The following is an 87,620-nucleotide window of genomic DNA, read 5'->3' as shown; positions in this document are numbered from 1 at the left end:
CGACTCAATCGTGTCAAAACCACCCTGCATACCCACCCCCAAAGTACCCCACCCCTCCCGCTTGACCAGCGACAAAAAATCCTACCCTCAGCCCCCCGCCCCCCGGGTGTTGGACCGCCATGAGCCATCGACCCGCGATGTCCGATAGTGTGAAACCATTTCAAAGGAGAACGAGCGGGTGATCGAGCACAACCTCTGCCCGCAAAACGCCGATTCGCAGTTGCAGCCGGGACGCACCGGCCCGCCTCTGGAATCGGTGGTGCCCGCCGGGCGAATCCACAGGGTCGGCCGGGGCGCACCTCATCAGCCGGGGCTCGATCGCTGTCCCCACACTGCCGGACCGCCGAAGCGAGCCTCCCCTGGTCGTCTGGTGCCATCAGGCCGCGCCCGCGTGTTTCATCCGGCAGTCCCCACTTCCGATTACCGAACGGAAGGCCCTTCTGCAACAGGGCCGGTGCCACGGTGCAGCACGACCCCGAACGAGTCGCCGGCCCCCCAGGGATTGGTCCGCACTGCGCCCTCCTCCGGAGCGAACCATGACCAGCCGGCCCCGGCTCGCGATAACGAAAGACACCGGGACGCCCAAGAAATGTGCGGGTGGCTTGCGTCACCTCCGGACCGATACATCGAGAACGCAAGCACCCGATGCTCGAAACCTGAAAGGCGCCGGGTCGAAGACCCTGGACGGACCGGCTGCGCGGCGCGGCGCGCGACGAGGTACCAGAGCCCGGCTCACCCTCGGTCGGGAGGGCAGCCGCGAATTTGGCACGGCCCGAAAAGCCACCGCATCACAGGAGGGTCGACAGAGCTCGTGCGGGGCCCGGAGGAATCATAGCCAGGATCCAGCCCGAAGCTTCGGATTCCCGGTTCTTTGGCAGCTCCCGAGCGCACTCGAACGTGGGAGCAAAGCTTTCACCCCCGGTGGTGCCAAGTCACGACCTCGACGACTTGCAGCCTTTGGGCGACAGCAGAAAGGCCCACCAAGGGCTGCCCAAGTGCGCTTGTGGAGGCGGGGATGAGAGGGTCGCCCTCGCGCCGTTTTTTGGAAAAAAGCGGGAATTCTTTGGCGAGCCTGCCCTGCGGTTGCGCTGCGCCGGCGATGCGGCGGATGAATGAACGGGATCGGTACGTCTTCGAAGTGTTCGTGAATCGAGGCTTGCCCGGCCGACCCGTCCGTGCTTTCTCCGGTGCATGCAACGGATGTTGTTCTGCCTGGGCCTGGCCTGCCTGACGCAATTCCCTTCCCCTTCCGCGGCGCAAGACTGGTGGGTGTATTTCGGAACGTACACGGGCTCGGGCAGCCGGGGCATTTATGTTTCCCGCTTCGATCCCATTCGAGGCCGCCTGACGCCGCCCCAACTGGCTGCAGAGGTTCCCCATCCCAGTTTCCTGGCCGTCCACCCGAAGGAGAGGTTTCTTTACTCCGTCAGCGAGCTGGGGGATGGCAAAGGTCGGGCCGGACGCGTGGTGGCTTACGCGACGGACCGACGGACGGGCAAGCTGCGGCAACTGAACGAGCAGTCCTCCGGCGGGGACGGTCCCTGTCATCTGGCGCTGGAACCGCGCGGACGGTCGGTCTTTGTGGCCAACTACAGCAGCGGCAGTGTTGCGGTGCTCCCGCTGGACCGGGAAGGGCACGTGGGCGTGGCGAAAACGGTGATCGCGCACACTGGCTCTGGGGCGCATCCGCAGCGGCAACGGGGGCCGCATGCGCATCAAGCCATCCCCAGCCCGGACGGGGCCCATGTGCTGGTTTGTGACCTGGGGATCGATCAGGTCCGGGTGTACCGGTGGCAGGCGCGGACCGGCGAACTGGCGCCCCACGATCCACCTTTCATGGCCCTGCCCGCCGGGTCCGGTCCGCGGCATTTGGCGTTTCATCCCAACGGCCGATGGGCGTACGTGCTCAATGAACTCAACAGCACCCTCACCGTGTGCCGTTGGAACCGCCGTGGCGGGACCCTGGAGGCGTTGGCCACGGTCTCCACACTGCCCGAGGGTTTCGATGCCGCCAACAACACAACGGCAGAAGTGGCCGTGCATCCGTCGGGGCGGTTTGTGTATGCGTCAAACCGCGGGCACGATTCCCTGGCCATGTTTGCCGTGGACGAGCAAAGCGAAGGCGTGCGACTGCTGGGGCACGTGCCCACGGAGGGTCGGACGCCGCGGCATTTCGCCATCGATCCGTCAGGTCGCTGGTGTTTGGTGGAGAACCAGGACAGTGACCAGGTGGCGGTTTTCCGGGTGGAAGCTGGCTCGGGACGGCTCGTGTTCACGGGTCATGTGATCCGGGTGCCGCGCCCGGTATGTGCGGTGTTTGTACCCATGGAGGGGCGCTAGGACGGCAGGCATCGCACCGGGCCGATGGAGGCGGGCTCAACCCGGGCTGAACCAAATTGCCCAAACTGAGCAAGAATTGCCGGGCGGGTCAGTGGCGAGAAAGAACCGGCGGCCGGCTTGCGCCGGCCGCCAGAACCAAACCCAAGTTCAGAAGCGCGCGGGAGGGCAAAACCCTCACGCAGAGGGATTTGAAGGCGGGACGTTGTGTTTCGGACATGGAAGGTCCGAAACGGCGTGCGACATCGCAATGGGTTCGCTGCACTGCAATGTCGTTTTCATGCTTGCACTCAGAGCATCCTCCGTGCCGAGTCGAGGGATCTGCACTTCAAAGCCGAATCCAGGCCAGAGACTCGACGAAATCGGGCGTCGCGTGGCTGAAGTTCGACGGATGCTGTCCTGAAACGAGACGATGGAAGCTGGGGCGAGCCCGTTGCAGGCAAACCGCCATGGCTTTCGAAAGGCCGACGGCCCACCCGGAGTCGGTGGGCCGTCGTGGGCAGGCTGAAGCAACTATCGCCGGGTGTCCTAGACCGTGGGCACCGAAGGCGGATTCTTGAAGATGTCGTGGATGCCGGGCATGGGCGGTTTGAGCGTGCGGAACGGTCCCCACGTCATCTTGGAGCAGTCGGTGTAAACCAGCTCCGGCCCGTACTTGAAGTTGGAATTCAAGATGTCGTCCCACTGGACGGCTGCCCCGCTGTAGGCGGCTTCGCGGCCCATGATGGCGGTCAAGGTGCTGTCGGTGACGTTCTTGGTTTCGTTGAGCTCGGTGCCCTTGACGATGGCCTCGATGAGGTCCACGTGCTCCTGAACGTAGGGGTTGCGGCCTTCGGGCCGAACGCGGATGGGTTTGTCGCCGGCGGGTCGGATCAGGCCCGCGGGGTCTGCAGTGCCCCGCGTGCCGACGACGGCTTCACTCACGGAGGCCCAGGAACGCTTGATCTGGCCGCAATAACTGTGCATGCGCACGCCGTTGCGGTACTCGAATTCCACCGCGAAGTTGTCCCAAATCTCGCCGGATTTGTCCCCCAACTGCTGGCGCGCGCCCATGCCCCAGGCGCGGATGGGGTGATCTTTCATGATCCAGTTGCAGACGTCGATGTTGTGGACGTGCTGTTCGACGATGTGATCCCCGCAAAGCCAGATGTAGTGATACCAGTTGTGGATCTGTTTTTCGAGGTCGGTATTGCCGCGATCCCCGCGATGCCAGATGGGTCCGCCGTTCACCCAGTAAGCGCGCAGGGCGGTGATGTCGCCGATGGCGCCGTCCCAGATTCGCTTGATGGTTTCGATGTAGCTGGCCTGGTGACGGCGTTGGGTGCCGGCGGCGACTTTGAGGCCCTTGCGTTGAGCCTCTTCGCCGGCGGCGTACATGATGCGGCAGCCCGGACCGTCCACCGCCACCGGTTTTTCCATGAACACATGCACGCCGCGTTCCACGCAGGCCTTGAAGTGAGCCGGACGGAATCCGGGGGGCGCGGCCAGGATGGCATAGTTCACGCCGGGCTGCTCGAGCGCCTTGAGATAGGCGTCGAATCCGCTGAAACATTTGTCCTCGGGCAGCCCGAAATGTTGGTGACCGCGGCGCGCTTGGTCCGGAAAAATGTCGGCCACGGCAACGATCCTGGCTTCGACTCCCACAATCTTGGCCGCTTCGAGGAAGTCATTTCCGGCGCCGCCGCCGCGGCCGCCGATGCCGATGATCACCGCGTTCAACGTGGGTCTGGCCTGGGCACGAACCACGGCGGGAAAACTCACCGCGGCGGCCGCCGTGGCGGCGGCAAGGGAGGAGGTTTTGAGGAACTGCCGGCGGCTGACCGCCGGGGTGGTGGTTGTGGCTTGCTGGTCCTTCATAGTGCTTGGTTTGGTTCCTGTTTTCTTCCGAATCGGTTTTACAGCTTCGGACGTTGGACGGAAGGGAAAACTTCACGCGAAGTTCCGGTTCAATCCCGCTCGGTGCCGCTGATCCAGTATTTCTTCATTTCCTCAGGCGGTGGGACTTCGAGGGGCCGAACGATGCGGAAGCCCACGAAAGGCGCATCGGTCAACCACCAGATGCTCTTGGGCAACTGGGGATCGCGCATTTTCCAGGAGCGGTCGGACGGCCGGCGGGCCGCGCTGCGCAATCGCCAGGGAGGATCGTCGTACGAACCGCCGCGGGTGACGTGGGGATAGGGCCGGGTGGCGCGATTCCACGGGTTGACCAGCACTTCCGTGCCCGGGGCCAGGAGTTTCTCGTAGGGTTCGTACTGGTCGAGGCACCATTCGGCGACATTGCCGTGCATGTCGTACAAGCCCCACGGGTTGGGCTTTTTGCGGCCGACCTTTTGATACTTGAAGTCGCTGTTGTCCTCGTACCACGCGTACTGATCGAGCAGGGTTACATCGTCGCCAAACGAATAGGCCGTCGTGGTGCCGGCGCGGCAGGCGTATTCCCACTCGGCCTCGGTGGGCAGCCGGTAAAAATGCCCCGTTTTGGCGCTGAGCCACTGGCAATACTTGTTGGCCGCGTGGTGGGTCATGCTGATCGCCGGGTAGCCGTCCTTCCCCATGCCGAAGCTCATCTCCGTGTAGGGCTTGGAGGGACGGGCGACGGCATCGGCCAGTGGGTCGGTGGGGTTTTCGACCCCCAGTTCCTGTCGGATGCGCTTTTCGTCGTCCGGGTACATGAACAGCTCAAACTCGTTCCAGGTCACCTCGCACATCCCGATCCAGAAGGGCGCGATTCGGACCCTGTGCGCGGGTCGTTCGTCCGGGCGGCCTTCCGGGTCGTCGTCGCGACTGCCCATGATGAACTCGCCGCCGGGCACAGGGATCATGACATAACGGACCTGGGTGCCGGGGATGGTGTTGGTGTAGGGCTTCATCTCGGCTTCGGTGCGGACGTCCAACTTGGCCATGATGGCCTGATAGATGGCCGGGATGGTGTTGACGTCGCTATCCGCCAGGGAGGGAAGGAGTCCGGCCGGCTGGCCCTCGGTCTCGCCGGTGGCGGTGCAGAACTGGTAGCGCCAGCTCGGGCGGTGGTTGGTGGGGGCAAACAACAAGAACACCCCTTCAGGCACGGGCAGTGCACCGGTAAATCGTTCGAGGCCCGAGCCGAGTTCTTTGAGCGTGCGAAGCCGGTCCGGCGCCTCGAACTGTACGAGGGCGGCCTGCTGACCTTCCTCGGAAAGGATCAAGAGTCTCTGCGGAGGGGGTCCGGGAAGGACAAAAACGTTGTCCACGGGCCTGGACCACTCGAGGCGGGTTTCCGCCCCAAAAGCGACACTGTAACGGTCGGCGTGCGTGACCGGACGAAGTCGCAGCCCCGGTTGCCCCGGCTGGTAAAAGATGAAGTCAGGCAGCCCGGTCGCGCGCAGGTGGGCGATGGCATAGGCGGTGCCCGGGGGCAGATCAGGCACATTGCCAAGCACCTCCGGTTGTCCGGTGTCAAACCGGCTCAACACCAGTTCGGAAGGCGGATCGCCCACGAGGCCGAGGGCAACTTCGGCCAGATTGGTCCCCAGGCTGAGGCGATTGGGTCGGGCCACCGGGTGTTCGATGGGGAACTGGGACAGGCTGCGGAGCTGCGTGCCCGTGTTGCGCAGCAACGTGATCAAATTGGGATCCGGGCTGTTGTAAATGCTGCCGAGGATCAGGTCAGCCAGCGGGGTGTTTCCCTCTCCACCGATCTCGCAAGCCAGCACCACGTTGGGCCCCATGACCTCCAGGGGAACCTCGCGCGGCTGGGAGGCCATGGTTGGCGAGGGCGCTTCGAGCAAAACCAGGAGGTTGGCATCCGCGGAGGTGATGGCCAGGGCATCGCGCTGCGGGTGGAGAAGTCGGCCCACGCTGATGCCGGTGACGCCGCGCACGCCACTGGCCCGGTTGTCCTCGGCCCACGTGTATTGGCCGGGCTGGAGCTGGTAGGCGAAACGACATTTACCGCTCGACTTGTCCACGATGACGAGGTCCATCCGGCCGTCCCCGTCGAAATCGCCCGAGGCAAAGAACTCCAGCGGGCTCTCGTAAACGAACGGGACTTGTGCGGTCGAAAGCAGGGTTCCCAGGGCCAGGAGCAGGAGCGCCCGGGGGACGAACAACAAACGCCGGCCCCGGCCAATTCGGGCACCTGGGGAGGGACATCGGCTGCCGCTGGCGACTTCAGTCGGACCCCCAATCAAGTGTCTCATATGCGATCGCAGCCTAATGACGGCAGCCCGAATGTCAGCAAAAAACCACAGGTAGAACCCGGCAGCGGGCGACGACTCCGGGGCAGCCGCGAAGCACCTCTGCATTTCAGCGCGCACTGATCCGCGCGTGCGCCTTACAGCCCGGGACAGAAGAGTCTGCGCTTTATGGCTTGTTTCCCTGCCGGAAGCCCAGGGCGTGGATTCGCCGCGGCATTGCGGCCGGGGACGACCATGCCTTCGCGTGTGGCCGTCTCCAAACTGTTTCAGGAGCGTTGGGAACAAGCCGCGTCGGTCCAATCGGGCCCCTCTCTGCAAAGCAGGAGACCCGAATGTGATCCGTGGGCTGCGCCGCTAACAACCCGCTGGGCCAATGCCGGCCCAAGCCATGATAGCGGGTGGCCGGGCAAAGCCACGCGGCCACTTTTTCGGCGCCCGGGCTTACGAAGCTTTTGACGACGAGGAAGCGCCCGGCCCGGGTATCGCAAACGGAGAATCCGGGGGGGACGGCGCAGGCAAGGGTCCCGGAGCTGATTTCCGAGGTTGAAACCACCGAAAGCGCCGAGGGACGGATCGCCACGGCAGGCGGACAAGATCGCGGCGCCGGGCAAACTCGTCGAGAAACACGGCCAGCATGCTCTGGAGTCGCCGGCACTGTCGATGCAGCAAAACGGCCGCGACTCCGGGGAGGCCCACCAGCCACACCCAGGACAGTGGTCGTGCCGGTCCCGAGGCGTTTGCCAGCGTAAGCCCGCCCAGCAGGGCCAGCATGAACGCGGCCCGCGCGCCCAACGACCACACCGGGCGCAGTCGGAAGCAAAGTCGGCGTCTGCCCCCCGGATAGAGTTCGATGGCACTGACGACGCGCACCGCGGCCCACGGACCTGCAGCGGCTTCGAAATCGTAGGGACTCCAGCCCGTGTCGGGTCGCACCGACCATCCGGCCTGTTCCAACTCACCCATGATGGCATGCAGCACGGCCACGCGGTCCACCTCTCGTTCACTCCAGAGGTCCACGCGGTCCAACCGGAACCGCCCCCGGCGCAGGGCCACGGCTTCGAGAGAATCGACGGGCCGGTGGGCACGCAGGCGCCAGGGCATCCGTTCGCGATATCGCGCCCATCCCCGGACCACCGGTTGGAGCGCAAACAACAGGGCCACCAGCGGGCGGGACCACCAGCGTCTCTTTGCCGGGGACAGCGGGGCCTGTGCGGCCGCCAGCACGCAGACCGCCACCGACAGCGTCAGGCTCGTCAAGGCCAACCAACCCAGCAGCGGCACAGTAAAACCAAGAAGGCCCAGTGGCAGAGTGACCAGAAGGTGAAACTCCAGAGTCGTCAGGAGCATTAACCAGCCGGCCGGCTCGGCGGCGTAAAGGGTTTGAAACCAGCCGGTGCCAAAGATGCCATGATAGATCACAGGTCGGCCAAGCCACACGCCCACGGCGCCGGCCCCGTAGATGCGTCCGCGCCACCGGCCCCCACCCCACGGGTTGAAGTACTCGGGATGCTTACGCATGAGCAGCGCCTCGGCCTCTCCGTAGCCGGCCTGCTGGCGCAGGTAGGCGCGCACGGTGGACCGTCGATAATGCCAGACGAGTGCCGAGGGCGAGTACGCCAGGGAATAACCGGCCTGTAACAGTCGCCAGCAAACGTCCACGTCGTCGCCTGCTTTTCGGAAAACGGGGTCGAATCCCCCCACGGCTTCGAGGGCCCACTTGTAAAAGGCCATGTTGCAGCCGGGCAGGTGCTCCGCCTGCCGGTCGGTCAGCAGCACGGGCGCAGGGCCGCCGGGCGAAACCATCACAGCCGCGGCCACGGGCGAATCGTCCGGGGGCAACAAATTCGGCCCACCGATGCCCACGGCGCGGCTCTGCACGAGATCCTGCACCAGGAAGTGAAGCCACAATTCGTCGGCGCGACAATCCGCATCCGTAAAGGCGATGATCTCGCCGGTGGCAGCAGCGATTCCGGTGTTTCGAGCGGCGGAAAGTCCGAGATTCTGTTCGTGCCGGATCACGCGCACGCCGGGAAACCGGGCGGCCACGGCCGGGGTTTCGTCCGTCGACCCGTCGTCCACCAGGATGACCTCGTAATCCGGGTACTGCAGGCACTGCAGCGACGCCAGACATTGCGGCAGGGTCCGGGCGCCGTTGTAGCTGGCCACCACGACTGATACGCGGGGCGCGCGCGGCAAGGGGAACAGAGGCGCGCGATGAAACTGGCGTTGGACCGTGGCAAACGCGGGTTTCGGCTGCCGATCCCGCGTGGTCAATCCCATGGCCCAGTCCAGAATCGGATGACCGCCCCGGTGCCATTCATCCGTGAGGCTGAACACAACGATGCCGGCCAGGCCGCAGCGGAAAGCCTCCTCGATCTGCCACTCCAACAACTCGGCCTGCCGGTCCAATCCTTCGCGCAGGGCGTCCACGCCGCATTCACTGATCACCACGGGTCGGTCTCCGGCCAGCATTTGCAGGCGCGCCAAATAATTCCGGTAGGCCGGCCGGTGATGAAGGTAAACGTTGAAGGCGACAAAATCGGCGCCGGTCACCTGCAGGTATTCCGTCGGGGGATAATTCGCGTAAGTACACAAAACCTCCGGATCGAGGGCCCTGACGATGGCCACCAGCCCGTCGAGAAACCGACTCACCCGCTCCGGGCCGGACCATCGCACGATGTCAGGAGGGATCTCGTTGCCGACGCAGTAGGCGAAGACGGCCGGATGACCGGCACACTGTTCGACGGCACGCCGGACCTCGTCCCGGGCCCGTTGTTGCAGCTCGGGAGTGTCCAAGAAGCAGAGATGATGCGGCCACAGAAGATCGATCCATACGTACACCCCTCGCTCGGCGGCCAGGTCGAGGAACCACCGGGGCGGCGGGGTGTACACGCGGACCACGTTGGCGCCCAGGGCCCGGACCAGGTCCAGATCCCGGGCTGCCGTGGAGGACGGAGGAAAAGGCCGGCCCTCGGCGTCCGGAGCCATGGGAGCGTACGCCACGCCTTTGACGAAAAACTTGTCGGAGCCCAGTCGGAAGAACTTTCCATCCAGGCGCACCCGACCCGTCCGAGTTTCTGCGCTTGTCATCGACACTGGTTGGACGCACCCGAGCCGTCCCGTTGTCAAAACTCCTGCCGGGAATAGCAGAGCCGGAAAAGGGCAGCAAGGAAGCGCTGCCGCGGATCAATCCCACTGCGAAGACCGCAAGTCCGATCCGGATTTCTCCGGCCATAACGCGGACGACCGCGAGTCCCTCGACCCGGCGGCGACCCTCTCGGGAGCTTCGTCCCCCGGGCTCGCCAGGCCCGGAAAGGGCGCCACCCGAGCAGGCCCATCGCGGGGGGCCGGGCCTGTCCACCCGGAATTCTCCTCCTGCAAGGTGGGACGAATTGCGGAAACGCGGTCACCTGGGACGCTGCTCTGGGCAGGTGAATCCCCGCCCCAATGGGGCAGGCACAAGCTGCGCTGCCGTCGCGTGGCCTTTCCAACCCTCGAGGGGCAGGGTTGGAATGAATCGGCATGGGGCCGCCCTGGAGGATCGTCGCCTGCAGCGTTGGCGCAGGCGGGAGCCCCGGCGCCGCAAATGCGATCGCCATCGCGCCTGAAGTTTTCGCCCGCGATGGCTCGGGGCCTTTCGGGCCCGCCCCTCACGGCGAAGCCGACAGACAAGGGCACCTCCTCGAATCCGTCAAATCCGGGCCTCAAATATGAAAATGCGCCGCTGGAGATCGGAGGTGCGATTTTACGGTTGACCCGGCGGCCCGGCTTCGGGCCAGTTGAGGTGGCATGGGAATGCCCTATCGGATTTCAACGCTGCTCTACTGCTTTAACGAGCAGGACGAGCTGTTGCTGATGGAGCGACGACGCGAACCGAACCGCGGACTGTGGAGTCCCTGTGGCGGGAAGTTGCGGACCGACCAGGGGGAATCGCCCTACGCCTGCGCTTGTCGCGAGGCACTCGAGGAACTGGGGCTGCGTCTGTCGCCGTCGGATCTGCACCTGACGGGCCTGGTCAGCGAGCACGGATACCAGGGACAAGCCCACTGGCTGATGTTCCTCTTCGAGGTGAAACCGCGGCTGCGGACACTGCCGCCCCCGCACGAAGAGGGCCGGTTTGCTTTCTTCCGCTGGGAAGAGCTGATGCAACTGCCGCTGCCCGAAACGGACCGCCAAAGCATCTGGCCCTGGTTCCGGCAACACCGCGGCGGGTTTTTCGCGGCTCATTGCCATTGCCACCCGGATGGGCGGCACGAGTGGATTCTGGAAGAATCGCGCCCCGCCTGCGGGATCGGTGCAGCCATCGCCGTTTCTTCCCGGGGATGAACGAGCCCGTCCTGGATCTGCAGAGCGACGCCTTTTTCATGGGCGAGGCGTTGCGCATGGCGCGACGAGCCCTGGCGGCCGACGAGGTGCCGGTGGGGGCGGTCGTGGTGCGTGCCGGCCGGATCATCGCGCGCGCCTACAACCAGGTGGAACTGCTGCGAGATGCCACCGCGCATGCGGAGATGCTGGCCCTGACGCAGGCGGCAGCCGCGGTGGGCGACTGGCGTCTGACCGACTGCACCCTCTACGTGACCAAGGAGCCCTGTCCGATGTGTGCCGGAGCCATTGTGCATGCCCGCCTGGCGCGGGTGGTGTTTGGTGCGGCGGACGTAAAGGCCGGCGCCGCCGGCACGGTGCTGAATCTGCTGCAGTTTCCCACGTTCAACCACCGCTGCGAAGTCACCGGCGGCGTGCGCGCGGAAGAATGCCGGGCGCTGTTGCAGGAATTCTTTCGCCAAAAACGGCGGGAAAGCCGCGCATCGGCGCCGCCTCAAGAACCGCCCTTGAACGGGGCCGACCCGGAGCCTCCCGAGCCCCCGGGCTCCAACGGCAGTTAGGATCTCGACCCGTCCGAGGGAGCCGGGCACTCACCCGGCGGCCTCCGCCCGATGCGCAGCCAGTTGCAGCGCCAACCGGAGCGCCGCCTCCATGCTGGTGGGATCGGCCTTGCCTTGCCCTGCAATGTCGTAGGCCGTGCCATGATCCGGAGAGGTGCGGATGAAGGGCAGGCCCAGCGACCAATTCACACCGGTCTCGAACGCCACGGCCTTCAGGGGGGCCAGCCCCTGGTCATGGTACATGGCCACGACGGCGTCAAAGCGACCTTGTAAGGCGTGGTAGAACACAGTGTCCCCGCTCAAAGGTCCGACGACGTCCCAGCCCCGGGCGTGCGCCCGCGCGACGGCCGGCGCGATGATCCGCTGTTCCTCGTCGCCGAAGGCGCCGCCCTCGCCGCAGTGCGGGTTGAGCCCGCAGACGGCCACCCGGGCGCGCGGCAACCGGAGCATCCGACAGGCCTCGACCGCGCAGGCGATGGTGCGCAGGACCCGGGCCCCGGTCAGTCGTTGGGGAACCTCCTTCAATGCGATGTGCACGGTGGCCAGGGCCACCCGCAGCCAGCGCCCCCGGGCGTCCGGGCCCAACAACATCATCACCGGCTCCGGTTCCTGCGCCAGCGCGGCCAGAAATTCTGTCTGTCCCACGAACGGAATGCCGGCGCGTTGGATGGCCTCTTTGTTGACCGGGGCCGTGACGATCGCATCGAGTTCTCCGCGCAGACACGCCAAGCCGGCGGCTTCGAGCCAAGCCACGGCAGCCCGGGCAGCCTGCGCGTCTCCGGACGACAACCGGTCGGGCAACGGTTCCGACAGCGGGTTCAGCACACGAATCGCCGGCTCGGCGGGACTCCCGGCTCTGGCATGGACTCGATCCGTGGTGAGCCCGACATGCCGCGCCCAGGGAACCCAATGCCCCGGATCGCCGAAGACCACAAACTCCACCGGAGCGGGCAATTCGGAAGGATGCTGAAGGAGACGGGCCAACGCCTTGGCCGTGACCTCCGGCCCAATGCCGGTAACGTCGCCGAGAGTGATACCAATCCGCAAGGGCATGGGAGAAACCGGCGACTCCCGCCGGTCCCGCGCGAATCAGAAGTAACGCACGAAGGTCTTGGCGCGGAGCTTGTCCACGTACCGCTTTTGCAGCCGGGCCCGCTCCTCGACCACCAGCGTGCGCTCGATTTCCTCGCGCAATTCGCTCAGCGGCCGGATGCGTTCCGGCCGGGCCTCGTCCACCCAAAGCAGATAACAGGCCTCGGGCAGGTCTACCACCTCACTGCAGGTGCGCGGCGGCAGGGCGAACGCGACGTCGGCCAGCTCCTTCCGCAGAACGGAGCGCTCGACCCAGCCCCAGTCGCCGCCCTGGGCGCGTTGCGCCCCCTCGGAGTACACGGTCGCCATTTCCGCAAAATCGGCCCCCTCCAGAATGCGGGAGCGAATTTCCGCGGCCAGTTGGCGAACCCGGGCCGCATCCTCCGGGCTGCGCTTGTTGAGCACAATCATGCGCAGTTTCACCTCCGGCTCGGCACGAAACTTGTCCTGATTGGCCCGGTAATACTGCTCGATCTTGTGCGGCGAGATGATGACCTCGCGGGAAATGTTCCGGTTGCGCAGGATCTCGACGATGATTTGCTCGCGGACCTGCCGCCGGAACCGTTCGAGGGTCAACCCCTCGGCCTGAAGGGTTTTGACCATGCGGACGCGGTCGCCCCCGAATTGCTCGCGCAACCGTTCATTGACGGCCTCTTCCACGATGGCCTCGGGGAGCTGGTATCCGGACTGCTGCCAGTCCTGCAGAATGAGCTGGCGTTGCACCAGTTGCTCGACGTTCTCCTCGACCACCTGATTGAGCTTCTGGCGAAAGGTTTCCGGGTCGTTCCGGTACTGGCGCTGCAACAGGCCCAGCGCAGGAATGACGGATCGGTTCACCTCCTCCAGCGTGATGACCGAGTCGTGCACCACGGCACGAATGCCGTTGACCAGCTCTGCCCCGCCCGCGCTGATGGCCACCAGGCAGGCCGCCAACCACCCTCCCACCATTGCTCTGCTCTTCATCGCGCTGCGCCGGATGGTACGGTCAGGCCCCACCGGGTCAAGCACCGTGGGCTGCTTGCGACACGGGCGGCAGACTGGCAGATTGGCGGTCCATGCGACAGCGGTTGCGGATCTGGGCCGAGGCTTTGGAAACGTTCGTGCTCGAAGTCATCTTCGAGCAGCGCCACGACTGGCGCGCCCGGCTCACCCGCGGGTTCCTGCTGGCGTGCTCGAAATTGTTCGGTCTGGCCGTCAAACTGCGGCGCTTTCTTTACAATGTGCGCATTTTGCGGGACACGACCGTCGGAGTGCAGGTCATTGCCATCGGCAACCTGACCGTGGGGGGCACGGGCAAGACGCCGGTGGTGGAAAAGTTTGCCCGGGAACTGCGGGATGCCGGTCGGAACGTGGCCATCCTGTCGCGGGGGTACCGCGCCAAGCCGCGCCCGTTCCATGAATGGCTCCTGGACAAACTGCTGTTCCGCGAGGACACCACCCCGCCCCGGGTCGTGTCCGATGGCAGGTCGCTGTTGCTGGACAGCGAAATGGCCGGAGACGAGCCCTACATGCTGGCGTCCAATCTCCGCGACGTGGTGGTGTTGGTGGACAAGAACCGCGTCAAGGCCGGCCGGTACGCGGTGGAACGGTTCGGATGCGACACCCTCCTGTTGGATGACGGATTTCAGTACTGGGACCTGCAGGGTCGGCGCCACGACGTGGTGTTGGTGGACGGACAACAGCCCTTTGGCAACGGACATTTGTTGCCGCGCGGCACGCTGCGGGAGCCGCCCTCGCACCTCGCCCGGGCCAGCACCGTCTTCATCACCAAGAGCAACGGCAAAACCCAGGAACTGCGCCAGCTGATCCGGAAACTGAATCCGCGCGCCCCGATCATCGAATGCGTGCATCGTCCCCTCTACCTGGAGGACGTCTTCACCGGGCAACGGCTGGAACTCCCGTACCTGAAAGATCGTCCGATTGCCGCGCTGAGCGGCATTGCCCAACCGGAGAGTTTCGAGCAGAGCCTGGTAACGCTGGGTGCGCGCCTGGTGTACTCGAAGCGGTTTGCGGATCACCACCGATTCACCCTCCAGGAGGTGCTCAACGTGATCAACCGCGGCAAACGCCGCGGCGCCGAGGCCATTATCACCACGCAAAAAGATGCCGTCCGCTTTCCCAAGCTGGACCGCCGCGATCTGCCCATCTACTTCATGCGGGTGGAAATCGAGATCATCGACGGGGCGGAAAGCTTCCGCGACTGCGTCCGACGGATCTGCTTTCAATAATGGGCGAGGCGCTTTTGTACCTGGTGGCGCGCGCTCTGGTGGCAGGGCTGCAGGCGTTGCCCCTGGGACTGGTCGCCCGGTTGGGGCGGTGGGGTGGCGGCCTGGCCTGGTGGCTGGACGGGCGCCACCGCCGCGTGGCACTGCGGAATCTCCAACGGGTGTTCGGAGGGGAACTCTCGCCGCGGGCCATCCGTGCCCTGGCGCGCGAACATTTTCGCCGACTCGGCGAGAACTACTGCTGCGCCATCAAAACCGCGGCCATGTCCCCGGAGGCGCTGCGCCCGCACCTGCAATTCGTCGGGACCGAGATCCTTCGCGAGGGGCGCAGCGACCAACCGCCCCGCAGCCGCGTCATTGCCCTGGGCCACTTCGGAAATTTCGAACTCTACGCCCGGTTCGGCCAGTTCGCGCCCGAGTTCCAGTGTCTGACCACGTACCGGGCGTTGCGACAACCTTCGCTGAACCGGTTGCTGTTGCAGCTCCGGGAACGATCCGGCTGCCGCTTTTTCGAGCGGCGCAGCGATGCAGCCGCGTTGCGCGCCGCCATCCGGCCCACGGGGGTGCTGGTGGGCCTGCTGGCGGACCAGCGCACGGGTGGACGCGGCCTGGCCGTGCCCTTTTTCGGACATCCGTGTTCCACCTCGCCCGCCGTGGCGCTGTTTGCCCTGCGCTATCGTCTGCCGCTGCACGTGGCAATCTGCTACCGCACCGGACTCGCCCGGTGGAGCATCGAGCTGGGTCCGGAGATCCCGACCCGGCTCCATGGGCGACCCCGGCCCGTTCCAGACATCCTGCGCGATGTTCATGCCCAGTTCGAAGCGGCCATCCGTCGGGACCCGGCCAACTGGTTCTGGGTGCACGATCGGTGGAAACACCCCGGTCGTCCGAGCCCTGCCCGCGCCGTCGCGCCGGCGGGCGGGGTCTGAAGAAGGTCCTGGCCTGCTTCAGCTTTCCGGGGAGCCCTCCGGCCAGGGAAGCTGCGGGGGCGGCGGCATCGGACTTTGCGGGTCAGCGGCTTGTTCGGCAAACGCCCGCCACTGCTCCATGAGGCGCAGCACCGCGGGCAGGTGCAGTCCGCGCATGTCGTTGGGATAGGTCCGGAGGTATCCGGCCGCCAACCGCAGGAGGGCCGCCGCAGGGCCCGACCGCCCTTTCTGCAGATGAACAAACGCCCCTGCCAGTTGGATCAGGGCCTTGTAGAAATTGGCCTCGGTTGACCCGCGCCTCTCCAACCAAAGGTCCTCCAACACGTCATGGGCTTCGTAATACTGCTGCCGATTGAAGCAGTCGAAATACGCGAGGTACCGCGCGTCCCACGAGCGGCCGGCCCATGCCGAGGTCAGTTCCTTTATCGCGGGTTTTTTGGAGCTCACGAGAGAGCGGGCGTGCAGGGAAGGAACGGCCGCTGGTCAACCCCCGGGCCACAAGCTCCGGTCGGCCGTACGCGGGGGACCGTCTCGGGCACCGATCGCATGCACCTCAGGGCTCGCTGGTGATGCGGGACCAGTCCACGTTCTGCGCCAGGGCATAGAGCTGAAAGGCCTTCTCGTTTTGGATGAGGACCGCCCGGACCACCGCCGAATCGTCGGCCCGACCCAGGTTCAGAAAGCTGTCCGGGATGATCCCAACCCGTTTGTGGGCGTAGATCAGGGCAAAGGTCGCCTGTGCCAATGCATAATAGGGCAGGTCCTTGTAGGCGCCCTCGGCCACGTCTTCCACCACGTCGGCCAGAAACTCCAACTGGTCCACCAGATGAGGAAACTGCGGCTCCTGGATCTGGGTGAACTCCAGTTTCCATTGAGGCAGGTGCCGCAGCACCTTTTCGACCACCGCAGGGGTGATGGTGCTGGCTCCTCGATTGACGAAGGCAGCGATCTCGCCCATGCGCGCAGTCTAGGTCATTGCCGGCGGCTCTCAAGGCGAAAGGCTTCCCGCTGCCCTCTCGGCCGGGAGGTCTGCCGGGATTCGAGAGCACGCCGCCCCGCAGGCGGGTCCCGGAGGTCCAATTCGTGGTGGTCGGCGGCCGGGGCTGCCGAGGGCGCCATCCCGACGCCCCCGGCATCACATTTCTTTGCTGAGCCGCCACGGCGGTTCGACTACCCTGCCGGGCCATGGACGAGGGCATGCCCCTGGAGCGGATCGATCCCACCCACCTCCGATGTCGGCACCGTCGCTGGTTGGATTTTGGCGGCTGCGATTACCTTCGTCTGGCTCACTCCCCGGCGATCGAACGCGCCCTGTTGGCAGCGGTGAAGCGGCATGGCTGGAACGTGGCCGCCTCCCGTCTGACCACCGGCAATCATCCGATCTACGCCCGGGTGGAACGCAAGTTGGCCCGGTTCTTCGGCGCAGAAGCCGCGTTGCTGTTGCCCACCGGCTACGTCGCACCTCTGGCTGTGGCCCAGGCGCTGGCCGGTCGCTTTACCCATGCGCTGGTGGACGAGGAGGCACACGTGTGTTTGCAGGATGCGGCCCTCTTTTTGGGTTGCCCGGTCTGGCCGTTCCGCCACCGCGACCCCCATTCCCTGGCCCGTCTGGTGCGGCGCGCCGGGCCACAAGCCCGGGTGATCGTGCTCACGGACGGGCTGTTCGGCTGGAACGGCGCCGTGGCCCCCCTGGGCGAGTACAGGCGGGTCCTGCCGCCCACCGCCTGGATGCTGGTGGATGATGCCCACGCCGTGGGCGTCCTGGGCCGACGGGGCCGCGGCAGTCTGGAACATGCCGGACTTTCCCGGACGCGGGTGGTGCAAACGTTCACCCTGAGCAAGGCGTTTGGGTTGTACGGGGGCGTGGTGTTGTGCTCCCGACAAATCCGACGGTGGATCGTGACCCGGGCCAACTGTTTTGGCGGCGGCACGCCGCTGCCCCCGCCCTTTGCCGCTGCGCTGGAAACCGCCCTGCGGGAACTCAAGCGAGTGCTGTCGGCTCGACGCCGCGTGCTGGAGGAAACCGTGCGGTTACGAGACGTGCTCCGCCGGGCCGGCTGGGAGGTGCTGGAAACGCCCGCGCCGGTAATTGCCCTCTTCCCCCGCACCGCCCGGGAAGGGCGCCGCCTCCGCGAATCGCTGGAACAGGCGGGCATTCACCCCACTTGGACGCAGTACCCTGGTCGGCCGGCTGGCGGCTACCTCCGGCTGGTGGTGGCTCCGTCGCACACGCCCGCAGATCTGGACCGGTTGCGATCGGCGCTGCTCCGGGTTCGACCGTCGCCTTCGCGGGCGTCGCACCGGGAAGGCACGCAAAAGGCAGGCCGCTGAAGACGCCGAGCGAAGCCCGACGCGCTTCGGACACCTAGGGCCGGTGGACGGGGATAGTTCAATGTGTCGGATCGGCCGCGCGCCCGTCCAGACAGTCTCGAACCGCCCGGGCCAACGTCATCGGACCGAACGGCTTGGGCAGGATGCGGTCCCCGGGGCGCAAATGCTTCTCGTAGGTGGCCACTTCGCCGGGGTATCCACTCATCAGCAGTGCCTTCAGACCGGGACGCTCCCGACGCAGCCGCTCCACCAGTTCGGCCCCGGTGAGGCCGCCGGGCATGATCATGTCCGAGAGAACCAGATCCACCTTGTTCCCGAGACTCTCCCACAAGACCAGGGCTGCCCGGGCATCCGTGGCCTCCAAGACCGTGTAACCACGCGCCTGCAGGACGGTCCGGGCCATCGCGCGTACCTTGTCTTCGTCCTCGACCAGCAGAATGGTCTCGTGCCCTCCCGGCACCGGGGCCGAAGAAACAGCTCCGGCGTTCGGGTTTGCAGTCGCGTGCGCGCGGGGAAGGTAGATGAGAAAGGCAGTGCCCATCCCCTCTTGGGATTCCACCTCGATCCAACCCTCATGCTGTTGCACGATGCCGTGAACCGTGGCCAGGCCCAGGCCCGTCCCTTTGCCCACTTCCTTGGTCGTGAAGAACGGCTCGAAGATCTTGGGCAACAGATGAGCGGGGATGCCACAGCCGGTATCGCGCACGGTAAGACGCACAAACTCTCCCTCCCGCCGGTCGGGATTGCCGGTCAGGTCCGAGGTCCCGAGCGCAACGGTCTGGACCACGATCTCCAGCAGCCCGCCCTTGGGCATGGCATCGCGGGCGTTGACCGCCAGATTCATCAGCACCTGTTCCAGCATGCCCGGATCCGCCCGCAGCGGCGCGCCGCCGGGTTGCAGGCGCAACTGCAGGGTGATGTCCTCCCCAATGATGCGCTGCAGCATCTTCCCGAGGCCGCTCACGACGTCGTTCAGGTCCAGGAAACGAAGTTGCGGTTTTTGCCGGCGGCTAAAGGCCAGCAACTGCCGGGTCAAATTGGAGGCGCGTTCGGCCGCTTGGGCGATCTGATGCACGGCTTCTTGGACCTCGGCTGGAAGGCCGTCCTCCTCCTGCAGCAATGCGACATTCATCATGATCACGGTGAGAATGTTGTTGAAATCATGGGCAACGCCACCGGCCAACCGCCCCAGGGCCTCCAGCTTTTGCGCCTGACGCAATTGATCTTCCAGTTCGATCTGTTGGGTGACTTCTCCCACGTAGCAATGCACCAGCTCGTGGGAAGCAATGGGATAAAAAGACCAGGACAAGATGCGGCGGCCGTGCCGGGTCTCCAACCGCAAGCGAGGTTTGTTTTCGGCCAGGCATTCGGCGACGATTTGCGGCAGGTCGGCCGGGAACAGGTTCTCGATGCCGGGCACCCCAAGACTCTGAGCCAGGCGGGAAGCCGCGGGATTCGCGTAGGTGAGCCGGGCGGAGCGGTCGAAGGCGAGCACCGGATTGGGATTGAGTTCGGGAAAACTCGCCAGCCATTCGGCGCGAGCCTCGGCCTTCTTCAAAGGGGTGATGTCCACCGCGGAACCGTCGTAGTAGAGCGTGCGGCCTTCGGCGTCTCGTACGGCCACGGCGCTTTCGAGGACGTGCACGGGCGAGCCATCCCGACGCCGCCACGCCGTCTCGAAGGCATACACTCGGCCGTCTCGCTCGATGCATTCCAGGAAGGCCCGGCGTGAATAGCCCGGTGCATACCCTTGCTCGTTGAGGTCCACGGCCGCCAGCTCTTCGGGGCGTTCGTAGCCCAGGAGCCGCAACAGCGCCGGATTGGCCAGGACGATGCGGCCTTCGGGCGTGGATCGGTACAGCGCCACGGCGGCATTGTCGAAAATCCCCCGAAACCGCGCCTCGCTTTCCTCCAACGCGTCGGCGAGCAGCTCACGTTCGGCCTCTTGCTCCAGCAACACCATGCCCCGGGCCAGGTCGGAAGCCAGCTCGAGAAAGATCGCTTGCACCTCCGCATCGAGTTCCACCTGGCCCGTCGGCAGGGCAACCATCAGGACCCCCCGGACCGCCTGGCGCCATTCCAGTCGCACATGCCACGTATCAAACCGCGGACAAATGTCCCGCAAAGAGCAGGTCTCGCAGAGCTCGCCCGCTTTGGTCACGTGAACTTCGGGTGACACCAGCGCCCGTTGAAAACAAGCAGGCCACGGTCCCTCTTCGAGATGTTTCCGGTGGGACTCCCGCAAACCCAGTCCTGCGGCATACACCTTGCCCGCCGGCTCGCCACCGGGTCGTGTCATCGCCGCCACCGCCCAGGCAAAACCACCCGCTTCCCGCACTCCCTTGATGGCTTGCTCCAGCCACGCCTCTGCGTTCCTGGTTTCGACCAGGGCCTGATTGATGGCGGTGGTAAATCGGAGCATCCGCTCCAGTATCTCCTTGCGCCGCTGATTGCGGCGCTCCACGGTCAGGTCGCGCACTTCCACCCAGGCAGCCGGTCGCCCCTGGAACCGGAGCAGTTGCGACCGAATCTCCACTTCGTGAATCTCCCCGTTCTTGAGGCGGTGCCGCCAGCCGCCAGAGAACTGAAATCGGGGTCGGGGTTTGCGCAGATCCTCCGCCAGCCCGGGCCAATCTTCCTCGGGCCGAATGTCGAAAAGGGACATCTGCAGGAATTCGTCGCGGCTGTACCCGTAGTGCCGCACGGCGGCCGGATTGACCTCGAGAAATCGACAGGTCTGGACATCGTAAACCCACATCGGATCCGGATGCTCGGCCATGTAGGTGACCAGCTCCTGATCCTCCGAAGACAGCAAGACATTCCCCGTGTTCATCCCATTGCTCCTCCGGTCGAGGACCGCCCTCGTGGCGCCGCGTGTCTGAAGCAGGCCAATCCTCGCGAGGCTACGGGAGCCGACGCCAGCCGGTCAAGCCTGCCAACCCAACCCATGGACAAGACGGTTCGGTGCGGAAATCATTGGCGGTCTGACTCCCGCGGATCGCCCGGCGGAGCAGGCCGCTCGCATCGCAAAAAGGCAGGGCGTCTGTGGGCCCACTGGCAGGTCATACAAAGCGCTTTTCCTGGAAAAAGCATCCCGCCCGAATCGACCCCTTGCGCAGGCGCGGTTCGCCCGCCGGGCACTGTTTGAACCTCCCGCCGGGCCCGGGAGCCTGTTTCCGCACGGGGCCGATGCTTCCGACCTCGCGCTTCAAGGGGGCAACCGGCAGGACAAGCAAGTGGCCTTGCCATTCAGCCTCCACGCCGGGCAGGCAGGGCGGAACCCCACCTGCAACCGCACAACGGGCGTGTGTTCTCCCGTGGAAGCCGTGTCGCAGGTTTCTCCACCATGCAGGAGTCCGAGTGCACATCGGTGAACGGGCCTCCCATAAGGCCCGGGGCCGGCCCTCTTGACTGGAGCCCCGGGGTTCTCTGCCACGGCGGGTTCCCCTTGCCTTGTCAATCCCCGGCCCGGCCCGCTACCGTCGCGGCCACGTGAAACCGGACGGTCAAGCGCCCGGCGTCCGCGAGCCGGATCCCGTGCCGCTGTGTGTGGATCTGGATGGCACGGTCATCCGGTCGGACCTGTTGTGGGAGGGCTTGGTGCGCTTCTGGCGCCAGCATCCCTTCCATCTCCTGCGCACCGCCCTCTGGTGGAGTCGCGGACGCGCGCGTCTCAAGGCGGAAGTGGCGCGGCGAGTGAAAGTTCCGGTGGCCGCCCTGCCCCTGGTGACGGAGTTTGTGGAGCACTTGCGCCGCGAGCACGCAAACGGCCGGACTCTCTATCTGGTGACCGCTTCAGATCGACAGGCGGCGCAGCCGGTGGCCGAACGCCTGGGACTCTTTGCCGGCGTGCTGGCCAGCGACGGTCACGTCAACCTGCGCAGCAGGGCCAAGGGCGCCTACCTCGTGCAACGCTTCGGCGAACGCGGATTCGATTATGCCGGGAACTCGCTGGCCGACGTGGCCGTGTGGCGGCACGCCCGGCGTGCGCTGGTGGTGAACGCCCCTGGGTGGTTGATCCGCCGCGCGTTTTCCGTGGCGGAGCCCGGCGGCACGTTCGCCTGCCCGCCGCGGCGGGGGGCGGCCCTGGTGCGCGCGATTCGGCCCCGGGCCTGGTGGAAGAGTCTTCTGGTGTTCGCACCGCTACTGGTCGGCTCGGACCACGCTGTCACGGCCGGCTGGGGAAACGCGCTGATGACGGCACTCGGATTCAACATGTGCGCAGCGGCCGGCTATTTGTGGGACGATCTGATGGACCTGGATGCGGATCGAGCCGATCCCGTCCACAAATCCCAAGCGGTGGCCTCCGGGCGCTTGCCATTGTCGTGGGCGGCTGCACTGGTGCCGACCCTGGCCGCCGTCGGACTTCTGGGGGCCGCCATGGGAGGTCTCGGGGTCGTCGCCCTGGCGGGCCTGTATCTTGGCCTTGCGTGGGCGTGGGCGTGGCGCCCCCGACCGGGGGCAGGGTGGCGGCCCTGGGTCCGGGCGGTGTTTTTATGGCTGCGGCTGGGGGCGGGGCACGCTGCAACAGGAACCCCGATCACGGGGACAGTGGCGGCAGGGGAACTGGTTCTCTGCCTGGCCCTGGGTTGGGCCCTTGAAGCTCCCTGGCGTCGGAAAAGCACACCCACGCGCGGGGCTGGCGAATGATCCGGCTCGCAGCAGAAGGCGGGGACCTCTTGGAACCGACCGGCCGGGGCGAGCACTTTGGCCACAGGGCCCCTGCGCAGCGGCGGGTTTGAAAACCGCGCACCCGAGCATGGCCCGTGGCAAGTGAGGCAACGTGCCTCACATCGCCGGCTGCGAATTCTCAGGCCCAGTAACCGGGATCCACATGCGGGAACAGGTTGTCGCGCTGTTCCAGTTGGGTCAGCCACAACTCGTCCACGCGCGCGTGCGTGAGCTGGTCGTACAGGGCGTGAAACCGCAGGAGATGATCCCTGATGCGCTGGCGCGCGTAGCCGGGGCTGGTCCCGGTGCGCAGGATGAACGGCCAGTCGCTGGCCTGCGCCAGTAACAGTTCGCGCGCGGCCTGCTGGAGAGCGCGGCGGGTCAGGCCGCGGCTCCGGCCGTGCCGACGCACCAGTTGGGACATTCGTTCCTGGGCCACGCGCAGGTGCGGTAGAATCCATGCATTGGTCTCGTTCACCCAGACCTGCCAGTACCCGGCTTCGCCCCAACTCGAAGGCATGGGGGTGGCCACCTGGTGGGTGGTGTACCGGCTGAGGTAATCCCAGGGCGTGATCATGCTCAGCGTGCGTTGCTGTGCCAGCTGTCGCACCAGCGCATCGAGGAATTCCGGTCCCTCGTACCACCAGTGTCCGAAGAGCTCCGCATCGTACGGGGCCACCAGAACGGGCGGGTGCTGAGTCAGGCCTTCGAGGCGGCGCACCTGTTCGAGGCGGGCCTGCAGGAAATGAGCGGCATGCTCGCCGGCCCGACGCACGGCCAGGGCGCGGTCGTACCGGCGTTTGTCCGAGCCGGCCCCGGTGATGCTGTAATACTTGATGCCGGTAAAGCCGCGCTGATCGGGCGATGGCAGGTAGGGTCGGACGTAGTCCAGGTCCAGATCGAACCCGATGTCGCGATAGAAGTCCCGGTACACCGGATCTCCGGGATAGCCCTCCTCCTTGCTCCAGACCTGTCGGGACGCGTCGGGATCGCGGCCGAACACGGCAATGCCGTCCGGTGTGTAGATCGGGGCGAACACCCCGTATCGCGGGGCAGGCTGGGCCCCCAGCAGCCCGTGCGTGTCCACGATGAACCACCGGAAGTCACCCTCCAACAGGGCGGCGTCCACGCCCTCGCCGTAAGCGCACTCCGGCAGCCAAAACCCCCGGGCACTGCGCCCGAAGACGCGCTGGTGATGGTCGCGGGCGATCAGCACCTGCGCCCGAACGGACGGCGGGTGCTGGAGCAACGGCAATACCGCGTGCGTGGCCGCGCAGGTGATGATTTCCAGCTGGCCGGTCTCCTGGTACTGGGCGAAAGCCCGCACCAGATCCCGTTGGACCCCCTGGTAGAGCTCCCGCAGCCCCAGGAAGCGCTGGTGATAAAAGCGCGCCAGTTCATGCAGCTCGCGGTCCCACCACGTCCGCTGAAGTTCCTTTTCCGCCAGTTCGATCAACCCCTCCAGATGCCGGCTGTAACGCGTCTGCAACAGGGAATCCTGCCACATGCTCACCAGGGTGGGCGACAGGGAAAGGGTCAGCCGGACCGGCAGGTTCTCCTGACGCCAATTCTCGAGCAGCTGCAACAGCGGCAGGTAGCATTCCGTGGTGGCTTCGAACAGCCAGGTCTCCTCCAGGAACTTTTCGTGTTCCGGGTGCCGCACAAACGGCAGGTGTGCGTGCAGTACGATGGCCAGATACCCTTGCATGGAACCTCAAAAAGGGCGTGCACCGGTCCCGGACCGGTTTCCTTCCGCGACGCCCCGGGGCGCCGCGCGCTGCAGATGTTGCTTACTCATCCCAGTGTCGGGTCCAACGACGGGCCCAGCGGCCGCTGCCAAACAGCAGGACGAGCCCGAGCAGGATTCCCCCTGCGGCCAGCAGCCAGCCCTTGAAACCTCCCTCCCCGTGGCCCATTCGTTGGCGGGCATATTCCAACAAAAGTCGCAGCCCGGCCAGCGCGATGATTCCGAGCGCCACAAGACGCAACACCAGGGCCAGGGCTCGTGCGTACGGATTCACGGACCGCAAGAAGGCGCAAGGCCCGCGGACACGGCCCGATCACGAGCCGGCCCGCGGCGGGGGGGTGAGGTTCGGATCCGCCGGGGCCTGGGTGACGCTCCCTTGATAAGTCGTGTGCCGGTGAAATCGCAGGACCGCCCGGCGCGACTCGGACCCCTCCGCATTCACAGCGACGGCCTCCAATTCGAAGTGCCCGTCCGGCAACACAAACCGACAACTAAACGAGCCGTCCGGCCGCAAAGTCACCGGCTGGCCGTGCAAGGTCACTTTGGCGTCCGGTTCCGTGGCCCCATAGATGATCAGCTCGGCATGGATGTTGAACCAAAAGCCCCGCGGCGCGACCGCACCCCCCGGCCCGCCCAACGGACTGGACACGGCTCGTGGTTGCTGTTCCGGGCCGAAGGCGCCCGGCCCGGGCGAGGTGGGCCAGCTTTCCAGGGCCCGTCGAACCAGCTCTGTCACCTCCAGGGACCCCACCCAAACGCGGCGCAAGGCATCCAGCCGCACCCACGGACGAATGGCCTCCTCCTGCTGCGCCGACCAGGCCGGGGCCGGCGCACCCAGAGCAACCGGCAATTCGGGTTGGCCTTCCCGCCGGGCCTCCGCCAGCGCGGCAGCCACCGCCGGCTCCCGGGCCGCCAACGTCTCCACCACGCGCTGCAACTGCGACAACGGCACCTCCGGCGGAACGCTCATGAACTGTACGGGCCCGGTCGCCTCGAAGACCTCCGGAGGCGTCAACGTGGGCTGGCTGCATCCCAGGGTCATCCACGCGCGATCCTGTTTGCGGTAGTAGCCCAGTTCGGCAATGTACCGCGCGCCGCCCCGCTCCACGCGGGCAAACCAATGCCGAGATTCCGGGTGGACGGGGATTTCGATGTGCGGCGCGGTTCCCATGGTTCCGAGATGAATCCGCAAGGTCAAATGGCCCTCCCGGGCCCGTTGGTTGTAGTAGCGCAACTGGGCCCGCGTGAAGTCCCAGTACACGTACAGCCAGTGCGGGTCACAAGCGGTCAGGAAGATCTGCTTGGTGCCATACGCCTCCGGCAGCTCGGCCTCCTCCGGGCCCGCGGCTTCGGCCGGTGGTTGCGGCCCCAGCGCGTAGCGCTGACCCGGCCCGCTGGGCACGGGAACCGAAGGACGATCGCCCTCCAGCAGGATCGGCGGAATGACCGGCGCCCCGGTCGCAGCCGTCGCCTCGGACGGCGGAGCCTGTTCCAATCCGGCGGCCTTTCGGGCAACCCGCTTGCGCGCCGCTTTCACCGCCGCTCGTACCCGCTTCGGTTTGGCCGTGGCCTCCGGGGGAGTCGCCTCCGCAGAAGCAACTCCACGAGACGCTTTCGCCTTCTTGGCGGGAACGGCTTCCTGCTTCCGCTCGGCCGCAGAAGCCGACGCTTTCCCGGCCACCCGTTTGGTTGCTTTCTTTTTCGGTTTCATGCCCCGTCTTCAACGCGCGGATCCGCCTCCGGTGCTGTCGATGCGACTCTAAGCCAGAAAAGAGGCTCTCCGCAACGGCATTCCCGGAGCGACATGGCCGCGCGGTGCTTTTCTGGGTTTTGGCCTCTCCCGGGACGCCCGGGGGAGTTTCAGGCCTCCTCGGCCGGGGAAAGCCGAAAGAAAACCGCGTTTCTCAGGCCCCTTGCAGTCCGGGCTCCAATACGGAAATGCGCTCCTTGCCGCGTCCGTGGGCGGGTTTCGCGGCGGTGCCGAGCTTAAAATCCCCCTCAGGCAGGATCGCGCCCCAGTTGTTCCAAAATGGCCGCGATGGTGCCGGGGGCATTGCCCTCGAATCGGTTGTTCACGTAAAGCCACAACGGCCGCGGACGCCCGGTCTGCCGCGCCTGTTGAATCAACCGCACCACGGCCGTGCGGGTCTCCGGTTGCGGATCCTGTAAACGGTCATAGGGAGCAAAACGTTTCACCGCGTCTTCGTACCGCCGGCCCGGCCGCAACAACAATCGCACGCCCACCGCACCGGCAAGCGCGGCCGGTCCGGCCCGGGCGATTTGCTCGCTCACCGGAGGCATCGCTTCCCAACTGTTGAACACGGGCGCGACGCCGTGACGGGTGAGAACCTCGAAATACTCCGGCTCCAGGAAACTGCGATTGCGGATCTCCACACCGAACGGCCAGTCCCGCGGCAGCGCGGAGAAAAACCGGTCCAACGCCTCCACAAAATCGCGCCCCCGCGCAAAATCGGCCGACGAGAACCGGGAGAACTCGAAAATCACCAGACCCACCTGGTCACGAATCGCCGCCAACGGCCCCAGAAACGCCTCCTGAAACAGCGTCGCATTCAGAAAGTCCGGGTTCGACTGCCCGGCCCGCATACCAAACCGGTCCAGGTTGGGAAAACGTTTGACCGTGATGGTGTCGGTCACCTTGAAGGCGAACCGGAATCGTGGTGGCACCTGCGCGGCCATGGCCCGGAGCGACGCTGCGCTGGGAAAGGTGTAATAGGCCGCGTCCACGCACACCGTCGGAAACACCTCGGCATATTCCGCCAGGCAGTAGCGCTGAAACCGGCTCTCGGCAAACCGCCCCCGCCAGATGTAGCGGTCCCGGCAATAGACCTGGTCCAGCCACCCGGGATATTTCCAGGAGGAAGTGCCGATGTAGATCCCCGCGCCGGCCAGAGACCCCAGCTGCTCACGCACGCGATCCCGGTCAAAGGTCATGTGCTCGTGGTGGGGCCTTCGGCCGCTGCACCGGGCTCCACCGGCCGCGCGGGCAACTGCAGCTTCTGCCGCAGCCGCGCCGCGATCCAGCGCAAGTCCGCTTCATTGAACCCGACCAAGACGCCCCGCCGGGTGCCGGTGCGCAAGTGGAACTGCAGCTCCGGCAGCTTGCGGTTGTTGACCTCAACCTGACTGTCGCCCACCCCCACCGCCAGCAGTTCGTCCCGACGCCACTGCCGGGGTCGCGCCCGCCACAGGCCGGTGCTCTCTATACGCAAGCCGAGGTTGTCCACTTCGAAGATCACCTGACGAAGGGCCATGTGGATACTGGCCACAATGAACCCGGCGCCGACACCCGCAAAACCGAGCAATACCGCCACCGCTCCGTAATCCGACCGATTCCAGCCTTTGCGCCCGCGATCCAACAGAAACATGGTGGCGATAAAGGCGACGAAGAGGAGCCAGATGAGGCCGAAGGCCAAAAACACCGCCGGACCTCCACGCAAGCCCAGGGGCCCCGCCCTCAGACGCAATAACCCGCCTTCCTCCTGCACGTGCACCCATTGAGAAGGCGGGCCTCCAGCCAGAAGCAGGGCATCTGCGGTCTCGGTTGCCGACACGTCCCCCTCGATCCAAATGGGCGCCGGACCCGCGGGCAGGCCCAGCCACGGGCCCAGCTCCCGCGCCAGGGTTGCCATCCACTCTTTCGGATAGCCCGCCGCGACGGCCCTGGCCGGCCCCCGGGCGTACAGCGCATGCAGAGAGAACACCGTCCTCGCCGGATCGGCCCCTCCGCGAGTCCACCCCGAAGGCAGGGCGCGCACCTCCAAACCCATGACCGAAGAAGACGGCAGACCCCGGGACCACCGGAAACCACCCCAAACGTCCCACGCACGAAGTCGGCCCTCCCGACATTCCACCTCCACATGCCCCCACCGCCATACCCCGCCCAGGACCACGAGGGCACATTCCGGCAGCAAGCTGACCAACAACCCGAGTTTCGCCGCCGGCGAGAACGCCCGCGAGCCCGACGGAGCCAGCAGGCCGCCCAAAACCGCCAACGTCACGAAGGCAAAGGCGACACCCGCAAGGATGAAGACGGCTCCCGCCGTGCGGTAAGGTCCACCCGGCCGCGGCGGCAGAATGAACCGCATCCCGCCTTCGACCGGTTCGCTCCGCAACTGGAACCACGGCTCCCCGTTCATCGTTACCCCATTTGCAATCCCCGAACCGTCCCGTTTGTCAACAAACTCGGTCGCACAACGGCCGCGTCGAGTCCGGGCAACCGCGCTCCCCTTCCCTCACAGCAGGAGAACTTCATGCGGTCCGGAGCGCATGACCCTACAACCGCTGTTTGGGCGCCATCTGGCGCAGCAAACGATCGTTCATTTCCTTGGCCGGGTTGTGCCCCGCCTGAATCAACTTGATATGGAACGCGGCCACCTCGATAAGCCGCGCCAAATCACGCCCGGGCCGCACCGGCAAGGTGATGTGGGGAATCCGCTGCCCCAGTATCTCCACAAACTCCTGTTCCATCCCCAGTCGATCCACGTTCGAAACCTCCTCCCACGGCTTGAGAGTCACCACCAGGTCGAGCTCCTTGCTGTGCCGGACACTGCGCACGCCGAACATGGCCGCCACATCGATGATCCCGATCCCGCGCACCTCCATGTACCCGCGCGTGAGCTCCGGACTGGTCCCAACGACGTGATGTCCGTCCACCAGCGTAAAGCGGGTGGCGTCATCGGAGACCAAACTGTAACCGCGCTCGATCAGGGCCAGCACGCTTTCGCTCTTGCCGATGCCGCTTTCGCCGCGAATGAGCACCCCGACCCCCAGAATGTCCACCATGCTGCCCATTTCCGTGCAGCGGGGCGCAAACAGACCCTCCAGCGCCAGCGTGGCGCGGTTGATGAACTGCATGGTGATCAACGGACACTGGAACACCGGCACGTCCCGCTCCTCCGCCATCGCCAGGAACCGTGCATCCGGCCGCAAATTGCGACTGTAGACCACGCACGGAATGGGCTTGCTCAACAGCAGCTCGTATCGCCGCGCCCGTTCGGCCGGGTCCAACGACCGCAAATAAAACGATTCGGCATTCCCGATGACCTGCACCCGTTTCCACGCGAAGTACCGCGTGAACCCGGTCAGGACCAGCCCGGGTCGGTTGATGGTGGGCTCCAGGATGGCTCGTTTCAGTCCGGCCGCGCCGGCCACCAGGCGCAGCCCCAGCTCCCCGGAAAACTCGGTGTAAAACCGTTCCACCGTGACAGGTTCGGTTTTTGCAGCAGCCATACAGCGGCACCCTGGATGACCAGAGGCGGCCCGACCCTCCACCGGGTCAAGCCCCGCCTTGTCTCACAGGTTAAACTCCGGGCCGAGGTAAATCTCACGAGCCCGCGGATCCTCCAGCATCTGGACCCCCACGCCCTCGTAAACCACCTCTCCACGGTGGATCAGATAGGCCCGATCCACCAGCTTCAAGGTCTCCCGCACGTTGTGGTCGGTGATCAGAATCCCCAAACCCTGCTCCCGGAGGCGACGCAGGATTTTTTGGACCTCATAGACGGCAATGGGATCGATGCCGCTGAAGGGCTCGTCCAACAACAACAACCTGGGACTGGTCACCAGCGCGCGGGTGATTTCGAGGCGCCGTTTCTCGCCGCCGCTGAGCTGGTAGGCCCGCTGTTTCGCCAGGCGCGTCAGATCCAGCTCCTCCAACAAATATTGAAGGCGCAGCCGGCGTTCGGCCCGACTCAGACCGCAGATTTCCAAGATCGCCAGAATGTTCTGTTCCACCGTCAGCTTGCGGAACACGGACGGCTCCTGGGTCAGATAACCGATGCCCGCCCGCGCCCGCCGATGCATCGGCAGCCGCGTAATGTCCCGTCCGCAAAAAAACACCCGACCGCGGTCGGGTCGTATCAACCCCACCACCATGTTGAAGGTGGTGGTTTTGCCCGCCCCGTTGGGGCCGAGCAGGCCGACGATTTCGCCGGCGGCCACCCGGAGGGACACGCCGGCCACCACCTGACGCCGACGATACACCTTCACCAATCGATCGGTCGCCAACAGCTCCGGTGCGCTTCCCAGCGCCGCGGGGGTGGACTCCGCCTTCTGCAATTGGGGCAGGCTCTGCGTTTGGCTCACGGCAGCGCCACACTAGCAGGCCGGGCTCCGCGACGCCAGTGCACTCACCGCGGCCAGGGAACCCCCGGCAACGCGTTGGTCAAGGGGCCGTCGGCCGACTCGACCCGCGCCCGCACGGTGCCGACAGTGGAGATGACTCCCGTCAAACGGTGGTACTCGATCGCCTCGGCGGTAAACCGGCTGCCGTCCTCCCGTTCGATCACCGGCTGGCCCGTCAGCCGCAACTGTTCCGTCTGCGCCAAGTAAACGGCCTGCTCACAAGTGGCCGTCACGCGCGGTTGGCCCGGGCTGTGCAGGGTGATGACCACCTGTTCCTCGGCAGTAAGGTCCGGGCCGCTCCCCTCTTCTTGGAGCCGTTCCACCGTCAAACGCCCACACGTGAGCGTCACCTGGGGGTCTTCCACCAGAACCCCGCCAGTGAATTGCAGCCGCTCCGGCGACCATGCGTAAGCGGCACATTGCACGTGCACCACGGAGGCCTCATCCGTGGATTCGGATCGGAGCGGAACCGCACCGTCTTCCCCGGCCCGGCCCGGCGGAGGTCCCGCCAGACCCAACAATGCCCCGGTGGCCGGTCGGGGCCAGAGCACCCGGGCTCGACCCTCGACGCCAAAGGTCTGGCGGGTCGCATCCATCCACAAGCGGTCCCCCGAGCCTGAGCGCGGGCCATCCTGCCAGGTGGCCGGCCCGGTCACTTCCACCCAACCTCGCGCAGCCTCGTACGTGACACGCCGTCCGGTCAAACGCAGCGGGCCGTCTTGGAAGTTCACCGCACCCCGAGCATCCATGGCGGCCAACTGACCTTCCGCCGACGCGGTCACCTCCAGTTCCGCGCATTCAAGCCGGGCCGGCGCCCCCTGCGGCCGCATCTCCTGAACCACCACGGCCCCTTCAAAATGCGCGCCCTCGGGCGTCAATCGATAGCGCGCACACTGAACCTCCAGCCGGGTCGGACTGGTAGCCGCGCCCGTGCTGAGAAGCGCGGGTCGGGGAAGAACGCCCCCGGCCGCACGCGCGAGCGTCAGCCGGGCATTGCCCCGCGCTTCCAGAACATTCGCGCCGAGCGTCACCTCCATTTCATCGGCCGCACCCGTGCCGTCCTCTCGCTCCCATTGCGCGCCGCCTTCCAGATGGACCTGCTGCTGAACCGGGTGCAGCGTGGCGCTTGCCGCGCGCGCTTTCCACCCCTCCGCCTCCAACTCTACAGACCCTTGGGCCCGCACCTGGCGAATCTGGCCCTCCGGCCCACCGGCCACGTCGAAATACAATCGCTCGCATCGCAACACCAGATTGGATCCGGCGACCCGCACCCGCCCCCGGAACTCCGCCTGGCCGCGCTGACCGTCATAAAAAAACTGGTCCGCTCCGATTTGAACCTGTTCCAGTGCCGCCGTCTCGCCCCCGCCCGTCGCAGCGGCCGCCGTGCCCGGTCGCGGCAGCCAGCCGCCCCGCAACCCCGTCTTGACCCGGTTGGACACCACCAACCACGTGTTGCTCTGCCGCCACAGGAAACCCACCCCCTCGAGTCGCAAACGACCCGATTGCAGTTCCAGTTCCAACGGACCCGCCGATTGCGCTTCCTGGGTGCCGGTATGGAACCGGCAGCCCTCGGCCCGGACCCTCAGCTCGCTTTGTCCCTGCGGACTGAAACGCTCCAGGGTCACCTGGCGCACCTGGACCCAGGCACCCTCCCCCGGCGTGGCTTCGGCAGCCTGCAAACGAAATCGAAGCTGTTTCTCCCGGGGTGGCGGGTAGTAGTCCGGCCAAACGAAATCCTTCAGCACCACGCCGGGAAGCACCAGCGGTTCGGCAGCCGGGGCGAGCCCGCACGCCCACAGGCTCAACAACCCCGCACAGGCCGCCCGGGTCAGCCTTCTCCCGTGGGCTGGATGCCAAAGCTTCATGGAATCCAAAAGATGACTGGCAGCCCCTTTCCAGGCCCCTGCGCACGGAACAGCGCCTCGGCGGTGTCGGCCCCACGGCGCGGCTGCCGTGGCGGACTTGCGACGCGATGAGCCACCCGCCGGTGCCACCGGCATATCATCCGCCCCGGCCACGGCCCGACGTTCGCACCTCGGCACGTTCAAATCGAACCTCTCCATGCCTGCATGGCCGGGCTGCCTCCGGCCCGACGCCGCCCGGCGCAGGGTCACCTCCCCAGCTTCCAACTTGGATGCCCGGGCTTCCAGCAAGATCTACCGGAGGGTTGCATGACGGATCTCTCAACCCGTCCCTGGCGAAAGCCGGGCCCGGAGATCAGGAGCGGACCGCCTCGAACAGGGCCGTCCACTGCCGCAACAGCCGGGGCATCTCCGCCAGTGGAATCATGTTGGGCCCGTCGCTCAGGGCGCGATCGGGATCCGGATGCGTTTCCACGAACAACCCGTCCGCACCGGCCGCGACCGCCGCGCGCGCCAGTACCGGAGCAAACTCCCGCTGGCCGCCAGAGGCCACACCACCGGCCCCGGGCAGTTGCACCGAGTGCGTGGCATCGAACACCACGGGCAACCCCAGCCGCTGCAGGATTGGAATGCTGCGCATGTCCGCCACCAGGTTTTGATAACCGAAACAACTGCCGCGTTCTGTCAACAAGAGCCGTTCCCCGCCGGCTTTGCGGGCCTTGGCCACCACCTGTTCCATCTCCATCGGGGACAAAAACTGCCCCTTTTTCAGGTTCACAATGCGCCCGCTGGCCGCCGCGGTTTGGACCAGGTCGGTCTGCCGACATAGAAATGCCGGAATCTGGAGGATGTCCACCACCTCGGCCGCCGCACCCACTTGCAGTTCGTTGTGAACATCCGTCAGCACGGGCACGTCCACGTGCCGGCGCACCCGATCCAGGATGGCCAGCCCGGCTTTGAGACCGGGCCCCCGAAACGAATCCGCGCTCGTCCGGTTGGCCTTGTCGAAACTCGCCTTGAACACGTAGGGGATGCCGAGCTGCCGGCAGGTCCGCCGCAACGTGCGGGCGACCTCCAGACAAAGCTCTTCACTCTCGATCACACACGGACCGGCGATGAGGAACAATCGGCGCCGGTTCGACAAACTCTTCCACAATTGCGTCTGCGTCATGATGGCTTGGCGTTGTAGCAGGCCCGACGCCCCCTGTAAACACAAGCCGAACGCCCCACCGGGGTGGGACACATTTCAGTCTTTGAGCCCCGGATTCGAAAATCCCGAGAAGAGGTTCTTTCCCCTCGGCCCTCGCGTGCCCAAGACGCTCGAAATTTCGCCGGGCTTCCGGGAATGTCCGAGAAACTGAAGTGCGCCGGACACCGCATCTGGCACATCGGAACCCCGGCGTGCGTCAAGACTGCAGGGACGACGATCCTCGAGCAGCCCATCCAGCAATTCTGGTTCCGGGACCGCGAATTCAGCGAAAGGAGTTTCGACCCCAGCGTCTTTGCCAAGAACGACGACCGAGTGCTCTCGGCCGAGGTGGCCAACCAGGTCTTTGCTCGGGTCTGTCGCGTCAGGAGGGCTGGACCGCGACGAACCCTCCCCTGCCGACGGGGTGCTCCTCCCATTCCCGGCCCGCCTTGAGAGCTTCGTGTGCAAAGACGGCGCGGACCGCGCGGAGTTGCAAGCTGCCGGGGACGAAGACCCGGGCGATTCGACGATCCATTTTCGCGGGGAACCGCGCCGCAACGGCACGCATCCGAGCCGGACCGATCCAGAGACCGTGCTTTCTCGGAACGCCAAAAGCCAAGAGGCCACACTGTGCTTCGGCGCTCCCATGCGGATGGAGAGCCGCAACAGCCCGTGCGCCGACTTCGTGATCCATGACCTCATTAACCGAACCGGAGCCGGGGGGGCCCTACGGCAGCGGCAGACCCGTGCAGCCTTGCGTGCCGCCGTGGGGTCAAGACAGTGGCGCCGGACAACGCCCCGCCCCGGACGGATTCTGTGCTTGAAAGTCCGCCGCGGCGCATTGCGGTGCACGCGGCCTGGAAGCAGAGCTTGCAGGTGCCGGGGTTGGACGGGCGCACGACGAACCGGCCGGGCGACCGGCTCCGTCAGGGCATTCGGAAGCGCGTAGAGGACTTTGGAGGAATTCAGACGGTCAATGGCTTGCGCCGGATTCGCCACCCGGGTTGGGACCGGACGCTGGCGCGGATTGCTTAGGGCTGGCAGCCTGCCATCTGCTGCAGATGGTATGCTTGAGTTTGAGGAGCGCATAGCAGCATGCCCCGAGGCCGCGGGGCGCAGCCGCGGCGGCGGCAAAGCCCTGCCAGCCGCCAGCCGTCAGGGCCGTGCACAGGGCCAGAATCCGTCGAAGGCCACGGGCCTCCAGAGCGCTAAGCACCCGACTTTATTGTCCGCAGACACCGCCCGTGCCACAAATGGCGCTGCTCCCGAAAGCCTGCCACCTCTCCCGGCTGGAGTCTCTTACCCAAGGAGCGGGCAGAGCCGGCGGTTGCCAGGGCAGGATGCGGCCCAAGCTCTGGCCCTGGACGTCCCGCACTCCGCGGCGAAGACGGAGCATCCCGGGCCGTACGGCAAGCGCCAGTGGCCAACCCGCATCGCCCGGCCTGAGCGGCGCAACGTTCCTTCACACTTCATGGCGCGGCAGCCGCTTCGGATTGAGGTCACATGGGCGGAATAGGGATGCAGAACTCCCCACACAGTCCCACCAATGTGCCAAAGGCCAGCAACGACACCAGCCTGGCCCGCCCCAGCCCGCCACAACTTCGGAAGATACAGAACGGTAGTAGCCGCCTCCAACGTCTGGATTCTGAGCCGTTCCCTACGAATACCCACGCCGCCGGCAGGAAACAGGTAAGCACGGCGACGATCGAGAGGACCGCCACCTTGGCGGTCCCGGTTTCCCAAAGCCGGCGTGTGGAGTCCTCTCTCATCCTTGGCACACGGAAAGCACGGTTAGGGTCGTACCACAAAGGAGAATCAACAAGATATCAGTCATCACAAACACGTCACGACGTCGATTCAACTGCGCGCGTTCGCATGTCATAAGCCACCTGAGGACACCTGGCTACGGCATGGAGAGCGCAGGTTGCGGATTCCAGTAGCCAACAGGCGTCCCAATCGAAGCGTCATGCCCGTGCCCAGGCCGCTCACATTCTGGCAGGTGTGAGGCGTATGCGCCCAGACTGTTCCGAGAGTCCCCCAGATACCGATGCCTGCGGAGGTTATGCGACCGAATCCGGTATGCGCCTTTCACGGGACACACTGCGTTGCAAACCAAACCCCACCACCGCTAACCGTGAATGCGGATTTTCACCCCACCCCAATTCGAACACGAACAAACATATGGTTGCTGGCGTAGTCGTCCCTGCAACATCTTTCGCGTAAAGCCTCCAAGTCTTCGTTGGCACCGAGTGCCGCTCACGGGGCCCCAACTGATGTGACTGTCAGTAACGTCAGCTTCCGATCGTCACAGGTGTCAGGTCGGCAAGCCAAATCATCTTTGTCAATTGCACCGTTGGGGGGCATTGCGGAGGATTCCGTATTCCGTCCACAATCTTTGCTGGCTGAGGATCAACACCTCCTGCAGGGGCTTCCGCGCGACGTCATGCGTGAAGAAGGCTTTATCCCCCATCGGATCTCTGGCTGGCCATCTCCCCAATCGTGGGCTGTAGGGACGATATGCCTACAGAACCAACCCAGTGGCCGTGTCGTTCCGTTTGGTGCCAAGACGGCAGGGGTTGAAGGGAGCGGCAGGGCCGGTGGTGCGGAGAGGTTCGCCGAAGGGACCGTATGTGCAGGGCGCCGTCTCCGTGCCGGTGAAAGCAGAGAGCAACCGGCATACGTTCCCATAGCCGTCGTACGCCACAAAATGCGTGCCCGGGGCCGGACCACTGTTCAGCCCCACCCAGAGCAGACCACCCACCCCGCCGGCGCCAGCTTCCGTGCCGGTGAGATCGACGCCCTGAACACAGCTGCGCACCAGTGCGTTGTTCGTCGCGTTCAACACTGCGACGCGCCGGCCGAACCACCCCGGATCGCTGGCGAATTTTAGGTCCTCCGTCAATACCCAGATCCCGTTGCTCATCACATTGCCGGTCTGCCGGATGCCCCGGCCCAGTGCATCGTATGCCCCGTCCACCCGACGCCAACTGGCCGATCGCCCGCCCTGTAGCTCATCCCCGGCACCCGACGGTTTGCCGCGTCCCGACAGTACATCCACCGCCCGTTCCGCACAACGTTGCCATCCCCCGCCAGAGATCAAATCAGCGTGTCCGGACTCTGCGCCACAAAGTCCTCCCGCACCTCCGACTGCACACGCTCCGCACCCTCCCGCACGACCCCGGCGTTCGCCACCCCACCCATGCCCTGCCAGGTCCGGCGGCCACGCGAATCGCCTACTTGTGGTCCCCCAACTCAGGAGCGCGGCCGAGCTTCAACTGGAGGCGTCCCGCTTGTTACCAACCCTGCTGGGTCCCGTGCTTCCTCACCGCCTTTCGGTTCATTGGATCGCGCAGCGCTCCGGCCTGCGGTCACCATATTCCTCCCACAAAGGGCACACTACTACTCAGGATCGCACGGCACTCCGGCCCCCCTCCGCGCTGACGCCGGCACCCAGCCAGCGGCTGGTCGCCGGAGCCCTCTGGCCTTCGCGAGCAGCACACGCGAATCCGACGGACATGACGTTCACCTCAACGATTTCTTTTCCTTGTAAAACCTCTCCACCGGCTCACAGGTTATGTCATGTGCCCTGCAAATAGTTTGGAGCTCGGATGCGCTCAACGGCCCGAATACTTTAGCCCTTGGGACCTGCAGCACGTACCAGCCATCGGGATCCCCACGGTAAAGGCGCCTCACATATGCGACCACCACGCATTCATTTGCCCCAATCTGCAGTACATGGCCATCAAATACTCCGCCTACTGAGTCATCACCGCGCTTCCGCAGGTAAAACAGGCCGTTTTCAGGGAATTTCTCAAGATAGTACGAACCTGCAATCGGAATCCTGTTGGATCCGCAACCAGGCACCCAAAGCATCAGCGCAACGCATGCGACGACAACACATCTCATGGTCCAAAGCAGAAAATGCACTCGTGCATTTCGCACCAGAACTCCTCATTCATATGGTTCGAGCACTGGAGGCCGGGCGCCGTTGGATCGCAAGATTCGCGAATGGACTGGTATAATGGAGCTTCTGGGGATGTGGGGTTCCGGTTGCGATACTCCAGCCCAATGTTTCCGACCGCACCCGAGCATCCGTAGCCCATGATGTAGACATCACCATCGGCCCCGCCAACAAAGCGGGCGCTTCCGTTGCCACGCTCACAGAAAAACTCCTTCAGGCGACCAACAGGACCCGCGCCCGTAAGAGGCCGCCGGTCAGGACATGGCTTGCCTCTGTTCTTGCCCAAGAACGTTCTTCTCAGCCTGGCGGCGACTTCGGATTCGGCGACATTTTGGGTATGCGGCGACGCGGGCCCGAATACTTCCTTTGACGCTAACCTGCCAGGGTACCTGTCTTTCAATCGCTTCAAAGCGCCACACCATCCACCTTCATGCGGGATAGACGCCGTGGCGCCGCAGCAACAATGAATCGCGCAACTGGTTAATCCTAATGGGTCGTAGTCACTGAGCGTTGCAATCCGGAGGAAGCCGTGCGAGTTCCAAGCAACGCCCTCTTCCTCTGGATCCCGGCTCAACCACCTCCTTGAGCCCGTGCTGTAAGTCCGGTATTCACACAGCGCCAGCCCCGTTGCAGTGTCGGTTTGCTTTATGCTGAAGTGGAAGGGGTTGAAGGGCGCGGCAGGGCCGGTGGTGCGGAGAGGTTCGCCGAAGGGACCGTATTTGTAGGGCGCCGTCTCCGTGCCGGTGAAAGCAGAGAGCAACTGGCATACGTTCCCATAGCCGTCGTACGCCACAAAATGCGTGCCCGAGGCCGGACCACTGTTCACCCCCACCCAGAGCAGACCACCCACCCCGCCAGCGCCAGCTTCCGTGCCGGTGAGATCGACGCCCCGAACACAGCTGCGCACCAGTGCGTTGTTCGTCGCGTTCAACACTGCGACGGGCCGGCCGAACCACCCCGGATCGCTCGCGAATTTCAGGTCCTCCGTCAACACCCAGATCCCGTTGCTCATCACGTTGCCGGTCTGCCGGATGCGCCGGTCCAGCGCATCGTATGCCCCGTCGACCCGACGCCAACTGGCCGATCGCCCGCCCTGTAGCTCATCCCCGGCACCCGACGGTTCTCCACGTCCCGACGCTACCTCCACCGCCGGTCCCGCACAAGGTTGAGTCAGCCTGGCGGTCGAGGTGGCGCAGTTCGGGTTTTCAACGACTCCGGAAGCCGTGAACGATGCTGGACCGTCCCCGACAAGGGAAAACGAAACGAAACCGCCATTTTGCTCGGATTCTGGAATCCGGGGCACAAACGGTGGAATGCCCCCCAAACCAAAAGCCTTGGGCTTTGCGCCACAAAGTCGGAGGGCAGCTCCGACTGCTTCCGCTCCGGACTGCCCCGCACCAGCCCGAGGTTCGTCGCCACCACGGACCCCTCGCCGCTCGGGCCTGCCCTCCACCGGGTACTCGGTTTGTACTCCGGCAAAGCCGCAGCACGAGCCGCTCTCCAGCTGAAAGAGGCCAATCCGGGCACCGCCGAGTTCGGGCTGAGGCCCCGTTGGAAAGCGCGGAGGGCGCTGAATTCTTCAAGCCCACAGACCACGCACAAGCCACAAAAACGGTCGCGCCCCCGGGTTACACGATAGCCACCCAATCCGCCATTCTTCCCGAAAAGCATCCCGGCACCGGCACGCGCCGGGTCCGACTCCTCATCCATTTTCTGCGCAATCCGTGTCCTCTGTGGGCTTTAAAAGAGGTCGAAAGAGGCAACATTTCCTCAAAGCCCCCGCGTAACCTGTGGATTCGGAATGCTGATTCCTCGGTGAAAAGGACTGTTTCATCAAGGTGTTCATGAGCACGTTAAAGCCCGGAAGGGTTTTACCGCCTTCGGGCGTCCGATCGTGTGTCGCAACATCGCTTCGATTCACCAGGCCGGGACAACGCCGCGGGTGGGCAGGCAACGAGGATTCACCTGACCCCGAAGGAGCGACACTGGGTGTAGCTTCCCCGGCCAACGCGCTGGGCGTTATCGGGTCGCGCTGCTCCGGGACGCGTTCAGTACCGGGGGACAGGACTCCCGGGGCGTGGCCCGGGCGGGCGGACAGGGTGCGCCTTCGACGCGTGGGTCAGCCGGTGCGATCCGTGGACATTGGAGGTCGTGTTTCTGCGTCCAAGCCCCGGGCTCAAGAATGCCGATCAAGGGTCTTTTCCGTGGGCAGTTTCGTGCCGAGAAGGCCCGAGAAGCTCTGCCGAGTTTTCGGGGTGTCCTGAAATCGGAAGTGCGTCCCCGGACGGGGTGTTGTGCAGGCCCCTGCCGTTTACGATCCAATCAAGCTGAGTCCTTGCCGTTCCTGGAGCATGCGCTCACGTCGCACCCCGTTGACCTGAAAGGCTCCAGCCAAGGATCCGCTCCTTTCGGAACCAGCACGGACCCATCGCGCCAGCGGCCTGCGGAGCCGGTCGATTGCCCCTGGCGCTCCCACGGGCGGTCCCGTCCTTGCGTTTTGCCGCTTTCGCGCCGGCGCGCTACCCATCCGGAGCCCGCATTCCGGGCCCGCTTGCGAGGCCTATCCGTGGCGGTTTCAGAAGTTGTGGCTTTCGCCGGGCAGCAGCAGGTAGAGGTTCTTGTGGGCGGCTTTGAACCGGCGCACGGCGTCGGCTGTGTCGATGCGGATCGGCGGGAAAGTGTTGTAATGGACGCCCAGGATTTCGTCGCAGCGGAGGAACTCGGCGGCTTTGATGGCGTCGTCCACGCCCATGGTGAAGGTGTCGCCAATGGGCAGAGCGGCAAAGCGCAGGCGTGTGCTCTCGCCGATGAGTTTCAGGTCGTAGGTAAGGGCGGTGTCCCCGGCGTAGTAGAAGGCGCCGTGCGGCGTTTCGACAAGAAAGCCGCCGGGGTTCCCTCCGTAACTGCCATCGGGCAGGCTGCTGGAGTGAACAGCCGGGGTGTACTTGACGCGGCCAAAATCGAAGCGGGCCGAGCCCCCGTGGTTCAGCGGGTGGGTCCGCTGGACGCCCTGGCGACCCAGCCAGACGGTGATTTCATAGTTCGATATCACCGTGGCTCCGGTTCGGGTGGCCAGCGCCACCGCATCCGCAATGTGATCGAAGTGGCCGTGTGAAATCAAAATGTAATCGGCCGGCACACGGTTGAGGTCGATGCTCCTGGCCAACTCGTTGGGCGTGATGAAGGGATCGAACAACAGCGTGCGCCCGCCGGTTTCCACGGCGAAACAGGAGTGACCGTAATACGTGACTTTCATGGCCGTCGTCTCCCTGGTTGGGCGCGGTCGGCCCGGGCGAAGCGGTGCTCCGGCCGGTCTGCAGCCGGCACGGGCGCGGGTTCAGGCAGCCGCCTCTTCCTCGGCTCCTTCGAGGAAGCCCTGCAAATGCCGCAGGCGCGTCGGATGCCGCAGCTTGCGCAGGGCCTTGGCTTCGATCTGGCGGATCCGCTCGCGCGTCACGTTGTACATCTTGCCGATTTCTTCCAACGTCCGCTCGTACCCGTCCACCAGGCCGAACCGCATTTCCAAAATCTTCCGCTCGCGTTCGGTCAGTGTGGCCAGCACTTCCGACAGTTTCTCCCGCAAGAGGCTGTAACTGGTGACCTCCAGCGGATTCTCGGCCGTTTTGTCCTCGATGAAATCGCCCACGCTCACGTCGCCGTCGTCGCCGACCGGCGCGTGCAGCGAGATGGGTTGCTGGGCCATCTTGAGGAGCGAGTTCACCCGGCTGACCGGCAGGTGCATTTCGTCGGCGATCTCCTCCGGAGTGGGTTCCCGGCCCAGTTCCTGGGTCAGTTGTTTTTGCACCCGCCACAGTTTGTTCATGGTCTCGATCATGTGGACCGGGATGCGAATGGTGCGGGCCTGATCCGCGATGCTGCGGGTGATGGCCTGCCGGATCCACCAAATGGCGTAGGTGGAGAACTTGTAGCCCCGCCGGTACTCGAACTTTTCCACGCCCTTCATGAGGCCGATGTTGCCCTCCTGGATGAGGTCCAGGAACGACTGGCCGCGGTTGGTGTACTTCTTGGCCACGGAGACCACCAGGCGGAGGTTGGCCTCGGCCATGTGGGTCTTGGCCTGATGCGCGCGGTCGGCGGCCGCCTTGAGGGCGTCGAAGGCCTTGTAGAACTCCTCGCGGGGCATGCGCACGAACAGTTCCAGCGCGGCAATCTTGTCCCGCTCGGCCTGCAGGGCCGCATCGCGTTCGGGCGAGGGGGGCTGCTTTTCCAATTGCTCGATGGCCCGGACGCTTTGCTGGAACTTTTCGTGGATGTTGCCGGCCACCACGACCATCTCCTCCAGCACCTTTTGCTTGTAGTAGAACTTCGGGAAGTAGGACTGGAGCTTTTTGTCGAGTTTTTCAAAGGCCGCTTGCGCGGCGGCGCGTTCGGCGGGGGTGGCGGCCTTTTGGACCAGGGCGTATTGCGCGTCCACCTGCTGGTCCAGGGCCTGCACGGTTTTCACCAGTTTGCGCAGATCCCGCAGGTGGCCTTCGCGGTTGGCGACCTTCTTGTCCACCACCACGCGGTCGAAGCGTTCCTTGGGCGGCTCGCTGAGGAGCTTTTCGGCGATGGCGATGTGTTCCTTGGCGGCAAAGCCGAAGCTGTAGATGATCCGTTTCATCTCCAGTTCGGCCTCCTCGATGCGCTTGCAGATCTCGATTTCCTGTTCCCGGGTCAGCAGGGGCACCTTGCCCATCTGGTTCATGTACATGCGCACGGGATCGTCGAGCGCATCGAGCCGATCCTCCTCGTCTTCCTCGCCGTCCACCGGCCGCCCCAGATCCACCTCCGGATTTTCCACGATCTCGATGTCCATCGCCCGGAGCTTGGTGTAGAGCTCGTCCAATTCGTCCGGGGTCAGGCCGTCCGGCAGGATGTCGTTGATGTCATCGTAGGTGATGTGCCCGTTCTCGTGGGCGAGATGGACAAGGATCTTGATGGCCTCGTTCAGGTCGGCCGCCTGCCGACGGACCACCTCTCCGGCCGGAGGGTTGGAGCCGGCCGCGGCTCCCGTGGCCGGTGCGGTGCCGGATGCAGGGGCGGGGGTACCGGAACCGGAGGGCGGCGTGACGCCGGAATCGCCCGCCGGGCGAGGGGCCCTCGATGCGGGAGCGGTGGAGGTTTCGGTCCTTTCCCTGCGCTTCAGACTGCCCAAAACAAAGCGGCGACGCACCTTGGTGGGGGCTGCCGGAGCGTTGCTCTCGGCAGCCTTCTTGGACGGCTCGGCCTTTTTGGACCTGGCCGTCTTTCCGCGCCGCACGGTTTCAGTTTTCTTTTTCGCTACCGCTTTTTTACTCGCCATATCTGATCAGACGTTCCCACTTGACGGCTCTTCAGCCGCCCGGGGTTGGTGGTCCGGCCCGGTTCCCCTGCCCAGCCCGGAGCGCAGGCAAAAATACAAAAGCTCTCGGTCTGTCCGTCGCATCGAACCTCGTTCCGCGCCGGAAAGTGCAGAACTCCGAGAACCGCGCCGATCACCCATCCGGGCGCTCCTCTGCAATCGTGGGCTGGGATTTTCCCCCTCGGGGACCCTTTCTCGCCCCCGCGGGCGGCACACAATATAGCAGACGCCGGGGCGTTCTTGCAATGTGAAATTTGCCAAACGGCGCGCAGACCCGCCGCGCGCGAGCCGTCCCGGCCGGGATTCTGGACGCCCGTGCAGGCCCGAGGTTGTGACCCGATCCCGGTGCTGTTTCAATCCAACGCCCTGCGGCTCAATGGGAACGAAATTCCCGGACCTCGATGCGGTCTTCCCACTGCACCAGAAACCGGTGGGCATGGAAGGCCAGCCGACGGGGCCAGCGCTCGGTATATTCATGCCACAGCGGGACGCCGGTCCGCGGGTCCAACCGATACAAGTTGAAGAATGTCCCCTCCCCGCTCATCCCCCGTGAAAACCACCATGCGTACAGGTACGAGCCGGTGGGAAAACACCGATCCGCCAATCGCGCTTGTCGCCACAGCACCCGTCCGGTGTCAGCCTCCACCTTGAGCAGCAGCGGCTGCGGTTTGTCCAACAGCTTGACCTGCAACGGGTGGGCCAGGTCGTCCACTGTGGCGGTCGTGGTGCAAACGTACAGCACCCGACCCTCATGCTCGTGCACCCGAGCGATGCCCACGCTGGGCAGGCGCCAGCGCACACGACCCGTGGTCAGCTCGAAGCAGGTCAGCATGCCCTGATCGAACACGCAAAGATGCGGTCCCACCTCGAGGCAGGGCCACCCGTGACCCGCCGTCTCCGCCTGCTGGAGAATCTCCGGCGAAACCGGAAACGCGAGGGCGGCCGTCCAGCGGAGCCGACCGCTTTTTTCGAACACCAGGAGTTGGGTGGCCCCGAGCAACACATCCACACTCCGCAACGGCACCCACCACGGCGGCCCCACGATTTCTCCGGTCCACTCCGTGGGCCCGGTTCCCATCCAGCGCCGCAGCCGCACCCCATAACGGCTTCGGTCTTCTTTCACGACGCTCCCGGTGCGCGCCCGCCGGAGGTCATCCAGGGCTTCTCGCACGGCTTCCCAGCTCCGGCCGGCCGTGAGCCGGTCGCTTTCGAGCACCGAGGGGGCTTCCTTTGGCTTGAGCCCCTCCCGAATCGAGATGTTGCGCTGGATCAACCAGGTCTGGAACTCCACGACCTCCGCGCCGGCGGGATAGAACTCGTGGCGGGGCGGGGCGGTGTCTGTCTCCTGTGGGTCCTCTTCGAGGAAGGCGGCGGCATCCGCCGCGGTGGGCACCCGGGCTGGGCGGGTCTCCGAACCCAGAGCAACTCCCAACGGCCGCGGCACCGGTGTCGGAATCACCACCTCGCGTTTCGCGGCTCCGGTCGCCAGCTCCACACGCGTGACCGTGCGAGGACCGCGGCCCTGCCCACTGACCGCCACCGCCGCCTGATCGTCCCACCGCACCCCGAGCACGGGTGAAGGCAGTTCCACCTGCCACCGGCGTTGTCCCGTCCGCGAATCGATGGCAAACAACCGCGCCCCTCGCAACCAGCACAAATACGGGTGATCCGCCAGCAATCGGGGCAACTCGTCGCGCTCCCCGTCCTCCCAAGGGACCCGCCACAGAACCCGCCCTTCCGGCAAGACGCGCAGCACTGCCTCACGGGCGTTCCAGGACAACAGAACCTCCGGGCGCAACAGCTCCCAAGAGCTCAATTCATCCGCTTGGACAGACGCGACAAAGACCGTGCGGGGTCGGCTTCCCCACCATTTGGACCAAACCCACCCGCCGACGGTCCCCAGCCCCAACACTGCCACTGCCACGGCCGCCGTCCTAACCCAGCGCTGACGGCGCCGGATCACCCGGTCCCTCCGGCCGGCGTACTCGGGCACTTCGATCCCCTCGCGCTCGGCCCGACCCGCGCAGAGCACCGAGCACACGTAGCCATGCAGCTCCATGCACCGCCGGCAGATCGGTCGCCCGCAAACTCGGCAACGTTCCACCGCCGGCTCATCCGGGTGCTGTGGACAGCGTGCCGGTCCTTGGGGAGATTCTCCCGGCCGGGGCGACGCCGCTGCGATGTCCACCGAACGCTCCGAGCGCAAGCGTACGCGGGGGCGGCCGCTCTCGGACGCGGTCACGCCTTCGCCGGCTGTCCATCCCGCCAGCGCCGCGTTGGCCAGCCCGGTGGCATCCGCCCCGCACTCCGGGCAGTGTACAGGCACCGGCAAGCGCCCTTCGACCGGCTCGACCTCAAAAGCGAACCGCGCTCCACACGGACACTGAACTTTGACCGTAACGCTCATTCGGTCATCGCCTGGGATTCAACAACGCGACCCCGGGTCCCAAGGGAAGCGGAAACGCCGCGACCGGTGGAGTGAAGCGAACGGAGCCATCCCCGAACAACACGTTGCCCCCCAGCCGACCGTGATTGTTCCCCGGCGGCCGGCCGTCCGGGGAAAAAACCGGGTCTCCCGGGGTTTTCGCCGTGGAATTGATTTGCTCATCGCTCACGAGCGGATCCCGCGCCGCTTCTGTCGCACGCCGCCCCTGGTAATACGCATAGCTGATCCGCCCGGCCGCAAAAGGCACGGCCTCTGGCGGTGGATGATCCCCACTGGCCGGGCAGACGAAGGTGGCGGTGGCCACCGTATACCGAGGCACCAACAGGCTCAGGACCGGTTCCGCAGTGCGCACCGAAGGCAGGGCCGGATAGCCGCCGCCATGGTCCCGCGCGTAAAGCTCCAACGCCACGTGCATCTGTCTCAGTTGCAGGGCGCAGTGCTCTCGTGCGCGCCGGGCGGCCGCCCGCTGCGCGGGCGCCCAGCTCAGCCCGATCAACACGCAGAGGATCACGAGGACCACCAACAGCTCCACCAGACTGAACGCCCGTGCGGTCGAGCCCCCCTCGCCATGGCGTACCGGTTTGAGTGCCGACTTCCCTCCATCGCCCGGGCCGGACGCCCGACGCAGCCGCAGCCCCGCCGCTCCAGCCGGGTTTGCCGGAGCCGGGCCGGTCCCGTGGCGGTCTTTCGGGCTCATCTTCGCGTCTCCCCTCAGCTTCCCTGGGGCTGTGCCCCGCGTCCCGGGCGCGGAACGGCCGCGTCGGGTCCCGAAACCGCCGCCGCCAGGCCGGCGCCCAGTTCGCCTTCGGTCAGTTGCAGGGCAAATCGCAGCAGTTCGGGCGAGGACGGAATCCGCAGCTTGCGCATGATGTTGACGCGGTGGGTCTCGACCGTTTTGGGGCTGAGATGCAGCAGAGTGGCGATTTCCCGCACCGTACGCGCCTGTCCCAACCAGCGCAGCACCTCCAGCTCCCGATCCGTCAGCCGCCCCAGCCCGCCCACGCCGGCGTCGTTCACTCCCGTGAACTCTTCCAGCAGGCGCAGCGCCAGATCCGCGGCAAGCGCAATCCGGCCCGCCATCACCTGCCGCAGCGCCGCCAGCAACTCCTCGCCCCGCGCCCGCTTGGAAAGAAAACCGCGCGCCCCCGCGCGCAGGGCCCGTCCGGCATAGAGACGCTCGTCACATCGCGTAAACACAAGGACGCGCACCTCCGGGTGATGGGCGCGCAGATCCTTGATCAGTTCCAAACCACTCCGGCCGGGCAGCGCCAGTTCCGTGACGACAAGGGCGGGCCGACGCCGTTCCACGCATTCGAGGGCCTGGGCCGCTTCTTCCGCCTCCCCGCACAACGTGAAGTCCCCCGATTGTTTCAACCAGTGCCCCACCGCCTCCCGCAACAACGGTTCGCCATCCACCACCAGGACCGCGTGCGGCGGTGGTTGCCCCGACGAAGCGACCCCTCTCATGTCGCTCATCGCTTAAACCCGGATTCGCCACCTGTCAACGGCGCCCACCCGCTGCCCGGCTCTGTTCCTCCGGGCTGTGTCGCCGTTTCGGCGCGCGGTCGCGTCGATCTTTGGGAAGGGTTGCCGCCCGCTTCCGTACCCGCGGCGCGCGCGGTGCGGGGCTGCCCGCCCCGGCGCCGGCTTGCCCGTGGGAATCTTCCGCCGTTACCCTGCCCGCCATGGTGCACGCGGATTTCGTCCACCTGCATGTTCACACGGAATACTCGCTGCTCGACGGCGCCTGCCGGTTGGACCGGCTGGTGGAGCGTGCCCATGCCCTGAAATTCCCCGCGCTGGCCATCACCGACCACGGGGTGATGTACGGGGTCATCGACTTCTATCAGGCCGCCCGGGCCAGGGGCATCAAACCCATTCTTGGCTGCGAAATGTATGTGGCGCCGGGCAGCCGGTTCGAGAAACGCACCACCACCGGCGGACGCGACGTGTACCATCACCTGACGGTGCTGGCGTGCGACGAGACCGGCTACAAAAACCTGATTCGCCTCAGCACGGCCGCGCACCTGGAGGGCTATTACTACAAGCCGCGCATCGACAAGGAACTGCTGGCCGCTCACCGGCAGGGACTGATCGTCCTGTCCGGCTGCCTGGCCGCGGAAATCCCCGAGTTGATCGTGCGCGACCAGCTCGACCGCGCCCGGGAGGTCCTGGACTGGTACCGACAGGTCTTTGGGCCCGAGCATTTCTATCTCGAACTGCAGGATCATGGCCTGCCCGAGCAGGCCCGGGTCAACCGACAGCTCCTGGCCTGGGCACGGGAATTTGGATTGTCCGTCGTGGCCACCAACGACGTGCACTACCTCGAGAAACATCACTGGCGCGCGCACGACTGTCTCATTTGCATCGGTACCCAGACCACCCTCAACGATCCCAAACGGCTTCGCTATGCACCCGAGCAATTCCACCTCCGGTCGGCCGAGGAAATGAAGGCCCGGTTTGCCGAGGTGCCCGAGGCCATCCGCAACACGCTCGAGATCGCCGAGAGGTGCAATGTCGAGATCGAGTTCGGCCGTCTCCACTACCCTGTGTTTCATCCCCCGCCCCCCTATACACGGGAGCAGTTCCTTCGGGTGTGGATCTGCGAAGGGCTGCGCCGGCGTTACGGGATGCGGGTGCGCCTGGAGGGGGAACGGTTTCACGTGGAGGGGATCGAGGATCCCCGTGCCCTGCCGGCTCTGGCGCAATTGCCCGCGGAGGCGGTCCCGCCCCCGGACGCGCCGGAGGTCCGCGCCGCCATTCAACAGGTGCTGGACCGCATCGAGACGGAACTGGCGGTCATTCAAAAGACGGGGTTTGTGAGTTACTTCCTCATTGTGGGGGACTTTGTCCGGCACAGTCGCGAACGGGGCATCGCGTGCGCGGCGCGCGGGTCGGCGGCAGGTTCGCTGGTCACTTATCTGCTGGGCATCTCGAACGTGGACCCGCTGCGTTACGGGTTGTTGTTCGAGCGCTTCCTGAATCCCGAACGGGTCAGCCCGCCCGACATTGACATCGACTTTGCGGATGATCGCCGGGCCGAGGTCATCGAGTACGTGCGTCAAAAGTACGGCCGCGACTGCGTCGCCCAGATCATCACCTTTGGCACGCTCGGCGCCAAAAGTGTGGTGCGCGACGTGGGCCGCGTGATGGGGCTGAGCTACTCGGAATGCGATCGACTGGCCAAGCTCATCCCCAACGACCCCAAAATCACCCTGGCCCGTGCCCTGGAGTTGTCCCCGGAGCTGCGCCAGGCCTACGAAACCGAGGAGGTCACCCGCGAACTCATCGACACCGCCCAGATCCTCGAAGACCTTGCCCGCAACGCCTCCGTCCATGCCGCCGGCGTGGTCATCGGACCCGAGCCCCTGGTGAATCTGTTGCCGCTCAAACAGGATGAAAACGGAGCCCTCGTCACCCAGTACGCCATGGGACCGGTGGGCGACCTCGGCCTGTTGAAAATGGACTTCCTGGGGCTCAAGACCCTCAGCGTCATCCGCAACACCTGCGAACTGGTTCGCCAAACCCGCGGCATTGAAATCCCGATCGATCAACTGCCCCTCGACGATCCCAAGACCTACGAACTGCTCAACAAGGCCCAGACCCTCGGCGTGTTCCAGTTGGAATCGGCCGGCATGCGCGAGCTGTGCCGCAAGTTCCAGCTCAGCTCCATCGAGCATATCACCGCGTTGATTGCCCTGTACCGGCCCGGCCCGATGGATCTGATCCCGGAATTCCTCCGCCGCCGGCACGGTGAGGTGCGCATCGAGTACGAGCATCCCCTGCTGGAACCCATCGCCCGCGAGACCTACGGCATCCTGATCTACCAGGAACAAGTCATGCAGGCCGCCCAGGTGCTGGCCGGCTATTCCCTGGGCGCCGCCGATTTGTTGCGCCGGGCCATGGGCAAGAAGAAGCCCGAGGAGATGGCGAAGCAGCGCGACACGTTCGTGCGCGGCTGCATGGAAAAGAACAACATCCCGGCCGCCAAGGCCCACCAGATCTTCGACCTGCTCGAGAAGTTCGCCGGGTACGGGTTCAACAAGTCTCACGCGGCCGCCTACGCCATCACCGCCTACCAAACGGCCTATCTCAAGGCCAATTACACGGTCGAGTTCCTCTGCGCCATGATGACCAACGACATGGCCGACACGGAGAAACTGGCCGAATACATCGCCGAAGCCCGGTCCCTGGGGATCGAGGTCCTGCCCCCGCACGTCAACGAAAGCGACGTGCACTTCACGCCGGTGCGCTCCGGGCCGGCTTCGGAGCCGCCCCGGGCCATCCGCTTCGGCCTGGCCGCCATCAAGGGCGTCGGCGAGGCGGCCGTGCAAAGTCTGTTGCAAGCCCGCCGGGCCGGGGGACCTTTCCGCACGCTCTTCGATCTTTGTGAACGGGCCGACACCCGCACCGTGAACCGCCGCATCCTGGAGGCGCTCATCAAGGCCGGAGCCTGCGACGGTCTGGGCCCCAACCGCGCCACCCTCATGGCGCAAATCGATGCCGCTCTTACCCGGGCTTCCCATGTCCACGCGGACCGCCAGCGGGGTCAAAGTTCCCTGTTCAGTCTGCTGGGGGAGGAAGCCACTGCACCCCCGGAAGCCGCCCTGCAACTGCCGGAGTGGCCCCTGCACCAGTTACTGGCGTACGAGAAGGAACTGCTGGGCCTTTACCTCACCGGCCACCCTCTGGCGCCCTATGCGCCCCTCCTCGAGCAGTACAGCCTCACCACGGCCGCCGATCTTCCGCAGTTGCCCCCGCGCACCGCAACGCGTCTCGGCGGCCTGGTCGTCTCCGTGCAAGAGGGGTTCAGTCGCAAAACGAATCGGCCCTATCTGATCGCCACGCTCGAGGACCTGACCGGCACGGTCCAGGTGCTGGCCTTCGACGAGGCCGGCGAGCGCTGTCGGGCCGTTCTCCAGCCCAACGCGGCCGTGCTGGTCCTCGGCGAAACCAGCAACGAAGAGGGCAGTGTTAAGCTCTTCATCTGGGACGCCATCCCCCTGGACGAGGCCCCGGCCCGGTTCACCAAACAGGTCCATTTGCGCATTTATCCGGCCACCAGCCGGCCCGAGCTGCTCGACGAAATCCGCCAACTGGTGGAAGCCCACCCGGGCCGCTGCCCGCTCTATCTTTGCTTCATCCGACCCGGGGGCGAAACCGTCGTGCTCGAAGCCCACGAGCGCTTCCGTGTCAAACCCTCCCTGGCCTTCCAGCGCGCCGTCGAGCAGCTCCTGGGCAACAATGGATACTACGTGAAAGTGGACCTCACCCCGCCCGAGCGCCCTGCCCGGTTCCCGCGCCGCGAAGCCAACGGCCGCGCCCCCCTGCCGCGCAACGGCACGTCCGGCTGAGAAACGCCCGATGCGTCTATGGCCCGGGCGATCCCCCCGCCGCAGCCTGCGCGCGCAGTTTCCTCTGCAGGTCGCGCAAGGGCCGGTACCCGATCAGAACGATGCCCTCCTGCCGGATCAGCTCCTTCAGATCGGGATCGTTCGTGAACAGTTCGTATTCTGCAGCGCGCATGGCCCAGCTGCCCGTAACGGCCTTGAGCTCCTCGGTCGGCAACGCAGCATGAATGTAGAGTTCTGTGACGCCCGGCTTGAGCCGACGCAACCGGTCCATCCAAAACCGCTTCGCCTCGGCAGGTTCCCGGGGCAGGTCCTCATACACAAAATCGTCCGGGAAAAGAATGCCCCGCTCGGCAAAGCGCTGTCGCCACTGTGCCTGACCGAACCTGGCCAGAGTCTCCGCCGAAGCCATGCGCACGGGCAGATCGAATTCTGCCGCCAGGGTCAGGTAAACCTCCATGTACGCCGGATTCAGCTGCAGCGTTCCCATGTGCGAGTCCAAATGCGTCACATCCAGGCCGGCCTCCAACGCTCGGCGAATCTGCGCCCGGGCCTCCAACAACGCCTGTTCCGGCGTGGCATGCGCATACACCTCGGCCACGCTCCGCCAGAAATAACCCGTCGGGTCCACCAACCCGGGGACCTGATCCCGGGGCAAAACGGGTCCCCAACGGTACACCGACCACTCGGAGGTGTGCGTCAGATGCACGCCCACATCGGTTCCCGGGCGATTCCGGGCCCACGCCACCACTTCGGGAAACCACGGGCACGGAACCATCACGGAAGCCGATCGCATCAGGCCCCGTTCCAAACACGCAAATGTGCCGGCGTTGGCCGCGTGACACATCCCCAGATCGTCCCCGTTCACAATCAAGAGCCGGTCCGTGGCCTTGTATCCCAGCCGCTCGGCCAGACTGGACTGCCCGTCCACGGAGAAGCCGACCACCACGACCACGGCAAACGCCAACCACCCGGGGAGACTCAGCGAAGGCACCGTCGGTTCCATGCGCGGCAAGCTACCACCGAGCTCTCCTGAAGGTCAAAGGTCGACTCCGTTGGGGTGACCGGAGGGCGCATTCGGGGACTGACCCCGGATTCACGCATCCAATGCCCGTGGCCCCAAGCTTGGCGCGTCGGGGACGTCCTACATTCCGCCGAGCTGCCCGCGGTGTCCAAATCCTGAAATGCTCCGGACAGCGGATCTCCGGCGCCGACGGCTTTGCCGGTGGCACGCCTGCAAGCAACAAGGTTCCAACACCGGCCCCTCAGATTCATTCCCACCAAACCCACCAAGTGTCATAAAGGTCTCGCGCCTTCAACGCGCAATGGGGTTCGCCGGAGACCGTCGGAGGGCCCATTTCAGCCATGGAACCTGTGTTTCAAGAATTCCAGGGCAATGCCGTCTCCCCATCGGCATTGCCGCATCGAGGACGCTCGAATCCGGCCGCGCTTGGGGGGCCTATCCAAACCTGCAATGCGCCAGGGACTCAGCACCTGATCAAGTCCCGCACCCGCACTGACGCCCGCACGATGGTTCTCCGCCGGCACTACCCCGGGGAAAACACCACTTTCTCGGGAACGGTTGGCCCGCCGAGAGAGCCGGGCCATTGCGCAGGCAACACGGTGCTGTTTCGATGCGGAATAACGTCAGAACGCAGAGCCCCAACGTTCCGATCCGGGCCAGCGTTGCTCGTGCCTTCCCCTTCCCCACGCGGTCGCAATCCCGGAGCGCGACCGCCCGTGCCCGCGGTCTGACGGACGAGCCCTGCGTTCCGGGATCAACTCACAAACCGAACGTTGTTCTGCGAGCCGTAAGGATTCGGCACGCGCAACGTACATTCCGGATCATCGCGCCATTCGCCATCCACCAGGAAACGGTAATGGTAGATGCCCGGGGCCAGGGGCACCGTCACCTCCCAGACACCCCCCGGACCCTTGTGCATGGGAATGGGCGACTTTTGCCAATGGGTGAAATCGCCCACCAGCAAAACACTCAGGGCATCCGGGGCGGTGAACCGAAAGGTTTGTGGAATCCCGGCCCCGGTTTGGGCCGCCGGTGCCGAAGTTCCCGGTTCCGCCTTCTCTCGTTTTCCACCTGTCTCAGGACGTTTACGAGCCATCTTAAGTGAAACTCTACAACCAGTTCAGTCTCCGGCAAACGCGAAGGGCCCGGACCGGGTCGGGCACGCCATTCACCCGGGCCCGGTCCGGGCGCGGCACTGCCACTCATTGCTCAGAACTGATAAATGACGTTCAACGCCAGCGACACGGCATTGTTGGCGAGACCGTTCAGGAATTCCCCCCGGCTGTTCAGGTCGTGGTCCCACCGCAGTTCCAATCGACTCAGCGTGTTCGGCCACAGGGCGTACGCCAAGGTGCCGGTCAGGCCGAACAACTGGACCGGGTTCGATCCCGCATATCCGTACGCACCGGCCGAACCGGTGGCGTACTCGGCCCGTGTGCTCAGCTTGAGTTTCTCGCTGGCCTGCCACATCACATACAGGCCGGTGGCATTCTCGTACGAACCGTCGAAGAGACCGTGCGCCCGGTAATCGTACGCCGCCCCCACCGACCAACCCTCCCAGGGCAGGGGCACCGTGAGTCCGGCGAACCAGTTGATCATGTCCTTGGCCCCCTGCCGTCCGGAATCCATCGCCCCCAAATACAGCGTCGTCCCGGACAACGCCCCCCAACTTTCCGGTGCCGACAGCGCGATGGACCCGACGTAGCTCATCACCGAGTCGATGCCCGAGCGGGCGTTGATCGAATTGCTACCTCCTCCGTCCGCAACCCCTGCCGACAACGTCACACCGTCCATCAACTCGTACGACGCCAGCACGCCCGTGTGAATGATCGGCTCGATAAAATAGCCGTAGGACCGGCTGTAATTGGGGTTGTTGCCGGATTCGAAGACTTCGTGGCCCATGATGGTATCCCACACGCCCATTTTGAGGGTCAGGCCGCGGCCCACGGGGGCTCGCAAACTCACGTAGGCGTTTTTGATCGCAAAGTCTCCGGAGGCCGTGCCGAGGGTCGACAATGATCTCAGGGTATTGGCGTCGGGGCCGAACAGCAGTTGAACACGATACCCCGCGGCCCAATCGCTTTCATCCAGAGGCTTCTCCAACACCAGCGACACAACGTTCAAGTTGAATCCGTTCTGCTTGTCCGCGCCGTCGAAGGAGCGCCCCGGCAGCGCATTGGTCGAGCCGGGTCCCGGCAACCAGACGGCCGAGGTGTCCACATACCCACTGAGGGTGGTGGCCGGTAGCGCCGTCAACAACGGAGTGGCCTGCTCCTCGGCCCGTGGTGCGGCCGCAGCACTCACCACGCACAGGGCCACCAACGTTCGCGTGTACGTCTTCAGCTTCATGTTGTTCGTTCTCCGATGCTCGAGTTTGGTTTCCATGGGCCGGGCGCGCGGGTCCGGCAGGTCGGAGGAACAACGCAGACCTCCGGTCCAGCACCGGCGGCATCTTGCTTCCCTGCCGAACCACCGCGCGCCAGGCACTGCACGAGCCTCAGGAGCAGGAGGCGTGCCGCGGGTGGGCTCCACGGTGGAAGTGCCTCTGCCGCAACATGTCATGTCGGCTTCCGGCTGCAGCGGCGTTCCGGTCGGTGGCGCATTCTGCGCGGTTTGTGCAAAAGAAAACAGGGCGAATCACACAAAAGCGCCACGCCCCCGCTGGCATCCTTGGAATCCGGGCAAACTTGAAGGCGCGCGTCCACCGGGACTCCGAGGGTATCGACGCCGCCGGGCGAAACGTTGCCGGCGTCGCGTGGAAAAAGCCGCTTGCCCTTTGCGGCGGGCGTTTCCGGCGCAGGGCAAACCCTCGTTCGCGGATTTTAACCGCTTTTCTTTTTCGGGCGGTCTCATAGGCTGAACCTCGCAGAGATCGTCAGCGGTTTGCATGAATCTGGCGCTCCTTGTCGACCACAGACCCGTCGCCGCCCGCTTCACCGGCCGATTGCTGGAAAGCTGCGGATATCGAGTGGTGCTGGTACCGTCCCTCGATCGCGCCGTGGAGGAGGCGCGTCGCCATGTGCCGGGGGTGGTCCTCTGTTACGCAGACCTGGCCCGCGCCGAGAAGTTCCCGGTCCTTCGACGATTGCGACAATTGCTCGGTTCCCATGGGCGGGTGTTGCTGCTGCTGCCGGCGCCTTCCCGGGCTGCCGCGGCAGCGGCCCCGCCTGCCGGTGCCGACGATGTCCTGCGGGAACCGCTGACGCGGGAGAAGCTGCTCGCAGCGCTGCCGCCGGTGACGGCTGGCGAATCCGGATTGCCCGCGCGATTGCGTTTCTGGGGCGTGCGCGGGTCTATCCCCACGCCGGGTCGGAGCACGGTGCGGTACGGCGGCAACACCAGTTGCGTCGAGGTCCGCGCCGGCCCGGAGATTCTCATTCTGGACGCCGGCACGGGCTTGCGCATGCTGGGGCGGCACCTGCGGGAAGAGTTCGGCGACCGGCCCTTGTCGCTGACGATCCTTCTGACGCACACGCATTGGGATCACATTCAGGGATTGCCCTTTTTTGCCCCCCTGTATGAGCCGCGGCATCGCGTGCGGATTCTGGGCTGCAAGGGGGCCCGCCGCGGACTGCGCACCGTCCTCAACCACCAAATGGAAAGCCCGTTCTTCCCCGTGGGACTCCCCGACCTGCCGGCCAATGTGACCATCGAAGAGTTTCCGGGTTCGACCTTCACGCTCGGGCCGGTCCGTGTCACCGTCACTCGCGCCAATCACCCCGGCCTTTGCGTGGGTTACCGGTTGACCGTCGGGAATCGTTCGCTGGTGTATTTGCCGGACAACGAACCGCACGGGCGCAAGCACCGGTTGCAGCGGCATTCCGGCGCGCCCCCTTCTCATGACACTGCTTTCGTGGAACAAGCCGACGCCCAGCTCACCGAGTTTTGTCGAGGAGCCGAAGTGCTGATCCTGGACGCCCAGTACGACTGTCAGGAATACCAGCAGCGCGTCGGCTGGGGGCACGGCTGCGTCGACGACGCCGTCGGTCTCGCCCTGGCCGCCGGGGTTCGACGCCTCTTTCTGTTCCATCACGACCCGGACCACGACGATGCGCAGATCGACGCACTGACCGCCCATGCACGGGCCCTGGTGAAGGCTCAGGGCGGGCGACTGCACGTGGCGGCCGCGCGCGAAGGCCGGGAACTCGTGTGGGCGCCGGCGGCCGGCTTGCGTTGAGCAGCCGGGTTTCCGCTTCCCCCGGCAATTCCGGGCCCGAGCAGGCGACCGGCCGGGGCCTGTCACAAACCGGGGTTCTCCCATGGAGTCGGAGTGGCCCACCCCATTCGGGCGGCGCGAAGCGTGCCGCTGAAATTGCGGCCGGGATCGACTCGGCGAGGACGACTCCGGGGTGAATGGCACGATCGGCGGGCCTTTTTGCGTGCCCCGAGCAGCGCCGCCCATGCCATCCGGGACACGGACAGCCGTGCCAGGCCCGGGACCGTCGCACAGTCAAGGTGAGGAATTGCGCGTGAACCGCGGGAGCCGGGGTCGTGGGCCCTACCGAGAGTGTTCACGCTCCCGCGTGGTTCTGCCGGGTCTGCGAGGCATCCCCTGCCGGGCGTTGGCGTCGGCCGATGGAACGGGGAGACATTGCCGGCTCGGGCCTGGGCCGCGCTGGCCAGCCGGTTTGAAAGTGACTTTGGTGACCGGCTGCGGCATGGTGCCGGCAATTGCGAGCATGAAGAAACGGTTGGTATCACCCATATCCCGGAGCGGCCGGTTTCAAACCGGGCCCAGTGAGGAAGTGGCCCGGTTTACCCAGTCCATCAGTTTCGACCAGCGGCTCTGGGCGCAGGACATCGCCGGTTCCCTGGCCCATGCAGCCATGCTGCACAAGGTCGGCCTGCTGAGTACCCGGGAGTACCGGGCGATCCGGCGCGGGCTTCAAAGCATCGCGCAGGAAATCGCCGCCGGTCGCTTTGTTTGGAGGCCCGAGCTGGAAGACGTGCACATGAACATCGAGGCCGAGCTGACCCGTCGCGTACCGGCGGGGGCCAGACTGCACACGGGCCGATCGCGGAACGATCAGATCGCGCTCGATCTGCGCCTCTGGTTGCGCGAAGAAATTGCCGGGCTGCTCGACGATCTCCGGGCCCTCATGGGCGCCCTGGTGCGACTGGCAGAGCGAAATGCCGCAGTGCTCATCCCCGGCTACACCCATTTGCAGCGCGCCCAACCTGTCTCGGTGGCCCATCATTTGCTGGCGTACGTGGAAATGCTGGACCGCGACCGGGAGCGACTGGCCCAGTGCGCCGAGCGGCTGAACGTCTGTCCCCTGGGCGCGGGCGCGCTGGCCGGTTCCACCCTGCCTTTGGATCGCGCCTTCGTGGCGCGGGAGCTGGGTTTTGTGGATCGACGCGGCCGGCCGCGGCTGACGACCAATTCGATGGACGCCGTCAGCGATCGTGATTTCGTGGTCGAGTTCTGTGCGCATGCGGCCCTGTTGGCGGTGCATCTCTCGCGGCTGGCCGAGGACCTGATCCTCTGGAACAGCGCCGAGTTCGGGTTCATCCGCATCGGGGATGCCTACACCACCGGATCCTCGCTGATGCCGCAGAAGAAGAACCCGGACGTGGCCGAACTGATCCGGGGCAAGTCCGGTCGAGTCATCGGCAACCTCACGGCATTGCTGGTCGTGCTCAAGGGCCTTCCGCTCACGTACAATCGGGACCTGCAGGAAGACAAGGAACGGTTGTTCGACACGGCGGACACGGTCCGGGCCTGCGCGCGGCTCATGGCGGGGATGCTCGAGCAGGTCGAGTTCCAACCGGAGCGCTGTGCGGCAGCGGTGGCCGACCCGATGCTGTTGGCGACCGACCTGGCCGAGGCGCTGGTGCGGCGGGGCGTCCCGTTTCGTCAGGCGCATCACCTGGTGGGTGCGGCCGTGGCACGCGCCGAGCAGCTGGGCTGTCCCCTGGATCAAATGCCGCTGTCGGAATGGCAGGCACTCTCGCCCCTGTTCGATCCCTCGATGCTCAGGGTCTTCGAGGTCAAAGCCGCCCTGCAACGCCGCGAGCTCCCGGGCGGGCCCGGGCCCCGGGAAGTGGCCCGACAACTGAAACGATGGAAGCAACGGCTGCAATGACATCCGGTCGCACGCGCGGCTGGGCGGGCCGCGGGCAACGGCCCATTCCGTCAGCCCCGCGGGCTCTTGCTGCCCGGGGTTCCGATTTCGCCGGACCTCAACGTCCGTTTCACGCCCGTTCTCGGTCATCGTCCGTCAGTCGGGGAACTCCGGAGTCATGACGCCGCAGGCCTGGCGTTTGCTGCGTGACACGTCGCGCTCGTTCTGGCTCAGCCTCCGCGCCCTGCCGCGCCGGGTGCGCCGCTCCATTGGGCTGGCCTACCTGCTGGCGCGCAGCACCGACACCGTGGCGGATGCGACCGCCCTGCCGGTGGAGGAGCGCCTGGCGGTGCTCGATCGCATGCGGGCGCAGATCCTCGACCCGGATCAACCGCCAGCGCCGGTTCTGGAGACATGGCTGGCGGGTCAACCCCGCTCGCCGGAATGCGAGCTCCTGCGTCACTGGCCCCGGACTGTCGCCCTGCTGGGAACGCTCCCTCCCGAGGACCGCGCCGATGTCCGGAAGGTGCTCGACTGGATCCTCGCAGGCCAACGTTCGGATCTGGTGCGATTCGGCCGCATCCCGGCCGAGGGGACCGTGACGGCCCTGGAAACCGCAGCCGAGCTCGAGCACTACACGTTTTGCGTGGCCGGCTGCGTGGGAGAGTTCTGGACCCGCGTGTGTCGTCGGCACCTGTTTCCGGAGATGCCGTGGGACGAATCGGCGGTCCTGGAGCAGGCGGTGGAGTTCGGCAAGGGCCTGCAACTGGTGAACATCCTCCGCGACCTCGCGGGCGACCTGCGCCAGGGCCGCTGTTACCTGCCATTGGAGGAACTGCATCGCCTCGGTCTGCAACCGACCGATCTGAGGCAACCGGCTGTGTGGCCAAGGTTGCAGCCGCGCTACGAACAGTGGCGGCAACGGGCGTTGCGTGCGCTCACCCTGGGCTGGGACTACACCCTTCATCTGCCGCGACGGCAGGTGCGACTGCGCCTGGCCTGTGCCTGGCCGCTTCTGATTGGCGCGCGGACCCTGGTCGGACTGCAGCAGGTCAATCCCCTGGATCCCGCCCAGCGGGTGAAAGTGCCGCGGAGGGAGGTCCGGGCGTGGATTGCTCGTACGCTGCTGCTCTATCCATGGCCGGAGCGTTGGGCCCGGCTGTTCCCCCGGGCCTGTGGTTGAGGGCGAGCCGGGCGGAGGGACCGCTCGAGCCCTGAGTCGCATGGCTGCGGCCTTCTCAGGGCTGTCGCGCTCTTCAAAACAAGTCCCACTGGTCAAAAAATGCACGCTTTTTGCCAAAGCCGGTGTAGGAGCGCACTAACAGTGCCAATAAGTTGGCCGTGTCAAACGTGCGAACCGACACGGAAAAATCCACAGGCGCACCGGAACCCGCACCCGCGGCGGCTCCCTCGGCTTCGCGGGGCACGACCCTGTCGCCCGAGACGGCCTTTGGCGCGCCCCGGGATTTTTTGGACAACCGGTTCGTGTACGTTGTGATTTCCCCGCGGGCCCGGGGATTGTCGGTCGGGATCAACATGAATCCCGACAAACGGTGCAACTTCGACTGCCTGTATTGCGAGGTGCAGCGGAACGTTCCGCCGCGGGAGACGCATCTGGACGTGCGCGTGATGGCGGCGGAGCTGCAGCGTACGCTGGACCGGGTCCGCAGCGGCCAGTTGCGCGATCGGCCCCTGTACCGGGGCTTGCCCCCCGAACTGCTGGAGCTCAAGCACGTGGCCCTCAGCGGGGATGGCGAACCCACCCTTTGTCCCAACTTCGCCGAGGCGGTCGAGGAGGTCGTTCACATCCGGGCCCTGCGCGAGTTCTTCAAATTGGTGCTGATCACCAACGCCACCGAGCTGGACCGACCCGAGGTCCAGGCCGGGCTGCGCCACTTCACCCGCAGTGACGAAATCTGGGCCAAGCTGGACGGGGGCACGCAGGCCTATCTGGACAAGGTCAGCAACGTGCATGTCCCCCTGGAGAAGATCCTGCACAACATCCTGACCCTCGGACGACAACGGCCCATCATCATCCAGAGCCTGTTCCCCTCCATTCGCGGAGAGGAGCCGCCCGAGGAGGAAATCCTGGCCTTTGCCCACCGCCTGCGGGAACTGAAACAGGCGGGCGCTCAAATCGAGTTGGTGCAGATTTATTCGGCAACGCGACCTTCGCCCAAATCGGATTACGGACACCTGCCGCTGCGCTCGCTGTCCCGGATCGCCCAGACCGTTCGCGTCGTGGCCGGTTTGAAGGCAGAGGTTTTCTAAACATCCTCCGGCCGCATTGGCCGACATCAGCCGCCGGGCTGGGCGCGCCGGACCTTCGCCACGAACCTTTCGTTCAGCCGATGCCGGCACGTTCCCGGACCCCGCGGAGCCGGGCGCGGCCACCGCGCTCTCCACGGACCCCGTCGGAGACCTCACCGGCACAGCCGCGAAGATGCTTTTCGGCTGTTGAGCGCGTGGGGTCGCGCTAGATTGGCGCCGCATGGACGCGTTGGTGGCACTGGATACGGCGCTGTTCCGGCTGGTGTATGAACATCTGCGGAACCCGTTCTTCGACTGGCTCATGCCGATCCTGAGCGGGCACCCGCTGTTTTATCCGGCCGTCATCCTCCTGGCGGCGTGCATGCTTTGGAGAGGCGGTCGCCGGGCGCGTCTTTGTCTTCTGATGCTGTTGCTGTTGCTGCCCGCCGGAGACGGTTTGGTCTGCAACACGATCAAAAAGGCCGTCGGCCGCCCTCGTCCGTTCGCAGCGCTCGAAGGCGTTGAATCCCGCGTGGGCAGTGGACAAAACCGCGGCAAGAGCATGCCGTCCGGCCACGCGTTCAACTGGTTCGCGGCAGCAACGATCCTGGCACTGTACTATCGCCGCAGTTGGCGGTTCATGGTGCCCCTGGCGTCGGCGGTGGCGTTTTCCCGGGTGTACAACGGCGTGCATTATCCCTCCGACGTGTTGGCCGGCGCGATCCTGGGCAGCGGGTATGCGCTGGCCGGCCTGTGGGCGGCCGGTGAAGTATGGGACCGCATCGGTCGGCGCTGGTTTCCGCTCTGGTACGCGCGATGTCCGCGTCTGATTCCGCCCTGGCCCGAGACCGGTCCACCGGATTCCGCGGCGACGGCGGAGACGGACGCGACCCGTGCGACGACCGAAGAACTCCAGTGGCGGCGCGCCGGCTACCTGTTGATCGCCGCACTCCTGCTGGGGCGCTGGGCGTATGTCGCCAGCGACCTGATCCAGCTTTCCGAAGACGAGGCGTATCAGTGGCTCTGGTCGAAACGACCCGCGCTGGGGTACTACAGCAAACCGCCCTGGATCGCCTGGAGCCACTGGGCCAGCACGGCCCTCTGGGGAGACACGCAGTTCGGGGTTCGGTTTTTCGCCCCCCTGATTGGAGCGGTGCTGGGGTGGACGTTGCTCCGGTTTTTGTCGGGCTGGATCGGGGCCCGCGGCGCGGTTCTGTTCCTGCTCATGGTGGCCACCACGCCCCTGTTGGCCGTGGGAAGCACCCTGATGACCGTGGATCCGTGGAACGTGCTGTTTTGGACCCTGGCCATGGTGGCCGGCTGGCGCGCGACCGGGCCGGAGGGCCGCACCCGCGACTGGCTCTGGGTCGGGTTCTGGATGGGCCTGGGGAGCCTGAGCAAGTACACCGCCCTGTTGCAGTGGCTGTGCTGGGCAGTGTGGTTCGCGTTGTGGCCCGCGGCCCGGCAGCATCTGCGCCGGCCCGGACCGTATCTTGCGCTGCTGATCAATCTGATCTGTCTGCTGCCGCCCCTGCTCTGGAACTGGCAGCACGGCTGGGTCACGGCCCAACACGTGGCCCAGGACGCCAACCTGGGACAGCCCTGGCGCCCGACCCTGCGTTACCTCGGGGAGTTTCTGGCCGGAGAAGCGGCCTTGTGGAACCCGGTTTGGTTTGGCGCCATGGTGACGGCCGTGATCGGTACACTGCGCCACCTGCGCACGGATTCGCGGCTCCTGTACACCCTCAGCATGGGCCTGCCGGTGTTTCTGGTGTACCTGCTGTGGACGCTGCATTCGCGCGTCATGCTGAACTGGATTGCCCCGTCCATCCTCCCGCTGCTGTGTCTGACGGCGGTGTACTGGCAGGAACGGCGGAACCAATGGCGGCCCTGGCATCGGCGCGCTTACGCGGTGGGATTGGCCCTCGGCCTTCTGATGCTGGTGCCCATGCACGACAGCCGCCTGCTCCAGCGCGCCACGGGGGTGGTCCTGCCCCAAAACCTCGACCCGCTGCATCGCGTGCGCGGTTGGAAGGAAACCGCCGCGCTGGCTGCGGAGGCCCGACGCAAGTTGTTGGCCGAGGGTCGGCCGGTCCTGATCATCGGCGACCACTACGGCATCACCAGCCTGATGACGTTTTACCTGCCCGAGGCCCGCGCCGGGTTGCCGGAGGATCCCCTGGTGTTCTGCCTGCCGTCGCCCCGGCCGAAAAACCAGTTTTATTTCTGGCCCGGCTACAGCAATCGGAAAGGGGTCCACGCCGTCTTTGTGCGGCGCCTGAAGTCTCCGGTGCGATTCAAGGAGTGGATTCGCCGGCCGTTCGATCCGTCCCTGCGCTGGGAAGCCCCGCAGCCGCAACCTCCTCCGGACACCCTGCTCGCCCAATTCGAGGAGGTTGAGAGTCTGGGCGTGTTCCCGGCGGTGTGGCGCGGCCAACCCCAGCAATGGGTCCAGTTGTATGCGTGTCGGTCCCTGCGTTGATACTGCGCCGGCCGACGCCGGGGTGGCCGAGCGCTTTTGGGCCGTGGCCGATTACGACCTGGACAGCACGCTCGGCTGTGGCCAGGCCTTCCGCTGGCGCCGTCGCGGTTCGAGCTGGGAAGGCGTGGTCGCGGGCCGATGGGTCGAATTACGACAGGTTCCCGGAGGGGTGCACGCGCGCGTCGCGGCGCCTGTGGCCGACTGGGACTGGCTGGTCGACTATCTCCGACTGAAGGTGCCGCTGGAATCGGTGTTGGCGACCTTTCCCACGGAGCCCGAGTTGCAAGCGGCGATCCGCCGTTGGCGCGGACTGCGTGTGCTCCGACAACCCGCCTGGGAATGTCTGGCCTCGTTTCTCCTCTCCACCAGCAAACGCATTGCGCAGATCCAACAGGTGATCGAGCGGCTGTGTCAGAGGTGGGGAGACCCGGTGTCGGTGCCGCCGGATCACCCGCCGGCCTGGAGCTTTCCGGGACCGGACCGACTGGCTGGCGCGGGTGAAAACGAGCTGCGCCGGTGTGGCATGGGTTTCCGCGCGCCCTACCTGATCGCCGCGGCCCGGGCGGTGGTCGAAGGACGATTGGATTTGGACGCGCTGAGGCGGGGTTCCTACGCCGGGGCTCGCGCGGCCCTGATGGCGCTGCCGGGCGTGGGCCCCAAGGTGGCCGACTGCGTTTGTTTGTTCGGCTTGGGCTTCCTGGAGGCCTTTCCCGTGGACACATGGGTGGCGCGTGCGCTCCGGGAGCGCTACTTCCGCGGCCGACGCGTTTCGCCGGAACGACTGGCCGAGTTCGGTCGGCGCCACTTCGGCCCGTACGCGGGCTATGCGCAGCAGTATCTGTTTCACGATCGCCGACTGCGCGCGCAGCGGCGGCCCGCGGAAGACATTGGGACGCCCGCGGCCCGGTCCGGCCGCCCATCCCTGCCACCGGGGATCGCAGCCTGAGGCCGGCCCGGCGGCCTCCTCAAATCTCCAAAAACTTGCCCGGGTTCAGAATCCCTTTCGGGTCCAACGCCCGTTTGATTCGCCGGTGCAGTTCGACCACCTCGGGGGGGGCGGCCAGCGGCCACCATCGTTGCTTGGCCAGGCCGATGCCGTGTTCGCCGGTGATGGCACCACCCCAGGCCAGCACCTGGCGGAACAATTCGTCCAGCGCCGCATCGGCGCGTTCCCGCGCCCCGGGTTGGTTGAAGTCCACCATGAGATTGGTGTGGATGTTGCCGTCCCCGGCGTGTCCGAAGCAGGCCACCGGGATGCAGTATTTCTTTTGCAGCCGGGCGGCGAAGTCGAACAAATCCTCCAACCGACTGCGCGGCACCACGATATCTTCGTTGAGCTTGGTCAGGCCGGTATCCCGCAGGGCATAGGAGAACTCGCGTCGGATCTGCCAGACCTCTTCACAGGCCTCGGCCCCCAGGCCAACCTGAATGAACCGCGGCCGGTGCGCGCGCACGATCTGTCGGACCTGCCGCACCTCGCCGCGGACGGACCGTTCCTGGCCGTCCAGCTCCACGATGAGATGGGCGCGACAGCCCCGGAGTCGTTCACTGCGGGTCCGGCGCCAGGCCGCTTCCAACGTAAAGGCATCGGCCAGCTCGAGGGCCGAGGGCAGGAACCCCGCCTCCAAGATGGCATGCAGGGCGCGGACTGCATCCCGCATCTCCGAAAACCCGACCGCCAGATTGGCCCGGAACGGCGGCAGCGGGAGGAGCTTCAACGTGGCCTCGGTCACGATGCCCAACAAGCCCTCGGACCCGACAAAGAGCCGATGCAGATCGAACCCGGTCTTGTTCTTGTGCGTCCGGCCGCCCAGTCGCACCACGGTGCCGTCGGCCAGAACCACTTCCAACCCCAGGACGTAATCCCGGGTGACGCCGTATTTGAGGCAGCGCGGTCCGCCGGCGTTGGTGATGATGTTGCCGCCGATGGTGTTGTCGGCACGGCTGGCCGGGTCCGGGGGATAAAACAGACCCCGTTTCTCCACCTCGGCCTGCAGATGCGCGGTGATCACTCCGGCCTGAACCACGGCCACGAAATCCCGGGGATGGATCTCCCGGATGCGATTCATGCGCACCAGCGACAACACAATGCCGCCGCGGACCGGCACGCACCCGCCCACGTAGCCGTGACCCGCGCCCCGGGCGGTCACCGGGATCCCGTGCTCGCTGGCAAAGCGAAGCGTGCGCGCCACCGTGGCCGTGCTGCGGGCCAGCACCACCGCGTCCGGTCGGTGCGCCGCAAACCATTTGTCGCCGGCATGAGCCTCGAGTGTGGCCGGATCCACCCGCACCTCGCCGCGCGGGAGTAATTGGACCAGCTGCGACACCCACTCAGGCGGACCCGGGTTCGTCCGGGCCCGGCGTGGCGGTTCGAAGGAATTGGCGGACTTCATGGGCTTCGGATTCGGGAACTTGCACCAGGATGCCTCCGGCGGCCAACGCGTATCCACCCAGGCTCAGCGCCGCGTCCTCGTGCACGACCTGCGGGTGAAACCCCGCAGTCTCCAGCCGCGACCGCAGCAGGTGGGCCTCGGCCGGGTTCAACAGGGTGGCGATGGTGACCAGTCTCATGCGCGGGAATTCCCCGGCGCGGGGGATTCGGAGAACACCTCGGCAAAAATCAGCACGCCGGCCCCGGTCTGGAGGGAGCTTTGCACCTGCACCATGACCTCCTGGCCCACCAGGTGTTGCGCGTGGTTGACCACGACCATGGTGCCGTCGGGCAGGTAACCGATGCCCTGATGTTTTTCCTTGCCCTCCCGCACGATGCGCAACCGGATGGTTTCGCCGGGCAGGAGCACCGTGCGCAGACACCGGGCCAGCTCGTGGAGGTTCACGCAGGGCACGTTTTGCAGTTCGGCGACGCGAACCAGGTTGGCGTCGTTGGTGAACAGACGGGCGTTGAGGTTGCGCGCCAGCCGGATGAGTTTGTTGTCCACGCCCGTCTCGTCGGGAAAATCCGCGTCATGGATGCGGACCTCGGCCCGTTTGGAGCGTTGGATGCGATTGAGAATCTCCAGGCCGCGGCGGCCGCGCGCCCGTTTGACGGGGTCGGCCGAGTCGGCCAACTGATGCAGTTCGCGCAGCACGAACCGGGGGACCACCACGGTGCCCTGGAGAAAGTTGGCCTCCAGCAACTCGGCAATCCGGCCGTCGATGATCACACTGGTGTCGAGCAGGATCAAACTGTCGGGCGCCTGGCGGGGCGTGAACCGCACGTAGGGAATGATCAGCGAGAAATCCTCCTTGTTGCTGCGCATGGCCAGCACCATGCCGATGTATCCAAAGGCCAGGAACAACCCCAACCGCACCTGCCAGCGGGTGGTGGGATCGGCGTTGTCGAACAGTCCCGAATGATCGATGAGCTGGGCCACCACCATGCCCAGGATCAGCCCGAAGGTCACCGCGGAAAACGCCCGCAACGAAAAGCCCTTCAGCATCTCGTCCACCGCAATCAACAGCCCGCCGAATCCGAAGCCCAGCAACAGGCCCAGCCACGGATGTCCCGCGTACTCGGGTCGCAACTGACTGATGGCGTAACCGGCCGTGGTACAGAGCCCCAGGAAGAAAATGCGGATGATCCAGAGGGTCATGACGAGGTTCAGGGATGGGGATGATGCGGTGCCCGCAAGGGCTTCGTCGAGGCGGGCCGGGGCTCCGGCGGCGGTCGCGGCTTCCACAGCAGCCGCCAGAGACCGAGTCGGTTCAAGTTGCTGGTGGTCACCGAAAGATTCTGCGCAATGCTTTGCAGTTGTGCGGCCAGCTCCTCGTCCGTCAACAACCGGCCCGCCACACCCCGGCCGGCGCGCAGGTCCTGCAGAATCTGCTCCAGGTTGGCCGTAATGGAGTCCAGACGCTCCAGGCTCTGTGCGAGCTCGTTCGTGTGGCTTTCCAACACCCGGTTGAGCTGATGGGTGAACCGGCTGAACTCGGCCGTGGCGAAGTTCAGATTGCTGACCGCCAGCTCGACATTGGGCGCCTGCGCATCCAGCAGATGCTCGACGCGTTCCATGGCCCGTGCGGCGCGCCCGGAGAACTGACCCAACTGATCGAGCGTGTTCGACACCTGCACCAGATTGGGTTCGTTGAGCACCACCCGACGAATGTCCGCGATCGTGGCATCCAGCCGCCGCGCCGTCTGGTCAATGCGACGGATGAACCCGCTGGCGTCGCGTGCGGTCTGTTGCAGGTTGAACGGGGGCGGGCATTCCGCCTCCTCGCCCGGTTCGAAATACCGGGCCGCGCCGTTGGTGCCCGGGTAGATGGCCACGTACTGGTCGCCCAAAAACCCGCTTTGCTCGATCACAAAGAGGGCGTTGGTGCGGATGCGGTACTCCTGCAGGATCCGGAGCGTCAGCCGGGCAATCCCGGCCTCCGGATCCAGCTGCAGGTCCGTGACGTTGCCGATGGGATAGCCGGCCATCAGAACCGCGGCGCCGCGTTTGATCCCGCCGATGTCGGTTGTGCGCAGATGCAGCGTGTAGGTGCGGGCGAAGCGCGTGACGCCCTTGCTGAAGCTGACCAGCAGGCCGGCCAGCAACACCAGCCCCACCGCTACAAACAGGCCCACCTTCCATTCGAGCGAGCGGTTCTCCATGGCTCAAAAGTCCGGATGCTTCGGGTCCGACACGCCATCAATGAAACGCCGCAGGACCGGGTCGGTCGAGGCAAAGATCTCCTCGGTCGGCCCGGCGGCATAGATGCGTTTGTCGTGGAGCATGGCCACGCGATGCCCCACCCGACGGGCACTGCGCATGTCGTGCGTGACCACCACGCTGGTCACCCGCAACTGATCGCGGATGCGGATGATGAGCTGGTCGATCGAATCGGCCACGATGGGATCGAGGCCGCTGGTCGGCTCGTCATACAGCAGGATTTCGGGACGGTACACAATGGCGCGGGCCAGGCCCACCCGCTTGCGCATGCCGCCGGAGAGCTCGGCCGGGCGTTTGTGCTCGATGCCGGGCAGGTCCACCAGCTCCAACGCCTCCGCCACGCGCCGCGCGATTTCGGCGCGGGTGAGGTTGCGCTGATTCCGGAAGGCAAACGCCACATTCTCGGCCACGCTGAGGGAATCAAACAGGGCGGCGTTCTGGAACAACATGCCGAACTTGCGGCGCACCTGCAGCAGGCTGCGCTCGTCCATGCGCGTGATGTCCTGCCCGTCCACGTACACCGATCCCGCATCCGGCTGCAACAAGCCGATCAGGTGTTTGAGCAGCACACTCTTGCCGCAGCCGCTGCGTCCGATGATGACCACCGACTCCCCCCGCTCGATCCGAAGGTCCACCCCCTCCAGTACGGTCTGCGGACCAAAGCGCTTGGTCAACTGACGCACCTCGATCATAACCCCAGGGCGGTCAGCAGCGGCGTCAAGCCGAGTGTCAGGAAGAAATTCGCCACCAGAATCGAAATCGACGCCACGACCACCGCTTCCGTGGTGGCCCGCCCCACTCCTTCGGCCCCCAGCCCGCAGTTCAAACCCTTGTAGCAGCCCACCAATGCCACAATGCCGCCATAGATCACCGCCTTGATCAGCCCGATCACCACGTCCACCGCACCGGTGTACCGCAGCATGTTGTGCCAGGCATACGCCGGGTCGATCCCCAACAGACCCACCCCCACCAGGTAGCCCGCCCCGATGCCCACCGCAATCGCTTCCGCAGTCAGCAACGGCAGCGCCACGTGCGCCGCCAGTAACCGCGGCACGACCAGGTAATCCACCGGATGCGTGGCCAGGGTCCGCAGGGCATCGATCTGTTCCGTCACCCGCATCGTGCCCAACTCGGCGGCAATGGCCGCCCCCACCCGGCCCGCCACCATCAGCCCGGTGAGCACGGGCCCCAGCTCGCTGCACATGGACACACTCACCACCGCCAGGGTCGCCGTGTCCATCTTGACCTTGTGAAACTGAAAGAATGTCTGCGCCGCCAGCACCATGCCGGTGAACGCGCCGGTGATGAGGATCACCGACTGCGATTTGACGCCCATGAAATGAACTTGATACAACACGTCCCGCCAACTGGCCCGGCCGCGGAACAGGGAGCCGAACGCCTCGCGCGCCAGCAAAGCCACCCGGCCCAGCCCGCAAAGCCAGTCCGACCACCAAGCACAGCCCACGCGCATGGGCGCACTTCTAGCAAACCGCCCGCATCCCCGAAAGCAAAAGACGCCGCCTGCCTCCCGGCCACCCTCGCCGGTCGCACGGGAGCCGGGGAACCCGCGCCGATCGGGCCTGAGGCGCCTGCCGAAACAGTTGCGGACCCGCCAGGGGCACCTGCGCGGGCAGGGAATCCCAAAAGCAGCCCTGTTGCCATGGGGGAAATCCTTTGCGGGGCTCCTCCCGCAGAGTCCACGCGGCCCTTGCGGAGAGATTTCGAGCCCCACAAGGATTGCACCACGAGCCCGTGGTTCGAGGCGCAAGGGTTGTCCGACCCACAGTTCGCATCCGCCCACGACAGCTCACCGGGCCCGTCGTGGCAAAGGCCGGTTCCCGGGCCCTAGAGCTCGTCCATGGCTGTACTCCTCTCGCTGCCGGTGTTCAGAAAACGCCCACGGCTGCGCCCGCGCCCTGGTTGCCCCCTCCTTTGTGGGGCAATTCACTCGGGAGCCGGTTCTGAAGCGCAGGAAGCCGAGCCGGGTGCCGGACTGAACGCGAGCACGCAGCCTGCAATCGCGGAATTCTCGGCGGCCGAGTCACGCCACGGGGACGGGCTCCCCGAACTTCCTCGCTTGGAACGCGCCGATGGGAAAAGCCGGCCGCTACGCCCGGAGCTCGTCCCCCGGCCGCGCACCCTGCCGATCGACCCGGCAGGCCGGCCCGACCCATTTGCCCACGAAGGCCGCGGTCTGCTCCGCTCAAACAACCGTGAGTGGGTCGAACCGTGAGTGGATCGTCCGGGCCCGGCGGCCACGCCGCTACCTCCGGGCGACACGGGTTTGATTCACCGGCCCTGGGGCCGGCACGGGCTGCCGGACGCGCGCAGCGAGGAGGCCTCACGCACGCGCCCAAGGGGTTGCAGGGCGACATTGCAGCGGGCCGGTCCTCTGCGGAGTCCGCAGGAGACCGCCAGTTCGCGAGCAGAGGGCGCGCCCCTAGCTCGAAAGTGCACCCGCCGCCGGCGCGTTCTGCTTGAAGACCAGCTTGTCGCCCTCGACGGTCACCTGCACGGGCTCGCCCTCGTGGATCGTGCCGCGGAGGATCTCCTCGGCCAGCGGATCCTCCAGGTACCGCTCCACGGCCCGCCGCATCGGCCGGGCGCCGTACTGCGGATCGTACCCTTTCTGCACGAGGAACTCCTTGGCAGCCGCGTCCAGCTCCAGGCGGATGTTCCGTTGCTGCAGTCGGCTGAGCACCTTGCCGATCTCCAGATCCAGGATGGCGATGAGGTCGGCCTTGTTCAGCGGCCGGAACACGATCACGTCGTCAAGCCGGTTCAGGAACTCCGGCCGGAAGACGCGCTTGGCCTCGTCGAGGATCTTTTCCCGGATTCGCTCGTAGGTCAGTTCCTCGCTCGTAGGCCCGAAGCCGATGGTCCCCTGCCGCCGGATGATCTCCGAACCGACGTTCGAGGTCATCAGGATGATCGTGTTGCGGAAGTTGACCACCCGGCCGACGTTGTCGGTGAGTTTGCCCTCTTCGAGGATCTGGAGCAGCATGTTCCAGACGTCCGGGTGGGCCTTCTCGATCTCGTCGAACAGCACCACCGAATAGGGCTTGCGGCGGACCTGTTCGGTCAGCTGGCCCCCTTCCTCGTAGCCCACATACCCGGGCGGCGACCCGATGAGGCGCGAGACGTTGAACTTCTCCATGTACTCGCTCATGTCGAGCTGGATCAGCGACTTGCTGTCGCCGAACAACTGCTCGGCCAGCGTCTTGGCCAGCAGGGTTTTGCCCACCCCGGTGGGGCCCAGGAGCAGGAAGGATCCGATGGGCCGACGCGGATCCTTCAGATCGGCCCGCGAGCGCCGCAGCGCCTTGCAAATGGCCGTCACCGCCTCGTGCTGGCCCACGATGACCTTCTCCATTTCGGCCTCGGTGGCCAGGAGCCGCTGCATCTCGCCCTGCTCCATGCGCTGCAGGGGAATCCCGGTCCATTTCGACACCACCTGCAGGATGTCTTCCTCGTCCACCTTGACCCGCTTCTCCTCCCGGGTGGTCCGCCACTCGCGCAGCAGGGCCTCCAGTTTTTCCTTGGCCTGCTTCTCCTTGTCGCGCATGGCGGCGGCGCCTTCGAAATCCTGATTCTTGATGGCCTGTTCCTTGGCGGCCTTGATCTCTTCGATCTTGGCCTCCAGGGCCTTGATTTCGGGCGGACGAATCATGGTGCTGATGCGTGCCCGCGAACCGGCCTCGTCCATCAGGTCGATGGCCTTGTCCGGCAGGTACCGGTCGGTGATGTACCGGACCGAGTAGCGCACCGCCGCCTCCAGGGCCTTGTCGGTGTACTCGACCTTGTGATGCTCCTCGTACTTGGGGCGAAGCCCCTTGAGGATGAGGATGGTCTCCTCGGGCGACGGCTCATCCACGCGCACCGCCTGGAACCGGCGCTCCAGGGCGGCGTCCTTCTCGATATACTTCCGGTACTCGTTGAGCGTGGTGGCGCCGATGCACTGCAGCTCGCCCCGACTGAGCGCCGGCTTGATGATGTTCGAGGCGTCCATGGTGCCCTCGGCAGAGCCGGCGCCCACGATGGTGTGCAATTCGTCAATGAACAGGATGACGTTGCGCGAGCGCCGAATCTCGTCCATCACGGCCTTGATCCGCTCCTCGAACTGGCCGCGGTACTTGGTGCCGGCCACCATGAGCGCCAGGTCCAGCGTGATGAGCCGCTTGTCCCGCAGGATTTCGGGCACGTTGCCGGCCGCAATCTCCTGGGCCAGGCCCTCGACAATGGCCGTCTTGCCCACGCCGGCCTCGCCCAGCAAAACGGGATTGTTCTTGGTGCGCCGGCAGAGGATCTGAATGACCCGCTCGATTTCGTTGCGTCGGCCGATGACCGGATCGAGCTCCCCGCGCCGGGCGATCTCGGTCAGATCGCGCCCGAACGCCTTCAACGCAGGTGTCTTGACCTCGCCGGCCTTGCGCCCCGGCGTCGGCTTCTCCTGCGGTTCGCCGGGCGAAGGTTCCTCCTGGGCGGCAAAGTTGGGGTCCAGTTCGCGCAGGATCTCCTGCCGGGTCTGCTCCAAATCCACGTCAAAGCTCTTCAACACGCGGGCGGCCACGCCGTCGCCCTCGCGGAGCAGGCCCAACAGAATGTGTTCCGTGCCCACGTAGGTGTGATTGAGCGCTTTGGCTTCTTTCTGCGCCAGGGCCAGGACCTTTTTGACGCGGGGCGTGAACGGGATGGTGCCCATGATCTTCTGGTCCGGGCCGGTGCCCACGAGTTTCTCCACCTCAAGCCGGACGGATTCCAGGTCGAGGCCCATGCGCTGGAGGACGTTGACGGCCACGCCCTGGCCCAGCTTGAGCAGACCGAGGAGCAAATGCTCCGTGCCCACAAAATTGTGGTTGAATCGGTCGGCTTCCTTCCGCGCCAGCGCCAGCACCTGCTGCGCTCGCGGAGTGAAATTGCTCATGGACTCTTCGCTCATAGCCACCCTCAAATTGCGCCATGCGGCCCGCTTTGTCCAGTGCCGCCGCCGTCGGCCCGACCCGACGCAGGGGACGGTCTGCACCGCACCGCTTCCTTTTTCGGCCGATTCGCGCCAACCCTGAAGCTGCAGCTGTGGCCGCCCCTGCCACGGCCGAGCCAGATCACGGTGCGTCCAAACCCTGGCGCACGGTCGGAAGAGCGCTCACCCCGCATCCCCCTGCTCTCCCAACAACAGCCACTTCGGATCCCCGGCCGCACCATGGATCGCTGTCGGCGCGTGCCACCGCGTGCGGGACCCAGGGCCTGATCCGACGATCGCGTCCAACATGCCGCGCATGCATCCATTCTTCAAGTCCGGATCCCCGGGGCCGAGAGTCCGAAAAGGTCCCTCTCCCTGTCTGGCGAAGGGACGCGCCCGGGCAAAACCAGCCGCCGCGGCAAGAGTTCGGCCCCGGGCAAACCCGCCGACACCCAAACATCGAATCGCACGGTCGTCGGGCTCGGACCCCCGGCTTCTGAACCAGCCCAAGGGGTCGAACACAGCGCAAGAGCAATCCCGGCGCGGCGCAATGAACGATCGGATCCTGCATTCGCCCCCGGGACACAGCAAAGGAAAACCATCCCGGCAGCGACACAGACGGAGACTGACCAGAATTGGGCATTGGCCGGGGACGGGCGGAGGGGCAATCTGGAGCTCGCGCTGGCGCGAAGGGCCACGCGGCAGTTGCGCCGTTCTTAGGGAGACCGCAACGCAAGCAAACGGACGTCCAACATGAAACCGAGAAAGATCGCCCCACGCACATGTCCCCCCGCCGGGAGCTGGCGCCCGCTCCTGTGGCTCTCTCTTCTGCTGCTGCCGTGGGCCCATGCGCAAACCAATGTCTGGCCTCCGATCACCCGGCAGGCCCGCCCCTGGACGTACTGGTGGTGGATGGGCAGCGCGGTGGACCGCACCAACCTGGTGCGTGAACTCACCCGCTACCGCGAGGCAGGCCTGGGCGGCGTTCATATCATCCCCATCTACGGCGCGAAGGGGTGGGAGGACCGCTACGTCCCGTACTTGAGCCCCGCCTGGCTTGACTTGCTCGACACCACGGTTCGCGAAGCCGAGCGGCTGGACCTGGGCGTGGACATGACCACGGGCACCGGATGGTGCTTCGGCGGCCCCCGCGTGACCGATCGGGAGGCAAACGCGCTGGTGGAGGCGCGCGAGTTCACAGTGGCGGCCGGCGAGACCTGGTCTGCAACCTTCGAAGTGGGCTCTCTGCAGGCCCTGATGGCCTTCGGCCCCGCAGACCAACGAATGGATCTGCTTCCCCACCTGCGCGAGGACGGTTCGGTCACATGGCAGCCCCGGGACGGTCCGTGGCGCGTGATCGGCGTTTCTCAGCGCCCCTCCGGGCAGCGCGTCAAACGGGCCGCGCCCGGTGGCGAAGGGCACATGCTGAACTTGTTCGAGCCCCTGGCCATGACCAACTACCTGCGCTGGTTCGACGAAGCCTTCTCCGGATATTCCGGGGCGCGTCCCCGGGCCCAGTACCATGACTCGTACGAGTATCGCTGCGACTGGTCGCCCAGTCTGTTCGTCGAATTCGAGCGCCGGCGGGGTTACCGGTTACAAGATCATCTCGACGCCTTCTTCGGCCGCGAACCCACCGACCGCGCCGCACGCATCAAATGCGACTACCGCGAAACCCTCTCGGACTTGATGGCCGAGGTCACGCTGCCCCTCTGGACGGCCTGGGCCCATCGTCACGGATGGCTGACGCGCAACGAGGCTCATGGCTCTCCCGGCAACTGGCTGGATCTGTACGCGGCCGCCGACATTCCGGAAACCGAGATGTTCCATCGCGATCGCAATCGTCTCCTTTGCAAGTTTGCCTCCTCCGCCGCGCACCTGACCGGCCGGCCCCTGGTCAGCAGCGAAACCGGCACCTGGCTGGCCGAGCATTTCACCGAAACGCTGGCCGATCTCAAAGGCCTGCTGGATGACTTCTTCCTCAGCGGCGTCAACCACGTGTTCTATCACGGCACCTGCTATTCTCCGGACGAAGTGCCCTGGCCCGGCTGGCTCTTTTACGCCAGTTTCCAGATGAACCCTCGAAACCCCGTTTGGCGCGACGCGCCCATCCTCAACCGCTACGTGGCGCGGTGCCAGGCGGTGTTGCAATCAGGACGTCCCGACAACGATCTGCTCCTGTACTGGCCCATCCACGATCTCTGGCACAATCCCACCGGCACCGCCCGCAATCTCACCATTCACGCCCGCGACTGGTTCGAATCCCAGCCGGTCGGCGAAGTGGCCGCGGAGCTGTGGGCGTGGGGCTACGCATTCGACTACGTCTCCGATCGCTTCCTGGCCCGGGCCCACGCGGAACAGGGCCGGGTTCATCTGCCCGGAGGCGCCTACCGCGGGGTGGTGGTGCCGGCCTGTCAGCGGATGCCAGTCCCCACGTTGCGCAAGTTGCTCGAGCTGGCCGAAGCCGGCGCACCGGTGTTTTTCGCGCGCGGGCTGCCGGAAGATGTCCCCGGCTGGCACCAACTGGAGGCGCGGCGCAAGGAACTGGCCGCGTTGCTCGAGCGCGCGCAGGCCCTGCGGACCCGGGCCGGCGTCCGACTCTACGTCGGCGACTTGTTGCGTGCCCTCTCGATCGCAGGCATCGAACGGGAACCGATGTTTGATTTCGACGGGCTGATGTGCATCCGCCGCGCCCTGCCCAATGGCGGGTATTACTACTTCGTGGCCAACCGTGCCGCCACGGAGGCGTTCGAGGGCTGGGTGACCCTGGCCCGGCCGGCCCGGGCAGTGCGCATTCTGGACCCCATGACCGGCCGGTACGGCCGACCGCCCACGCGCGTGACCGCGGAGGGCGGTGCGGCGGTGTACCTTCAGCTTTGGCCCGGCGCTTCACTGATTCTCCAAACCGGCAACCAGCCCTTCGAAGATCCGCCGTGGACATGGTGGACCGCGGCCGGCCCGTCCTTTCCCTTGGAGGGCCCGTGGGAAGTGGAGTTCATCGCCGGCGGTCCCACCCTGCCCGCTCGTTACACGGCCGAGCGCGCGGGTTCATGGACCGAGGGCGGCGATCCCGAACGGGAACGGTTTGCCGGCACTGCGCGGTACACCCTTCGCTTCGATGCACCCCCGGCTGTCGCCACGGTTTGGAGGCTCGACCTGGGCCGCGTGGCCCAGAGCGCCCGCGTGCGTCTGAATGGCCGGGACGTGGGCACCTGCCTCATGCCGCCCTGGCGTCTGGAGGTCCGCGACTTGCAACCCCGCAACAACATCCTTGAAATCGAAGTCACCAGCACCGCGGCCAATCGCATCCGCGACCTGGATCGGCGTGGCGTGGCCTGGAAGACTTTTCACGACATCAACTTTGTGAACATCAACTACCGGCCGTTCAACGCCGCGGATTGGCCCGTGCGGGAGTGCGGCCTGCTCGGACCGGTCACGCTGACGCCGTTGGAACCGATCGCCCTCAGAGAATAGCCTTCCATGAGCCTGATGCTGCGCATTCCCTGTGCCCGTGGGCTGCTGGCCCTGGCCGTCTTCACCCTCGCGGGGTCGGCGTTCGCTGTCGCAGCCGGGCCGGAGCCCGATCCGGTGGACCCGGCCGTCCTGCAGCGCATCTACGAGGAGGTCAAAACACCCTACAAGTACGGCATCGTCTTGCGCGCCCCGCCGGGGCGAAAAGTCGATTGCCCCAACGTGTTCCGCTTCGGCGGCCGCTGGTACATGGTGTATGTCCAGTTCGAGAACGACCCCGAGGGGTACACGACCCAGTTGGCCGTCAGCGACGATCTTCTCCACTGGGAGCCGCTGGGGACGATTCTGGAGCGGGGCGGGGCCGGTGCCTGGGACGCCGCCAATGCCGCCGGCGGCCTGGCGTTGTTCGATCCCGAATGGGGCGGCAGCCATGCCCTGCTGTCCTACGAGGGACGCTACTGGATGTCTTATCTGGGCGGCCCCAATCCCGGCTATGAGAAGCCGCCCCTGATGATCGGTTTGGCCTGGACCGATCACCCCGCCCGACCGCGGCCCTGGAACAAGTTACCGCAACCGGTCCTGCGTCCGGACGATCCCGACCGACGTGACTTTGAAAGCGAGGTGCTGTTCAAAAGCCACATCCTGCGCGACGAGACGCTGAGCCTGGGCGCCCCGTTTGTGATGTTCTACAACGCGCGCCCGCCCCGGGGCGACGAACGCATCGGCATCGCCGTCTCTTCGGATTTGCAACACTGGCGCCGACACGGATCCGAACCGGTCATCGCCGCCGTGCGACCCGAGGGACTCAAACACGGGGTCATCTGTGGCGACCCCCAGGTCGTCCGCATCCACGGACACTGGGTCATGTTCTACTTCGGTGCCTTCTGGAAACCCGGCGCGTTCGACACCTTCGCCGTGTCACGGGATCTGCAGCATTGGACCCCCTGGACCGGACCGGACCTGGTCGCGCCCTCCGAGCCCTGGGACCGCGAGTTTGCCCACAAGCCGTGGGTGCTCAAGCATCAGGACGTGGTTTACCATTTCTACTGTGCCGTGGGAGACCAGGGCCGCGTCATCGCCCTGGCCACCTCGCGCGATTTGCGCGCCCGACCGCCCGCGGCCCGGACCGATCCTCGCCCCACGCTCTGGCTCATCGGCGACTCCACCGTCCAAACCACCACGGCCGGTCAGATGGGGTGGGGCACGCCCCTGCCACGCTTCTTCGACACCAACGCCGTGCGCATCGTCAACCGCGCCCGCGGCGGCCGCAGCAGTCGCACCTTTCTCACCGAAGGTCTCTGGGACAAGGTGCGTGCCGAGCTGCGCCCGGGCGACTTTGTCCTCATGCAATTCGGGCACAACGACGGAGGCCCGCTCGACGAGGGTCGGGCCCGCGCCAGCCTCAAGGGCATCGGGCCGGAAACCGTGGTCATCACGAACCGAACCACGGGCATGCAGGAAACCGTGCACACGTATGGCGCGTATCTGCGTCGCTACATTCGGGACACCCGTGCCCACGGCGCCACCCCCGTGGTGTTGTCCCCGGTGCCCCGCAACCGATGGGAGGCCGGTCGCGTTCTCCGCAACCGGGAGGATTACGGCGGCTGGGCCGCCGCCGTGGCCCGCGAAGAGAACGCGCTGTTCATCGATTTGAACGAGCTGGTCGCCCGTCACTACGAGGAGCTCGGGCCGGACACTGTCCGGGCACGGTACTTCCGTGCGGAGGATCACACGCACACCACGCCCGAAGGGGCCGAGGCCACGGCACGCCTCCTGGCCGAAGCCCTGTCCCGGCAATCCGATCTGCCGCTGGCCCGCTGGGTCCGGCTGCCGACCGGGTCCAGCGAACCATGAGCGTACCCCGCTGAACAGCCGATCATTGTGTTTGCCATGAAAAAGCCGTTGCCACTGTGGAGGAACATGCGTCGCCGCGCAGGTGTCATGGTGCTGAGTCTGCTCACCTCTGCGGCGTTCGCCGCACTGCGTTTGGAGCCGGGGCCACCGCCGGGTCCGCCGCCCACCCCGCCGCCCGAAGGGCCCACAGCCGTGCTCCGGTTGCATGCCCCGGCACTGCAGCCGCTGCGCGATCAACGCACCCTGCAGTTGGACCGGATCTTTTTCGTGACGTCCCGGGGCCGTTTCTACCTGCCGCCTCCGGCTTCGCTCGAGGTCCACGCCGGCCCGACCAACGCTGTCGAGCAAACCTGGTCCGCGCCGGATGGCCGGAACGTCCGCATTCAGGTACGCATCGACGGCCCGCACTTTCGCGTTCGTCTGCAGGCCGAGCCGGCCGAGGACATTCTGGGCTGGGGCTTCAGCACGGAGGCGGAGGCGAACGAGTATTTCACCGGGCTGATGGAGCGGGTCGTGGACGGTCCGCAACAGGCGTCCTGGGCGCCCGGCATTCAGGCTGCCATGAACCTGCGCGGCCAGGCGGTCGAGATGATCCTCAAGCCCACCACCTCGGTCTATGCGCCCTTCCATCTTTCTTCGCGAGGCTACGCGATGCTGATCCAGTCCGAATGGCCCGGCCGTTACGATTTCTGCGCCACGGACCCGGATCGGGTGCACATCGGGTTCGAGGGCCCGGACCTGACCGTGCGCATTTACACAGCCGACCACCCCGCCGAGCTGGTCCGCGCCCACGCCCTGGAGGTCGGCCCGCCGGTCCTGCCGCCGCGCTGGATGTTTCGACCCTGGCGCTGGCGCGACGAGCACCGGCACCGTGCCAGCTACTATGACGGAACCCCGGTCACGGGCCCGTTCAATTCGGAAATGATGGAGGATGTCCTGATGATGCGCGCCTTCGGCATTCCCTGCGGTGTCTATTGGATCGACCGGCCCTGGGGCCCGGGCCGACTCGGCTACGATGACTTCGAAATCGATCCCAAGCGCCTGCCGCACTTTGCCGAGTCCGTGCAGTGGCTGGCCGAGCAGGACATTCGCATGGTGCTCTGGATCGGTCCCTTCTACCAGGGCCACATGGCCACCAACGCCCTGGAGCGCGGCTGGAACCTCCCCGGACAACCCCCCTGGCCCAACAACTGGCCGCTGGTGGATTTTACCCATCCGGCGGCCCGCGCCTACTGGCAGGAGGGCGTGGCGAAGCTCCTCCGACTCGGTGTGGCCGGATTCAAGCTCGACCGCGCCGAAGAGGACATCCCGGAACACGGTCCCTGGCGCGTGCACGACGGCCGCTCCCTCCGGCAAAACCGAAACATCTATCCCGTGCTCTACCTGCAGGCCGCGTATGAAGTCGCCCGCAAATATCGCGGCGATGACTTCGTCCTCATGCCCCGCGCCGCCTACACCGGCAGCAGCCGGTATGGTGTGTTCTGGGGCGGCGACATCGGCGGAACCCAGGAGGGCCTGCGCGCCTCCATCATCGCGGCGCAGCGCTCCGCCGTCATGGGCTATCCCTTCTGGGGGTCCGACACCTGCGGGTACAACCAACAATTGCTCGAACAAGAGGTCTGCGCCCGATGGTTGGCCTTCAGTTGTTTCACTCCGATCTTCGAAGTGGGCCCCACGCGCAACGTCGGGTTCTGGAACCTCCCGCGGCCGCCGGAATATGACGAACTGCTGATCGCGGCCTGGCGCCTCTACGCCCGGCTGCACGACCGCCTGGCAGACTACGGATGGGCCCTGGCGCTGGAAGCCCACCGCACCGGAATGCCGCTGGTCCGTCCGCTGTTCCTGTTGGATCCAAAAGCGCCCGAGGCCTGGGCCAACTGGTGGACCTTTGCCTACGGACCCGACCTGATTGTTTCGCCGGTCTGGCAAAAAGGCCAACGCGAACAGCAGGTTTACCTGCCCGCCGGCCAACGGTGGCGCGAGGCCTGGCGGCCCGACCGCGTCCACGAGGGCGGGCAAACGGTCACCGTGCCGGCCGAAGTTCATCAAATCCCCATCTTTGTGCGAGAGGGTTCCGGCCTGGAACTCGGGGATCTGAATCGCGAATGGGAAGATGCGCGCCGGATCGCTGCGCGTCGGCCCGATCTGAAAGTACTCGACGCCGAGGTCCGGCACTGGTTTGAATCGCGGCGGCGTTCAACCACCGCTCGGACACCATGAGGCCGCCACGTCTCCTGCTTTGGGCCCTCCTTGCCCTGTGGGCAGCGTCGGAGGGAACCGCGCACGCAGCGGAAACACCGGACTCGTTGCCGGCGTTGGCCGCTGCGCGGTCCCCCGCTCCCAAGCCCCTGTACCGGGATCCGGTCCACGATGGCGCCGCCGATCCCGTCGTCCTCTGGAATCCCCATCGCCAGCGGTGGTGGATGTTCTATACGAACCGCCGCGCCAATGCGACCAACGCACCCGGCGTGGCCTGGGTCCACGGCACCCGCATCGGCATTGCCGAGTCTCCGGACCGCGGCGTTTCCTGGCACTACCTCGGCACTGCCGATATTTCATTGCCCCCGGAATATGGCGGTGACCAGGCCACGCACTGGGCCCCCGAAGTCATCACCGACCCGGACGGGCTCCATCACATGTTCCTGACGGTCGTGCCCGGCATCTTCACCGACTGGAATCACCCGCGCGACATCGTCCATCTGACCAGTACGAACCTCCGTTCCTGGCAGTTCGTACAGCGTCTGGCCCTCGCCTCCGACCGGGTCATCGACGCCTGCGTCCTGCGGCTGCCCGATGGCACCTGGCGGCTCTGGTACAACAACGAACGCGACCGTAAATCGATCTACTACGCCGATAGCCCGGATCTCCGGCACTGGACGGATCGCGGCAAAGCCGTGGGCGATCAGCCGGGCGAGGGTCCGAAGGTCTTTGCCTGGCATGGCTGGTACTGGATGATCACCGACGTCTGGCAGGGGCTGGCCGTGTACCGTTCTTCCAATGCCCTGCACTGGATCCGGCAGCCCGAAAACCTCCTCAGCCGACCCGGCCAGGGTCCGGACGACGGTGTGAACGGCCAGCACGCGGACGTGGTCGTGTCAGGCCACCGCGCGTTCCTCTTCTACTTCACTCACCCCGGCCGCCGGGGACCCGACGCCCGGAAGGACGGATTCGAACAACGCCGCAGTTCCATTCAGGTCGTCGAACTCCAGTTCACCAACGGCTGGCTCACCTGCGACCGCGACGCCCCGACCTACATCGAGTTGCTGCCTCCGGCCACCCCGGCCGGCCAGTTCTTCCCGGTCACCATCCAGGTGGACACCGTCCGAACCCTCGGTCCCTGGCCGCCCGTGTGGCGTTTCTTCGGTTGCGACGAGCCCAACTACGCCTACATGCCGCACGGCCGCAAACTCATGCAGCAACTCGGCCAGTTGCGGCCCGACCAGGTGTACTTCCGCACCCACAATCTCCTGAACAGTGGCGACGGCACCCCGGCACTCAAATGGGGTTCCACCGGCGTGTACCGGGAAGACGCCCAGGGCCGGCCCATCTACGACTGGACCATCCTGGACCGCATCTTCGATACCTACCGCGACTGCCGCGTGCGGCCGTATGTCGAGATCGGATTCATGCCCCGGGATCTTTCCGTCCGACCCGACCCCTACCAGCATTCTTGGAAGCCGGGGGCTCCCTACGAGGCCATTTATACGGGATGGGCCTGGCCGCCCAAGGATTACCAAAAATGGGCCGAACTGGTGTATCAGTGGGCCCGCCATTGCGTGGAACGATACGGCCCGGCCGAGGTCGAACAGTGGTACTGGCAGGTTTGGAACGAGCCGAACATCGGTTACTGGCAGGGTAGTCGCGAGGAATTCTTCAAACTCCACGACTTCGCCATTGCCGCCGTGCGACGGGCCCTTCCCACGGCCCGCGTCGGCGGACCCGATGTGGCTGGCAGCGGCGGCCGGTTCATGGAAGCGTTCCTGGAACATTGCCTGCGCGGCACCAACTACGCCACCGGCCAGCGCGGCACCCCCCTCGACTTTGTTTCCTTCCATGCCAAGGGTGCACCGATCTACACCAACGGGCATGTTCGCATGGGGCTCCACGTGCACCTGCGCACCACCCGCGACGGGTTCCGCCTCCTGAACCGGTTTCCCGAACTGCAAAACACCCCGGTGATCCTCGGGGAATCCGATCCCGAGGGCTGCGCCGCCTGCCAGGGACCTCAGCTCGGCTACCGCAACGGCACGCTTTACGCCAGTTACACCGCGGCCAGCTTCCCCCGCATCCTGGACCTGGCGCGGATCCATCGAATCCGGCTTGAGGGCGTGTTGACCTGGGCCTTTACCTTCGAAGACCAACCTCCCTTCGCCGGGTTTCGTCAACTCGCCAGCGATGGCATCGACCTGCCGGTGCTCAACGTCTTCCGCATGTTCAGTCGGATGGACGGCGACGAACTCCGCACGACCAGCTCCGGCCAGCTCCCGCTGGACACCGTCCTGGACCGCGGCGTGCGCGAAACGCCGGACGTGGGCGCCGTGGCCACCCGCGCCGAATCCCACATCCATGTGCTCGTGTGGCATTACCACGACGACGACCGGCCGGGCCCAACCGCACAGGTGGAGGTCGTCCTGCAAGATCTGCCGGGCGATTGGCATCAGCTCGAGTTTCGGCATTTCCGCATCGACGACAGCCACAGCAACGCCTATGCGGAATGGCTGCGCCTGGGCAGGCCTGTTCCGCTCAGCGCCGCGGACCGAGCCCGGTTGGAAGCCGCCGCGGCCCTGGCCGAATACGAGCCGGCCCGTGCCCTGCCCGTTCACCAGGGCCGCGCTTCCGTGCATTTTGCACTCCCGCGCCAGGGCGTCTCCTTGCTGGTCTTCACCGGTCGTACATCCTCGGGAGTGTCTTCCCGCTAGGCTTCTTCGATCCCAGTCCGAGGCGACCAGGCGGAACCGTGGAATCCGGTTTTGAACCATTGGTTCCTCAGCAGCCTTCCCGGTTGGCGTCGGGCCGGCTTCCCCGGACTTCTGGTGGCCGGCCTCTGCTTCGTCGTGCCGGCGGCTTCCTTGGTCACCCTCCCGGCCCGGGCCCATCTTTGCTCTGGTAAGTCGCCCTGCGTGGAAGCCCTGCTGCGAGGAGTGCGACCGGGCATGGTGGCCGTCGTGGCTCGTGCCCTGGGAGGGCTGGCGCGGCATGCCTCGAAGTCGCCCCCGCTGAGCGCGGGTGGCTGCCCTGCCTGCGGCGCTGGCCCCGGCCGGCGTGCACAAGCTCATCGTCCTCTTCAGCACGGGCGCGCTGCTGCCGTTGCTTTCGCGAACGGGACGTTCCGACGGCCGACGGCGGTGAAGATTCCTGCCTTTTCGGGCCGTGGCCGCACCCGCAGTTCCCGGGCCGTCCACGCCCGCGCTGGGTACCAATGTTCCTTTCTTTCTTCAAGGTGGACGCAATGCTGTTTGGTCGTGATTACGTGTTGCTCGCGTTCCTCCGGCCAGACCTGGCGGGGCGATGGCACTGGCCCATGGAAGCGCCGCTGGTAGCACGGCTGCGAAGCTGGCCGCTGTTGGGCAAGTTCCCGGACGGTTTGAACACAGCCGCGCTCGCACTGCTGGGCGTGGTGACCTGGCAATTGGGTCACGCCGCCCTGCTGGACCCGCTCTCTGCCGCCATCGCCGGCAGTCGGGACTGTCTTGTTGATCAATCCCGCTCTATGATCGGCGGGGCGCTGGTCGGAGCGTGCAGTCCATTTTTGATCTCGGTCCCATGAATGCGGAGGACATCGAGTTTTGGAACGGGCGATATCGGCAGGGTCGCATCCCCTGGGACGCCGGGCGGACGCCGCAACAACTCGTGCAATGGCTCCAACGGAATCCGCAACCCGCCCGAGTCCTTATCCCCGGCTGCGGTTCCGGCTATGAGGTTCGCACATTCCATGAGTACGGTTGGGATGTCCTGGCGGTGGACTTCGCACCAGCCTCCGTGGAACGGGCCCGCGCCGTCCTGGGTGATCTGGGTTCGCGCGTGGTGCTGGCCGATTTTTTCACCTGCCCGTTCGAGAGAGCGTTCGACGTGATCTATGAGCGGGCGTTCTTGTGCTCACTGCCGCCGCATCGGTGGCCCGAGTGCATCCGGCGCGTCTGGGAATGTCTGAGGCCCGGCGGACTGTGGCTTGGGTTCTTTCTGTACGGCCACGAGGACGAGCCCCCGCCCTGGCCGATGACGGAGGCCGATGCCCGACAGCTGGTGGAACCTCGCTTCGAGCGGATCGAAGAGGAACCGGCACTCGATTCCGTGCCGGTCTTTGCCGGGCGCGAACGCTGGCAGGTGTGGCGCAAACGAGCCGTTCCCTTGGGCCCCTCCGAGGAACCCTCCTGAGCTCCGGTTGCACGGCGATCCGTTTGTGCGGTCCATTTGCGAGAACCGCCACCTCGGGAATCTGCAAGGTGCAGAACCAGCGCGGTGCCATGGGCGCCCGCGAGCCCTCCTTCGCAACTCGGTCACACCAAGGTGCACCCCACCCGCGGGCTGTTCCCGGCGTCTCAACGCCACACGTGCCCGTCCGAGGCGGCAGAGCCATCGGGCAGGTCCAAACGGGACATTGCCCCCGCTTTCGCCGCCGGCAGCCCGGCCACCCCTGCGTTCGCGGGCAGCTGCAAGCGCCGCCGAAACTCGCTGGGGGTCATGCCCGTGTGCTTGCGAAAGAAGTGGCTGAAGTAAAACTCACTGGAGAAATTCAGTTGAGCCGCCACGTCCTTGATCGACAGCCGCGGATCGGCCAGCAACAATCGCGCCTGATCCAGGCGCACCCGCTGAATATTTTGATGGATGGTCCCCTGGCCGCTCTTGCGAAACAGGGCCCGCAACCCGGAATAACTCACCCGCGCCACCGCGGCCAGTTCGCGGGCCTTCCAGTCCTTGAGGGGGTTCGCGGCCAGGGCATTGAGCACCCGGGTCACCGGCGCCGGCAGCTCGCTCTGCGGCGAGACCAGGAGCCCGCGCGACATCAGCAACTGGCCCATCAGGTCGTTAATGCAGACATGGACCTGCCACTCCCAACCCACCGGACGGCGCCGCGCCAACCGCCACAGATTCTGATAGATGGTGCGGGCCCGCTGCGGCTCCTTCAGCTCGAACTCCGGTTGGGCCGAGGAGTCCAGGGTTTCGTGCCAGAACTCCAGGCCCGGTCCCCCGAACCGCACGCCGGTGATTGTCAGGTGGCTCCCCTCCTGGGGGCCGTAGGTCCGGGGCCGACTCATGTCCAAAAGCCACACCTTCGACCCCCGCTCCAACGTCCAGCGCCGCCCCGCGTACTCCACCCAACCCGCTCCCGACTGCACCCAAAACAAATGAGCCCCCGGCTTCTCGTAGGGCTCGTGATGATCCGGCTGCTCGATCCGCCGCGATCCGATGGAATACATGTGCCACAACAAACGGCGCGCCACCCGGGACGGCTCCGCAAAGGTCAGATTGCTGGCTTGATCACGCCGCAGCGGCATGTCCGACTCTTAACAAAGCCGCCGCAGCCTTGTCCATCCCGCGCGCAGTTCCCGACAACGGAACCCTCCGACGGAATTCGACGTGGTTCATCGGGCACCAATAACCCCGCCTCGAATCCGCACGGCGCGACCGCCAACCCCGCCGGTCAAACACAAAAGCCCGCGCGGTGCCCCTGGCGCGAGAATCCAAGTGGCGCATCGGACCGGGAGCCGCGGGCTTTGCCGATCCGTCCAAGGCGCCCTGAGGCATGTCGTGGTTTTCCGTGAACCGCGGCCACATCCGGAAGAGATCCACACACCGGGCCAAAAGCTTCGGCGCAGACACAATGGGCGCATGGCAGTTCTGTGGTGCCAGCCCCCGGCTGCCGGTCCTTTCTTCGGGAGCCCGCAGTGCACGCGCCCTTCTGCAAACCCTCGGGCACCACGACCCTCCGGTCCGGGCCACGGAATCCCACTTTTGCTGTTGCCCGGTCGCGCGAGTGCATGGCAGGGTTTCGACCCGTCGAACCATGCGCACCAACCCATCTTTGCCCGTGCCACGCGCGGCCCTTTGGGCAGGGCTGGCATGGAGTTTGTATCTCTCGTGCCGGCTCGCCGGATCCGCCTCCGTGGTCTCTTTGGAAACGCTGCTCGACGAAATGGTGGATCGCGCTGCCCTGGCCCGTTGGCCCGATCCGCCCTACACCTGCCGGCAGGCCAGCAGCTATGACCGCGCCACGGTGGCCCCCGACCGGCCGGGATGGTTCGCCAACATGGACCGCAGCTTCTTTATCCGGCAGGAGCCGCGGGACGGACAAACCGAGTACGTTCTGATGGACGTCGAGGGCCCGGGAGCCGTCGTCCGGTTCTGGGCAACGTGGCACGGCCCCGGCGGCAAGAACTTTTCCAATGGCAAACTCCGATTCTATCTCGACGGCGCCCCATCCCCGGCCATCGAAGGCGCGATTTCGGAGATCCTGGACGGCGGAGGGCTGGTGGAAGGTCCCCTGTCCCAGGGCGTCTCACCCCGGACCCCGTACGAGCAGCGCGGCCACAATCTCTACCTGCCCATCCCCTACGCCAAGCGATGCAAAATCACGTACACCACCGACGCACCCATCGATCCCGGCGCCCACAAAGGGGAGGCCCTCTATTATCAGATCAATTACCGCAGCTACCCGCCGGGCACGCCCGTGCGAACCTTCGATCGCGGCCAGCTGGAAGCGCTCCGCGCCAAACTCGACAGCGTGCAGCGCCGTCTGTTGGCCTCTGGCGTGCAACCTCAGCCGGACTGGCAGGTTCACCAGGCCAGCGGACCGCTGTTGCCCGGGGAAACGCGGGTTCTGGAACTCAAACAGCCGGGGGCCATCCGCCAGCTCACCCTTCAACTGGAAGCCGAGGACCCGGAGCAGGCACTGCGTTCCACCATTCTCGAAATCGAGTTCGACGGCCGACGGACCGTGTGGTGTCCCGTGGGCGAGTTCTTCGGCCGCGGCTATCGTTCCGCCCCACACCGGACGTGGTACACCGAGGTCACGCCCGCCGGCGAGATGAGCTGTTTCTGGGTCATGCCCTGCCAACAAAGCGCCGTCCTCCGCCTCCGCAACCTCCGGCGCCAGAACATCCAGGTCCGTCAGTTCCGCGTCGTCACCAGTCCCTGGTCCTGGGACGATCGCTCGATGTACTTCCATGCCACCTGGCATCAGTTGACGAAGGCCCCGTCCTTCCGCGCCGGTGCCACCCAGCCCGGAGAAGGGGCTTACGACGTCAATTTCGTCACCATCCAGGGTCGGGGCGTATACGCGGGAGACACGCTCACCGTGTTCAACGGCACTGACGCCTGGTGGGGTGAAGGCGACGAAAAGATCTACGTGGACGGCGAGACGTTTCCTTCGCACATCGGAACCGGCACCGAAGACTACTACGGGTACGCCTGGTGCCGCCCGGAGTTCTTTGAGGCGCCGTTCCACGCCCAGCCGATCGGCGAGGGGAACTTTCATCCCGGCCTGACCGTCAACAGCCGATACCGCAGCCTCGACGCCATCCCGTTCCAGCGCTCGTTGCGATTCGACATGGAGCTGTGGCACTGGCGCAAAACCCGGCTCAACTATGCCCCCACCACCTTTTGGTATGCCCGTCCCGGTGCCCGTTGGAACATCGAGCCGGACCCGACCACGGCGGCCCTGCCGGTGGCCCGCCAACGAACCGACGTGGTGGAGATCGTGCGTGTCCCCGGAGCGCTCGAGGGCGAAGAACTGCGCCTGTTGGGAAAAACCGGCGGAGAAACGGAGGTCCAGATCATCGACGGCATCGGCTGGAGCAACGATGCCCAATTGTGGTGGAAGTTCGGCAAACCCGGCGACCAACTGGTGCTGGAGTTTCCCGTGGCCTCGGCGGGTCGTCACGAAGTCCTCGCCGGCCTCACCAAAGCTCCGGATTACGCCCGGGTGCGACTCGAGATCGCCGGCAAGCCGGCCGGAGAGTTTGATCGCTACCATCCCGGCGTGGCGCACGACCTCCTGTCGCTCGGCATCCACGAGCTGGCCGCCGGATCCCAGACACTGACGATCACCCTCGTGGGCCACCACCCGAAAGCCGAGCCCAAGGGAATGTTCGGCCTCGACTACCTGAAACTGGTGCCGCAACAACCTTGAGCCGATCCGCAGCGCTTTTCGGAAATCCAACCGCCTGTCTGCG

General features: G+C 65.8%; 58 protein-coding genes and 2 pseudogenes. 24 read left to right on the top strand and 36 right to left on the bottom strand.

The genetic code is table 11. The features are described from left to right. Window positions 1-1,191 precede the first annotated feature (1,191 nt). The gene (locus ACPDIT_RS12100; protein WP_423443816.1) at window positions 1,192-2,340 is read left to right on the top strand and encodes a lactonase family protein; all 1,149 of its coding nucleotides are present in this window, start codon (window positions 1,192-1,194) and stop codon (window positions 2,338-2,340) included. A gap of 525 nt (window positions 2,341-2,865) precedes the next feature. Here ACPDIT_RS12100 and ACPDIT_RS12095 read toward each other — a convergent pair. The 3 genes from ACPDIT_RS12095 to ACPDIT_RS12085 form a co-directional block, all read right to left on the bottom strand. Beyond that, on the bottom strand, window positions 2,866-4,194 hold the full coding sequence (locus ACPDIT_RS12095; RefSeq protein ID WP_423443814.1) for a Gfo/Idh/MocA family protein: 1,329 nt from the start codon (window positions 4,192-4,194) through the stop codon (window positions 2,866-2,868). An 89-nt stretch (window positions 4,195-4,283) separates the two neighbouring features. Then, window positions 4,284-6,515, bottom strand: coding sequence for an SUMF1/EgtB/PvdO family nonheme iron enzyme (locus tag ACPDIT_RS12090; RefSeq protein ID WP_423443812.1), 2,232 nt, complete (start codon window positions 6,513-6,515; stop codon window positions 4,284-4,286). Between the two features lie 438 nt (window positions 6,516-6,953). Next, window positions 6,954-9,602, bottom strand: a complete 2,649-nt coding sequence (locus ACPDIT_RS12085) for a glycosyltransferase (RefSeq protein ID WP_423443810.1) — start codon at window positions 9,600-9,602, stop codon at window positions 6,954-6,956. 699 nt (window positions 9,603-10,301) lie between these two features. Here ACPDIT_RS12085 and ACPDIT_RS12080 point away from each other — a divergent pair. Then, window positions 10,302-10,838, top strand: a complete 537-nt coding sequence (locus tag ACPDIT_RS12080; RefSeq protein WP_423443808.1) for an NUDIX hydrolase — start codon at window positions 10,302-10,304, stop codon at window positions 10,836-10,838. Continuing rightward, the gene (gene tadA, locus ACPDIT_RS12075) at window positions 10,835-11,395 is read left to right on the top strand and encodes a tRNA adenosine(34) deaminase TadA (RefSeq protein ID WP_423443806.1); all 561 of its coding nucleotides are present in this window, start codon (window positions 10,835-10,837) and stop codon (window positions 11,393-11,395) included. The genes ACPDIT_RS12080 and tadA overlap by 4 nt, the downstream gene beginning before the upstream one ends. A gap of 30 nt (window positions 11,396-11,425) precedes the next feature. Here the strand turns inward: tadA and pdxA are convergent, their stop codons facing one another. Next, window positions 11,426-12,448, bottom strand: coding sequence for a 4-hydroxythreonine-4-phosphate dehydrogenase PdxA (pdxA, locus tag ACPDIT_RS12070; RefSeq protein ID WP_423443804.1), 1,023 nt, complete (start codon window positions 12,446-12,448; stop codon window positions 11,426-11,428). Window positions 12,449-12,484: 36 nt separating this feature from the next. Then, window positions 12,485-13,450, bottom strand: a complete 966-nt coding sequence (locus ACPDIT_RS12065) for a peptidyl-prolyl cis-trans isomerase (protein WP_423443803.1) — start codon at window positions 13,448-13,450, stop codon at window positions 12,485-12,487. A gap of 92 nt (window positions 13,451-13,542) precedes the next feature. Between ACPDIT_RS12065 and lpxK the strand changes: the two genes are divergently transcribed. Together lpxK and ACPDIT_RS12055 are read left to right on the top strand one after the other, a co-directional pair. Beyond that, entirely contained in the window at window positions 13,543-14,715 is a 1,173-nt protein-coding gene (gene lpxK, locus ACPDIT_RS12060) for a tetraacyldisaccharide 4'-kinase (protein WP_423443801.1), read from the top strand. After that, the gene (locus tag ACPDIT_RS12055; protein WP_423443799.1) at window positions 14,715-15,641 is read left to right on the top strand and encodes a lysophospholipid acyltransferase family protein; all 927 of its coding nucleotides are present in this window, start codon (window positions 14,715-14,717) and stop codon (window positions 15,639-15,641) included. Before lpxK ends, ACPDIT_RS12055 begins: the two co-directional genes overlap by 1 nt. A gap of 18 nt (window positions 15,642-15,659) precedes the next feature. Here ACPDIT_RS12055 and ACPDIT_RS12050 read toward each other — a convergent pair whose 3' ends face one another. Together ACPDIT_RS12050 and ACPDIT_RS12045 are read right to left on the bottom strand one after the other, a co-directional pair. Continuing rightward, window positions 15,660-16,088 (bottom strand): DUF309 domain-containing protein, encoded by a 429-nt coding sequence (locus ACPDIT_RS12050; protein WP_423443797.1) that lies wholly within the window; start codon window positions 16,086-16,088, stop codon window positions 15,660-15,662. Between the two features lie 106 nt (window positions 16,089-16,194). Continuing rightward, the gene (locus tag ACPDIT_RS12045; protein ID WP_423443795.1) at window positions 16,195-16,599 is read right to left on the bottom strand and encodes a hypothetical protein; all 405 of its coding nucleotides are present in this window, start codon (window positions 16,597-16,599) and stop codon (window positions 16,195-16,197) included. 227 nt (window positions 16,600-16,826) lie between these two features. On the opposite strand from ACPDIT_RS12045, the gene ACPDIT_RS12040 reads away from it, so the two are divergent. Further along, window positions 16,827-17,972, top strand: coding sequence for an aminotransferase class I/II-fold pyridoxal phosphate-dependent enzyme (locus ACPDIT_RS12040; protein ID WP_423443793.1), 1,146 nt, complete (start codon window positions 16,827-16,829; stop codon window positions 17,970-17,972). 58 nt (window positions 17,973-18,030) lie between these two features. On the opposite strand, the gene ACPDIT_RS12035 is transcribed toward ACPDIT_RS12040, so the two are convergent. Further along, the gene (locus ACPDIT_RS12035) at window positions 18,031-20,805 is read right to left on the bottom strand and encodes a PAS domain S-box protein (protein WP_423443791.1); all 2,775 of its coding nucleotides are present in this window, start codon (window positions 20,803-20,805) and stop codon (window positions 18,031-18,033) included. Window positions 20,806-21,464: 659 nt separating this feature from the next. On the opposite strand from ACPDIT_RS12035, the gene ACPDIT_RS12030 reads away from it, so the two are divergent. Beyond that, window positions 21,465-22,622 (top strand): haloacid dehalogenase-like hydrolase, encoded by a 1,158-nt coding sequence (locus tag ACPDIT_RS12030; RefSeq protein ID WP_423443789.1) that lies wholly within the window; start codon window positions 21,465-21,467, stop codon window positions 22,620-22,622. 160 nt (window positions 22,623-22,782) lie between these two features. Here ACPDIT_RS12030 and ACPDIT_RS12025 read toward each other — a convergent pair whose 3' ends face one another. The 9 genes from ACPDIT_RS12025 to kdsA all read right to left on the bottom strand — a co-directional run bounded on the left by ACPDIT_RS12025 (window position 22,783) and on the right by kdsA (window position 33,567). Beyond that, window positions 22,783-24,351 (bottom strand): glycoside hydrolase family 57 protein, encoded by a 1,569-nt coding sequence (locus ACPDIT_RS12025; RefSeq protein WP_423443787.1) that lies wholly within the window; start codon window positions 24,349-24,351, stop codon window positions 22,783-22,785. Between the two features lie 82 nt (window positions 24,352-24,433). Further along, a complete protein-coding gene (locus ACPDIT_RS12020; protein WP_423443785.1) occupies window positions 24,434-24,664 on the bottom strand; it encodes a hypothetical protein in 231 nt (76 codons plus the stop codon). A 39-nt stretch (window positions 24,665-24,703) separates the two neighbouring features. Next, window positions 24,704-26,101 carry a DUF4912 domain-containing protein gene (locus tag ACPDIT_RS12015; protein WP_423443783.1) on the bottom strand — a complete coding sequence of 466 codons (1,398 nt, stop codon included), beginning with the start codon at window positions 26,099-26,101 and terminating at the stop codon, window positions 24,704-24,706. Window positions 26,102-26,388: 287 nt separating this feature from the next. Then, on the bottom strand, window positions 26,389-27,342 hold the full coding sequence (locus ACPDIT_RS12010) for a DUF72 domain-containing protein (RefSeq protein ID WP_423443781.1): 954 nt from the start codon (window positions 27,340-27,342) through the stop codon (window positions 26,389-26,391). After that, a complete protein-coding gene (locus ACPDIT_RS12005) occupies window positions 27,339-28,547 on the bottom strand; it encodes a hypothetical protein (RefSeq protein WP_423443779.1) in 1,209 nt (402 codons plus the stop codon). Before ACPDIT_RS12005 ends, ACPDIT_RS12010 begins: the two co-directional genes overlap by 4 nt. Window positions 28,548-28,683: 136 nt before the next feature. Next, a complete protein-coding gene (gene hprK / locus ACPDIT_RS12000; protein WP_423443777.1) occupies window positions 28,684-29,640 on the bottom strand; it encodes an HPr(Ser) kinase/phosphatase in 957 nt (318 codons plus the stop codon). Window positions 29,641-29,703: 63 nt separating this feature from the next. Beyond that, a complete protein-coding gene (gene lptB / locus ACPDIT_RS11995) occupies window positions 29,704-30,468 on the bottom strand; it encodes an LPS export ABC transporter ATP-binding protein (RefSeq protein WP_423443832.1) in 765 nt (254 codons plus the stop codon). Between the two features lie 71 nt (window positions 30,469-30,539). Further along, entirely contained in the window at window positions 30,540-32,399 is a 1,860-nt protein-coding gene (locus ACPDIT_RS11990) for an LptA/OstA family protein (RefSeq protein ID WP_423443775.1), read from the bottom strand. Between the two features lie 352 nt (window positions 32,400-32,751). Beyond that, window positions 32,752-33,567: a 3-deoxy-8-phosphooctulonate synthase gene (kdsA, locus tag ACPDIT_RS11985; protein WP_423443774.1), complete on the bottom strand. Its 816-nt coding sequence runs from the start codon at window positions 33,565-33,567 to the stop codon at window positions 32,752-32,754. Window positions 33,568-34,401: 834 nt separating this feature from the next. Here kdsA and ACPDIT_RS11980 point away from each other — a divergent pair. Continuing rightward, window positions 34,402-34,620, top strand: coding sequence for a hypothetical protein (locus ACPDIT_RS11980; protein WP_423443772.1), 219 nt, complete (start codon window positions 34,402-34,404; stop codon window positions 34,618-34,620). A gap of 1,486 nt (window positions 34,621-36,106) precedes the next feature. On the opposite strand, the gene ACPDIT_RS11975 is transcribed toward ACPDIT_RS11980, so the two are convergent. From ACPDIT_RS11975 to ACPDIT_RS11940, 8 genes and pseudogenes are all read right to left on the bottom strand, one after another. Next, window positions 36,107-36,643, bottom strand: coding sequence for a hypothetical protein (locus tag ACPDIT_RS11975; protein ID WP_423443771.1), 537 nt, complete (start codon window positions 36,641-36,643; stop codon window positions 36,107-36,109). 844 nt (window positions 36,644-37,487) lie between these two features. Further along, window positions 37,488-38,558, bottom strand: coding sequence for an RHS repeat domain-containing protein (locus tag ACPDIT_RS11970; RefSeq protein ID WP_423443769.1), 1,071 nt, complete (start codon window positions 38,556-38,558; stop codon window positions 37,488-37,490). Between the two features lie 1,563 nt (window positions 38,559-40,121). Next, window positions 40,122-40,802: a metal-dependent hydrolase gene (locus ACPDIT_RS11965; RefSeq protein WP_423443767.1), complete on the bottom strand. Its 681-nt coding sequence runs from the start codon at window positions 40,800-40,802 to the stop codon at window positions 40,122-40,124. Window positions 40,803-40,883: 81 nt separating this feature from the next. Continuing rightward, window positions 40,884-42,851, bottom strand: coding sequence for an RNA polymerase sigma factor RpoD (rpoD, locus tag ACPDIT_RS11960; RefSeq protein ID WP_423443765.1), 1,968 nt, complete (start codon window positions 42,849-42,851; stop codon window positions 40,884-40,886). Window positions 42,852-43,263: 412 nt separating this feature from the next. Continuing rightward, a complete protein-coding gene (locus ACPDIT_RS11955; protein ID WP_423443830.1) occupies window positions 43,264-44,949 on the bottom strand; it encodes a PQQ-binding-like beta-propeller repeat protein in 1,686 nt (561 codons plus the stop codon). Beyond that, window positions 44,950-45,297, bottom strand: a pseudogene (locus ACPDIT_RS11950) (B-box zinc finger protein); the annotation flags it as partial. Between the two features lie 4 nt (window positions 45,298-45,301). After that, the gene (locus tag ACPDIT_RS11945; protein WP_423443763.1) at window positions 45,302-46,033 is read right to left on the bottom strand and encodes a prepilin-type N-terminal cleavage/methylation domain-containing protein; all 732 of its coding nucleotides are present in this window, start codon (window positions 46,031-46,033) and stop codon (window positions 45,302-45,304) included. Window positions 46,034-46,047: 14 nt separating this feature from the next. Then, window positions 46,048-46,812 carry a response regulator gene (locus ACPDIT_RS11940; RefSeq protein WP_423443761.1) on the bottom strand — a complete coding sequence of 255 codons (765 nt, stop codon included), beginning with the start codon at window positions 46,810-46,812 and terminating at the stop codon, window positions 46,048-46,050. A 209-nt stretch (window positions 46,813-47,021) separates the two neighbouring features. Here ACPDIT_RS11940 and dnaE point away from each other — a divergent pair, with 209 nt between their 5' ends. Then, on the top strand, window positions 47,022-50,690 hold the full coding sequence (dnaE, locus tag ACPDIT_RS11935) for a DNA polymerase III subunit alpha (RefSeq protein WP_423443759.1): 3,669 nt from the start codon (window positions 47,022-47,024) through the stop codon (window positions 50,688-50,690). Between the two features lie 16 nt (window positions 50,691-50,706). On the opposite strand, the gene ACPDIT_RS11930 is transcribed toward dnaE, so the two are convergent. The 3 genes from ACPDIT_RS11930 to ACPDIT_RS11920 form a co-directional block, all read right to left on the bottom strand. Beyond that, a complete protein-coding gene (locus tag ACPDIT_RS11930) occupies window positions 50,707-51,693 on the bottom strand; it encodes a polysaccharide deacetylase family protein (protein WP_423443758.1) in 987 nt (328 codons plus the stop codon). A 772-nt stretch (window positions 51,694-52,465) separates the two neighbouring features. Next, window positions 52,466-52,807, bottom strand: a complete 342-nt coding sequence (locus tag ACPDIT_RS11925) for a glycogen-binding domain-containing protein (protein WP_423443756.1) — start codon at window positions 52,805-52,807, stop codon at window positions 52,466-52,468. 113 nt (window positions 52,808-52,920) lie between these two features. Next, on the bottom strand, window positions 52,921-54,060 hold the full coding sequence (locus ACPDIT_RS11920) for an outer membrane beta-barrel protein (RefSeq protein ID WP_423443754.1): 1,140 nt from the start codon (window positions 54,058-54,060) through the stop codon (window positions 52,921-52,923). Between the two features lie 538 nt (window positions 54,061-54,598). Here ACPDIT_RS11920 and ACPDIT_RS11915 point away from each other — a divergent pair. From ACPDIT_RS11915 to ACPDIT_RS11890, 6 genes are all read left to right on the top strand, one after another. Further along, window positions 54,599-55,888 carry an MBL fold metallo-hydrolase gene (locus tag ACPDIT_RS11915; protein WP_423443752.1) on the top strand — a complete coding sequence of 430 codons (1,290 nt, stop codon included), beginning with the start codon at window positions 54,599-54,601 and terminating at the stop codon, window positions 55,886-55,888. 502 nt (window positions 55,889-56,390) lie between these two features. Beyond that, window positions 56,391-57,797 (top strand): argininosuccinate lyase, encoded by a 1,407-nt coding sequence (argH, locus tag ACPDIT_RS11910; protein WP_423443750.1) that lies wholly within the window; start codon window positions 56,391-56,393, stop codon window positions 57,795-57,797. A 157-nt stretch (window positions 57,798-57,954) separates the two neighbouring features. Then, complete coding sequence (locus ACPDIT_RS11905; RefSeq protein WP_423443748.1) at window positions 57,955-58,959, top strand: phytoene/squalene synthase family protein; 1,005 nt, start codon at window positions 57,955-57,957, stop codon at window positions 58,957-58,959. A gap of 158 nt (window positions 58,960-59,117) precedes the next feature. Beyond that, window positions 59,118-60,047 carry a radical SAM protein gene (locus ACPDIT_RS11900; RefSeq protein ID WP_423443746.1) on the top strand — a complete coding sequence of 310 codons (930 nt, stop codon included), beginning with the start codon at window positions 59,118-59,120 and terminating at the stop codon, window positions 60,045-60,047. Window positions 60,048-60,267: 220 nt separating this feature from the next. Further along, a complete protein-coding gene (locus ACPDIT_RS11895; protein WP_423443744.1) occupies window positions 60,268-62,508 on the top strand; it encodes a phosphatase PAP2 family protein in 2,241 nt (746 codons plus the stop codon). Further along, on the top strand, window positions 62,486-63,454 hold the full coding sequence (locus ACPDIT_RS11890) for a DNA-3-methyladenine glycosylase family protein (RefSeq protein WP_423443742.1): 969 nt from the start codon (window positions 62,486-62,488) through the stop codon (window positions 63,452-63,454). The genes ACPDIT_RS11895 and ACPDIT_RS11890 overlap by 23 nt, the downstream gene beginning before the upstream one ends. A 19-nt stretch (window positions 63,455-63,473) precedes the next feature. Here ACPDIT_RS11890 and ACPDIT_RS11885 read toward each other — a convergent pair whose 3' ends face one another. The 7 genes from ACPDIT_RS11885 to ACPDIT_RS11855 form a co-directional block, all read right to left on the bottom strand. Continuing rightward, window positions 63,474-64,835 (bottom strand): FAD-binding oxidoreductase, encoded by a 1,362-nt coding sequence (locus tag ACPDIT_RS11885; protein ID WP_423443740.1) that lies wholly within the window; start codon window positions 64,833-64,835, stop codon window positions 63,474-63,476. 4 nt (window positions 64,836-64,839) lie between these two features. Next, window positions 64,840-65,079 (bottom strand): hypothetical protein, encoded by a 240-nt coding sequence (locus tag ACPDIT_RS11880; protein WP_423443738.1) that lies wholly within the window; start codon window positions 65,077-65,079, stop codon window positions 64,840-64,842. Further along, complete coding sequence (locus ACPDIT_RS11875) at window positions 65,076-66,101, bottom strand: PIN/TRAM domain-containing protein (RefSeq protein WP_423443737.1); 1,026 nt, start codon at window positions 66,099-66,101, stop codon at window positions 65,076-65,078. The genes ACPDIT_RS11880 and ACPDIT_RS11875 overlap by 4 nt, the downstream gene beginning before the upstream one ends. A gap of 8 nt (window positions 66,102-66,109) precedes the next feature. Continuing rightward, the gene (locus ACPDIT_RS11870; protein WP_423443735.1) at window positions 66,110-67,105 is read right to left on the bottom strand and encodes an MlaD family protein; all 996 of its coding nucleotides are present in this window, start codon (window positions 67,103-67,105) and stop codon (window positions 66,110-66,112) included. 3 nt (window positions 67,106-67,108) lie between these two features. Beyond that, window positions 67,109-67,855 carry an ABC transporter ATP-binding protein gene (locus ACPDIT_RS11865; RefSeq protein ID WP_423443733.1) on the bottom strand — a complete coding sequence of 249 codons (747 nt, stop codon included), beginning with the start codon at window positions 67,853-67,855 and terminating at the stop codon, window positions 67,109-67,111. After that, window positions 67,852-68,634: an MlaE family ABC transporter permease gene (locus ACPDIT_RS11860; RefSeq protein WP_423443731.1), complete on the bottom strand. Its 783-nt coding sequence runs from the start codon at window positions 68,632-68,634 to the stop codon at window positions 67,852-67,854. The genes ACPDIT_RS11865 and ACPDIT_RS11860 overlap by 4 nt, the downstream gene beginning before the upstream one ends. Before the next feature lie 969 nt (window positions 68,635-69,603). After that, window positions 69,604-72,102, bottom strand: coding sequence for an ATP-dependent Clp protease ATP-binding subunit (locus ACPDIT_RS11855; protein ID WP_423443729.1), 2,499 nt, complete (start codon window positions 72,100-72,102; stop codon window positions 69,604-69,606). Between the two features lie 774 nt (window positions 72,103-72,876). Here ACPDIT_RS11855 and ACPDIT_RS11850 point away from each other — a divergent pair. The 8 genes and pseudogenes from ACPDIT_RS11850 to ACPDIT_RS11815 all read left to right on the top strand — a co-directional run bounded on the left by ACPDIT_RS11850 (window position 72,877) and on the right by ACPDIT_RS11815 (window position 83,823). After that, window positions 72,877-75,597, top strand: a complete 2,721-nt coding sequence (locus ACPDIT_RS11850; protein WP_423443727.1) for a glycosyl hydrolase — start codon at window positions 72,877-72,879, stop codon at window positions 75,595-75,597. 6 nt (window positions 75,598-75,603) lie between these two features. Next, window positions 75,604-77,448, top strand: a complete 1,845-nt coding sequence (locus tag ACPDIT_RS11845) for a GDSL-type esterase/lipase family protein (RefSeq protein ID WP_423443726.1) — start codon at window positions 75,604-75,606, stop codon at window positions 77,446-77,448. Window positions 77,449-77,484: 36 nt separating this feature from the next. Further along, a complete protein-coding gene (locus ACPDIT_RS11840; RefSeq protein WP_423443724.1) occupies window positions 77,485-79,668 on the top strand; it encodes a glycoside hydrolase family 31 protein in 2,184 nt (727 codons plus the stop codon). Continuing rightward, entirely contained in the window at window positions 79,665-82,367 is a 2,703-nt protein-coding gene (locus ACPDIT_RS11835) for a GH39 family glycosyl hydrolase (RefSeq protein WP_423443722.1), read from the top strand. Before ACPDIT_RS11840 ends, ACPDIT_RS11835 begins: the two co-directional genes overlap by 4 nt. Before the next feature lie 51 nt (window positions 82,368-82,418). Continuing rightward, a pseudogene (locus tag ACPDIT_RS11830) lies at window positions 82,419-82,655 on the top strand (chromate transporter); the annotation flags it as partial. A gap of 19 nt (window positions 82,656-82,674) precedes the next feature. Next, window positions 82,675-82,797 carry a hypothetical protein gene (locus ACPDIT_RS11825; protein ID WP_423443836.1) on the top strand — a complete coding sequence of 41 codons (123 nt, stop codon included), beginning with the start codon at window positions 82,675-82,677 and terminating at the stop codon, window positions 82,795-82,797. 100 nt (window positions 82,798-82,897) lie between these two features. Continuing rightward, window positions 82,898-83,215: a hypothetical protein gene (locus tag ACPDIT_RS11820; RefSeq protein WP_423443834.1), complete on the top strand. Its 318-nt coding sequence runs from the start codon at window positions 82,898-82,900 to the stop codon at window positions 83,213-83,215. Beyond that, window positions 83,212-83,823, top strand: coding sequence for a methyltransferase domain-containing protein (locus ACPDIT_RS11815; RefSeq protein WP_423443720.1), 612 nt, complete (start codon window positions 83,212-83,214; stop codon window positions 83,821-83,823). The genes ACPDIT_RS11820 and ACPDIT_RS11815 overlap by 4 nt, the downstream gene beginning before the upstream one ends. A gap of 164 nt (window positions 83,824-83,987) precedes the next feature. Here ACPDIT_RS11815 and ACPDIT_RS11810 read toward each other — a convergent pair whose 3' ends face one another. Then, window positions 83,988-84,944 carry a helix-turn-helix transcriptional regulator gene (locus ACPDIT_RS11810; protein WP_423443718.1) on the bottom strand — a complete coding sequence of 319 codons (957 nt, stop codon included), beginning with the start codon at window positions 84,942-84,944 and terminating at the stop codon, window positions 83,988-83,990. Window positions 84,945-85,453: 509 nt separating this feature from the next. Here ACPDIT_RS11810 and ACPDIT_RS11805 point away from each other — a divergent pair. Continuing rightward, window positions 85,454-87,577, top strand: coding sequence for a glycoside hydrolase family 172 protein (locus tag ACPDIT_RS11805; protein WP_423443715.1), 2,124 nt, complete (start codon window positions 85,454-85,456; stop codon window positions 87,575-87,577). Window positions 87,578-87,620 lie beyond the last annotated feature (43 nt).

This window comes from Limisphaera sp. VF-2 (assembly GCF_049537125.1).
Taxonomy (GTDB): Bacteria; Verrucomicrobiota; Verrucomicrobiia; order Limisphaerales; family Limisphaeraceae; genus Limisphaera.
Note: the sequence above shows the minus strand (reverse complement) of the source record. Positions and strands in the feature narration are given on the sequence as shown.

Excerpts from the sequence above, each read along its gene's own strand:
- ACPDIT_RS12100 (WP_423443816.1), top strand. The coding sequence starts at position 1,192 with ATGCAACGGATGTTGTTCTGCCTGGGCCTGGCCTGCCTGACGCAATTC.
- ACPDIT_RS12095 (WP_423443814.1), bottom strand. The coding sequence starts at position 4,194 with ATGAAGGACCAGCAAGCCACAACCACCACCCCGGCGGTCAGCCGCCGG.
- ACPDIT_RS12090 (WP_423443812.1), bottom strand. The coding sequence starts at position 6,515 with ATGAGACACTTGATTGGGGGTCCGACTGAAGTCGCCAGCGGCAGCCGA.
- ACPDIT_RS12085 (WP_423443810.1), bottom strand. The coding sequence starts at position 9,602 with ATGACAAGCGCAGAAACTCGGACGGGTCGGGTGCGCCTGGATGGAAAG.
- ACPDIT_RS12080 (WP_423443808.1), top strand. The coding sequence starts at position 10,302 with ATGGGAATGCCCTATCGGATTTCAACGCTGCTCTACTGCTTTAACGAG.
- tadA (WP_423443806.1), top strand. The coding sequence starts at position 10,835 with ATGAACGAGCCCGTCCTGGATCTGCAGAGCGACGCCTTTTTCATGGGC.
- pdxA (WP_423443804.1), bottom strand. The coding sequence starts at position 12,448 with ATGCCCTTGCGGATTGGTATCACTCTCGGCGACGTTACCGGCATTGGG.
- ACPDIT_RS12065 (WP_423443803.1), bottom strand. The coding sequence starts at position 13,450 with ATGAAGAGCAGAGCAATGGTGGGAGGGTGGTTGGCGGCCTGCCTGGTG.
- lpxK (WP_423443801.1), top strand. The coding sequence starts at position 13,543 with ATGCGACAGCGGTTGCGGATCTGGGCCGAGGCTTTGGAAACGTTCGTG.
- ACPDIT_RS12055 (WP_423443799.1), top strand. The coding sequence starts at position 14,715 with ATGGGCGAGGCGCTTTTGTACCTGGTGGCGCGCGCTCTGGTGGCAGGG.
- ACPDIT_RS12045 (WP_423443795.1), bottom strand. The coding sequence starts at position 16,599 with ATGGGCGAGATCGCTGCCTTCGTCAATCGAGGAGCCAGCACCATCACC.
- ACPDIT_RS12040 (WP_423443793.1), top strand. The coding sequence starts at position 16,827 with ATGGACGAGGGCATGCCCCTGGAGCGGATCGATCCCACCCACCTCCGA.
- ACPDIT_RS12035 (WP_423443791.1), bottom strand. The coding sequence starts at position 20,805 with ATGAACACGGGGAATGTCTTGCTGTCTTCGGAGGATCAGGAGCTGGTC.
- ACPDIT_RS12025 (WP_423443787.1), bottom strand. The coding sequence starts at position 24,351 with ATGCAAGGGTATCTGGCCATCGTACTGCACGCACACCTGCCGTTTGTG.
- ACPDIT_RS12015 (WP_423443783.1), bottom strand. The coding sequence starts at position 26,101 with ATGAAACCGAAAAAGAAAGCAACCAAACGGGTGGCCGGGAAAGCGTCG.
- ACPDIT_RS12010 (WP_423443781.1), bottom strand. The coding sequence starts at position 27,342 with ATGACCTTTGACCGGGATCGCGTGCGTGAGCAGCTGGGGTCTCTGGCC.
- ACPDIT_RS12005 (WP_423443779.1), bottom strand. The coding sequence starts at position 28,547 with ATGAACGGGGAGCCGTGGTTCCAGTTGCGGAGCGAACCGGTCGAAGGC.
- hprK (WP_423443777.1), bottom strand. The coding sequence starts at position 29,640 with ATGGCTGCTGCAAAAACCGAACCTGTCACGGTGGAACGGTTTTACACC.
- ACPDIT_RS11990 (WP_423443775.1), bottom strand. The coding sequence starts at position 32,399 with ATGAAGCTTTGGCATCCAGCCCACGGGAGAAGGCTGACCCGGGCGGCC.
- kdsA (WP_423443774.1), bottom strand. The coding sequence starts at position 33,567 with ATGACGCAGACGCAATTGTGGAAGAGTTTGTCGAACCGGCGCCGATTG.
- ACPDIT_RS11970 (WP_423443769.1), bottom strand. The coding sequence starts at position 38,558 with ATGAGCAACGGGATCTGGGTGTTGACGGAGGACCTGAAATTCGCGAGC.
- ACPDIT_RS11965 (WP_423443767.1), bottom strand. The coding sequence starts at position 40,802 with ATGAAAGTCACGTATTACGGTCACTCCTGTTTCGCCGTGGAAACCGGC.
- rpoD (WP_423443765.1), bottom strand. The coding sequence starts at position 42,851 with ATGGCGAGTAAAAAAGCGGTAGCGAAAAAGAAAACTGAAACCGTGCGG.
- ACPDIT_RS11955 (WP_423443830.1), bottom strand. The coding sequence starts at position 44,949 with ATGGAGCTGCATGGCTACGTGTGCTCGGTGCTCTGCGCGGGTCGGGCC.
- ACPDIT_RS11945 (WP_423443763.1), bottom strand. The coding sequence starts at position 46,033 with ATGAGCCCGAAAGACCGCCACGGGACCGGCCCGGCTCCGGCAAACCCG.
- ACPDIT_RS11940 (WP_423443761.1), bottom strand. The coding sequence starts at position 46,812 with ATGAGCGACATGAGAGGGGTCGCTTCGTCGGGGCAACCACCGCCGCAC.
- dnaE (WP_423443759.1), top strand. The coding sequence starts at position 47,022 with ATGGTGCACGCGGATTTCGTCCACCTGCATGTTCACACGGAATACTCG.
- ACPDIT_RS11930 (WP_423443758.1), bottom strand. The coding sequence starts at position 51,693 with ATGGAACCGACGGTGCCTTCGCTGAGTCTCCCCGGGTGGTTGGCGTTT.
- ACPDIT_RS11925 (WP_423443756.1), bottom strand. The coding sequence starts at position 52,807 with ATGGCTCGTAAACGTCCTGAGACAGGTGGAAAACGAGAGAAGGCGGAA.
- ACPDIT_RS11920 (WP_423443754.1), bottom strand. The coding sequence starts at position 54,060 with ATGAAGCTGAAGACGTACACGCGAACGTTGGTGGCCCTGTGCGTGGTG.
- ACPDIT_RS11915 (WP_423443752.1), top strand. The coding sequence starts at position 54,599 with ATGAATCTGGCGCTCCTTGTCGACCACAGACCCGTCGCCGCCCGCTTC.
- argH (WP_423443750.1), top strand. The coding sequence starts at position 56,391 with ATGAAGAAACGGTTGGTATCACCCATATCCCGGAGCGGCCGGTTTCAA.
- ACPDIT_RS11905 (WP_423443748.1), top strand. The coding sequence starts at position 57,955 with ATGACGCCGCAGGCCTGGCGTTTGCTGCGTGACACGTCGCGCTCGTTC.
- ACPDIT_RS11895 (WP_423443744.1), top strand. The coding sequence starts at position 60,268 with ATGGACGCGTTGGTGGCACTGGATACGGCGCTGTTCCGGCTGGTGTAT.
- ACPDIT_RS11890 (WP_423443742.1), top strand. The coding sequence starts at position 62,486 with ATGCGTGTCGGTCCCTGCGTTGATACTGCGCCGGCCGACGCCGGGGTG.
- ACPDIT_RS11880 (WP_423443738.1), bottom strand. The coding sequence starts at position 65,079 with ATGAGACTGGTCACCATCGCCACCCTGTTGAACCCGGCCGAGGCCCAC.
- ACPDIT_RS11875 (WP_423443737.1), bottom strand. The coding sequence starts at position 66,101 with ATGACCCTCTGGATCATCCGCATTTTCTTCCTGGGGCTCTGTACCACG.
- ACPDIT_RS11870 (WP_423443735.1), bottom strand. The coding sequence starts at position 67,105 with ATGGAGAACCGCTCGCTCGAATGGAAGGTGGGCCTGTTTGTAGCGGTG.
- ACPDIT_RS11865 (WP_423443733.1), bottom strand. The coding sequence starts at position 67,855 with ATGATCGAGGTGCGTCAGTTGACCAAGCGCTTTGGTCCGCAGACCGTA.
- ACPDIT_RS11860 (WP_423443731.1), bottom strand. The coding sequence starts at position 68,634 with ATGCGCGTGGGCTGTGCTTGGTGGTCGGACTGGCTTTGCGGGCTGGGC.
- ACPDIT_RS11855 (WP_423443729.1), bottom strand. The coding sequence starts at position 72,102 with ATGAGCGAAGAGTCCATGAGCAATTTCACTCCGCGAGCGCAGCAGGTG.
- ACPDIT_RS11850 (WP_423443727.1), top strand. The coding sequence starts at position 72,877 with ATGAAACCGAGAAAGATCGCCCCACGCACATGTCCCCCCGCCGGGAGC.
- ACPDIT_RS11845 (WP_423443726.1), top strand. The coding sequence starts at position 75,604 with ATGAGCCTGATGCTGCGCATTCCCTGTGCCCGTGGGCTGCTGGCCCTG.
- ACPDIT_RS11840 (WP_423443724.1), top strand. The coding sequence starts at position 77,485 with ATGAAAAAGCCGTTGCCACTGTGGAGGAACATGCGTCGCCGCGCAGGT.
- ACPDIT_RS11835 (WP_423443722.1), top strand. The coding sequence starts at position 79,665 with ATGAGGCCGCCACGTCTCCTGCTTTGGGCCCTCCTTGCCCTGTGGGCA.
- ACPDIT_RS11820 (WP_423443834.1), top strand. The coding sequence starts at position 82,898 with ATGCTGTTTGGTCGTGATTACGTGTTGCTCGCGTTCCTCCGGCCAGAC.
- ACPDIT_RS11815 (WP_423443720.1), top strand. The coding sequence starts at position 83,212 with ATGAATGCGGAGGACATCGAGTTTTGGAACGGGCGATATCGGCAGGGT.
- ACPDIT_RS11810 (WP_423443718.1), bottom strand. The coding sequence starts at position 84,944 with ATGCCGCTGCGGCGTGATCAAGCCAGCAATCTGACCTTTGCGGAGCCG.
- ACPDIT_RS11805 (WP_423443715.1), top strand. The coding sequence starts at position 85,454 with ATGCGCACCAACCCATCTTTGCCCGTGCCACGCGCGGCCCTTTGGGCA.